The 115,343-nt window shown below is 40.6% G+C and carries 110 protein-coding genes, 5 tRNA genes, 2 pseudogenes and 2 CRISPR repeat arrays (2 of these 119 running past the window's edge); of the genes and pseudogenes, 63 read left to right on the top strand and 54 right to left on the bottom strand.

Going from position 1 to position 115,343, the window contains the following annotated elements:
• Positions 1-1,508, top strand: the 3' portion of a protein-coding gene (helD, locus tag PR809_RS01645) for a DNA helicase IV (RefSeq protein WP_166185300.1). Its footprint begins 544 nt before the window's first position; 1,508 of the gene's 2,052 nt are visible here — the last part of the coding sequence; its start codon lies off the left edge, out of view; it ends in the stop codon at positions 1,506-1,508.
• A 55-nt stretch (positions 1,509-1,563) separates the two neighbouring features.
• Here helD and PR809_RS01640 read toward each other — a convergent pair whose 3' ends face one another.
• Entirely contained in the window at positions 1,564-2,022 is a 459-nt protein-coding gene (locus PR809_RS01640; RefSeq protein ID WP_102138515.1) for a methylglyoxal synthase, read from the bottom strand.
• Positions 2,023-2,136: 114 nt separating this feature from the next.
• Between PR809_RS01640 and PR809_RS01635 the strand changes: the two genes are divergently transcribed.
• Positions 2,137-2,550: a CoA-binding protein gene (locus PR809_RS01635; RefSeq protein WP_272524428.1), complete on the top strand. Its 414-nt coding sequence runs from the start codon at positions 2,137-2,139 to the stop codon at positions 2,548-2,550.
• An 84-nt stretch (positions 2,551-2,634) separates the two neighbouring features.
• On the opposite strand, the gene hspQ is transcribed toward PR809_RS01635, so the two are convergent.
• Positions 2,635-2,955, bottom strand: a complete 321-nt coding sequence (gene hspQ / locus PR809_RS01630; protein ID WP_004256095.1) for a heat shock protein HspQ — start codon at positions 2,953-2,955, stop codon at positions 2,635-2,637.
• A 219-nt stretch (positions 2,956-3,174) separates the two neighbouring features.
• Between hspQ and PR809_RS01625 the strand changes: the two genes are divergently transcribed.
• Positions 3,175-3,453 (top strand): acylphosphatase, encoded by a 279-nt coding sequence (locus PR809_RS01625; RefSeq protein WP_195698474.1) that lies wholly within the window; start codon positions 3,175-3,177, stop codon positions 3,451-3,453.
• Between the two features lie 6 nt (positions 3,454-3,459).
• On the opposite strand, the gene PR809_RS01620 is transcribed toward PR809_RS01625, so the two are convergent.
• Positions 3,460-3,789 (bottom strand): TusE/DsrC/DsvC family sulfur relay protein, encoded by a 330-nt coding sequence (locus tag PR809_RS01620; protein WP_004256090.1) that lies wholly within the window; start codon positions 3,787-3,789, stop codon positions 3,460-3,462.
• 183 nt (positions 3,790-3,972) lie between these two features.
• On the opposite strand from PR809_RS01620, the gene PR809_RS01615 reads away from it, so the two are divergent.
• Positions 3,973-4,060: transfer RNA gene (locus PR809_RS01615), tRNA-Ser, on the top strand.
• 392 nt (positions 4,061-4,452) lie between these two features.
• Here the strand turns inward: PR809_RS01615 and PR809_RS01610 are convergent.
• A complete protein-coding gene (locus PR809_RS01610; RefSeq protein WP_272524427.1) occupies positions 4,453-4,608 on the bottom strand; it encodes a hypothetical protein in 156 nt (51 codons plus the stop codon).
• Positions 4,609-4,826: 218 nt separating this feature from the next.
• Here PR809_RS01610 and PR809_RS01605 point away from each other — a divergent pair, with 218 nt between their 5' ends.
• From PR809_RS01605 to PR809_RS01590, 4 genes are all read left to right on the top strand, one after another.
• Complete coding sequence (locus tag PR809_RS01605; RefSeq protein WP_206277069.1) at positions 4,827-5,510, top strand: hypothetical protein; 684 nt, start codon at positions 4,827-4,829, stop codon at positions 5,508-5,510.
• A 205-nt stretch (positions 5,511-5,715) separates the two neighbouring features.
• Positions 5,716-5,991, top strand: a complete 276-nt coding sequence (locus PR809_RS01600) for a GNAT family N-acetyltransferase (RefSeq protein WP_166185345.1) — start codon at positions 5,716-5,718, stop codon at positions 5,989-5,991.
• 27 nt (positions 5,992-6,018) lie between these two features.
• Positions 6,019-6,912: a pirin family protein gene (locus PR809_RS01595; protein ID WP_206277070.1), complete on the top strand. Its 894-nt coding sequence runs from the start codon at positions 6,019-6,021 to the stop codon at positions 6,910-6,912.
• Positions 6,913-7,103: 191 nt separating this feature from the next.
• Entirely contained in the window at positions 7,104-7,532 is a 429-nt protein-coding gene (locus PR809_RS01590) for a TOBE domain-containing protein (protein WP_181489864.1), read from the top strand.
• 50 nt (positions 7,533-7,582) lie between these two features.
• Here the strand turns inward: PR809_RS01590 and PR809_RS01585 are convergent, their stop codons facing one another.
• A complete protein-coding gene (locus PR809_RS01585) occupies positions 7,583-8,305 on the bottom strand; it encodes a Crp/Fnr family transcriptional regulator (RefSeq protein ID WP_206277071.1) in 723 nt (240 codons plus the stop codon).
• An 80-nt stretch (positions 8,306-8,385) separates the two neighbouring features.
• Here PR809_RS01585 and add point away from each other — a divergent pair, with 80 nt between their 5' ends.
• Entirely contained in the window at positions 8,386-9,417 is a 1,032-nt protein-coding gene (gene add, locus PR809_RS01580; RefSeq protein WP_241098811.1) for an adenosine deaminase, read from the top strand.
• Positions 9,418-9,464: 47 nt separating this feature from the next.
• Here the strand turns inward: add and PR809_RS01575 are convergent, their stop codons facing one another.
• Positions 9,465-9,995 carry a dihydrofolate reductase family protein gene (locus PR809_RS01575; RefSeq protein WP_166266831.1) on the bottom strand — a complete coding sequence of 177 codons (531 nt, stop codon included), beginning with the start codon at positions 9,993-9,995 and terminating at the stop codon, positions 9,465-9,467.
• Between the two features lie 104 nt (positions 9,996-10,099).
• Between PR809_RS01575 and PR809_RS01570 the strand changes: the two genes are divergently transcribed.
• The 5 genes from PR809_RS01570 to fdnI all read left to right on the top strand — a co-directional run bounded on the left by PR809_RS01570 (position 10,100) and on the right by fdnI (position 15,759).
• A complete protein-coding gene (locus tag PR809_RS01570; protein WP_166184867.1) occupies positions 10,100-10,366 on the top strand; it encodes a DUF2798 domain-containing protein in 267 nt (88 codons plus the stop codon).
• 64 nt (positions 10,367-10,430) lie between these two features.
• Positions 10,431-10,754 carry a YnfA family protein gene (locus PR809_RS01565; RefSeq protein ID WP_195698478.1) on the top strand — a complete coding sequence of 108 codons (324 nt, stop codon included), beginning with the start codon at positions 10,431-10,433 and terminating at the stop codon, positions 10,752-10,754.
• A gap of 410 nt (positions 10,755-11,164) precedes the next feature.
• Entirely contained in the window at positions 11,165-14,212 is a 3,048-nt protein-coding gene (fdnG, locus tag PR809_RS01560) for a formate dehydrogenase-N subunit alpha (protein WP_206277014.1), read from the top strand.
• Positions 14,213-14,222: 10 nt separating this feature from the next.
• On the top strand, positions 14,223-15,110 hold the full coding sequence (gene fdxH / locus PR809_RS01555) for a formate dehydrogenase subunit beta (protein WP_004909723.1): 888 nt from the start codon (positions 14,223-14,225) through the stop codon (positions 15,108-15,110).
• Positions 15,103-15,759 (top strand): formate dehydrogenase-N subunit gamma, encoded by a 657-nt coding sequence (fdnI, locus tag PR809_RS01550; RefSeq protein ID WP_125890756.1) that lies wholly within the window; start codon positions 15,103-15,105, stop codon positions 15,757-15,759. Before fdxH ends, fdnI begins: the two co-directional genes overlap by 8 nt.
• A gap of 104 nt (positions 15,760-15,863) precedes the next feature.
• Here the strand turns inward: fdnI and PR809_RS01545 are convergent, their stop codons facing one another.
• A complete protein-coding gene (locus tag PR809_RS01545) occupies positions 15,864-16,412 on the bottom strand; it encodes a GNAT family N-acetyltransferase (RefSeq protein WP_206277013.1) in 549 nt (182 codons plus the stop codon).
• A 2-nt stretch (positions 16,413-16,414) separates the two neighbouring features.
• Positions 16,415-16,855, bottom strand: a complete 441-nt coding sequence (locus PR809_RS01540; protein ID WP_166266835.1) for a GNAT family N-acetyltransferase — start codon at positions 16,853-16,855, stop codon at positions 16,415-16,417.
• 220 nt (positions 16,856-17,075) lie between these two features.
• Here PR809_RS01540 and agp point away from each other — a divergent pair, with 220 nt between their 5' ends.
• On the top strand, positions 17,076-18,329 hold the full coding sequence (gene agp / locus PR809_RS01535; RefSeq protein ID WP_102139539.1) for a bifunctional glucose-1-phosphatase/inositol phosphatase: 1,254 nt from the start codon (positions 17,076-17,078) through the stop codon (positions 18,327-18,329).
• A 108-nt stretch (positions 18,330-18,437) separates the two neighbouring features.
• On the top strand, positions 18,438-18,902 hold the full coding sequence (locus PR809_RS01530; RefSeq protein ID WP_206277012.1) for a GNAT family N-acetyltransferase: 465 nt from the start codon (positions 18,438-18,440) through the stop codon (positions 18,900-18,902).
• 205 nt (positions 18,903-19,107) lie between these two features.
• Here the strand turns inward: PR809_RS01530 and PR809_RS01525 are convergent, their stop codons facing one another.
• The 11 genes from PR809_RS01525 to ttrS all read right to left on the bottom strand — a co-directional run bounded on the left by PR809_RS01525 (position 19,108) and on the right by ttrS (position 31,698).
• Positions 19,108-19,545: a universal stress protein gene (locus tag PR809_RS01525; RefSeq protein ID WP_102139541.1), complete on the bottom strand. Its 438-nt coding sequence runs from the start codon at positions 19,543-19,545 to the stop codon at positions 19,108-19,110.
• A 199-nt stretch (positions 19,546-19,744) separates the two neighbouring features.
• Positions 19,745-20,314 carry a tetratricopeptide repeat protein gene (locus PR809_RS01520; RefSeq protein ID WP_125890762.1) on the bottom strand — a complete coding sequence of 190 codons (570 nt, stop codon included), beginning with the start codon at positions 20,312-20,314 and terminating at the stop codon, positions 19,745-19,747.
• Between the two features lie 548 nt (positions 20,315-20,862).
• Positions 20,863-21,270, bottom strand: coding sequence for an acyl-CoA thioesterase (locus PR809_RS01515; RefSeq protein WP_102139543.1), 408 nt, complete (start codon positions 21,268-21,270; stop codon positions 20,863-20,865).
• A 225-nt stretch (positions 21,271-21,495) separates the two neighbouring features.
• Positions 21,496-21,852, bottom strand: a complete 357-nt coding sequence (locus PR809_RS01510; protein ID WP_206276191.1) for a hypothetical protein — start codon at positions 21,850-21,852, stop codon at positions 21,496-21,498.
• 109 nt (positions 21,853-21,961) lie between these two features.
• A complete protein-coding gene (locus tag PR809_RS01505; protein ID WP_206276190.1) occupies positions 21,962-23,380 on the bottom strand; it encodes an NAD(P)/FAD-dependent oxidoreductase in 1,419 nt (472 codons plus the stop codon).
• Positions 23,381-23,665: 285 nt separating this feature from the next.
• Entirely contained in the window at positions 23,666-24,454 is a 789-nt protein-coding gene (locus PR809_RS01500; protein ID WP_102139546.1) for a PhzF family phenazine biosynthesis protein, read from the bottom strand.
• A gap of 155 nt (positions 24,455-24,609) precedes the next feature.
• Positions 24,610-26,139: a peptide MFS transporter gene (locus tag PR809_RS01495; protein WP_102139547.1), complete on the bottom strand. Its 1,530-nt coding sequence runs from the start codon at positions 26,137-26,139 to the stop codon at positions 24,610-24,612.
• A gap of 383 nt (positions 26,140-26,522) precedes the next feature.
• Complete coding sequence (gene mdtG / locus PR809_RS01490) at positions 26,523-27,749, bottom strand: multidrug efflux MFS transporter MdtG (RefSeq protein WP_102139548.1); 1,227 nt, start codon at positions 27,747-27,749, stop codon at positions 26,523-26,525.
• A 465-nt stretch (positions 27,750-28,214) separates the two neighbouring features.
• Positions 28,215-29,159, bottom strand: a complete 945-nt coding sequence (locus tag PR809_RS01485) for a Kdo(2)-lipid IV(A) acyltransferase (RefSeq protein WP_102139549.1) — start codon at positions 29,157-29,159, stop codon at positions 28,215-28,217.
• A gap of 58 nt (positions 29,160-29,217) precedes the next feature.
• Entirely contained in the window at positions 29,218-29,814 is a 597-nt protein-coding gene (gene ttrR, locus PR809_RS01480) for a tetrathionate respiration response regulator TtrR (RefSeq protein ID WP_102139550.1), read from the bottom strand.
• A gap of 126 nt (positions 29,815-29,940) precedes the next feature.
• Complete coding sequence (ttrS, locus tag PR809_RS01475) at positions 29,941-31,698, bottom strand: tetrathionate respiration histidine kinase TtrS (protein ID WP_102139551.1); 1,758 nt, start codon at positions 31,696-31,698, stop codon at positions 29,941-29,943.
• A gap of 254 nt (positions 31,699-31,952) precedes the next feature.
• On the opposite strand from ttrS, the gene ttrB reads away from it, so the two are divergent.
• From ttrB to ttrA, 3 genes are read left to right on the top strand one after another with little or no spacing between them, the layout of a single operon-like run.
• Positions 31,953-32,690 carry a tetrathionate reductase subunit TtrB gene (ttrB, locus tag PR809_RS01470; protein ID WP_036957869.1) on the top strand — a complete coding sequence of 246 codons (738 nt, stop codon included), beginning with the start codon at positions 31,953-31,955 and terminating at the stop codon, positions 32,688-32,690.
• Positions 32,672-33,718: a tetrathionate reductase subunit TtrC gene (ttrC, locus tag PR809_RS01465; RefSeq protein WP_422121498.1), complete on the top strand. Its 1,047-nt coding sequence runs from the start codon at positions 32,672-32,674 to the stop codon at positions 33,716-33,718. Before ttrB ends, ttrC begins: the two co-directional genes overlap by 19 nt.
• Positions 33,711-36,785, top strand: a complete 3,075-nt coding sequence (ttrA, locus tag PR809_RS01460) for a tetrathionate reductase subunit TtrA (protein ID WP_102139554.1) — start codon at positions 33,711-33,713, stop codon at positions 36,783-36,785. Before ttrC ends, ttrA begins: the two co-directional genes overlap by 8 nt.
• Positions 36,786-36,987: 202 nt before the next feature.
• On the opposite strand, the gene PR809_RS01455 is transcribed toward ttrA, so the two are convergent.
• Together PR809_RS01455 and PR809_RS01450 are read right to left on the bottom strand one after the other, a co-directional pair.
• Positions 36,988-37,995 carry a nickel/cobalt transporter gene (locus PR809_RS01455; RefSeq protein ID WP_241098651.1) on the bottom strand — a complete coding sequence of 336 codons (1,008 nt, stop codon included), beginning with the start codon at positions 37,993-37,995 and terminating at the stop codon, positions 36,988-36,990.
• The gene (locus PR809_RS01450; RefSeq protein ID WP_166266845.1) at positions 37,986-38,621 is read right to left on the bottom strand and encodes a DUF1007 family protein; all 636 of its coding nucleotides are present in this window, start codon (positions 38,619-38,621) and stop codon (positions 37,986-37,988) included. The genes PR809_RS01455 and PR809_RS01450 overlap by 10 nt, the downstream gene beginning before the upstream one ends.
• Positions 38,622-38,881: 260 nt before the next feature.
• On the opposite strand from PR809_RS01450, the gene trhO reads away from it, so the two are divergent.
• Together trhO and PR809_RS01440 are read left to right on the top strand one after the other, a co-directional pair.
• On the top strand, positions 38,882-39,928 hold the full coding sequence (gene trhO, locus PR809_RS01445; protein ID WP_102139556.1) for an oxygen-dependent tRNA uridine(34) hydroxylase TrhO: 1,047 nt from the start codon (positions 38,882-38,884) through the stop codon (positions 39,926-39,928).
• Between the two features lie 328 nt (positions 39,929-40,256).
• Positions 40,257-40,715: an Hsp20 family protein gene (locus tag PR809_RS01440; RefSeq protein ID WP_166266847.1), complete on the top strand. Its 459-nt coding sequence runs from the start codon at positions 40,257-40,259 to the stop codon at positions 40,713-40,715.
• A 144-nt stretch (positions 40,716-40,859) separates the two neighbouring features.
• On the opposite strand, the gene PR809_RS01435 is transcribed toward PR809_RS01440, so the two are convergent.
• The 7 genes from PR809_RS01435 to PR809_RS01405 form a co-directional block, all read right to left on the bottom strand.
• Complete coding sequence (locus PR809_RS01435; RefSeq protein ID WP_206276189.1) at positions 40,860-41,453, bottom strand: LuxR C-terminal-related transcriptional regulator; 594 nt, start codon at positions 41,451-41,453, stop codon at positions 40,860-40,862.
• Between the two features lie 212 nt (positions 41,454-41,665).
• Positions 41,666-41,920: a biofilm formation regulator BssS gene (gene bssS, locus PR809_RS01430; RefSeq protein WP_004909784.1), complete on the bottom strand. Its 255-nt coding sequence runs from the start codon at positions 41,918-41,920 to the stop codon at positions 41,666-41,668.
• A 322-nt stretch (positions 41,921-42,242) separates the two neighbouring features.
• Positions 42,243-43,292 carry a dihydroorotase gene (gene pyrC, locus PR809_RS01425; RefSeq protein ID WP_102139558.1) on the bottom strand — a complete coding sequence of 350 codons (1,050 nt, stop codon included), beginning with the start codon at positions 43,290-43,292 and terminating at the stop codon, positions 42,243-42,245.
• A gap of 212 nt (positions 43,293-43,504) precedes the next feature.
• Positions 43,505-43,580 (bottom strand) — tRNA-Asn (locus PR809_RS01420).
• A gap of 260 nt (positions 43,581-43,840) precedes the next feature.
• Positions 43,841-44,284 (bottom strand): universal stress protein, encoded by a 444-nt coding sequence (locus PR809_RS01415; RefSeq protein ID WP_102139559.1) that lies wholly within the window; start codon positions 44,282-44,284, stop codon positions 43,841-43,843.
• A gap of 176 nt (positions 44,285-44,460) precedes the next feature.
• Positions 44,461-45,519, bottom strand: a complete 1,059-nt coding sequence (locus PR809_RS01410; protein ID WP_102139560.1) for an HlyD family secretion protein — start codon at positions 45,517-45,519, stop codon at positions 44,461-44,463.
• Positions 45,520-45,542: 23 nt separating this feature from the next.
• On the bottom strand, positions 45,543-47,084 hold the full coding sequence (locus tag PR809_RS01405) for an MFS transporter (RefSeq protein ID WP_102139561.1): 1,542 nt from the start codon (positions 47,082-47,084) through the stop codon (positions 45,543-45,545).
• Positions 47,085-47,237: 153 nt separating this feature from the next.
• On the opposite strand from PR809_RS01405, the gene PR809_RS01400 reads away from it, so the two are divergent.
• Positions 47,238-48,140, top strand: coding sequence for a LysR family transcriptional regulator (locus PR809_RS01400; protein WP_206276188.1), 903 nt, complete (start codon positions 47,238-47,240; stop codon positions 48,138-48,140).
• A gap of 137 nt (positions 48,141-48,277) precedes the next feature.
• Here PR809_RS01400 and PR809_RS01395 read toward each other — a convergent pair.
• From PR809_RS01395 to PR809_RS01385, 3 genes are all read right to left on the bottom strand, one after another.
• Positions 48,278-48,353: transfer RNA gene (locus PR809_RS01395), tRNA-Asn, on the bottom strand.
• Between the two features lie 294 nt (positions 48,354-48,647).
• A tRNA-Asn gene (locus PR809_RS01390) sits at positions 48,648-48,723 on the bottom strand.
• A 135-nt stretch (positions 48,724-48,858) separates the two neighbouring features.
• Positions 48,859-49,362 carry a YlaC family protein gene (locus tag PR809_RS01385; RefSeq protein WP_206276187.1) on the bottom strand — a complete coding sequence of 168 codons (504 nt, stop codon included), beginning with the start codon at positions 49,360-49,362 and terminating at the stop codon, positions 48,859-48,861.
• A 479-nt stretch (positions 49,363-49,841) separates the two neighbouring features.
• Between PR809_RS01385 and cspE the strand changes: the two genes are divergently transcribed.
• The 4 genes from cspE to mgtA all read left to right on the top strand — a co-directional run bounded on the left by cspE (position 49,842) and on the right by mgtA (position 54,295).
• Positions 49,842-50,054, top strand: coding sequence for a transcription antiterminator/RNA stability regulator CspE (gene cspE / locus PR809_RS01380; protein WP_004909801.1), 213 nt, complete (start codon positions 49,842-49,844; stop codon positions 50,052-50,054).
• A gap of 103 nt (positions 50,055-50,157) precedes the next feature.
• Positions 50,158-50,349, top strand: coding sequence for a protein DsrB (gene dsrB, locus PR809_RS01375; protein WP_181489861.1), 192 nt, complete (start codon positions 50,158-50,160; stop codon positions 50,347-50,349).
• 395 nt (positions 50,350-50,744) lie between these two features.
• A complete protein-coding gene (locus PR809_RS01370; RefSeq protein ID WP_042847948.1) occupies positions 50,745-51,443 on the top strand; it encodes an MgtC family protein in 699 nt (232 codons plus the stop codon).
• A 149-nt stretch (positions 51,444-51,592) separates the two neighbouring features.
• Positions 51,593-54,295, top strand: coding sequence for a magnesium-translocating P-type ATPase (gene mgtA / locus PR809_RS01365; protein ID WP_206276186.1), 2,703 nt, complete (start codon positions 51,593-51,595; stop codon positions 54,293-54,295).
• Positions 54,296-54,460: 165 nt separating this feature from the next.
• Here mgtA and PR809_RS01360 read toward each other — a convergent pair whose 3' ends face one another.
• Positions 54,461-54,769: a DUF5339 domain-containing protein gene (locus PR809_RS01360; protein WP_102139566.1), complete on the bottom strand. Its 309-nt coding sequence runs from the start codon at positions 54,767-54,769 to the stop codon at positions 54,461-54,463.
• 1,058 nt (positions 54,770-55,827) lie between these two features.
• Between PR809_RS01360 and fliZ the strand changes: the two genes are divergently transcribed.
• Positions 55,828-56,346, top strand: coding sequence for a flagella biosynthesis regulatory protein FliZ (fliZ, locus tag PR809_RS01355; RefSeq protein ID WP_102139567.1), 519 nt, complete (start codon positions 55,828-55,830; stop codon positions 56,344-56,346).
• A gap of 220 nt (positions 56,347-56,566) precedes the next feature.
• Here the strand turns inward: fliZ and putA are convergent, their stop codons facing one another.
• Positions 56,567-60,550 carry a trifunctional transcriptional regulator/proline dehydrogenase/L-glutamate gamma-semialdehyde dehydrogenase gene (putA, locus tag PR809_RS01350; protein ID WP_272524426.1) on the bottom strand — a complete coding sequence of 1,328 codons (3,984 nt, stop codon included), beginning with the start codon at positions 60,548-60,550 and terminating at the stop codon, positions 56,567-56,569.
• Positions 60,551-61,049: 499 nt separating this feature from the next.
• Between putA and putP the strand changes: the two genes are divergently transcribed.
• Positions 61,050-62,534: a sodium/proline symporter PutP gene (putP, locus tag PR809_RS01345; protein WP_102139569.1), complete on the top strand. Its 1,485-nt coding sequence runs from the start codon at positions 61,050-61,052 to the stop codon at positions 62,532-62,534.
• Between the two features lie 68 nt (positions 62,535-62,602).
• On the opposite strand, the gene cycA is transcribed toward putP, so the two are convergent.
• Positions 62,603-64,003: a D-serine/D-alanine/glycine transporter gene (gene cycA, locus PR809_RS01340; RefSeq protein ID WP_102139570.1), complete on the bottom strand. Its 1,401-nt coding sequence runs from the start codon at positions 64,001-64,003 to the stop codon at positions 62,603-62,605.
• A 255-nt stretch (positions 64,004-64,258) separates the two neighbouring features.
• Here cycA and PR809_RS01335 point away from each other — a divergent pair.
• A tRNA-Lys gene (locus PR809_RS01335) sits at positions 64,259-64,334 on the top strand.
• 34 nt (positions 64,335-64,368) lie between these two features.
• On the opposite strand, the pseudogene PR809_RS01330 reads toward PR809_RS01335, so the two are convergent.
• Positions 64,369-65,084: pseudogene (locus PR809_RS01330) on the bottom strand (site-specific integrase); the annotation flags it as partial.
• A complete protein-coding gene (locus tag PR809_RS01325) occupies positions 65,057-65,494 on the bottom strand; it encodes a PD-(D/E)XK nuclease-like domain-containing protein (protein WP_206276185.1) in 438 nt (145 codons plus the stop codon). The pseudogene PR809_RS01330 and the gene PR809_RS01325, both read right to left, overlap by 28 nt.
• A 216-nt stretch (positions 65,495-65,710) precedes the next feature.
• Here PR809_RS01325 and PR809_RS01320 point away from each other — a divergent pair, with 216 nt between their 5' ends.
• Positions 65,711-65,842, top strand: coding sequence for a hypothetical protein (locus PR809_RS01320; RefSeq protein ID WP_272524425.1), 132 nt, complete (start codon positions 65,711-65,713; stop codon positions 65,840-65,842).
• Positions 65,843-65,868: 26 nt separating this feature from the next.
• Here the strand turns inward: PR809_RS01320 and PR809_RS01315 are convergent, their stop codons facing one another.
• Positions 65,869-66,012, bottom strand: a complete 144-nt coding sequence (locus tag PR809_RS01315; protein WP_206276184.1) for a hypothetical protein — start codon at positions 66,010-66,012, stop codon at positions 65,869-65,871.
• A 172-nt stretch (positions 66,013-66,184) separates the two neighbouring features.
• Here PR809_RS01315 and PR809_RS01310 point away from each other — a divergent pair, with 172 nt between their 5' ends.
• Positions 66,185-66,574: a hypothetical protein gene (locus tag PR809_RS01310; RefSeq protein WP_102139573.1), complete on the top strand. Its 390-nt coding sequence runs from the start codon at positions 66,185-66,187 to the stop codon at positions 66,572-66,574.
• A 154-nt stretch (positions 66,575-66,728) separates the two neighbouring features.
• Here the strand turns inward: PR809_RS01310 and PR809_RS01305 are convergent.
• From PR809_RS01305 to PR809_RS01285, 5 genes and pseudogenes are all read right to left on the bottom strand, one after another.
• Positions 66,729-66,983, bottom strand: a pseudogene (locus tag PR809_RS01305) (ORF6N domain-containing protein); the annotation flags it as partial.
• Positions 66,980-67,243 (bottom strand): phage antirepressor KilAC domain-containing protein, encoded by a 264-nt coding sequence (locus PR809_RS01300; RefSeq protein ID WP_256372932.1) that lies wholly within the window; start codon positions 67,241-67,243, stop codon positions 66,980-66,982. The pseudogene PR809_RS01305 and the gene PR809_RS01300, both read right to left, overlap by 4 nt.
• Positions 67,244-67,482: 239 nt before the next feature.
• Positions 67,483-67,752, bottom strand: coding sequence for a hypothetical protein (locus PR809_RS01295; protein WP_102139576.1), 270 nt, complete (start codon positions 67,750-67,752; stop codon positions 67,483-67,485).
• A gap of 147 nt (positions 67,753-67,899) precedes the next feature.
• The gene (locus PR809_RS01290) at positions 67,900-68,895 is read right to left on the bottom strand and encodes an acetyltransferase (protein ID WP_272524424.1); all 996 of its coding nucleotides are present in this window, start codon (positions 68,893-68,895) and stop codon (positions 67,900-67,902) included.
• A gap of 528 nt (positions 68,896-69,423) precedes the next feature.
• Positions 69,424-69,870, bottom strand: coding sequence for a hypothetical protein (locus PR809_RS01285; protein ID WP_102139578.1), 447 nt, complete (start codon positions 69,868-69,870; stop codon positions 69,424-69,426).
• 1,647 nt (positions 69,871-71,517) lie between these two features.
• Here PR809_RS01285 and flhD point away from each other — a divergent pair.
• The 13 genes from flhD to PR809_RS01220 all read left to right on the top strand — a co-directional run bounded on the left by flhD (position 71,518) and on the right by PR809_RS01220 (position 84,076).
• Positions 71,518-71,868, top strand: a complete 351-nt coding sequence (gene flhD / locus PR809_RS01280) for a flagellar transcriptional regulator FlhD (RefSeq protein ID WP_004909823.1) — start codon at positions 71,518-71,520, stop codon at positions 71,866-71,868.
• Positions 71,865-72,455: a flagellar transcriptional regulator FlhC gene (gene flhC / locus PR809_RS01275; protein ID WP_102139579.1), complete on the top strand. Its 591-nt coding sequence runs from the start codon at positions 71,865-71,867 to the stop codon at positions 72,453-72,455. The genes flhD and flhC overlap by 4 nt, the downstream gene beginning before the upstream one ends.
• A gap of 96 nt (positions 72,456-72,551) precedes the next feature.
• Positions 72,552-73,439, top strand: coding sequence for a flagellar motor stator protein MotA (gene motA / locus PR809_RS01270; protein ID WP_004909829.1), 888 nt, complete (start codon positions 72,552-72,554; stop codon positions 73,437-73,439).
• A 7-nt stretch (positions 73,440-73,446) separates the two neighbouring features.
• A complete protein-coding gene (gene motB, locus PR809_RS01265; protein WP_102139580.1) occupies positions 73,447-74,364 on the top strand; it encodes a flagellar motor protein MotB in 918 nt (305 codons plus the stop codon).
• Between the two features lie 103 nt (positions 74,365-74,467).
• On the top strand, positions 74,468-76,552 hold the full coding sequence (gene cheA / locus PR809_RS01260; RefSeq protein ID WP_102139581.1) for a chemotaxis protein CheA: 2,085 nt from the start codon (positions 74,468-74,470) through the stop codon (positions 76,550-76,552).
• Between the two features lie 16 nt (positions 76,553-76,568).
• On the top strand, positions 76,569-77,066 hold the full coding sequence (gene cheW, locus PR809_RS01255) for a chemotaxis protein CheW (protein ID WP_004909833.1): 498 nt from the start codon (positions 76,569-76,571) through the stop codon (positions 77,064-77,066).
• 104 nt (positions 77,067-77,170) lie between these two features.
• Complete coding sequence (locus tag PR809_RS01250; protein ID WP_102139582.1) at positions 77,171-78,856, top strand: methyl-accepting chemotaxis protein; 1,686 nt, start codon at positions 77,171-77,173, stop codon at positions 78,854-78,856.
• 116 nt (positions 78,857-78,972) lie between these two features.
• A complete protein-coding gene (locus PR809_RS01245; protein ID WP_102139583.1) occupies positions 78,973-80,541 on the top strand; it encodes a methyl-accepting chemotaxis protein in 1,569 nt (522 codons plus the stop codon).
• Positions 80,542-80,674: 133 nt separating this feature from the next.
• Positions 80,675-81,511 carry a CheR family methyltransferase gene (locus PR809_RS01240; RefSeq protein WP_102139584.1) on the top strand — a complete coding sequence of 279 codons (837 nt, stop codon included), beginning with the start codon at positions 80,675-80,677 and terminating at the stop codon, positions 81,509-81,511.
• Positions 81,511-82,578 (top strand): protein-glutamate methylesterase/protein-glutamine glutaminase, encoded by a 1,068-nt coding sequence (locus PR809_RS01235; protein ID WP_102139585.1) that lies wholly within the window; start codon positions 81,511-81,513, stop codon positions 82,576-82,578. The genes PR809_RS01240 and PR809_RS01235 overlap by 1 nt, the downstream gene beginning before the upstream one ends.
• A 41-nt stretch (positions 82,579-82,619) precedes the next feature.
• A complete protein-coding gene (gene cheY, locus PR809_RS01230) occupies positions 82,620-83,012 on the top strand; it encodes a chemotaxis response regulator CheY (RefSeq protein WP_004255705.1) in 393 nt (130 codons plus the stop codon).
• A gap of 24 nt (positions 83,013-83,036) precedes the next feature.
• The gene (locus PR809_RS01225; protein WP_210843768.1) at positions 83,037-83,675 is read left to right on the top strand and encodes a protein phosphatase CheZ; all 639 of its coding nucleotides are present in this window, start codon (positions 83,037-83,039) and stop codon (positions 83,673-83,675) included.
• Positions 83,676-83,761: 86 nt separating this feature from the next.
• Positions 83,762-84,076 carry a helix-turn-helix transcriptional regulator gene (locus PR809_RS01220; protein WP_206276968.1) on the top strand — a complete coding sequence of 105 codons (315 nt, stop codon included), beginning with the start codon at positions 83,762-83,764 and terminating at the stop codon, positions 84,074-84,076.
• 42 nt (positions 84,077-84,118) lie between these two features.
• Here the strand turns inward: PR809_RS01220 and PR809_RS01215 are convergent, their stop codons facing one another.
• From PR809_RS01215 to PR809_RS01205, 3 genes are read right to left on the bottom strand one after another with little or no spacing between them, the layout of a single operon-like run.
• Entirely contained in the window at positions 84,119-84,676 is a 558-nt protein-coding gene (locus PR809_RS01215; RefSeq protein ID WP_206276967.1) for a hypothetical protein, read from the bottom strand.
• A gap of 15 nt (positions 84,677-84,691) precedes the next feature.
• Complete coding sequence (locus tag PR809_RS01210) at positions 84,692-85,000, bottom strand: CcdB family protein (protein WP_206276966.1); 309 nt, start codon at positions 84,998-85,000, stop codon at positions 84,692-84,694.
• Positions 85,000-85,239: a type II toxin-antitoxin system CcdA family antitoxin gene (locus PR809_RS01205; RefSeq protein WP_102139589.1), complete on the bottom strand. Its 240-nt coding sequence runs from the start codon at positions 85,237-85,239 to the stop codon at positions 85,000-85,002. Before PR809_RS01205 ends, PR809_RS01210 begins: the two co-directional genes overlap by 1 nt.
• Before the next feature lie 263 nt (positions 85,240-85,502).
• On the opposite strand from PR809_RS01205, the gene flhB reads away from it, so the two are divergent.
• Together flhB and flhA are read left to right on the top strand one after the other, a co-directional pair.
• Positions 85,503-86,654: a flagellar biosynthesis protein FlhB gene (flhB, locus tag PR809_RS01200; protein ID WP_206276965.1), complete on the top strand. Its 1,152-nt coding sequence runs from the start codon at positions 85,503-85,505 to the stop codon at positions 86,652-86,654.
• Positions 86,647-88,746 (top strand): flagellar biosynthesis protein FlhA, encoded by a 2,100-nt coding sequence (flhA, locus tag PR809_RS01195; RefSeq protein ID WP_206276964.1) that lies wholly within the window; start codon positions 86,647-86,649, stop codon positions 88,744-88,746. The genes flhB and flhA overlap by 8 nt, the downstream gene beginning before the upstream one ends.
• Positions 88,747-88,898: 152 nt before the next feature.
• Here the strand turns inward: flhA and PR809_RS01190 are convergent, their stop codons facing one another.
• From PR809_RS01190 to flgA, 4 genes are all read right to left on the bottom strand, one after another.
• On the bottom strand, positions 88,899-89,870 hold the full coding sequence (locus tag PR809_RS01190) for an Abi family protein (protein ID WP_102139592.1): 972 nt from the start codon (positions 89,868-89,870) through the stop codon (positions 88,899-88,901).
• 205 nt (positions 89,871-90,075) lie between these two features.
• Positions 90,076-90,516: a flagella synthesis protein FlgN gene (locus tag PR809_RS01185; protein WP_102139593.1), complete on the bottom strand. Its 441-nt coding sequence runs from the start codon at positions 90,514-90,516 to the stop codon at positions 90,076-90,078.
• Positions 90,517-90,525: 9 nt separating this feature from the next.
• Positions 90,526-90,828 carry a flagellar biosynthesis anti-sigma factor FlgM gene (gene flgM / locus PR809_RS01180; protein ID WP_144141268.1) on the bottom strand — a complete coding sequence of 101 codons (303 nt, stop codon included), beginning with the start codon at positions 90,826-90,828 and terminating at the stop codon, positions 90,526-90,528.
• 606 nt (positions 90,829-91,434) lie between these two features.
• Complete coding sequence (gene flgA, locus PR809_RS01175; RefSeq protein WP_181490167.1) at positions 91,435-92,073, bottom strand: flagellar basal body P-ring formation chaperone FlgA; 639 nt, start codon at positions 92,071-92,073, stop codon at positions 91,435-91,437.
• A 238-nt stretch (positions 92,074-92,311) separates the two neighbouring features.
• Here flgA and flgB point away from each other — a divergent pair, with 238 nt between their 5' ends.
• From flgB to cas6f, 17 genes are all read left to right on the top strand, one after another.
• The gene (gene flgB, locus PR809_RS01170; protein ID WP_004255669.1) at positions 92,312-92,725 is read left to right on the top strand and encodes a flagellar basal body rod protein FlgB; all 414 of its coding nucleotides are present in this window, start codon (positions 92,312-92,314) and stop codon (positions 92,723-92,725) included.
• Between the two features lie 5 nt (positions 92,726-92,730).
• A complete protein-coding gene (gene flgC / locus PR809_RS01165) occupies positions 92,731-93,135 on the top strand; it encodes a flagellar basal body rod protein FlgC (RefSeq protein WP_004909868.1) in 405 nt (134 codons plus the stop codon).
• A gap of 12 nt (positions 93,136-93,147) precedes the next feature.
• The gene (locus PR809_RS01160; RefSeq protein ID WP_166266889.1) at positions 93,148-94,005 is read left to right on the top strand and encodes a flagellar hook assembly protein FlgD; all 858 of its coding nucleotides are present in this window, start codon (positions 93,148-93,150) and stop codon (positions 94,003-94,005) included.
• 27 nt (positions 94,006-94,032) lie between these two features.
• Positions 94,033-95,253 carry a flagellar hook protein FlgE gene (gene flgE, locus PR809_RS01155; RefSeq protein WP_094961173.1) on the top strand — a complete coding sequence of 407 codons (1,221 nt, stop codon included), beginning with the start codon at positions 94,033-94,035 and terminating at the stop codon, positions 95,251-95,253.
• Positions 95,254-95,268: 15 nt separating this feature from the next.
• Positions 95,269-96,024 (top strand): flagellar basal body rod protein FlgF, encoded by a 756-nt coding sequence (locus PR809_RS01150; protein ID WP_166266891.1) that lies wholly within the window; start codon positions 95,269-95,271, stop codon positions 96,022-96,024.
• Positions 96,025-96,042: 18 nt separating this feature from the next.
• Entirely contained in the window at positions 96,043-96,825 is a 783-nt protein-coding gene (flgG, locus tag PR809_RS01145) for a flagellar basal-body rod protein FlgG (RefSeq protein ID WP_166266893.1), read from the top strand.
• 69 nt (positions 96,826-96,894) lie between these two features.
• A complete protein-coding gene (locus tag PR809_RS01140) occupies positions 96,895-97,677 on the top strand; it encodes a flagellar basal body L-ring protein FlgH (RefSeq protein ID WP_375373117.1) in 783 nt (260 codons plus the stop codon).
• A gap of 35 nt (positions 97,678-97,712) precedes the next feature.
• Entirely contained in the window at positions 97,713-98,816 is a 1,104-nt protein-coding gene (locus tag PR809_RS01135; RefSeq protein WP_206276217.1) for a flagellar basal body P-ring protein FlgI, read from the top strand.
• Positions 98,816-99,796, top strand: a complete 981-nt coding sequence (gene flgJ / locus PR809_RS01130; RefSeq protein WP_206276216.1) for a flagellar assembly peptidoglycan hydrolase FlgJ — start codon at positions 98,816-98,818, stop codon at positions 99,794-99,796. The genes PR809_RS01135 and flgJ overlap by 1 nt, the downstream gene beginning before the upstream one ends.
• 141 nt (positions 99,797-99,937) lie before the next feature.
• Positions 99,938-101,581 (top strand): flagellar hook-associated protein FlgK, encoded by a 1,644-nt coding sequence (gene flgK, locus PR809_RS01125; RefSeq protein ID WP_206276215.1) that lies wholly within the window; start codon positions 99,938-99,940, stop codon positions 101,579-101,581.
• Positions 101,582-101,609: 28 nt separating this feature from the next.
• Positions 101,610-102,545 (top strand): flagellar hook-associated protein FlgL, encoded by a 936-nt coding sequence (flgL, locus tag PR809_RS01120; RefSeq protein WP_102139603.1) that lies wholly within the window; start codon positions 101,610-101,612, stop codon positions 102,543-102,545.
• Between the two features lie 279 nt (positions 102,546-102,824).
• Positions 102,825-103,332: a CRISPR direct-repeat array (repeat unit 28 nt; unit sequence GTTCACTGCCACACAGGCAGCTTAGAAA).
• A 214-nt stretch (positions 103,333-103,546) separates the two neighbouring features.
• On the top strand, positions 103,547-104,521 hold the full coding sequence (cas1f, locus tag PR809_RS01115) for a type I-F CRISPR-associated endonuclease Cas1f (protein ID WP_206276214.1): 975 nt from the start codon (positions 103,547-103,549) through the stop codon (positions 104,519-104,521).
• A complete protein-coding gene (cas3f, locus tag PR809_RS01110) occupies positions 104,518-107,973 on the top strand; it encodes a type I-F CRISPR-associated helicase Cas3f (RefSeq protein ID WP_206276213.1) in 3,456 nt (1,151 codons plus the stop codon). Before cas1f ends, cas3f begins: the two co-directional genes overlap by 4 nt.
• A 27-nt stretch (positions 107,974-108,000) precedes the next feature.
• On the top strand, positions 108,001-109,269 hold the full coding sequence (gene csy1 / locus PR809_RS01105) for a type I-F CRISPR-associated protein Csy1 (protein ID WP_206276212.1): 1,269 nt from the start codon (positions 108,001-108,003) through the stop codon (positions 109,267-109,269).
• Positions 109,266-110,210: a type I-F CRISPR-associated protein Csy2 gene (gene csy2, locus PR809_RS01100; protein WP_206276211.1), complete on the top strand. Its 945-nt coding sequence runs from the start codon at positions 109,266-109,268 to the stop codon at positions 110,208-110,210. Before csy1 ends, csy2 begins: the two co-directional genes overlap by 4 nt.
• Positions 110,211-110,212: 2 nt before the next feature.
• Positions 110,213-111,235, top strand: a complete 1,023-nt coding sequence (csy3, locus tag PR809_RS01095) for a type I-F CRISPR-associated protein Csy3 (protein WP_206276210.1) — start codon at positions 110,213-110,215, stop codon at positions 111,233-111,235.
• Positions 111,236-111,243: 8 nt separating this feature from the next.
• The gene (gene cas6f / locus PR809_RS01090; RefSeq protein WP_166266912.1) at positions 111,244-111,879 is read left to right on the top strand and encodes a type I-F CRISPR-associated endoribonuclease Cas6/Csy4; all 636 of its coding nucleotides are present in this window, start codon (positions 111,244-111,246) and stop codon (positions 111,877-111,879) included.
• A 130-nt stretch (positions 111,880-112,009) separates the two neighbouring features.
• Positions 112,010-112,361: direct repeats of the CRISPR family, unit length 28 nt; unit sequence GTTCACCGCCACACAGGCGGCTTAGAAA.
• 379 nt (positions 112,362-112,740) lie between these two features.
• On the opposite strand, the gene fliR is transcribed toward cas6f, so the two are convergent.
• The 5 genes in view from fliR to fliN are tightly spaced (at most 22 nt apart) and all read right to left on the bottom strand, a layout consistent with a single transcriptional unit that may run on beyond the window.
• Positions 112,741-113,520: a flagellar biosynthetic protein FliR gene (fliR, locus tag PR809_RS01085; protein ID WP_102139614.1), complete on the bottom strand. Its 780-nt coding sequence runs from the start codon at positions 113,518-113,520 to the stop codon at positions 112,741-112,743.
• A 2-nt stretch (positions 113,521-113,522) separates the two neighbouring features.
• Positions 113,523-113,792 carry a flagellar biosynthesis protein FliQ gene (fliQ, locus tag PR809_RS01080; protein WP_102139615.1) on the bottom strand — a complete coding sequence of 90 codons (270 nt, stop codon included), beginning with the start codon at positions 113,790-113,792 and terminating at the stop codon, positions 113,523-113,525.
• A 22-nt stretch (positions 113,793-113,814) separates the two neighbouring features.
• The gene (gene fliP, locus PR809_RS01075; protein WP_102139616.1) at positions 113,815-114,558 is read right to left on the bottom strand and encodes a flagellar type III secretion system pore protein FliP; all 744 of its coding nucleotides are present in this window, start codon (positions 114,556-114,558) and stop codon (positions 113,815-113,817) included.
• 12 nt (positions 114,559-114,570) lie between these two features.
• Positions 114,571-115,029 carry a flagellar biosynthetic protein FliO gene (fliO, locus tag PR809_RS01070; protein ID WP_206276209.1) on the bottom strand — a complete coding sequence of 153 codons (459 nt, stop codon included), beginning with the start codon at positions 115,027-115,029 and terminating at the stop codon, positions 114,571-114,573.
• Positions 115,030-115,051: 22 nt separating this feature from the next.
• Positions 115,052-115,343 carry the 3' portion of a flagellar motor switch protein FliN gene (fliN, locus tag PR809_RS01065; RefSeq protein ID WP_004255621.1) on the bottom strand. Its footprint extends 125 nt past the window's final position, so the window shows 292 of its 417 coding nt (coding positions 126-417); its start codon lies beyond the right edge, outside the window; its stop codon occupies positions 115,052-115,054.

Genomic DNA, 115,343 nt, shown 5'->3' with positions numbered 1-115,343 from the left:
TAGTTCACTATCACGATTTTTTCCAGCAAGTAGAAACATCACCACTCAATTATTCACAGTCTTTATCTGTAATTAATGGTGAGGATAACGTATTAGTACTGGCAGGGGCTGGGAGTGGTAAAACATCAGTCCTCGTGGCTAGGGCTGGCTGGTTGATCTTGCGGGGTTTGGCAAAACCAGAACAAATTCTATTGTTAGCTTTTGGTCGCAAAGCGGCAGATGAAATGAATGAACGTATTCATTCACGACTACAACAAGATATTGAAGCAAAAACTTTCCATGCTCTTGCTTTACACATTATTCGTGAAGGTAGCAAAAAATCGCCAGTAATTAGTGAGTTAGAAACTGACACTCAAAAACGGCAAACACTATTATTAAATGAATGGCGAGAACAATGTTCAGCAAAGAAAGCACAAGCAAAAGGCTGGCGAGAATGGCTTTCTGAAGAATTGCAGTGGGAAATTCCAGACGGTGAGTTTTGGAAAGACGAAAAATTAAGCAATAAAGTGGCTGCTAGGTTAGACCGTTGGCTAAGCTTAATGCGTATGCATGGCGGTAGCCAGAAGGACATGATTGATAATACGGAAGAAGAAATAAGGGACCTTTTCCAAAAGCGCATTCGTTTAATGGCGCCGTTATTGAAAGTGTGGAAAAGCGCTTTGAAAGATGAAGGTGCAATTGATTTTTCTGGATTAATTCATCAGGCCATTAACATTTTAGAGAAAGGGCGTTTTATTAGCCCATGGAAACATATTTTAGTCGATGAGTTCCAAGATATTTCGCCTCTTAGAGCTAAATTATTGCAGGTACTACGACAGCAGAATAAGCAAACGACGTTATTTGCTGTTGGAGACGATTGGCAGGCTATCTATCGGTTTAGTGGTGCAGAATTAGACTTAACAACATCGTTTGAGCATAACTTTGGCATTGGAGAACTTTGCGCTTTAGACACCACTTATCGTTTTAATGAGCGTATTGGTGAAGTGGCTAACCAGTTTATTTTACAAAACCCAATGCAGCTAGATAAACCATTGAATAGCTTAACGAAAGGGAATAAAAAATCGGTTATTCTTCTTTGTGAGGATGCCTTTGAACGTTTGTTGGACAAAATGAGTGGCTATGTGCTTGATGATGAAACGGTATTAGTGCTAGCCCGCTACCATTATTTAAAACCTACTATTTTAGATAAAGCCAAAACTCGTTGGCCAAAATTAAATATTCAGTTTATGACGATTCATGCCTCAAAAGGGCAGCAAGCAGACCATGTCATCATTTGTGGTCTGAATAGCGGAAAGGATGGTTTCCCTGCTCCTGCGCGCGAATCAATCATTGAGCGAGCTTTATTGCCTAAACCAGAAGATTTTGATCACGCAGAAGAAAGACGTTTGCTGTATGTCGCATTAACACGGGCTAAGCAGCAAGTTTGGTTACTCTATGACCCAGAAAAACCGTCAGAATTTGTTGATGAACTCAAGCAATTGGGCGTTCCAAAGCAAAAGAAACCTTAAGGTAATCTTATTTTGTATTAAGCGCCAGAATGCTGTGGCGCTTAATATTGGTAGATTAGTTAGTTCGTTTATTTAAATAGCTTTCGTAATCAGGAATAACGACGTCTATTACATTATCAAAATAGGGTGATGTGATTAAAAAATCAGCAGTTGCAGGGTTGGTCGCGACAGGAATATTCCAAACTGTAGCCAAACGTAGCAATGCTTTAACATCAGGGTCATGAGGTACAGCGTTAAGAGGGTCCCAGAAGAAAATCAAGAGGTCGATTTTTTGTTCTGCGATCATTGAGCCTATTTGCTGGTCTCCCCCCATAGGGCCACTTAGCATACTGGTGACCGGCAACCCAGTGTGCTGGTGGATTAAATTACCTGTTGTGCCGGTTGCGTATAATTTGTGAGTTTGGAGCCGTTCATTGTTTTTCTTAGTCCAAGATAATAATGAAGGTTTACAGTGGTCATGGGCAACCAAAGCAATATTTTTTGAGGCTGTAATTTTACGGGTTGTTGATTCCATGATATTCCCTTAAGTAAGATGCGAGATAAACATCTTTAAAAATTGAATGAGCAAAGATATACAACATATATCATAATGCTAGTGAATAGTTTATAGGTTTTGGGAGATATTTTGATGAGAGATCAAGAAATTGCTGAAATTTTAAAGTGTGTTCGAACTATTGCTTTAGTGGGAGCGAGTGATAAGGCAAATAGGCCGAGTTATGAAGTTATGGAATATCTTTTGCATCAAGGCTATACCGTTATTCCAGTGAGCCCCAAATTGGCAGGGCAAACTTTATTAGGGCAGCTTGTATACGAAAAACTGAGTGATATACTAGAGCCTATTGACATGGTCGATGTGTTTCGTAATGCAGAAGCTGCAGTAGGAGTGGCCAGAGAAGCAGTGGAAATTAAAGCTAAAGTTTTGTGGTTACAAAAAGGGGTGATTAGTGAAGAAGCACAGCAAATCGCTTTGCAGGCTGGTTTGCAGTTTGTTATGGATAAATGCCCAAAACAAGAAATACCTGCTTTAGGTCTTGAAAAATAAAGTATTTCTAGCGTTAAAAAAGTAAAGCAGCTAGTGAGCTGCTTTACGGTTGCGTTCATAAATAACAATATAAATATTTGAAGGTTAGTTGCGAAGGCGAGGTGCTTGCAACTGAGACCTTATTGATTCCGCTAGTTCATCCATTGATGGTTGCTCTGGATGGTCTTCTACGGTTTCATAAGTAATTTGAGCTTCAGCCAAATAAGTATGAACAGCATCCCCATTGTCATCTTCCATAACAACATGATACCAAGGTAGATCGCGTAGTGTGCTGTTAGCGGCAATATCATCATCATGTGGTTGTTCGAGCGAATACTCAGCGTCTACATCGACAACAACGCCTAAGTAGCCGAGAAGTTTGTGTCTAACTTGTTGCCCGATTCCATATTTACTGGTGATCATCATAGCGACCTCCTAAAAGCCTTGCTTATACTTCAAACTATATGTGGGCAGTGCTACGCGTTTTCAAGCTAAGATATAGACAATTATCAATAACGCAATACACTGTCTTTATACGTAACGATCAAAAGCAGTGCCTCATTTAGCAGATTATCTGTTCAATGAATAAAAAACAACTGTTAAAAGAAGGTATCAATACATTATGCTCTGACAATGGAGGCTCACATGATTACATCAGGTCGATATTTTTATATTTATGGTCGTGTTCAAGGGGTTGGGTTTCGTTACCAGACCTATCATTGGGCTAATCAGAATGGCATAAAAGGCTTTGTGTGTAACCGGGATGACGGTAGTGTTAAGCTAGCTATTTATGGCTCAGAGCAAGATATTGAGTTTGTTGATGAGTGGCTGAAAGCTGGGGGCCCTCCAGGGGCAAAGGTAGACCATTTTTTTACCGAAAACTGGAAAACCGAGCCAATAGCGGACTTTAGTGTCCGCTATTAGCGGAAATTAAATGCATTTCACCGGTTTTGGCAGGCCTGCAAGTTTAGTCGCTTGTTTAGCAGGACCTTTAGGAAATAACCGGTATAAATAGCGGCTATTGCCTTTTTCTTCCCCAAACTGCTGGGAAACTGCTTTAACTAACATACGAATAGCAGGAGAGGTATTAAATTCCAAATAGAAATTCCTGACGAAACGGATAATTTCGAGGTGTTCATTGGTAATTTCAATATCTTCTTGCTGTGCGAGTAAAGGAATTAATTCTTCACTCCATTGTTGGCTGTCAAGCAGGTAACCTTGCGCATCTGTTTCTATTTCTTGATTATTAAAAACCAACATACTCTTTTTCAACTCAAATAAAATTAGAACGTAAATTTAGCAAAAATAGAGATGTAACCCAAGTAAAGTCGTTAGAATGTTGATATTTTCGCCTAACAGTATGAAAGACGTATATTTTTAAAGCGAATGATCACATTAGGGGTTTACATCCAATGAGAGGATGTTTATAGTGCACGTCATTGCGGAGGGGTGGCCGAGCGGCTGAAGGCAGCGGTCTTGAAAACCGCCGATGGGAAACCATCCGAGAGTTCGAATCTCTCCTCCTCCGCCATCTTCACTTCTAGCAACATCTTCTAAAGTCTTCCAATCCCAAGTAAATCAAGCATTCTAGCGAAATTACACACTACCGAACCTACTAACGTCTTTCTAAATCCTCTACAATTTGTTGTATAGTTTTTTGTATAGAAATTCCCTCTACAATTTTCCTGTAGATAAATCCTACACGCTGGCATTATCGCTGTTATCATCTTTTATATCGTTTTGATTGGTGCAATACTGGGGTATTAGGTTACTTTTACTTAAATATCGGATGATTCTCATATGTCTAATAATTAAAATGGTAATATCCACTTCGGCGGATTTTTTAAAATTATTACCGAACTGTTATTTTAATAAGCCATGAATATATTTTGATTGTTTTAAGGCTAATTATTACTTATCCAGCTACGGTGGCTTCATGGGTAATTGTTCTAATTCGCGTAGTTCTTTTTCTAGTGGCTTTCTTTGATTAAAATGTTGATGTGCATTAAAAGCAATTGCTTGTGTTATTAATATCTCATAAGGTGGATTATCCATCTGTAAAATGGTTATTTTGTACATTTATAACTATTAATGCTTCGTTTATAACATTTTATTAATTTAAATATGAATAAGACGGAATAGTTACAGTATTTTTTAGTATTCAATATAAGTAGAGAAAAATTCAAACGGAATGATAAACCAAAGGTTTGATGTGTATCAGAGGATACAAATAGTAACTTGTTGTAACTGTTTTATAAATATATTATTTAGTATCTTAACTCCATGGATTTATCAAGATGAATAAATTATTAATTCCTGCTTTTTGTATTGCTTCTTTATCTGGGTGTGCGGTAACTGAGTATAACTATGTCCCTGACTCACAAAAAATCAGTGAACCTAAAATAGGCCAGGTCAACCATATTACAGTAGGGCAACCCTTAGTAAGAGAAGGCAATATTAGTGAAATAGACGGAATTAAAGTATTAAACCCAATACAGATAGATTTGGCTTACAAAATTATCCCCGGTGTATTCAAAAAAGTGGGTTCAAGTGATAAAGGCGATTTTTATATGCCAGACCAAATCGTTGATTCTGGCTCGGTCACTGTTGAGGTTTTAGGGCAACCGTGGAATTCACTTTTAATTAAAAAAGGGTCTGGTCCTAATGAGATCTGTATCGTGACAGATGTTAATGTCGCTGTTTGTAGTGATAAAGCACAAATCGAACAGGTAAAACTAAATAATTCTGATGGTGATTCATTTGAACAAGCCTTAATTTTCAATGGGATAAATGACAAGGTTGTCGATGTTAGTTATCAGAGAATAGGTTCAAATATTGAGAATCAAGGATTTGGAGATAATATTCAGTATAACCTTAAGAATAGCGATATTATTTCTTATCGAAATGTAAAATTAAAAATTATCGATAGTTCAGAAAATTCATTAACCTATACGGTGATAAGTAATTTTTCTGACAATTAATGTGCATCACATTAATGAACTAGTTGAAAACAGCGTTAAACTAAATTTAGTCTCTAGTTAAGCGCTGTCGCAGCATCTTTTCTCACTTTATTCTTATTTTAACTTCAAAATATTTGGATCACATCGACAATTGAAGAATATTGTCTTTTCAGCATACCTCACATACTCTAAGTTAAATTGATTTAACGTAGAGGCGTTATTTATGATGAATATCCAATCCAATCACAATAGCTTTTTTATTTTATCTGATGACAAGCAAACGCGCCTTGCCGAAATAACTTTTGTTTATACTGGTGACGACTTAGTGATTATTGACCATACAGTGGTTGATGAAAGCTTAAAAGGACAGGGCATTGCAAAGCGATTAGTTGCTAAGGTTGTTGAGCGAATGAGAGAAGAAGGGCGAAAAATTATTCCATTATGCCCTTTTGCAAAAGCAATATTCGATAGAACGCCTGAATACAGTGATATCCGCCAATAATATTTGTTAATTACTGATGAGGTAAGCATGAGTATTCAACATAATGATAAAATACCTGATTTACAGTTGATTACAGCACGTTCGAAAGATGTTGGTGGGCTTCCTGTTGCACGAGTTTTACCGACAAGAGAGCGGAGACTAATAGGTGCTTGGTGTTTTCTTGACCATGCAGGGCCTACGGTTTTTAAAGGCGATTCAGAGGGGATGAAGGTATCACCTCACCCTCATACAGCTTTACAAACATTCACTTGGATGATTGAAGGTGATGTATTACACCGAGACAGTCTTGGCTATGAACAGGTTATTCGGCCAGGGCAGGTCAATTTAATGACAGCGGGTCATGGGATCAGCCATTCTGAAGATACCCATGGAGAGAGTCGCCAGTTACATGCAGTGCAATTGTGGATTGCTTTACCTGAAGCAGTTAAAGATATTGCCCCTCGTTTTGACCATTATCCTATATTGCCACGTTGGTCTGAAGGTGAAACATACTTCAATTTACTCGTTGGGGAATATGGAACTTATAAAGCACCAACATTAACATTTTCTTCGTTGATCGGGCTCGATATTGTTGCGAAGAAATCCGCTCGACAAATTTTAACGTTACGCTCTGAATTTGAATACGGTATTTTTGTGGTAAGTGGCAGTGCTGTTATTGAAGGGCAGCAAGTTAATAGTAATGAATTAGTTTATTTAGGCAAAAATATAACTGAAGTTTCTGTAGAACTCGCCACAGATAGCCATATTTTATTACTGGGTGGTGAGCCTTTAAATGAACCTGTGTTGATGTGGTGGAATTTTATTGGCCGAACTAAAGCTGATATTCATAACGCAGTTGAGGAATGGAACCAAGGAAGTTCTCGTTTTGGGAACGTTTTTAATGATAGGCGCGAGCCAACACTGGCTCCAGTTATGCCGTAATCAGTTTAAGTTACTCCTTTGTTTATTATATGAAATGAAGGAGTAAGTCATTCTAAATACGACTATAACGCTAAGCATATTGCCTATAAATGCGATTTTGTTTTGAATCTTAATTCAAATGGCAATAGTATTAAATTATTAAAAAATAATCTTACTGAAGTCGTATTTTATTAAAGTATAGGAGATGTTTAATGGCTATTTCTGCAAGAAACCAACTTTCAGGTGTTGTTGAGTCCATTGTTATGGGAGCGGTAAATGATGAAATTATACTCGATTTAGGCAATGGTGAAAGTATTGCGGCAGTGATTACTAAAAATAGTACCAAACAACTTGGTTTAGAAAAAGGTAAAGTGGCAACGGCAGTAATAAAAGCACCTTGGGTTGTGCTTGTGTCCAACGCTGAAGAATATAATTTCTCTGCTCGTAATCAATTTAATGGCGTGATTGAATCCATTGAAAAAGGGAGCGTTAATTCTGTGGTAAATTTAAAAACCAGTGCGGGAACTTTATTATCTGCAGTGGTAACAAATAATAGTACCGTAGAGTTGGGATTAAATGTTAAAAGTAAAGTAACTGCCATTATCAAAGCTTCCAGTGTTATTTTGGCAACTAAGAAGTAGTAAAAATTGTAGAAAGGCTGTTATAACAGCCTTTTGTAATTCACTTTCAGTCAGTTAACCTTTTCTAGGTTAATGATTTTAATTTTTTTACCTTTAAGCTCAATAAGCTTACCTTCAACTAGTTTTATTAATGTGCGGTTTAGTTGCCTGACAGACACACCAAGCATGGCGGCTATTGAATCGCGATTTTCCAATTTAAATTCAGATCCATACTGGTTTTCGGCAAAAACTAAATAACGTCTTAATTTATATTCAACAGAAAATGCAGAAGAAGAGTGTAGCTGCGATGCGTTAAAAAGCTTTTTGCTAAGATGTTGACATATAAATTGTAAAAAAATAGGGGAGCTAAGTTCTTTCTTTTGAATAATTTGTAGTGGAAATGCGAGTAATTCACAATCTGTGACTGCCTGTATCGTACTGTAAATACGGGTGTTTTTGGCATCATTGTTCTGAAATAATTCTAAGTCACCAATAACTGAAAACGCATTTTCAAATGAAAAAACAACATGCTCGCCATTTATTTCATAGCGTTCAACTTGTAGTTTTCCCTCTAAAAGAAAGTAGATAAATTTAATTGTGTCATTTTGCGACATTAAGTATTCAGATGAGCTGATTTTAATAAATTTTGCTGACTTTATTGTTTCTTCAGTCAGAATTTTATCAAGCTGATAGAGAGTAAAATATTCTTTGATTTTTTCAGAAGAGATAATTTTTTCATTATTTATTCTATCAATGTGTGTATTTACAGTGAGCAGTATGGCATAGATTCGCAAGTGTAAAAAAGGACGTATGTCCTTTTTTTATCTATTGATGAACTGTTAGTTTAGGTGATATTCAATAGAAGGAGATATACATGAAAGAACAATTATCGAATAGAGTTGGCTGTACTGATGATATGCATGAAAAGATAAATTTAATGCCTAAAGTCGAATTACATGTGCATTTAGACACTTGCTTAAGTTTTCACTATGTAAAGCAAGCTAACCCATCCATTTCATTTAACGAATTTGCTAGCACATTTATTGCGCCTGAAAAATGTGAAGATCTAGGTGATTTTTTAAAGTGTATAGAGCCACAACTTGATATTTTACAAACTAAAATGGCAATTTCTCTTGCTGTAAATGATTTATTTGAACAACTACAGAACGATAATGTTATTTATGTTGAGCTACGTTTTGCTCCGTTGTTACATCTTAGAAAAGGACTGAAAAGTGCAGAGGTAGTCGAAGTTGTTTTGGACGCCATGGAACAAGCCAAAGAAAAATACGCTATCGAAGCTAGGCTAATACTATGTACCTTACGCCATTTTACAGAACAACAAAGCTTGGAGACGGCCCAATTAGTTATTGATTATCAAGGCCGTAATGTTATTGCATTAGATTTAGCTGCAGATGAAGCTCGGTTTACACTGAGTAACCATCAAGCTGCGTTTGATTATGTTCGCTCATGTGGTGGCCATGTGATTGCTCATGCAGGGGAAGCTTTAGGGTATGAAAGTGTGCTTGAAACACTCGATAAACTAAAAGTATCCCGTATTGGACACGGCGTAAGAAGTATTGAAAGTGACGAAATAATTGAACGGTTAAAGCTTAATAAGATATTACTTGAAGTTTGTCCTAGCTGTAATATTACCTGTAATGTTTTTGACAGTATTCAAGTACACCCAGTTAACGAATTAAAGAAACGTGGTGTAAGGCTGAATATTAACACTGATGCGCGAACAGTTGCGAATACGACATTAAATCAAGAATACCAGTTATTACACAAGGTTTTTAACTGGACTATTGACGATTTTATTCAGTGTAATGTGCACGCGTTAGAGGCAAGTTTTCTTAATGATATTGTGCGAGAACAATTAACTAATAAAATCAAAAATTGGCTTTAAGCATCATTGAGGGGAGCGGTGGAATACCACTTTTCCCTTTTAACTCATTAAATCTCATAGTGTGATTGTACAAAGCCGGATGGGAAGGTAATGGTTTGGATATGTTTTAGGCGAATATCTTGTTGTATTGGGCCAAATAGTGAGCGCCCGTTGCCAAGTAATATAGGTAATCGTGTAATAATCAGTTTATTGATTAACCCGCTGTTTATAAATGATTGAACTACTTGCCCGCCATCAATATAAATATGTTGATGTCCTTCTTTTTCTAATAGAGCCATGGCTTCTTCGGGGAGGTGATTGAGGAAGCGAACTTTGCCAATTAAATGTTCAGGGATTGGCAGACTGGCTAATGATGAAGAAAGCACTATAACTGGCAACTCATATGGCCAAGGGGTCATATGAGAGAGTGTTTCATAAGTACCACGTCCCATAACGATAGCATCAATATGACTCATAAAATCATGATATCCGTGATCTTCATTTGTTGAGTCGAAGGATTGTAGCCAATCAATATCACCATTTTTTCGGGCGATATAACCGTCTAAGCTGGTTGCTATAAATACATGTCCTGAAATCATAATATGGTACCTATTCGAATTGTTTTACAGCTTATAATAATGAATGAAAGTGTAATAATACGGGTGATATAGTGCTTTATGTGCCCGCCAACCTTGGAGTTTTTATGTCACATCAAGACCGTAATTATGTTTTAGGTATTCCCAAGTTACCCGCTCGTGCAATGATTTTTCTTGTTCCTTTCTTTTTATCCCTTGTCATGAGTGGAATTGTTTCGCTGATTAGTACGATAAGAGCCTTGGGCTTCACCAGCGAAGTGTTTTTTCCTTGGTTGAGTTCGTGGATGCTCTCTTGGATGATTGCTTTCCCGACCGTATTTTTTGTCTTACCGATTGCAAGGCGAATTTCACTGATGTTAGTTAAAAATGCATAACAGTGAGTGTTAAAATTGCTAATATAAAGGTGAAATTTATGGGCACTATTTTGAATGGGATTTTATGTCGATAAAAATTATTGGTTTGTTCTTTATTACAGCATTGGCTGAAATTGCAGGTTGTTACTTTCCTTATCTTTGGATGAAAAAACAAGGTGGGGCTTGGTTATTAATTCCTGCAGCCTTAAGTTTAATGCTGTTTGTTTGGTTGCTGACATTACACCCAGAAGCGAGCGGACGAATTTATGCAACTTATGGCGGGATATATATTGTCACAGCATTAGTCTGGCTGAAAGTGGTTGATGGTGTCTCTCTTACTGTGACTGATTGGGTGGGTGCTCTGGTTGTACTTGTAGGGGCAGGGATCATTATTAGTGGTTGGAAGTAGATGATAATGTTATCTCATTATCTTAAAAATTTAATTATTTATTTTAAGGTAATGAGGGGACTAAGATGGCTACAGCATTATCTCTTTATGTTTATTTCATCAAATAAATGCTAAATCCACATTTAAATTTTAAATTAAATGTAAGGGTTATTGTTTTACGAAATTAAACTATTCTCTTTTATGAAATGTTAATTAAAACAGCATTTAACTAAAATATTTTAAAATGTAACATTTGATCTAAATCAATTTAACAATAAATACTCTATTGGTAGTAATTTTAATTGATGTTTAACTACTCAGTTAATATTAATTAAACTTTTATTTTCACTTTCATTGATTTTAGGCAATATCTAATCATATTAGGCTGCTATTCTCTCATCGATTTATACAAAAAATATAAAGAGGTAGCAATGAACGTTAGTCGCAGAAAGTTTTTTAAAATCTGCGCTGGCGGGATGGCAGGTACAACTGTAGCTGCGTTAGGTTTTATGCCTGGAATGGCAATAGCTAATGTACGTGAATATAAATTACTTCGCTCTAAAGAGACGCGTAATACTTGTACTTACTGTTCTGTCGGTTGTGGATTACTAATATATAGCATGGGCGATGGCGCCATGAATGCTAAATCCGCGATATTCCATGTCGAGGGTGATTCAGACCACCCGGTAAACCGTGGTGCTTTATGTCCTAAAGGGGCTGGCCTACTCGACTATATCCAAAGCGAAAATCGTTTACGTTATCCAGAATATAGAGCGCCAGGCTCTGATAAATGGGAACGCATTAGTTGGAATGATGCCTTCACACGCATTGCACGCTTAATGAAAGATGATCGCGATGCGAATTTCATTGAAAAAAATGCGGAAGGAACAACTGTAAACCGTTGGTTATCAACAGGGATGCTTTGTGCATCAGCTGCTAGTAATGAAACGGGAATGTTGACGCAAAAATTCGCCAGATCGCTAGGAATGCTAGCGGTTGATAACCAAGCGCGTGTCTGACACGGACCAACGGTAGCAAGTCTTGCTCCAACATTTGGTCGCGGTGCGATGACCAACCACTGGGTTGATATCAAAAATGCCGATGTTGTCGTCGTTATGGGCGGTAATGCTGCGGAAGCACACCCTGTTGGGTTCCGCTGGGCAATTGAAGCGAAAAATAACAATGATGCCACACTGATTGTCATAGACCCGCGTTTTACGCGTACTGCATCAGTTGCTGACCATTATGTCCCTATCCGTTCAGGAACCGATATTACCTTTTTATCGGGCGTTTTGCTGTACCTGATTGAAAACCAAAAAATCAATGCTGAGTATGTTCAGAACTATACCAATGCATCGTTGATTGTTAGAGACGATTTTGACTTTAACGATGGTTTATTTAGTGGTTATGACGCTGATAAGCGTAGTTACGATAAAACCAGCTGGAACTATAAGTTTGATGAAAATGGTCACGCATTGCGCGATGACACATTACAAGATCCACGTTGCGTGTGGAATTTACTTCACAAACACGTATCACGCTATACGCCTGATATCGTTGAGCAAATTTGTGGAACGCCAAAAGCCGATTTCTTGAAAGTCTGTGAAATTTTAGCCACAACAAGTGCGGCAGATAAAGCTGGGACTTTTCTGTATGCATTAGGCTGGACACAACATACTGTTGGCGCACAAAACATTCGCACCATGGCTATGATCCAGTTACTGCTAGGTAACATGGGGGTTGCGGGTGGCGGTGTGAACGCATTGCGCGGGCACTCGAACATTCAAGGCTTGACAGATTTAGGGTTACTATCAACCAGTTTACCGGGTTACTTGACGCTGCCTTCTGAAAAGCATCAAGACATTGATAGCTACCTGACTGCGAATACACCAAAAGCGACATTACCAAATCAGGTGAATTTCTGGAGTAACTATCCTAAATTCTTCGTGAGTTTGATGAAGTCTTTCTATGGTGATTCAGCTCAAGCAGAAAACCAATGGGGTTATGACTGGTTACCTAAATGGGACCAAGCTTATGATGTCATGAAGTATTTTGACATGATGAGCAAAAACCAAGTGACTGGCTATATCTGTCAAGGGTTTAACCCAGTGGCTTCATTCCCTGATAAGAACAAAGTGGTTAGTTGCCTCGGTAAATTGAAATACCTGATTGTTGTAGACCCATTAGTCACTGAAACGGCTAATTTCTGGCAAAATCACGGTGAGATGAATGACGTTGATACGGCTTCGATTCAAACCGAAGTGTTCCGTTTACCATCGACCTGTTTTGCGGAAGAAGATGGCTCGATAGCAAACTCAGGCCGTTGGTTACAATGGCACTGGCAAGCCGCAGATGCCCCAGGCGAAGCGCGTAATGATGGCCAAATCTTGACCGGAATTCTGTATAAGATCCGTGAATTGTATGAGAAAGAAGGTGGCCAAGGCCAAGATCCTCTGATGCAAATGAAATGGAATTATAAACAACAATTCCATCCTGAATCAGAAGAAGTGGCAAAAGAAAACAACGGTGTTGCACTGGTTGATCTTTATGATGCTGACGGCAATTTACAAGCGAAAAAAGGTGAATTACTCAGCTCATTTGCTTTATTGCGAGCCGATGGTTCAACAGCCTCTTCTTGCTGGATTTACACCGGTAGCTGGACTGAGAAAGGCAACCAGATGGCAAATCGTGATAACAGCGACCCATCCGGTATCGGTAACACATTGGGCTGGGCATGGGCATGGCCTTTGAACCGCCGTGTGATTTATAACCGTGCGTCTTGTGATACCCAAGGTAAACCGTGGAATAAAGACCGCGTGCTTATCGAGTGGAATGGTAAAAAATGGGTCGGTAATGATATTCCTGACTTTAATGCTTCTGCACCTGAAGTAGGAACAGGGCCATTCATCATGCAACCAGAAGGTTTAGGTCGTTTATTTGCTATCGATAAGATGGCAGAAGGGCCATTCCCTGAGCATTATGAGCCATTTGAAACACCACTTGGCACTAACCCGTTGCACCCGAATGTGGTTTCTAACCCAGCGGCGCGAATTTTTGATGAAGACAAGAAACGTCTTGGCGACCACAAAGATTTCCCTTATGTAGGAACCACATACCGCTTAACAGAGCATTTCCACACATGGACCAAGCATGCTCGCTTGAACGCGATTGCTCAGCCAGAGCAATTTGTTGAAATCAGCGAAACACTAGCGAAAGCCAAAGGAATTGCGTTAGGCGATAAGGTCAAAGTCAGTAGTAAGCGTGGGTTTATCAAAGCAGTTGCGGTTGTCACTCCTCGATTACAAACGCTGATGGTGGATGGGAAACCAATTGAAACTGTTGGATTACCGATTCACTGGGGCTTTGAAGGCGCGACTCAAAAAGGGTTTATCACCAATACGTTAACGCCGTCTGTCGGCGATGCTAACTCTCAGACACCTGAGTATAAGGCATTCTTAGTTAACATTGAGAAGGCGTAAGGGAGGGAACATGTCCATGCAATCTCAAGACATTATTAAACGTTCCGCGACCAATAGCATTACGCCTCCGCCACAAGCGCGTGATGATAAGCTTGAAGTCTGTAAGCTCATCGATGTGTCATCCTGTATCGGCTGTAAAGCTTGTCAGGTGGCATGTTCTGAGTGGAATGATATCCGTGACGAAGTTGGCCACTGCGTTGGGGTTTATGATAACCCTACGGATTTAAGTGCAAAATCGTGGACGGTGATGCGTTTTAGCGAAACCACTGAAATGGGCAAGCTAGAATGGCTGATCCGTAAAGATGGCTGTATGCACTGTACCGATCCTGGATGTTTGAAATCTTGCCCATCAGCAGGAGCAATCATTCAGTACGCAAATGGTATTGTGGATTTCCAATCAGAGCACTGTATTGGTTGTGGCTATTGTATCGCAGGTTGCCCATTCAACATTCCTCGATTAAACCCGAAAGATAATCGAGTGTACAAGTGTACCTTGTGTGTTGATAGGGTGAGTGTTGGCCAAGAGCCTGCATGTGTGAAAACTTGTCCAACAGGCGCTATTCGTTTCGGTACGAAAAAAGAGATGTTGGAATACGGTGCAGAGCGCGTAACGAAATTGCAAAATCGGGGTTATGCGCAAGCGGGAATTTATGATCCTGAAGGCGTTGGTGGTACACATGTTGTTTATGTACTTCACCATGCTGACAAACCTGAACTGTATCATGGCCTGCCTAAAGACCCACAAATTGATACGCCAATCAATCTGTGGCAGGGCATCTTGAAACCACTTTCTGTCGTTGGATTTATCGCGACCTTTGCAGGGTTGATTTTCCACTATGTGGGAATTGGTCCGAACAAAGAAGTGAGTGATGAAGAGGAGAAAGATGACCATGAGTAAGAAAAGCAAAATGATTGTGCGGACTAAGTTTATTGACCGCGCGTGTCACTGGACGGTTGTCATCAGTTTCTTCTTGGTTGCTTTGTCGGGGATCGCGTTATTTTTCCCAACACTGAAATGGTTGACGGAAACCTTTGGTACACCACAAATGGGACGGATTTTACACCCATTCTTCGGTGTACTCATTTTCGTCGTGCTGATGTTTATGTTTGTTCGCTTTGTAAAACACAATATTCCAGATAAGAAAGACTTACCTTGGATTAAAAATATTGTTGAAGTACTCAAAGGTAACGAACATGAAGTGGCTGATGTCGGTAAATATAACGCCGGTCAAAAAATGATGTTCTGGAGTATCATGAGCCTGATTTTTGTGCTCTTGGTCACCGGTATTATTATTTGGCGCCCTTATTTCGCACATTTATTCCCAATGTGGATGGTGCGTTGGGGGCTGTTGATCCACGCTGTTGCTGCGATTGTCTTGATCCATGCCATTTTAATTCATATGTACATGGCATTTTGGGTTAAAGGTTCAATCAACGGAATGATCGAAGGGAAAGTTAGCCGCCGTTGGGCGAGAAAACATCACCCTCGTTGGTACCGCGATGTTGAAGCGAAAGAAGCCAAAGCCGAAGCTGAAAGTAAAAAATAATTTATTTTTAGGTTAGCGAAACCGCTGTTGTGTGACTAAGCATGGCAGCGGTTTTTTATTGGATGTAAATAAGCATGAATTGTGAGCAATTTCATTATGGCAAACTAACGGTTGTCAGCCGCTAATCGATATAGCACATGTTCTTGCAACCAATGGCCATCAAGGAGTGCAGGGTGATAAAAGTTATTTGGATGTTTTATCATTCCAAGTCTTTTCATAACAGATTCTGATGGAGAATTGACCACCGCGGTGAACGCAACAAGCTCTTCTAGTTTTAGTTGTTCAAATGCAAATTTGATCGCGGCGTGAGCCCCTTCAGTCGCATAGCCTTGGTGCCAATAGTTGGGATGCAAGCGCCAACTTAATTCAACACAAGGGGAAAAAGGTAAATTAGCGGCGGGAATATTTAAACCGATAAACCCAATGAATTGTTTATTGGATTTTAATTCTACAGCCCATAATCCCCATCCCCCTTGTTGAGCGAATTTATCTATGATGGTTTCCATAAATTGTGCATTTTGCTGTTCATTTAGCACAGAAGGAAAGTAGTGCATGACATCGGGATGGCTATTCATTTGGTAAAGTGGGTGCTTATCTTCTTCTTGCCACCCACGTAGCCGTAAACGTTCAGTTTCTAATTCAATGATTTTCATGATTATTCTTTATTAAGGTGCATATGGAGAATAGGGAATGGATTACCTTCGCCATCTAGTTCAGAACGTGCATATTGTGTAAAACCCATGTGCTGATAGAAGCCGATGGCTTGAGGATTTTGCTCATTAACGTCCAGTTCAGTAATGCCTAACGTGTCAATGGCATATTGAAGGAGTTTTTTCCCAGTACCTTGGCCTCTACTTTCTTGAGAAATAAACAACATTTCAAGGCGGTGTTTATCGCAGCCTAGAAAACCGGTCATATTGCCTGTGTCATCAAATGCCACAAAAACAGCTAAATGCGGTAAATAAAGCTGTTTGATAGCAACTTTTAGCTCCGCAATTTTTTCTTCAGTTAAAAAATGGTGGGTAGCTCTAACTGAAGACTCCCAAACACGAATAATATCATCATCGTGTGCACGTGTAGCACTTTGGACTATCATTATATTATCTCCATGTATTAACTGGAAATCTTAGCTTTTGGTTTTTTTATGTCAATCGCTTATTTTAAATTTACGTTAAGGTTGTTTTTGAGATATTTATCGCAGAAAAAAAAGCTAACTACTTCATTATTAGACTAGCTACGGCGTAATTTTTTCGCCAATTATTTAATATAGCGATAAAAGTACTTTTCTTTGTTAATTTAATCGTAGGGGTATCTTAATGAAATATAAATTATTAACTCTCTGTTTATCTACGGCACTATTAACACCAATTGCACCTGTATTAGCCAATACAGGCACCGAATCAGATATGATTTTGGACCAAGTTTTAGTCCTTAGCCGCCATAATTTACGTACACCTATCGTAAATACCGGTATTCTTACTGAAGTGACTGATAAAAAATGGCCTGCTTGGGATGCGCAAAGTGGTTATCTCACAACGAAAGGCGGCGCACTTGAAGTCTATATGGGGCATTATTTTAGGGAATGGATCGACCAAAATAAATTACTTGCAGATGAACTGTGCCCAACGAGTAATGAGGATGTGTATCTTTATACGAATAGTCTACAAAGAACGATAGCAACCGCCCAATTTTTTGCGGCAGGTGCATTTCCTGGGTGCAAGGTGAGTATTCATCATCAGCCTGAAATTGGCAAAATGGATCCTGTTTTTAACCCTATTATTACGAATGGCTCCCCTGAATTTAAGCAAAAGGCACTTGCGGAGATGGAGCAATATTTTAACGGGTTATCGCTTACAGCGGGTTATGAAGAATTGGATACAGTTCTGAATATTAAAGACTCCCAAAAATGTAAAACAGATAAACTGTGTAATTTAAACAGCCAAAAAAATAGTTTTATTATTGAAGCAGAAAAAGAACCGGGCGTCAGTGGCCCATTAAAAATTGCGAATTCAGCTGTAGACGCTATTGATCTGCAATATTATGAAGGTTTTCCGGCTAATGATGTGGCTTGGGGGCTTGTGGATACCCCTGAAAAATGGAAAAAACTGAATACGTTAAAAAATGCTTACCAAGAAACGTTGTTTACGCCAAAAATTATTGCTAAGAATGTGGCTCATCCAATACTGAATTATATTGATAAAGGCTTTGTTTCTGTCGATAAAGGAGAAACTGCAAAATTTATATTCTTAGTCGGGCATGATTCGAATATTGCTTCGTTGATGTCAGCTATGGATTTTAAACCATATCAATTACCAGAGCAGTATGAGCACACCCCAATTGGGGGGAAATTAGTGTTTCAACGTTGGACGGACAAACAAGCTAATAAAGATTTTATGAAAGTAGAATATGTTTATCAAACCTCAGATCAGCTTAGGGATAATACATATTTGTCATTACAAACACCTCCTAAGCATGTCACATTAGAGTTAAAAGGGTGCCCAATAGATAAAAGCGGTTATTGTTCTTGGGAAGATTTCCAAAAAGTCATGGCGACAGCCTTAGAGCAGTAATAACGGAGTGTTGATGCCCGACTAACTTGAGTGGGGCATCATTTTTTGGGAAGATAGTTAAATTATATATTCGGTTTATTAATATGTTATGTGGATAAAACGCTCACTATGTCTATTCAGTTTTTTCAACTAAACCAAATTGGTACTGCAGATCTTATCGCATTAAATACTCACCCTGCAGTGCTTGAACATATGCCGTTAGGCAGTCATCTTTTTGATGAGCAAGCCTGCCGTGAGTGGGTTGCAGGAAAAGAGCAGCATTGGGATCAACATGGCTATGGCGTATGGGCCATTATGATTGATGGTCAGTTTGCAGGCTGGGGAGGGTTACAAAATGAAGCGGGTGACGCGGATTTAGCTTTAGTTTTGCATCCCAAGTTTTGGGGAAAGGGAAAATACATTGTTAATAATATAATTCATAAAGCTTTTACATCACTGAAGGTTGAGTCCGTTACAATTCACTTACCGCTAACGCGTAAGAAAATATCAGCGATTTTGCGTTATGGTTTTACTGAAGAGGCTATTGTTGATTTTGACGGTATTCCTTTTAAGCGTTTTAGATTAAGCCACTGAACAGTTTTATCGCATAAAAAAACCCTGCTAAAAAGCAGGGCGTGAAAATCACGAAAATGTTTATGAGCCTTTAATTTACTCTAAATTAGCGAGAAAATAGCCTTGTAAAGTGTATGTCTTTGCTGTTTTTTGTAACAATCATTAAGACTAAACCTTTTATTTGTAAAATACGTTGGTTTAGCTGTAAATGTAACTTTAGCCTTTATTATCTAACAACTAATACGCTAGTTTTCGCATAGCGAACTACTGAGGCTGCATTCGAACCGAGCAAATAGGTTGACATACTTGGGCGGCGTGAACCGAGTAAAATAATATCAGCGTTAATATCTTCTGCTGTCGCGAGAATTTCGTCTTTAACAGAGCCGACGGTTGCTTTTGCCTGTATCTTATCTGCTGGGATATCAAATAATTTAATTTTTTCTTTTAGCTCGGTCAGAATAATTTCAGCTTGCTTTTCGTCATCAGGAAAGTCTCCTGGCAAGATTGTGCCACCGTAGCGTAAATAATTTGAAATTGGTGCGGTTACGGCAAGAAAGTGTACTGTTGCATCGTTCAATTTTTGTAGCGAATTAACATGAGGCACTAATAAATTAGTGAGGGCATCTTCGGTTACATCGATAGGAACTAAAATTGTCTTGTACATAATATCTCCCTTTTTCTTTTATATTATAAGTTTAGAACAATATCATACATTGTGAATTCGATTATTAATAGTAATGGATTTATTGGGCAAAGGGTGTGAGCAAGTAGCGGTAATAAGATTTTTCATCAAAAAAAGAGAGAAGCCTGATGTCATTACAATGAATGATATCAGGCAAAATGCAGGGAATATTAGGATAGGTTTATTTTTTTACGCAAGCTTCTTTTAAGCCAGCTTTGCAGGCTTGAGCTAAATATTCGGCCGCGGATTTTTCATTTATTTCAACGCCTTCACCACTTTCTAGCATCTTACCGACTTGGTATTGTGCTGGTGGGAACTTTTTATCGGCAGATTTTTTGAACCATTCAAAAGCAATAATATAATTTTGTTTTACACCAATACCTTGATAGTAAAACTGCCCCATGTAGTTTTGGGCTTCAACGTTGCCTTTATTCGCTGACTTTTCGAATAGATCCATAGCCGTTTCAAGGTTGGCTTCAACACCATTACCATTTAAATACATATCACCTAAAAACAACTGAGCATCGGAGTTGCCTTTATTCGATGCCATTGTTAGCCATTTCTTTGCTTTACCATAGTCCTGTTTAAGCTCATTCCCAAGGTAATAGCCAATTCCTAACATGACTTGTGCTTTTATATCCCCTTTTTGTGCCTCTTGCTCGATGCGTTTAATGGCTTCTTTGGGAACTGCGGCGACACTCAGGTTAATTGAAAAGGCACATAAAATAATAAATGAGAGAATTCTAAGCATGATTTGATATCTTATATTAGCGTTGTTTTTTTCTGTTTTTAATACAATGTCTCAATGAGATTTATTGTCAACAAAGTAAAGCATATTATATAAAAAAAACTACATCAAAATACGTAATATAAAACAAGCGATACGTTGTGTGTTTTTACGCATTTTTAGGGTAATTAGTAACTTCCCATACTCTACGATTTTAATTGAAAAATATCAATATATAATAAAAAAGACAATATATTTGAGTATGAAGTTTAATGTCTTTTAGTAATGTTATGTATCTGTTGTTACAAGATATTAATAAAAAAATGATTTGAAATCATATGCGGAGGTTAAAGATAAGAGAATAAAATATTAATTGATAAGTTTTATTTTAGAAGATTATTTTTAAAAGACATTTAATACGAATAAATTATCGATATAAAACACATTAAAGGTGAGGAAAGTAAATAAAATAAGGAGTAGTGCATATGTATTAGAAAGGTGTGAATTGAAATTTACAGAGTCCACACCTTAACAATATGATAAGAACCTGCCCGTTGATGGCTTAAAAAAGCTTATAACTCAAATAATGGAGTAGGTTTACCGTTGTCATCAATGGCGACAAAATTAAATTGGCCATGTATCACTTCTTCACGACCATCAGAATACATATCCTCTAAAAAAATCGATACATTAACCGTTAAACTGGTTCTTCCGACTCGAATGACTTTACCGACCAATTCAACAATAGTGCCTGAAGGGATTGGGTGGGTGAAATTAATTTTCTCAGTTGATACGGTAACGAGGCGCTTACGGCTAAAACGCGTTGCGGTAATAAAAGAAACTTCATCCATCCAAGCGAGAGCAGTACCGCCAAATAGGGTGCTATGGTGGTTCGTTGTTGTTGGAAATACGACTTTAGAGACGCGAGAAATGGATTGTTCTATTTTTTGTGCGATAACATCGTCAGCGATGGAACTCATGGTCTACCTTACAATTGTTACTTAGTATGCTCGTAATTGTTAAAAGCAATAATGTTAAAGGCTAAGTGTAATACTCATTTCAAATTAATTCAGCAATAAATGTGAAGTGAATCGTTCCGGCAGGGGAAGTTTTTGAGAATATCAGCTGTAGCTAAAATCAGAAGGGTAATATTAAAGGCTCTGAGTTCAAATTATGAGCCTTTAAATTATAAGTGAGGCATGAAATTAATTATCTAAATACTCTGCGCTCATACGAACAGCTTTTGCATTGTTGCCACTTTTAACGCAAGAAACTAAAAATGCTTTAGACTCAGCCCAAATCGTGGCAGAAAAATCTTCGCCATCAACATCTTTTTCAACAGTAATAGGGTATTTTTCAACACCATCAAGCCACTCGATTAAGCCTGACTTACAGGTTGGAAAATCGTTTTTTGCAATTGATCCATCTAAAACAGGCACTGCAATTTGTGGTTTATTGTTTTTAGCAATCATATCCTCTAATTGCTCTACGGTATAACTTTTCTCAGCGAAAGCAGTGGTACTTAATAGTGAAATCGCTATTGTTAATAGTAATTTATTCATAATCACTCCATTTGATTTAAGTTTCGAATACTATGTAATAAAGACACAATAGGCAATAAAAAAACCCTTCAAATGGAAGGGTTTTTGTGAGCAAGTTTTACAAGCCAGTTTAGCTGAATCTGTATAGGCTAAATGGTTTAACATTCAATGATGGCTCTTTACCCAGTAACAAGTCAGCCGTGAGCTCAGAAGAAACTGGGCTTTCTGTCATTCCCCAACCTGTAGCAGTATTAATGACAAGGCCCGGATACTCATTAACCTGAGAAATAATTGGATGCTCATCAGGTGCGATGGCCATAGCACCACTCCATTGGTCAATAAGTTTAGAATCCTTAAATGCAGGGAATTCAGTTTTTAATTTCTCAAATGATGCATTCAACTCAGGTAAATCAGGCAATGCCGTCATATTTCTGTGTTTTTCGAAAGGTGAAATTTCGTCCAACTTCCAGTTGGTTGGTTCGGTAAATGAATTAATTAACTGCTCATTTAATGAAATATGCACAGGGAAATCAGGCATAGACAGCAATGGAATGTATTTATAACCATAAACGAAGGAGTCTTTAACAACAGGGGCAACAATCACACGTGGAGATGTTGCGTAGGTGCCGTCAGCTTGTTCACGGAAGAAAATATTGCCAGGTAAAGCAACGTTACCCCCCGGTGCAGTTGGTGACCCGGTGATCAGTTGCTGAGATTGATAAGCGGGTAGTGTTGGGACATCAACACCTAAGTTTTGCATAAACAGTCTTGACCATACGCCACCTGCGACAACAACACGCGAAGTCTTGATAGCCCCTTTCTCGGTGACGACATCAGAAATGACGCCTGCTTGGGTTTCTAAGCCTCTAGCTGCACAGTTAGTATAAATTTTTATACCTAATTTTTTGGCGTAATCTGCCATGACGAAGGTCGCAATTTCAGCATCTAAGCTACCAGAGTCTTCTTCAAAACCAGCGATAGTCCATTTAGATTGTGCACCATTCAAACGCTGGTTGAGCTCAGCACCTTCGATAATACGTGTTTTGAACGGAATATCTGAACCGACGTTTTTACTGCGAGTATCAATCCACTCTCTAACGTTGACAAGATCTTCTTCATCAAATGGTACTTCAACGCGACCTTGAGTACGATAGCTAGTATCTGCACCGACTTTCGCGTTCATCTCTCTCCAACGCTGTTTCCCTAAGTGGTGTAGTAAGAACGTTTCATCTGGCATTTTATACGTGATAACTTGGCCGTAGAAGCGGGATGATTGCTCGCCTGCGATGTTACCTTTTTCAACAATAACAACATCTAAACCACGCCCGACCAGCTCAATTGCAGTCATGATCCCCAGAATTCCAGCACCAATAACAACGACGTCAGCTTGCTGTGGTAGAGAGCCTTCAGTTCCTGCAACAAAGCCATGTCGTGGCTTACCAGGCACAAATCGACCTTCACGAGTTAACATTGGAGTTAAAATTCCGGCCCCTGCAGCAACGGCAACAACGCCACCACCAATCAAAAATTTTCTTCTAGTAATAGCCATCTTATTAAGTTCCTTATATCGAATGAGTTTTTCACAATTGACCAAAGCTTCAATTAGAAATATTTATAATTGTAATTATATCTTTAATAATAATTATAATTGTAAACCAAATTGGGTTGAAATTAAAATTTTTAATTAAATGTTAAAAATGTTTTTCGGATATGAAATGGGCGCCACTATTTCAAGAGTAATAATGTTCAAGAAAAATACTGGCGCTGGCACTATTTGGATAGAAGAATAGACAGGATAGAAATGATTCTGTTTCTACTTGTTTGATTTTTAATCTTAAATGTGGATTTCACCTGTTAGGAATAAGACGGCTTTACCTGTTAATTTTACTCGTTCAGAGGTCAGCTCACATTGAACTACTCCTCCGCGTGATGAAATTTGTTGGCCAACTAACTGCAATTTATTCAGCCGGTCTGCCCATATTGGCGCGATAGCACAATGTGAGGTACCGGTTACAGGGTCTTCATCTACCCCTTTTGCTGGGGCAAAATAGCGAGAAACAAAGTCACAGTCGCCATTAGCACTTTCTGCTGTAATTGCTAATCCAGGAAGAGAAAGCTGCGAAAGTTTTAACATATCCGGCTGACAGTCTTGAACGTGCTGTGCACTTTCAAGAAAACACAGGTAACGGTCTTTCGCTATCCAAAGCTCTTTGATTTTAACTCCAAGGATGTCGGCGAGGTGTGGGTACTGGTTTGGGTCGCTTTGTACGGATCCTAGTATTGGGAAATCCAGAGTAAATCCTGGGCCATTTTGCGTCACAACTAGCTCACCGGATAGAGAATTAAATATTAAAGGATGAATATCTTGTTGGAGCACATGATTTAACACAAAGGCAGCGGCAAGTGTTGCATGACCACACAGTTTTACTTCAACTTTAGGGGTGAACCATCGGATATGACGACCGACTAAAAATGCGGTTTCTGATAAGTTCACTTCTGCGGCAATAGCAATGAGCTGTTCATCTGGTAGCCAGTTATCGAGTAACACAACCGCAGCAGGATTACCGTGAAAAAGGGTATCAGTGAAGGCATCAACATAGTAAATAGGGGCGGATAGGCTCATTGAATGATTTCCTAAAGTCATTATGGGACGGTGAGAGAGCAGTATAGCGCCTATTCTATGAAATATAATAAGCAAATTATTAGGGAGTTAATGACGCAGAGGAGGTCCGGTAGCGAGTGAGCTGCTACCGGATAGAGGACAATTAATGAGCGTTATTAAGCATTTGCTTCATTTTTGTCTGCATTTTTAAGCATTTTTCTAACAGGGATAATCAACGCTGCCAATACAATGGCACAGATAACCAGCGCAATAGAGACGTGAGAGAAGAGCTCAGGCATGGAATCTAATTGGTCTTTACGGATGTTACCGCCCATGATGCCCGCAGCAAGGTTACCCAATGCACTCGCACAGAACCATAACCCCATCACTTGGCCGCGCATTTTTTGTGGCGCAAGTAAGGTCATTGTTGCTAACCCGATAGGGCTTAAGCACAGTTCCCCTAATGTCAGTAATAAGATACTGCCAACTAACCAGAAAGGTGAAACGCCACTTTGTGTTGCAAGCACTTGGTTTGCCGCTACCATCATGATAGCAAAGCCGCCAGCAGCAAATAAGATACCAATCACGAACTTGGTCATACTGCTTGGGTTCATATTACGTTTAGCCAGCGAAGGCCAGAACCAGCTAAATACTGGCGCTAACAATATAATGAACAGCGCATTGATTGATTGGAACCAAATGGTTGGGATTTCAAAACTGCCCATTTGACGGTCAGTATAGTCACGAGCAAAGATATTAAATGAAGTCGGTTTTTGCTCAAAGGCTGACCAGAAAAATGCGGCTGCAACTAGTAAAATTAAGCAAGCTAGTAAGCGAGAACGTTCACTGCTGGTTAAGCCGCCAAGGAAGAACATAAATAAGAAATAGATGCCCACACAGGTCGAGATAACATAAGCAGAGCTTTTCGCGATTATTGAGGCATTAAATGGGATAGTACCATTATCAATCAAGACAACCAGTATGGCTAATAACACCATGGCAAAGGTCACCCATTTCCCCACATTTTTGCGCTCAACCGTTGGGCGGTTCCATGTGGAATCAAGGCCAACTTCTTTATCATAACGGCGCATTTGAGGAATAGCGTAAAAACGGAAGATTAGCAGCGCAATTAACATGCCTAAGCCACCAAGGCCAAAACCTAAATGCCAACCATACTTTTCATGAAGTGGACCAATAATCAACGGGGCAATAAATGAACCCATGTTAATTCCCATATAAAACAGGGAGAAACCGCCATCACGGCGTGTATCTTCTTTCTTATACAGGGTTCCTACCATTACTGTAATACAGGTTTTAAATAGCCCTGTACCCAATACGATGAGTAATAACCCAACGAAAAAGAAGGTGTTTGATAAAAATGCAGACATTGCGATAGACAAATGCCCAAACGCAATGATTAATGAGCCATACCAAACAGCACGACGTTGGCCTAACCAGTTATCGGCTAACCAACCGCCGGGTAATGAGGTGATATAAACCCCACCTGCAAAAATACCAACGATAGCGGAGGCTTGTTCAATGGGTAATTCCATCCCGCCTTGCAATAATGCCGCACTCATAAATAAGATAAGTAACGGTCTAACTCCGTAAAAAGAGAAGCGTTCCCACATTTCTGTGAGGAAAAGCGAACTCAATGGGTATGGATGCCCAAAAAAAGTTTTTGTTTTAGTCGCAGAATTGTTCATCTGTGAACTCCCATAAATACTCTCTTGAGAGGTTGTGCATGATATAAAACACCAAGCCGTGCGCTCGAGTGTCAATTGTTATTGATATGTTAACATGAATATGTGAAACATATTTTTAACATACATTATTATAGAATCACCTATATACAGAATGAATTTATTGTAAAAGGTGTGCTTTTAAGGTGAAAAGTCGATATAACTCTCATTTCTCACGATAAGCTAGGGGAAGATACAGGATTTTAGTTGACAATAAAAGAAAGAATTTTGAATCGATTAAGTTATTTAAAATCAATTGGTTATGTTCATTAAAATTTGATTTTAAGGAAAGTAAGACAATAAAGCCTATAAATCATCTGGTTTCTGTACAAAAAATAGCAAGACGTTTATTGGTCAGTAGGGGAGGCTCGTAGGCCATCAGATTGTCGTCGGATGACTAACCACGAATAAATTAGGTTGAAGAGAACCAATGCCGCGGTGAAAAAGAATACGGCTCTGAAACCATAAGTTGCTGCGACAAAGGACCCCATTAATGGCCCTGTCACGTTGCCAACATCACGCAATGCTTGGTTATAGCTGAAAATACGTCCGGTTACTTGGTGGGAAATATTATAGATAATTAACGTTTGTACCGCAGGTAGTAGTGCCGCATTCAGAGCCCCAAGCATAAATCGGAGAAAACCTAACTCCCAATAACTACTCACTAGCCCCATAGGGAATAAGACAAAAATAGATGCGCCCAGCACGGCGAGTAAAACTTTTTCAGGGCCTATTCGGTCACTGAGTTTACCTAACATGGGCGCACTGATTAAAGCCGCAACTCCAGGAATGGAAGCTATCACACCACTGACAAAGGCCAAGTTTTCAAGGGAATCAGATAAATCACGTACATAAAGCGTGATGACAGGGTTGATTGAGCCCATTGCAGCTTGAATAATCATGGTGGTAAAAAAGAGGCTGATTACTAAATTTTTATTACGTAAAGAGGCAAAAACTTGTTTGCTCGTTAATGCATCTTTGCGCGAAACCGGTGTAAAGCGTTCTCTGACATAAAAAAGCGTGACAAAAAAGCAGATAAACAGCACCGTTGCGGTAATGAAAAAGACGGGGCGTAAGCCATACTGGTCAGCAAGAAAACCGCCAATGAGTGGGCCAATAAGTGCGCCACTTACGGCACCCGTAGCGAGGACGCCCATAGCCCAACCACTTTTTTTCACGGGAATTTGAGTTGCAATCAGCGCGTTAGCATTAGGGACAAAGCCACCCAATAAACCTAATATGGCTCTTAAGGCTAATAATTGCCAAATATTCTGCGCAAAGCCAATTAACACCATAACAATCGCCATGCCCAGCGCAGATCGCAATAGCATTAACTTTCGTCCCTTGCGATCGGATAACCGACCCCAAAAAGGGGCGGCAATAGCAGAAAATAAGAAAGTGATACTAAAAACAGCGCCAGTCCATAAATTCAGTGAAGCATGGTCTTTGACGCCAAGTTCTTCAATATATAACGGGAGAAAAGGCATGATCAGGCTAAAGGCGGCGCCTGTTAAAAAACAGCCAAACCACACGACGTATAGGTTACGTTTCCAATACTCTGTTTTTCCCGTCATATTTATTTTTCCGTCATATTCAGCCCTACAGCGGTATTGGCTTCATTCAGCTCCCCGAGTCACTTTTCCCGTCATATTCAGCTCTACAGCGTTGTTAGCTTCATTCAGCTCCCCGAGTCACTTTTCCCGTCATATTCAGTTCTACAGCGTTGTTGGCTTCACTCAGCTACCCGAGTCACATATTTATGTATGCTCCTCGGGATATCTTCATTTTGCCGCCTAGCTGTAGACCCGACTATTTAGGGAAAACAGTATGAAAAACAGCAAGAAAAGCATCATAAAAAACAGTTGAAAAATCACGCCATATTTAGAGAAAACAGTATAAAAAACAGCAAGAAAAACATCATAAAAAGCAGTTGAAAAATCACGCCATATTTAGAGAAAACAGTATGAAAAACAGCAAGAAAATCATCATAAAAAAACAGTTGAAAAACCACGCCATAATTTATCTGATTACGCTAATGATTAATGATGTATTTTATCTAAATCCCCATATAACGAAGGCTCCCCTTCAGGGCGTGTTTTAAAACGGCGATGTAGCCACATATATTGTTCTGGCGCTCTGAGGATCTCTTTTTCGATAATTTGGTTCATCATGGTTGCGGTAGCCAGATTATCTTCAATTGGGAAATCATCAATGGCAGGTTGAATGATGAGCTCATAGCCTTTACCTGCAGGTAAGCGCCTTGGGGTAAAGGGCACCACTAAAGGAGAGGCAAGACGCAAAATAATTTGTGAACCATTGGTCGTGGCCGCATTTTCTACAGCAAATAACGGTGCAAATGTACTATTGCGAGGGCCGTAGTCATGATCTGGGGCATACCACAAAATCTCCCCATTTTTTAAGTCGCGCACCATGCCTTTCATATCTTTGCGATCTAACATATATTTGTTGGAACGTAACCGCCCACGGGTTTGTAGCCAATCAAGCAGGTCATTATCATTGGCGCGATATACACCGATCCCCGGATTTAACATGCCAAAGGCACGCGCTCCAATTTCCAAGGTCAAAAAGTGAACGCCGAGGGCGATAATGCCTCTACCTGTTTGGCGAGCAGCAACCGCATTTTCTTCCCCAATGACGTTGACCCAGCGACGAACTCGCCAATCAGGCCAAAACCAAGCCATGCCCGTTTCAAATAAGCCCATGCCGACAGATTCAAAGTTTTTGTCGACACAGCGTTGCCGCTCTTGCTCGCTCATGTCTGGAAAACATAATTGCAAATTGCGCTCTGCGACTTTCACCCGCTTTTTCAAAAAGCGTTTAGAAAATAACCCTAAACGCGTTCCCATCCAATAAATGAGAGGATAAGGCAACAATACAAGAAGATATAATACGCCAATGCCTAGCCAAGTTAGCCAGTAACGAGGGTGGAGGAACCGTTTTTGAAATTTTGGAGCTAGTATCATTGTTATCCGAATATATTAGTCATAAATTAATAAAAAGGTATGATTAAACTATATCAAATTATTCGTTTAAAGCGTTAATTGCCTGCATGGTGCTCATTAACTCAGCTAAGTTACGAACCGCCATTTTTTCCATGACTCGGGACCGATGAACCTCAACGGTACGTACAGAAACACAGGCTGCCTCAGCAATTTCACGGTTAATTAAGCCTTGCAACACATAACCACAGATATCTTTTTCGCGAGGAGTGAGTGTGTCGTAGCGCTGCTGAATTAAATACCCTTCAGTGGCTTTGGTGGTTTGTGATTGAGCTTGTTTTAATGTTTTGGCAAGCAGCTGGCTATCAATGGGTTTTTGTAGAAAATCGACAGCACCGAGTTTCACTTGTTCCACAGCCATCGGGATATCGCCATGGCCAGACAAAAATATCACGGCCAATGTGCTTTGCTGCTCTCTAAGGTGTTGGTGAACTTGCCGGCCATCTAGCTTTGGCATGCGCATATCCAATAACACCACACCCTCTTGGTGTAGTGCTGCATTTTGGATAAATTTTTCACTGTCATTCCAAACAGTAACGCTATAGCCCAATGTTTCGAGTAAGAATTGGCAGGCATCCGTTACATCGGGGTCATCATCCACGAGATGGATCACTGGCATACATATACCTCGTCGTGTAGAGGGTGACAAAATAAGGTGCTTTATATGACGAGCATTGATTATCGTAATGAAGCCATTGTCACATATAGTTAATGCGAATGTTATCAATTACGTGGCAAAATATGCTTAATCCACGATTTTACTGTGATAATTGAAAATAAGTGTAACCATTAAGCCATGCAACCCATCATCACTCAGGTTATTTTCGATACGAATATCCCCACCTTGGCTTTGGATCAAACGCTGGCAGATCACCAAACCTAACCCTAAGCCTTCTTTTTTAGTCGTGGCAAATGGCGTGATACCTTGCTCTAGTTGCTCGGAAGGCATTCCCCCCGCATTATCCTGCAGAACAAGTAAAAAATGCTGCTGTGAAAAATGAAACTCAAAACGCAGTAGCGTTGCGCCTGCTTGTAAACTGTTACTGATTAAATTGGAGAGCAATTGCTCAAGTAATGTGTCTGGCAACATCAGGGAGATGTCAGGGGTTTCAGGTAAGATTAACCTCGAATTGGGGTAGTGTTGGTCCGCGCGCAATAATTGCCAAATATGGTTAATAGCCTGTTTAACTGATTGTGGGTTTAATGCGACTGCGGGGTCATGGCCCGGTTTACCCGCCCAGAGACGTAAATTACGAATGATGTCGGCTCCACGTTGAGCTTGGTCGTCGATTTTAGTTAATGCGCTAATTAATGGATGGCTTTCAGACTCTTTAGTCAGGCGTAGAATGCACCCTTGGGCATAATGGCGGATTGCAGACAGCGGTTGGTTTAATTCATGGGCAAATCCAGAAGCCATTTCCCCCAAAATATTTAACCGCTGCGCCTTTTGTAAATTAGCTTCTTGCTCTCGTAAGCGGTCATGTGCTTCTTCTAATTGGCGGCTGCGGCGCCTGACCAAAAAGGCAATCCAAACATGGTTAATACCCAGTAAAACGAAAAATAATGCGACAAGGCTGATAGTGATTTGGTTTTGAATCGTCCAACTGACGATATCCTGCCAGATCTGGCGCTGTTGTGGGTGTTGGTTGACGTCTCTGAGCAAGGTTTCGACTTGAGTCACCGACGCTGGGGCTCCCCAACGCATAGCAGCTTTATCTGTTGATAATAATGTTTTGGTCACTTTGTCGACCAAATTGTCTGGAACTTCACTTAAGGCGGCAAAAGACCAATTTGGATACAGTTCTGTGCTAGTTAAACAAGAGAGAGAGCTTGGGTGTTGAATTAATGGGCGAAATTGTGTTTTATCAATCAACCCTTCGCTATGCATGTTTTCTAATAAACAGACAGGAACTATAGCTGCGGATAATGAATCATCACGCAGTGCGTATAATAATGCATCTGCAGGGAAGCCTAAAAATTGCATTTTAAAGTCTTTGGCAGCGTCGTATCCCATATCCCTTAGCACTTTGTAACCTAACAAATAGCCACCAAAAGCATCAGGTGAAATTGCTCCGACTTTCTTGCCTATTAGGTTTTTAACGTCTGAAATATCACTCTCTTTACGAACTAATATTAAGCTGCCAATAACATTACGCGTTGTGCTGTTGGGCTCCACGTCTGAGCGAAGGGAGAGCAACCAACGTAAATGATAGCGGTTATCTAACTGAATAAATTGGGCAGGGTTCGTCAGCAAAAAATCAATCTTACGATTGGAAATCGCCTCTTTCATCTCATCTAAATTGAGAGGTTGTAATGTAAAACGCTCCCCAGGAATTGATTCATTGAGTGTATCAATCAAAGGCTGCCAATGAGATTGGGTAGAGCTTGGGCCGCGTAAGGCTAATACCCCAATAGTCCACTGGGCCGAAATTGCCGGCAAAGACCACGTCAGTAGCATGATTAACAGTATGTGATACAACGGCCTAGACGATTTTTTTAACATATTTGAGTTATTCGTTGCGTTAGATCAATTTAGCTACGGGTATGTGGTAAACCACAATAGGGCAGTGGCTCCACTCTTCTTACAATGGCACTACAAGTTCTATCAAGGTAACCCAACTGGTTTAAAGAGAAATAACAATTTCAATGGTTATCTTAACGAGACTGTACCCATTGTCAATAACGCATGTAATACAAATAACATATTGATTAATAACTTTTATTTTCGCATTAGCAATGTCAATACTGGAGCCAATTATGGATCTGAGTAAACGAAAATTTCTACAACAAATTGGAGCCGTAACTGCGGGGGCATCATTAATTCCCATTGCAGAAGCAGGGCTCAATTTTTCCCCAACACGCCGAGAAGGCAACCCAGAAAAACGTTATGGAATGTTGATTGATTTGCGCCGCTGTATTGGCTGCCAATCCTGCACAGTAAGCTGCTCGGTTGAAAACCAAACGCCACAAGGCCAATTTAGAACGACAGTGAATCAATATCAAGTCGCAGTGAAAGGCGAAGAAGGGTTCACTAATGTGTTGTTACCTCGTTTATGTAACCACTGTGATAACCCTCCTTGTGTTCCTGTGTGTCCGGTTCAAGCGACTTTCCAACGGGAAGACGGCATCGTTGTCGTTGATAACGAACGCTGTGTTGGCTGTGCTTACTGTGTGCAAGCCTGTCCATACGATGCGCGTTTTATCAACCACTCTACCCAAACTGCGGATAAATGCACATTCTGCGCTCATCGCTTAGAAGTGGGCTTATTGCCAGCTTGTGTTGAATCCTGTGTGGGTGGCGCACGTATTATTGGGGATTTAAAAGACCCTAACAGTACAATTCGTAAAATGCTGACGGAGCACGAGGCTGAAATTAAAGTACTCAAACCGGAAAGTGGCACCTTACCACAAGTTTTCTATATTGGTTTAGATGATGCATTCGTACAGCCGCTGCAAGGCAAAGGGCAGCCCGCATTATGGCAGGAGGTGTTCTGATGAATGGCCAAGTGACTTATATTTCAGAAATTATGGCTCAGCCACAAGAATTCTTCTGGCTTCCTTGGGCGGTACAATATTTCTTCTTCATTGGAATTGCGTCTTGTGCGGTACTGTACGCTTGTTACCTTCATTGGAGAAACAAACCTGAGAACAGCCGCTTAGAGATGATCTCTGTATTTATTGCTATCACAATGGGGATCACTGCCCCGTTAGCATTAACCGCAGATTTACACCAAACCGCAAGGGTATGGCATTTCTACGCACATCCAACAATGTGGTCTTGGATGTGGTGGGGCTCTGTGTTACTACCATTATTCACCACATTTATTGGTTTATATTTTGTCGCGTTAGTGGTGAAACTGATTTGGAAAAAAGAGTTTAAAGCAACGCGTTGGGTAGCCTTGCTGGCTGCGCTTTCAGCGATCGGCTTATTGTTATATACCGGCCGTGAAGCCTCAGTGTTAAATGCACGTCCAATTTGGTATAGCTGGTGGGTACCAGTATTGATGTTCCTGAGTGCTCTACAAGTCTTACCTGCTTTGATTGGTTTAGGGGCACGCCGTGAACCTCAATATCAAAATCGCTTAGCCCGCTTCCAAGTGGTGACATTATTGCTGTTCGCCGTGTGTTTTGCGCTATGGCTCTCAGGTGATACGACTTCAGGTATTGCCGTGCGCCAACAGTTAGATACAGCAAGCCCTGGGTGGTGGATGTTGATGGGAGTTTGTGCATTGTGGGTAATCACTTTTGCGATGTCTGTCAGTAATTTAAAAGCGACTCGCTCCATCCCATTTATCACTATTTTAGCCTTAGTTTCAATGGCTTTTGCTTGGACGTTACGTTGGATTTTCCTGATGGAAGTTCAAGCGGTTCCAAAATATAACATTATCGCCAATCCATACCATTTCCCATTGGGAACAGATGGATTACTGGCTATCGTCGGTACATTCGGTTTATGGATTGCGTTAACAATTATTGTTCGTGAAGGTGTTCGCTGGTTTGCGAGGAGAGTGCAACATGGCTAAATTCTCAAGACGTCAATGGCTTAAAGGTGGTTTGGTTGTCGGTGGTATCGCATTATTTGGTGCAAGCTACCGTGATGTTGCCAAACGTGCAGTCGATGGTCTGGTTAATGGTACGTCAGGTAAAGTCACTCTTGATCGCATCAATGGTAACTCTTTACGCCCTGAAGGACAGGCGCTGAAAGGCTGGCAAGAAAATCCAGAACAAGTGGTTGCGATGACACAGTGTTTTGGTTGTTGGACTCAGTGTGGTATTCGTGCTCGCGTCGATACAGCAAAAAATGAAGTATTGCGTATCGCGGGGAACCCTTATCACCCACTTTCCCATGAAGAGCACTTTCCTTATGGTATGCCGCTGAAAACCGCATTTAACAAAATGAGCGGTGAGTCAGGCCTCGAGCACCGTTCTACTGCCTGTGCTCGCGGTGCGACGTTAATGGAAGGCTTAACAAGCCCATTGCGTATTCTAGAGCCGATGAAACGTGTTGGTAAACGTGGAGAAGGCAAATGGGAGCGCATCAGCTTTGAACAATTAATTAAAGAAGTGGTTGAAGGGGGCGATCTATTTGGTGAGGGGCACGTGGATGGCTTACGGGCAATTCGTGATTTAGAAACGCCTTTAGACCCATCTCAACCTAAATTAGGCCCAAAAGCTAACCAATTATTAGTGACCAACGCAGGTGATGACGGCCGTGATGGCTTTATCCGCCGCTTTGCTCAAAATGCCTTTGGTAGTAAAAACTTCGGTGCACACGGTTCTTATTGTGGACTGGCTTACCGTGCTGGCTCCGGTGCACTGATGGATGATTTGGACAAAAATGCCCACGTTAAACCTGATTGGGATAATGTCCGCTTCGCTTTGTTCCTCGGCACATCGCCTGCGCAATCAGGTAACCCATTTAAGCGCCAAGGCCGCCAGTTAGCGACAGCGCGTTTGCGCGATTCATTTAACTATGTGGTGGTTTCACCTGCATTACCATTAACGACGACTTTAGCGAATGACCACGGTCACTGGGTGCCGGTGCAACCGGGCACTGATGCTGCATTAGTGATGGGGATGATCCGTTGGATCATCGAAAATGAGCGTTATAATGCAAAATACCTCAGCGTGCCAAGTGAAAAATCCATGGAAGCAGCGGGGGAGAAAAGCTGGACTAACTCAACCCATTTAGTGATTACGGATGATAACCACCCATTAGCAGGCAAATTGTTAATTTCTTCTTATATCACAGGAGAAGGTGACAATGAGAAAGCCTATTTAGTGCAAGATGCTGCGGGTGAGTTAAAACTGGCGGATGAAGCCCCTACGGCTGAGCTGTTTGTGACACGCCAAGTGACCTTGCACGATGGCAGTGAAGTGACCGTTAAATCCAGCTTCCAGTGTTTAAAAGAAGCGGCAAACCGTATGACGTTGGAAGAGTACAGCCAGCGTTGCCATGTTCCAGTAAAAACCATTGAATCACTCGGTAAAGCATTAACTTCTTATGATAGAAAAGCCGCGGTTATCTCCCATGGCGGTATGATGGGCGGTAATGGTTTCTACACTGCATGGTCAGTTATCATGCTTAACGCATTGATTGGTAACTTAAACTTAAAAGGCGGTGTCTCTGTTGGTGGCGGTAAATTCAACGGGGAAAACGATGGACCACGTTATAAAATTGCCAGCTATAAAGGTAAAGTGAAACCTAAAGGTGTGGTGTTATCGCGCAGTAATGAAGTGTATGAAAAGTCAGATGAATTCAAAGCGCGCCAAGCGGCAGGTGAAAGCCCATATCCTGCAAAAGCGCCTTGGTACCCGTTTGCGAAAGGCCAACTGACTGAGCAACTAGCATCTGCCTTGATGGGGTACCCCTACGCACTGAAAGCGTGGATCACCAATATGACTAACCCTGTATACGGTATCGCAGGTATTCGTCAGGTGATGGAAGAAAAACTGAAAGACCCAAAACATTTACCGCTGATTATTGGTATTGATGCCTTTATGAATGAAACCACGGCATTAGCAGATTATATTGTGCCGGATACCCATAATTTCGAAAGTTGGGGGTTCAGCGCACCCTGGTCTGGTGTGCAGGTCAAAGCCAGTACGGCACGTTGGCCAATTGTTGAGTCACGTACAGCTAAAACCGCGGATGGCCAGCCGGTTTCGATGGAAAGTTTCTGTATCGCTGTAGCGAAAGAACTTAATTTACCAGGCTTTGGCGATAACGTGATTGAGGACATGGATGGCAACATGCATTCACTCAATACAGCGGAAGACTATTACTTAAGAGTGGCTGCCAATATGGCGTGGTTAGGGGAAAAACCAGTCCCTGAAGCCGCAACAGAAGATATCCAAATCAGTGGCGTGGAGCGCATTTTACCAGCTATTACGCGGACTTTAAAACCGGAAGAAGTGCGTCGTGTTGCCTATATTTTCACACGCGGTGGTCGTTTTGCACCTTATGAAAAAGCATGGGATGGCGATGCAACAGGCCCTCAGTGGAAAAAAGGCTTACAAATTTGGAACCCAACGGTGGCAATTAACCGCCATGCTATAACCGGTGAGCGCTATAGTGGTTGCCCGACCTATTATCCACCACGTATGGCAAATGGCGATGATGTGAATACGGTATTCCCAGAAAAAGAGTGGCCGTTGAAACTGATGTCATTTAAATCCCATGTCATGAGCAGTTCAACGACTGTTATTGAACGTTTACGCCATGTGAAACCGACGAACCTTGTCGCTATCCACCCGGATGACGCTGCGAGAATGGGGGTAACACATGGAGATTGGATCCGCATCACCACTCCGGGTGGCCATGCTGAAGCCCAAGTGAGTGTTCTTGATGGCGTAATGCCTGGTGTGCTTGCAATTGAACATGGCTATGGACACACAGAAATGGGGGCGAAGCAGCATTATCTTGATGGCCAACCAATGCCAATGAATGCGGCAAATGGCTCAGGAATTAACTTAAATGACCTTGGGTTCGCTGACCCAACGCGTGAAGTCGCCAACACGTGGTTAGATTGGGTCTCGGGGGCATCGGTTCGCCAAGGCTTACCTGCTCGCATTGAGTTAATTGGTTAAATGAAGTAGTAAGGATGGTTAGTGATGAGGACCTGCATAGCTTTATCATTAGCCATCTGGTAGTTGGCAATAAAATTGGAAGTTGTAATAGTTGGAAGTTGTAATAAGTAGTAAGCAGTTGACATTGCGCATAAAACGGTGTGTTACTGCACCGTGACTTCGGCAAATGCCTGGGAGGGGGAGCCCTCCCTTTTTTAATGGTTTATCGCAACAGCGGGGAAACCGATTGTTCTAAGCCAATACTCTGTAACATCAAAACGCCCATCAAAATAAATAAAAGACCTGCCAAAATTTTCAGTGTGATTGCCCAATATGGGGAAAGTGACTTTCCTTTTAAGCGTGATACCCGAACGGCATTATCACGCATTAAATGAACAAAAATAGCGATTAAACAAATAGTTAATGCAGTCCCCATAGCCATTGCTAAGGCTGCGATAACCCCCCACGCATATACCTCAATGACATAAGAAAACAGCAATACAAGAATTGCCCCGGAACAAGGGCGAATACCCATCGATAAGATAATCAATAGCTTACTTTTAAAACTGGATTGCAATTGATGGGATTGGATAACGTGTTGGTGTCCACAGCCACAGTTGTCTGAGTGGCTATGGACTTTTGTTTTACTTATTGTCTTCGTTGAAGAATTCAATGGTTGAATGCTTTTTATCGTGAGTGGCGCCAAGTGTTTTGATTTGCGGATTGACCAGCTACGACGCAGTGCGCTGATGCATAAATAACTACCTAGCAAAATGACAAATAGATAACTGGTTTGCTCGGCATATAAACTGGCTTGGTTGAGATGTTTAGTAGAGAGTTGGAATAGGATCAAGACTAAGGAAACTAAAGTGATCGCAACAAGCCCTTGTAAGAGTGAGGCTAGTAAACTAATGATAACACTCTGCTTTAAATGAGCCGCTTGAGTTGCAATATAAGTGGTGATAATTAATTTTCCATGTCCCGGGCCAAGGGCATGCAAAAAGCCATAAGCAAAACTAGCAACCACCAGTAACCCGCCTGCATACCATGGGCGAGAAGTGGTTTCTTGTAATAGGTAAGATAGCCCTTGGTTTAACTGTTTTTGCCAAGCAAAGCTAAGTTGTAGCCATGATCCCCAGTGGGTAAATAGCTGCCAAGCGGCATAGGTAGCAAGCCCCATAAACAGCGCAGTGATTATTAATTTTGGTGTGCGTAAAGGCATTATGGACATTGAATATCAACCCGTTGTGCAAACTGTTTGCCAAGTGCCAAATCTTCTTCTGGGTTATCACTTTTATCTAAGGAAAAAGCGTAGGCGCGCATTGAGTCGGTGACATTTGCTTCTTGTAGTTCCATCTGGCAATTTGCGGCAATATCCAAAGGCAGGTGAATTTGCTGTTTATTTGGGTAAGTCATGCTGACGTAGAAAGTTGGGTCGTAAGTTTGAATTTCTATGTGGGAACCAGTAATAGGCAAGGGCTGCATAAAGGAAGCGGTAAAGAAAAAAACTAAAGAAAAGCCATCTTTTTCTAAATGATAGCTATCAGGAATACGTTTAAAGCTGACTTTCTTTCCTTGATAATAAAAGTCAGTGAAATAATCCTGCATCAACACATTCGCCATAATAATAGCTTCTTGCTGTTTCCAACGCGGGTCATCCGGTTTGATACCTTTTAATTCATATGCGATATCCGCTGATGTCATTGGGTCCATTTTCCAAACATAGCTAATCCCTGAATATTTATCTTGTTTACTTTCAAGGGAAATTTGCATCTCAATAAAACTATGAGGGTGTGCCGCTGCGTGTGGAGCAACCATAAACAGAAATAAAAAATAGAAAGGAAAAAATCGCATCATTCAGTCAGCTAAATTGTTTTATCAAAAAAATGTTATAACATAACGAAGCGCAAACTAAAAAGAAAAATATCCGCTGATGATTGAAAATGGTATCTAAACGATTGGTTAATACTTTCATCACAATAACCCTGCAAATAAAGGGTTTTTTATTAACAAAATAACAGCGATAATATTTAATAATGGTCAAGTGTGGACACTTCGTGGACACCATCCGATTTTTGCTTTAGAAATTAACTCGTTACAAAGGAAAAGAGAACACCATGCCAGTGTTACATAATCAAGTTTCAAATAAAATTTTAAAAGAGCGTATGTTGGCTGAAACTGAGCCTCGTACCACAATCTCTTTTTATAAGTATTTCACTATTCAAGACCCAAACGAATTTCGCAATCAATGGTATCAACAATTTAAATCATTAAGCGTTTTTGGGCGTGTTTATATTGCCAAAGAAGGTATTAACGCCCAAATTAGTGTGCCTGAATCCAATGTGAACGCATTGCGCGAGCTTATCTATGCAACAGACCCCGCATTAGAAAACCTACGTTTAAATATTGCGATTGATGATGACGGTAAATCGTTCTGGGTGCTGCGCATGAAGGTCCGTGAGCGTGTGGTAGCTGACGGTATTGATGACGAAACATTTAACCCAGCAAATACGGGGCAATATCTAAAAGCTCATGAAGTGAATGAGATGATTGATGACCCAAATACTGTTTTCGTCGATATGCGAAATCATTATGAGTATGAAGTAGGGCGTTTTGATAATGCAATTGAAATACCGTCAGATACGTTTAGGGAGCAACTGCCAATGGCGGTTGAAATGCTGCAAGAGCAAAAAGACAAAAACGTTGTAATGTATTGTACTGGTGGGATCCGTTGTGAAAAAGCCAGTGCCTATATGCTGCATAACGGCTTCAAAAATGTCTACCATGTTGAAGGTGGGATTATTGAATATGCACGTAAGGCGAAAGAACAAGGCCTACCTTTACGGTTCAAAGGGAAAAACTTTGTTTTTGACAACCGCATGGGTGAGCGTATTACAGAGGACACATTAGCACAATGCCACCAATGTGGGGCTCCTTGTGATGCGCATACCAATTGCCGTAACGATGGTTGCCATTTGTTGTTCATTCAATGCCCTAGCTGCGCAGAAAAGTATGAAGGTTGTTGCAGTTCATCTTGTACAGAAGAAATGAAACTTCCAGAGCAAGAACAACGGGCACGCCGTGCAGGTCGTGAAGTCAGTAATAAAATCTTTAATAAGTCACGTCACCGTTTATCCGATGGGTTATTAAATAAAGATAACTAGTTATTGATATTCTCGATAATAAGACAGCCCTATAATTAGGGCTGATTAGAGCAAGATAAAATTAATTGAAATAAAAAATTTATTTCATTCGATGTCATCACGTTGCTTATACCCCATGCATTTTGTATGAAATTCATGGGGTTTTTGTTAATGGTTTACAGCTGGTAACGCCATTTTGTAAAGAAGTGTAATTTAAGGCTTGAAATACGCGTAACTGGCACTATATAAGAATTGCACCAAGAAAGAGCATTATTCCATACTAGGTACACAGGTAATGGTGCATAGTCGTACGTGTTTAGATTGATATAAAAATATTGAAGGAGAAATTATGTCTAACATTAGATCTTTTTCATTATTCCCAACATTATCCGATAGCCTACTTTCTAACAGATTTGACCAAATGGATCGTTTGTTTAGCCAGCTAACAGGTAATAGGCCTTTAACTTCAGAGCATCCGTATAATTTAAAACAAGTAAATGAAACAAGCTATCAATTAACGGTTAGTGTTCCTGGCTATAAGGAAGAGGACTTAAGCGTATCCCTAAAAGGTGGGAAATTGTATATTCAAGGTGAGCAATCAGCAGAATTAGTTAATGATTCTGAGAAATGGATCCATCAAGGAATAACGCAAAGTAAGTTTTCCCTTGAGTTTAACCTCGGTAAAAATGTGAAGATAGAAAGTGCTGAGTTATCTAGTGGTTTACTAACTCTGGATATTGAATATGAAATCCCGGATGAAGAAAAACCTCGAGTTATCGCTATTGAAAATAAAGATATAAAATCATAGAACTAAAATTTATGGCCCGTCAGCAGTTAGAGTGACTTTATAACGATGGACACTTTTGTTGACTGGTTTGCAAGGCCTGATTTCGCTATTTAAACGGAGTCAGGCCTTTTAGTTTTGTTTCAGTCAATTTAAATTAAAACATTTTTAATATAAATATTTAAATACATTATATATAAAAAATAACTCAATTCTATTTTTGACGAAAACTTTCGAGGCTATATGCCTTTTTTGTGAATAAACAGTACTGTTACTGATCCCTAACTTTCGAGAAATAATATGATTAGGCGTCTCATTCATCCAATTATTAATAATGTTTTGTTCTTTAATTGTAAAAATGGATGAATCTATATTATTAGCAAGTTTGGTAATTTTTTCGATTTGCTTATGGTCTTGAATAACTCTATCAAGTGTTTGAATAATAATGCTTTTTGATAGGATGAAATAATTATCTTTTAATAGTAATGGGTTGTTTGTTTGTGGGTAAGGGGCATTTATATAAATATAAAAACGTGTATTATTAGCATTGTTTAATAACTGCTGTAGGATAGGGCAGTAATTAGAGTAATTACAATAGTATGTAAGATTCACTAATATAATACTTGGTAGTTCTGTGTTTATAAAACCAATGGCTTCTTTTATACATCCTGTACTAATAAATTCGAGTTTTTTATTTTTGGATAAATATTCTGTAATGCCAAGACGTGTATAATAACATTCATCAATAACTAATATTCGCATTGGAACATCCTTGTTCAAGAAGATATCTTACAATAAATTGGAATTGATAGAGAAGTCAACCAAGGATTAATAAAAACAATAAATAGTGTTCTTATTTACAATTGCAAATTATTAATTAACTGATAAGGTAATTATATAAGGATATATAATTACCCATATGGATGAATATATAAATAAATGGATATTAGTGACACTAATATCCATTTATTTCCCTAGTGTGTTTTAAAACCAAGCTCGACATATTCACCTGACTCTATCTTGTCTACGCCAGCTTGGAGAATATGAATGAGTTGTTTAGCCACATCAGTCGTTAGCCACATGGTTTTATCCACAATAGCGTCACCTGTGTGTTTATCTTGTTCAGGGAGGTAGTGCAAACGCAACATCATAGCGTCGTAATCATCGACTGTGCTGATGTCCCAGCCAACTACTGGGTGGGTTTGAATGACATCATTTTTTTTATTCATATAAACCTCCTAATCAAACATCGTGATAAATAATAAATATCTATAACTGACTAAGAGCAATGATCTCGTGATGAGTCCACTTTCAGTATAAGGAGATTTCACCAATAATAAAGCAAATAAAACATTTTTTTTGTTTATATGACAGAAAATGCATAAAGTGAATCATTATGTTCGTCGGCAAGTGTCATCAATTGTGAAAATACACAAGGAAAATCAATTTATTGATCTTTAATTGGCCATGCTAAGTCGGTAAATTATGTTTTTATCCTACTTAGCTAATAATGATATGGGAAGTCATTTTAACTTCCCATTGACGTGTTCACTACTGGCCCAGAGAAATTGTCCAGCGAGCGTCTTCTCCTGCTAAGAAAGGAACTAATTTATCATTGCAGCAGTCAATCGATTCACAAATGATATTTTGCTCTTTAGTTAGCGTGATGGTTCCTTCATTCACGGGTAAGTTATAGAATTTAGGGCCATTTAATGAACAAAAAGCTTCGAAATGTGCTAAAGCCCCGAGTTCTTCAAAAACACTTGCGTAAGCCGCTAATGCAGTAGGAGCGTTAAAGACCCCAGCGCAACCGCAGGAAGACTCTTTACGTGACTGTATGTGTGGTGCGGTATCGGTACCAAGGAAGAAACGCTCACACCCTGAAGCAACGGCTGCACGTAGTGCTTCTTGGTGCACATTTCGTTTCAAAATAGGCAAGCAAAATAAATGCGGTCTTACACCACCAACTAACATGTGGTTACGATTAAACATTAAATGTTGAGGTGTCAAAGTTGCAGCTGTAAATTCATTTGCTTCTTGGACATACTGAGCCGCTTCTTTGGTGGTTATGTGCTCAAAAACAATTTTCAGTTTTGGGAACTGTGCCCGTAGTGGCAACATAACTTGTTCAATAAACAGCGCTTCTCGGTCAAAAATATCGATATGGCTTGCAGTGACTTCACCATGGATAAGCAGTGGCATTCCTGCTTCTTCCATTGCTGCTAATACGGGGTAAATCTTTTTAATATCAGATACGCCATGGCTAGAGTTAGTTGTTGCATTAGCCGGGTAGAGTTTACAGGCCGTAAATACCCCTTCGTTAAACCCACGAATGACTTCAGTAGGATCTGTGCTATCAGTAAGGTAGCAAGTCATTAAAGGGGTAAATTGATGCCCTTCGGGAACTGCGTTTAGAATGCGCTCACGGTAAGCCTTTGCGGCTTCAATCGTTGTGATTGGCGGAACTAAATTCGGCATGACAATTGCACGGCCAAAAAATTCACTGGTATAGGGAACGACCGTTTTTAACATATCATCATCGCGAAAATGAACATGCCAATCATCAGGGCGGCGGATCGTTAGGGTAGTTACAGTTGTCATTAAACCGGCTCCATAAGGGAAGAGTGAATGATGAGCGAGTGCTCAAGCCGGAATAGAATGATAAAGGTAAAGTGAAAAAATAGCTATGAGAAATCGCGATTATAGCGTATTTCAGAGGCAGATCGTGCAAAAGACGTAAATAGGTTAATTATTCAAATCGTTTAATAGCAAAAAACCTGCTTAAGTTTCCTTAAGCAGGTTTCTCTAAAATTTGGCTCCTCCAGCTGGACTCGAACCAGCGACATACGGATTAACAGTCCGCCGTTCTACCGACTGAACTATGGAGGAACTCCTTGGTACGCAGAGGATATTAGCTTTCTCTTACTGTATTGTCAAAGGAGAATAGCGAAAAAAATGTTTGTTTGCCTGTTATCTGTGCGAACTGTCGGAAGTTTGATCGAAAATAGGCTAGAGGTGATAAATCAAAGCGATACACTAACGAAAGGCGTGTCACAAATCTGTGTTGATGGGCTGTATATTATTTTGATTTTAGTGGCTAACTGCGGTTAACCACTGGGTAATAGCTGGATATTATTTACCAGAAATATCTACAGTGGAATAACGAGAACGGGTCGGGTGATATCGTCGAGTAAACTACGAGTCACCGAGGTATTAAGCCAGCGCCCAAGTGAAGAAAGATGACGATGAGAAATGATTAATAACTCACAATTATACTTTTCCATTTTCTTGGGGATGGTATTGATAGGTGTACCCGCCGCGAGTAGCCCTTCGGCTTTAAACCCCATGTTGTTTAAGGCGGTTGTGACTTCTTTTAACTGTTTTTGTGCCAAAGCTTCTTCTTTTTGCGCGGCAGGGTATTCATCCCACTCATCACTCTCTTTAGTTAATCCAGTACGGCTTAGTGCAAAGGTATTATCAACAACAGTTAATACAATGACATTGCTGACGCAGCCAGCCATGCGTTGCATAAAGCTAAGGGCATTACTGCTATTTTCAAAGCTGTCGACCGCTAACAATACATTATTAATCATGATTATTTCCTAATAAGCGACCTAAATAGCGCTCTTAAAGTTAGATTCCCCTTTCTTCCAATCCCCTTTGGCAAGCAGCGAGGTTTTGGGGCCATCCGTTCATTGATAAATTTAAAACAACCCACCATTCGGTGGGCAAAGTTGCTGAGTTCTGTGTGGTAGCCCAGTTTTGTTCATCAGCGGCTCCCATCCAGTGTATTAATGGTGACATCTGCGGACATGCCCACACGTAATGCATCCATCATCGCAGCGTGGTCGGCGTTGCTATCAAAAATAATTTTTACAGGTATACGCTGTACAATTTTAGTAAAATTACCTGTCGCATTTTCTGGGGCAACGGGGGAGAAACTCACACCAGACGCTGGCGCAATACTGTCGACATAGCCTTTCAATATTTTCCCTGGGAAGGTGTCTATACTGATATCAACAACTTGGCCGTGAGTAATATTTTCCAATTGAGTTTCTTGATAATTCGCGATGATGTAGAGCTTGTTTTGGGGAACTATGGCCATTAAGGCATCACCTGGCTTGACAAACTCACCGACACGCAAACTTTTTTTACCAATTATGCCTCCAATGGGCGCAGTAATACGGGTGTAGGAGAGGTTAAGCTCGGCCATCTCTTTTTTAGCTTGTGCTAATGTCAATTCAGCATTGCTATCGGCCTGTTTTGCTTCTAATACTTGCAACATATTTTTGGCTGCTTTTAATGATGCTTCGGCTTGTGCAACACTTGCTGTCATTGTTTGTACACGTGTGGTTGCTTGTTGTGCAGCTTGTTGTGAGCCAGCACCGGTATTTGCCATTTTGTGGTAGCGAATTTTTTCTTGGTGCGCAAATTGCAGTTCAGCTTTTGCCGATTGTAGTTGGGCTTCTGCTGCAGCGATCAAGGCTTGCTGACGTGTTAAATTGGCTTTTGCATCATCTTGACGTGCGCGAGCGGATTGCTCTTGTGCAGCCGCTTGAGAAAGTGCAACCGTGAATTCTCTAGGGTCAATGACGGCTAATAATTCACCTTCTTTAACCCATTGGTTATCTTGTACGAGAACTTCGGTCACTACGCCTGAAATTTGTGGTGAAATACGCGAGATATCTGCACGGATATAGGCATCATTGGTATTTTGGGCGGTTTTTTTAATCGCGAACTTATTAATTAATAACCCTCCCATCAAAACAGCAATAGCGGTGATAGCCAGAGCGACATTTTTATTAATTTTTAATTTGATCTTACTCATTCTAATTTCCTGATAATCAATAACTAAGCAGCGGCAACAGACCGCGGTGGGTAAATACGAGTCGGCATCACTAAAATTAGCCCGGTTAATAACAGTGCCAAACCAGAAACTAGCAAATATAGGTCTGAGCTAGCTAAAACATGCCCTTGGTTTGAGGCGAGTTTAGTGAGTTCACCGATAGAGTTTGTGGCAGTATCGCGATAAGTACTGCCGTAGCTGTCAGCAATTACGCCCGAATGGAAATCGCCTCGCTGGCGGCTTAACAGGGCGATTGCTCCCCCAGCAGCCGTTGCCGCAAAACCTTTAACGGCATTAAACCAAGCCGCAGCAAAGGGGCCATCAGTGGGCAATAACCCACCTGTTGCCATCATCAACAGCGGAATGACGGCCATGGGTTGTGCTACGGCTTGCAAGAGGGAAATCATTCTAAAGTTGTCGCCATTCCAATCAGGAGTCAGCTGCGATGCGAGAACACAAGCGGCTGCCATCAAAAGTAAACTCATGGCGAGTACCCAACGGCAATCAACTTTTGGGGTATTACAAATAATGGCAATGATAGGGAGCGTAATGAGTTGTGGAAGCGATACCCATAGCATCATGTCTGAGGTTTGTTCTAGGCGATACCCTTGAATAGCCGATAAATAGCCAGAGGTAATATTCACCAAAGAAACCATAATCAACAACACACCACCCAGGGTGATTAATGAGAACGACAGGTTTCGTTTGCCAAGTAACTGTAAATTGAAAAAGGGTAATGGGTGATACCACTCGTTTATCAAAAACAGGGCTAATAGGCCAAGGCCACCAATTAATAAAACATAAATTAATGATGAATTTAGCCAATCAAGGCGTTCCCCTTGAGAAATCCCCACAGTGAGCATGGCAAGAGCACTTCCACCCAGAAGTAAACCTCGCCAGTTAAACTGTTTGAGTCGTTCTAAGCGTAGAGGGTCTTGCGGCAAACCAAAGCCAATGCAGATGGTGGCTATCGCCATAAGAGGCAAATTCCAATAAAAATATCCACTCCATCCCCAGTGGAAGGCAAAAGCGGCTGCAGTGGCACCAAAAGTAGCACTCCAGGCAGAAACCCAGCCATAAGCCCCTAAACCTAAAACTTTAATAAGCGGAGGCATAAAACGCAGCACTACCGTCATTAACATCGGTGGGAGAGCGCCACCAGCAAAGCCTTGTAAACTACGTATTGTCAATAGAAGGGCATAATGGTCTCCAAGCCATGGTGTAATTAACCCGCCAATCAGATAAATAGAGCACATAACAAGAGCCACACGACGTAGTGAGAATGTCGGCCAAAAGCAAGGCGTAAATCCTGAACCAATTACAAAACCGGTTACATAACAAGTGATTAACCAACTGCCAGTATCAATATTTAATGCCATTGCGCCCTGAATATCGCCTAGAGCGAATTTACTGGCGTTTTCTCCCACGCCACTCGCCATTACCGCTAAAAAAACACCAAATAGCCCCATCCATGTGCGACCACTGATCTCACTCGCGCTGGCTATCCATTTGTTTTTTTTGGGCTGCGTGATAGACGCATCAACCATTTCAAACTCCTGCTATTTAAAAATTTGTTCTGTCATTTTTCAGCAGTAGTATCTAAACTTTATTAAATTGTTTAAAATGAAATGATGTAATTAAATTATTGCATAAAACGCAATCCAATAATAAGGAGGGCTGCAAAGGGGCGAGGAGGATGAATGCCACAAAAAATTGATTTCAATTTGATTTATGCGTTGAATTTATTATTGGAAGAGGGGAGTGTAGGAGGGGCAGCCGAAAAAATGAATTTAAGTGCTCCCGCTATGAGCCGAATTTTAGGGCGAATTCGTGAGCAATTTAATGACCCGATCCTCGTCAGGGCGGGGCGTAAATTAGTACCAACACCGAGAGCATTAGAACTAAAAGAACAACTTAGCCATATTATTGCTCAAGCAGAAGCGCTAATTGATCCTGACGAATTATTCAATCCAAAAACATTAGAAAGAACATTTGTTATTCGTGCGAATGATATTTTTATTGGTGCTTTAGGAGGCGGGTTATTAGAAAAGCTGAGGGAACTCGCTCCACAAAGCCGTTTAGTTTTTATCGCAGAAAGCGATACAGAAGATGATTCTTTGCGTAGTGGTAAGGTAGATCTAGTTATCGGTTCTTCTCGAGATTGGCACCCTGAAATTAAGGCTCAGAGCTTATTCACCAGCACTTTTCAGGCACTAGTTCGCCCAGGGCACCCGATTATCGAGCAGGTGACGCCTGAAAGTTTAACACATTTCCCGCATATCAGCGTATCACGCAGAGGGCGTACGCTTGGGCCAATTGATGACGCATTACGCGACCTTCAATTACAACGCAATGTTGTGTTGACCTTACCTAGCTTTCATTCAGCCATGATGCTAACAATGAACTCTGATTATATTTTGCCGCTCCCTCGTCATGTGCTGCAAGGGGTAAAGAGTGTTAATTTGCCGTTGGTTGAGATTGAACTTCCCTTGGAGTTAGAATCGATATTCATCGTGCAAGCATGGCATCCAAGGTTGGACAGAGACCCTGCACATCAATGGCTGCGCCAGACGATTAAACAATTTTTTCTAGAGAAAGAATAACGTTTTATTTTTATGGTAGGTGCTTAGTATCTGCTTTGGAAACACAATAAGAGTAGTAAGCAGAGCAATATTAATAAGTAAAATTTTCAGATAGATACAGATAGCAAAAAGCCCGCATTAAGCGGGCTTTTAAAATTTGGCTCCTCCAGCTGGACTTGAACCAGCGACATACGGATTAACAGTCCGCCGTTCTACCGACTGAACTATGGAGGAATTGCTTTGTTCCTGAGAACGAGGCGCATATTACCCATCCTGTTCACTGTTGTAAAGCATAAAAACGAAAAAAACAGCCAAGTGAGTGTTAAGTAATCGATTTGGTGATTATCTATCCCAATAAGTGATGGTTTTGCCCATATTATGCGGCTTATAGAAGATGCTAGGGGACTATTGATAATAAAGGTGAATGCTTCAATGCAATGCAGTAGTAAGGGATATATCAAACAGAGAGCAAAAACAGAAAGTAAAGACAGATAGCAAAAAGCCCGCATTAAGCGGGCTTTTTAAATTTGGCTCCTCCAGCTGGACTTGAACCAGCGACATACGGATTAACAGTCCGCCGTTCTACCGACTGAACTATGGAGGAATTGCTTGTTCCTGAGAACGAGGCGAATATTAACGATATCATCTCAGGCTGTCAATCATAAAAACAGAAAAAATATCTAACTGTTCATTCACTGCACATTATGATGAAGTTTTACTCTAGTTAATTGATATTGAATTAATTTTGAGCCGCAAGCGTGCCAGATAATTGCGGAGAAACTTCAGGGTAAGCGACGTGATAGATATCATAAAATGAAATCATTCCCTTTAAAGCAATTAAACGTGATATTTCTTGTTTGATAGCAGGGCTAACATCTTGTGAATCAATAATTTTGCTTATTGCATTATCAGAAACTGGTTCAGTGACAAACCATTCCCCGTTATAACAAACACGTAAATCTAGCACACCAATATCTTCAAAATGATAAACAGGCTTAATGTCAAAAAGTAGCACACTGGCTAACACAATAAAGAGGATGGTGATACCCAGAGCCCAATAAGGGCCAAAATAAGGGGCATACCAAAGAATAATGGCAAGAGGGACATAAGCTGCAACCATGCCGACACATAAATAAGGGTGATTGGCAAGAAATTGGCTATTAAAATAAGGTTTCCCATCACGGTTTTCACGTTTATTGATGGTATCCAAATCTTCGACGAGTATTTGTTTGATAATATCCATGTGTATAACTCTCTGTCAGATATCTATACTAGGAGGGTATCACGAGCAATTGAGATTGTTATATATCAGTTAAAAAAAATATTTACACAGATTGTCATCGTATCAGATAATTCTTACTGACATAGAGTGAGTTGCTGGCTTTTTAAATTAAAGTTTTCTTTAAATTATCAACTAAATGCAACGATTTTGTTAACGTTATAGTCGATAAAAGTGATGTAATCGAAAAAACGGCATATTTTTCAGGTTTGCTCGTATAAAATAGTTGCTATTATCTTTAAGTCATGAGTTAATGAGTATCGGCCTGTTTAGCAGTCCTATTTGATGTATGATTACTGAGTTAGTGTGTTCTAAAGAAAAAAGTTATCACAGATAGCCTTTGACCGTGACGCTTCATCTTGGTGTTTCCCTGATTAAATAGTTGACTCTGGCCCGTATATGCCAAAAGGCAAGTTTTTTTGATGTTATATAGGAAAAGTCAAATGTCCGACAAAATGAAAGGTCAAGTTAAGTGGTTCAACGAGTCTAAAGGCTTCGGTTTCATCACTCCAGCTGATGGTAGCAAAGACGTTTTCGTCCACTTCTCTGCCATTCAGGGCAATGGTTTCAAAACTCTGGCTGAAGGTCAGCAAGTTGAATTCACCATTGAAAACGGTGCAAAAGGCCCAGCAGCTGCTAACGTAACTGCTATCTAAGCTAATTGCTTAACTGATTTTCTAAAGCCCGTCATTTTTAATGACGGGCTTTTTCGTATGCGCTACATTTATGGTTAACTTATTTTGTTGGGAAAAGAGTGTTATGAATATTAATGACCGTGTTTATGTAAAAACAGACGGAGAAGAGCGCCGAGAAGGTACTATTTTACTTATCGAACCTTTTAATGAAGGGATAATGTATTTAATTGCATTACCTGATTACCCTGAAGGTATTTGGTTCTTTAATGAAAAAGAAGGTGATGAAGGGATTTTTGTTACGCCAGTTGAAAGATAAGTTTCAATTTAATGGACACTTTGTTCTTTACTTAATAATTTTCCCCACTTATACTCCTCCCATCTTTTACTTAGGAGATTATTACTTGGACAGTCAGAGTTGGAATAAAAACTTAATTTAATGGCAAGCCAGTAATCTTCTTTTCTTTTTGCTGCTTGCCACGACGGCGGGCGGTATCTGATGTTTCCTCATCACACTACTCCCTTATAATTGTATTTAATTAAATAGCGTATTATAGCTGTATTGAGTGTGTATCATGTTGGTATATGTTTATTCTCTATTTCCTCCAGGCAATAGCTAATGGTTTTTGAGTAATTTATTTTACTCAAAATATAGCTATATGCTTTTTATTAAGCATATAAATCATTATCCAAGTTATTTTTGGAGGGATTATCATGCTTTTTTCCCCTGATATTTTAAATTTACTGTCTGCTATGTGTTTTGGTGCATTAATTGGTGCTGAGCGCCAATGGCGTCAACGAATGGCGGGTTTGAGAACGAATGCACTGGTTGCAACTGGCGCAGCCGTGTTTATTTTAAGTTCTGTAACGACATCACCAGATAGTCCCGGGCGTATTGCCGCTCAAGTGGTGTCTGGAATTGGTTTCCTTGGAGCGGGAGTAATCATGCGTGAAGGCATGAACATCCGAGGGCTAAACACTGCGGCAACACTTTGGTGTTCTGCGGGGATCGGTGTTTTATGTGGATTAGGGCAATACTCTCTGGCATTGATGGCGACGTTATTAATTTTATGCGCCAATATTTTGTTAAGAGAAGCCGCTTCACGAATTAATAAGCAACCACAACAGCAAGCACTCGATGTAGAACAACGTTATAAAATTCGTGTCATGTGCCATCAAACGGATGAAATCTTAGTAAGAACACTTATTTTACAAGCAATTAACGGATTACATATTCGGTTGCGATCGTTAAGCAGTGCAGACACATTGAAACCTGAACAGCTGGAAGTGTGTGCTGAATTTCTCGCGACACCTGCCGAGCAAAAAGAAATTGAAGCATTGGTATGCAGAATAAGTCTTGAGCAAAGTGTTAGTGCTATCAATTGGAAAGTGGCATCAGAGCTACCTGCCTGATGACTTTAAATTAACTCACTATAGGAGCTGAAATGGACGACCACCCTCCGTCATGGAGATATAAATTGGAGCTATCCTACTGATAATAATTTAATTTTATTTCAGTTGGATAGCGTAAAAATCACGAGTGTTGTATTCGAGACAACGTTATGACTGAAATAAGAGAACCGCGCAAAAGCGTCAAAGCGGCTGCACGCCAAAAATTTATTGTTGGCGAACAAGCGAGTAAAAACATTGAGCAAGTGCTCAATGAATATCAAACAAATTTATTAGGCTTACCAGAGAATGAGGCAATGGATCGCCTTGTTACTGAAGGCGAAAATGAAGTTGCTCATGAAAAAGCCCCTCCAGCATGGAAACAATTGATCTCTTCTTTTAAAAATCCATTCATATTCGTACTGATTATATTAGCCATTGTGAGCTTTTTTACGGATTATGTTATTCCCAAACGTCAAGGCGAAGAAACAGATTTAACCGGGGTGATTATTATCGTCACGATGGTTTTATTGAGTGGATTTTTACGTTTTTGGCAAGAGTATCGAACCAATAAAGCCGCAGAAGCCTTGAAATCCTTAGTTCGTACGACAGCGACTGTATTTCGTCGTGATAATAAAACGGGGCGTTCTGTTCGAAAAGAGGTACCAATTAAATGCCTAGTCCCTGGGGATATTGTGTTGTTATCCGCAGGAGATATGGTTCCTGCTGATCTAAAACTTGTTGAATCAAGAGACTTGTTTATCAGCCAAGCCATTCTAACAGGGGAATCAATACCTGTAGAAAAATATGACACATTGGGTGATGTTTCAGCTAAAAGTTTAGAACCTGTATCGCCAACAGAAAATGAATTGTTAGAAATTTCAAATATCTGCTTAATGGGAACCAATGTTACCAGTGGTACAGCGCGTGGAATTGTAGTAGCAACGGGCGGAAAAACCTATTTAGGCTCACTGGCCAAATCGATTGTGGGAAGCCGTGCGCAAACATCGTTTGATCGTGGTGTGAATAGTGTCAGTTGGTTATTGATCCGTTTTATGTTAGTCATGGTACCAATTGTATTGCTTATCAATGGGTTTACAAAAGGAGATTGGTTCGAAGCGACATTATTCTCACTGGCTGTTGCCGTGGGGCTAACGCCCGAAATGTTACCGATGATTGTAAGCTCAAACTTAGCCAAAGGGGCAATCGCCATGTCGAAACACAAGGTGATTGTCAAAAGGTTAAATGCGATACAAAACTTTGGTGCGATGGATGTGCTGTGTACGGACAAAACGGGAACATTAACGCAAGATCGTATTATTTTAGAACATTATTTAGATAGTAATGGGCAGAAAAATAGTAAAATTTTGCAATTAGCCTGGCTAAACAGCTTTCACCAAAGTGGTGCTAAGAACATGATGGATCAGGCTATTATCCGTCGAGGTAGAGGTAACAGCGAAGTTGAGCAGCTAAAAGCATTCCAGAAAATTGATGAATTGCCCTTTGATTTTATTCGACGCAAATTGTCAGTAACTGTGAGAACACCGGAAGGTGAAGCCCTACTTATTTGTAAGGGAGCGGCTGAGGAAATGTTAGCTGTTTGCCAAAGTTACCAACAAGATGGTGAGCTTCATTTACTGGATGACCAAGCAAGAACAAAAATTACTGAGCTAGTGAGTGACTATAACAGACAGGGATTTCGTGTATTGTTACTCGCTACTCGTCATTTGAATAAAGCGGAAGCCAGCTTACCGCTTTCGGCTCAAGCTGAGTATCAGTTAGAATTACAAGGCATTTTAACTTTTCTTGACCCTGCAAAAGAAAGTGCAATTTCAGCTATTGCTGCACTACGTGAAAATGGTGTGACGGTTAAGGTGTTGACGGGTGATAATGCGATTATTACTGAAAAAATTTGTCATGATGTTGGTTTAAATATCAGTGAAATCATGACCGGCTTAGAGGTTGAAGAGCTGACAGACGAAGAGTTGAGCCAAAAAGTTGAACAGGTTTCAGTTTTCTGTAAATTAACACCGCTGCAAAAATCCCGTATTTTAAAACGGTTACAAGCTAATGGACATACGGTTGGTTTTCTTGGTGATGGGATCAATGATGCGCCTGCGTTACGTGATGCTGATGTGGGAATTTCAGTTGATACAGGGACGGATATTGCTAAGGAGTCTGCGGATATTATCCTACTTGAAAAAGATTTGATGGTATTAGAGCAAGGGGTGATTAAAGGACGAGAGACTTTTGGTAATATTATTAAATACTTAAACATGACCGCGAGCTCTAACTTCGGTAACGTATTTTCTGTATTAATTGCGAGCGCATTTATTCCCTTCCTACCGATGCTAGCCATTCATTTGCTCGTTCAAAACTTGCTGTATGATATTTCCCAGCTTGCATTGCCATGGGATAAAATGGATAAAGAGTTTTTAAAGCGCCCCCGCAAATGGGATGCAAAAAATATCGGTCGCTTTATGATTTGGATTGGGCCAACATCATCTATCTTTGATATTACGACTTTCGCACTAATGTGGTACGTGTTCCAAGCGAATAGTGTTGCTCATGAAGCGTTGTTCCAATCGGGTTGGTTTGTTGAAGGGTTACTTTCACAGACGCTAGTTGTTCATATGTTAAGAACACAAAAAATACCGTTTATACAAAGTACTGCGGCACTACCTGTTATGCTAACAACGGGGTTAATTATGGCTCTTGGGTTATATATTCCATTTTCTTCATTTGGTGAAATGATAGGATTACAACCGTTACCAATAGAATATTTCCCATGGCTAGCACTTACATTAGTGAGCTATTGTGTTGTCGCTCAGCTGATGAAGCAATTTTATATCAAACGTTTTGGAACTTGGTTATAAAATAGCGTTAAAAGGGGTGAGGTCCAATAACCTCTTATCTGTTTTGTTAGGTATCTAGTGTGGGTTATTTAATATTTACTGTAACTCATTAATATTCAAAAAATAAAAAGAGCCATAATGACAATGGCTCTTTTTGATCTTACAGAATAAAAAGAATAGGGCTTATTACAGACCTAAAGCAGTTTTCATCTGTTTCATTGCATCAATACCTTGTTGGCAAGCTTTATCTTGTTGATCTTTAGGTAGTGCAGCAACTTGTTTTTTACCTTCTTCCAGCTGACCTTTCATTGCATCTAGCTGAGCTTTTGCTTGCGGGTTTTCTGAAGCTTTAGCAATTAAGCTATCAACTTCAGCGAAGTAAGCATTACAAGTTTCAGTTGCACCAGCAACTTCGCCTTTTTTCTCTTCTTCCGAACAAGCAGTGATTGTCAGTGCCAATAACCCCATACCACAAGCTAAAATTAACTTTTTCATAATCAACCTTATTAAAATTATTTATTTATATAGCGAATTGAGTATATAAGAGATGTTTTTAATATCAAACGTGACAAATCCTAAAATAATATTTTAGCTAGCTAATTAAATTTTAATTTGATTAGGCTATCGTATTTTATTTGTAGGCATTCTCACTATATAACTTCATGGGTTTAGGTAAATCTTTTTTTATCATGCGGTTATGGTATCTCTTTGACTGCTCTACGTATATTTAGAGTGATTGGTGGATAACGTAATTGAAGTTAGAGAGAAAAAAGTTAAAGGCGAGTTTGCAAAAGAAGGATAGGTAGCGTTACGGTCTCTTAATTTAATAAACATATTTTTTGGCAATAATTATGCTTCAGCCATCACCATAGAATTATGTTTAATACGTGGGTTTACCTATATTGAGTGCCCGTATCAGCGTTTTAATATCGAAATAACATTTTTTATATGAAATTAAATGTATTAAAAAATCGTTTATTTGTAACAAAATATTTACGGTCGAATGATACGTTTTCACTATGAAATATTTACAGAATTAATGGCTGTTCATTTAAGATGCAATTATAGATGTGAAAAGTGAGCTACTTCACAAATTTAAGAATAAAACCTTTGTATCAGTATAAGTTTGATTTTTAAATTAAATTTTCTTTGTACGCAGATGAAATTATCAGGTAGAGTCTTTGTTTTTAAGCGAACTAATATGTCAGTATCGCTTAACTAATGGTTAATGATAGGTGTACAGAGTTAACGACAACTAAGTTAATTTTGTTGACGCTAACTCAAATTCATACCAAAATTGACTCACCGTAGAAATTCGCCAAAGAGCGAGAGACGGGTTAGAATGTGTTTAACAAAGGGTAATAACTTTTCTTACTGTACATTTTTAGTGTGATCAATTCACTAAAGGTAAAGTAAGAATATATGATATGGGTTCACCATATCGCCATGCAACATAGCAGATATTATATTAATGCTATGGGCATACAATGTATGTAGCCTGATGTATTTGGTTACAATTTTATATTTAGACTTACACACAGGGCTTTACCATTATGTCTGCTTCTATTGTAAAGAAACGGCCTCTGAGTCGTTACATCAAAGATTTTAAACACAGCCAAACTCATTGTGCACATTGTCACAAGACTCTTGATCGCATCTCTTTAGTTTTCAACGATGACATCTTAAATAAAGAAGCTATCGCTGATATGACTGAATTGGTCGATGAAGGTGCCTGGGGGGAGCTGCAAGATAAATTTACTGCACTTTGTCGTTTTTGTAGTGAAATTTATTGCAATAGCAATACTGATTATTTTGATATTATGTCATTTAAACAGTATTTATTCTTACAGACTGAGATGAGCCATAGTACTGTTCGTGAATATGTTGTTCGCTTACGCCGTTTAGACGAACTGTTATCGTCCTCTAATTTTTCTATGAAAGAATTTACTGCAAGTAAAGTTCAAGATGAGTTAAGTGAGAAAATGACAGATTCTGCATTTAGTAATTACAATATTGCATTACGTAAATATGAACAGTATTTATTCTGGGAATCAGAAAAACGCAATAATTAGAATGACATATTGAAAATAAGTATCGCTATTTTCATTGTTGTTTTTAAGCAATGGTGTCCTCATGGGCACCTTTTATGTTTTTAGCGTGCAGGTATCTGGGATAGCATTTATCTGATAGGAACGATGACTGTTGTTGTTATGAGATAAATGTATTTTTAAACAAAGATACTGTGATATATGGCCTGACCATCGTAGATAACGAGGTCAGGCTTTTTGTTTATTATCCTATTGTCATTAAGCTAGCATTACCGCCTGCTGCAGCGGTATTGACACTCAGTGAACGTTCATGAAGTAAGCGTTCAGTCAGAAGATTAATTTCACCGCGTTCGAAGCCTTGTACTGAAATAATTGGCCCTTTACGTTGTGCAACTACCGCGCAAACCTCTTTTAGCTGATCGCTATCACCATGATAAATAACGCCTTCGATTGGCTCTTTAGTTTCTATCCAGTTTTTAGTTAGCGATATGGTTTTTCTCACTTTTTCAGGCAGTGATTTGAACAGCTTCTGATGGAGCTCACTATCTGGCCATAACACCTGACAACCCGCAGAAAGTACAGCGGTTAGCTGGGTTAAACAATCTTGTTCATTATCACTAAGGCATAAAATCAAACCACGAGGGCGCAAGGTATAGGTATTTCTTTCTCCCGTTGGGCCCGGTAATACACGGGTGGTTCCTGTTTGGCTATGGCGTGTAAATAGCTCAATTACGGAAGGCGAAATAGCCGAGTTTTGTTTTTCAGACCATTGTGTAAGTGCTTCAAATGGCTCAAGTAAAATAGTTCTGGCACTTGCATCCATAGGTAAATGGCTATCTTGTCGCTCTAAAGTATTTGAAACAGCATTATCTGGGCGTTCGCTTAATAAACGGTAAAGATATAATGGACCACCTGCTTTAGGACCAGTCCCGGATAAACCTTCACCACCAAAAGGTTGCACGCCAACAACGGCACCAACCATATTTCGGTTTACGTACAGATTGCCAACTTTAGCTTTTGAAACGACTTGGTTGATAGTTTCATCGATACGAGTGTGGACACCCAATGTCAGCCCATAACCTGCAGCGTTAATTTGTTCAACGAGTGCTTCTAGCTCATCTCGTTTAAAACGCACAACGTGAAGAACAGGGCCAAAGATCTCTTTTTTCAGTTCACTTACATCATCAAGTTCTATTAATGTCGGCTTAACATAGGTTCCTTCCATTTGTTCTTGCTGATCATCATGGTTTTCAAATGCAGCTTGGAAAACAGATTTCCCTTTACTGCGCATTTTCTGAATATGTTGATCGATATTCTCTTTTGCTTCACGGTCAATCACAGGGCCAATATCGGTTGATAAATGCTCTGGATTCCCCATGCGGCACTCTTCCATTGCGCCTTTTAACATACGAATGGTTCTATCTGCGACATCTTCTTGGATACATAGAATGCGCAGTGCCGAACAACGCTGACCCGCACTATCAAATGCAGATGCGACAACATCAGTGACAACTTGTTCTGTGAGTGCAGAAGAATCAACTATCATTGCATTTAACCCGCCAGTTTCTGCAATCAGAGGGGTAGGGCGGCCTTGTGCATCTAGGCGTCCTGCAATATTACGTTGAAGTAACCCTGCGACTTCTGTTGACCCAGTAAACATGACCCCTCGAACACGAGTGTCGCCAACGAGTTGAGCGCCAATGGTTTCACCTTTACCCGGTAAAAATTGCAGTACATCGCGAGGAATACCCGCTTGATGCAAAATAGATACTGCGATAGCACCGATTAATGGTGTTTGTTCAGCCGGTTTCGCGAGTACGGTGTTACCTGCTGCGAGAGCGGCAGCAATTTGTCCTGAAAATATTGCTAATGGGAAGTTCCATGGGCTAATACAGACCACAGGCCCTAAAGGACGGTGCGTATTGTTATCAAAATCATTTTTGACTTGGGTTGCATAGTAATTAAGAAAATCTACCGCTTCCCTAACCTCTGCAATCGCATTGTTGTAGGTTTTACCTGCCTCACGCACTAAAATATCTAACAGCGGCTGTAGCTGTTGTTCCATGAGATCAGCCGCACGTAATAAGATAGCAGCTCGTTCAGAAGGCGGGGTTGCAAACCAGATAGTACCTGCATCGTTAGCCGTATTTAATGCATGTTCAGCTTCTTGTTCTGTTGTTTCGCGAACGTGGCCGACAATATCTTTATGACAAGCCGGGTTAGTAATCGGTGTTGCTTCAGGTAACGCTTGCGAAGCTTGGAAATCACCCCCTAACAGTGGTTCTGCGATTTTTTGCTGCATAGCCGTACTCAGTAGGGCACTTGATAACGAAGCCAGTCGATGTTCGTTTGATAGGTCAAGCCCCATTGAATTCACACGTTCTAGGCCGTACAGATCACGTGGTAATGGAATTTTTGGATGCGGTAAGCCAATTTGCCCTTCAGTTTTTGACAGTTCTAAAACATCTTTGACTGGGTCGGCAACTAATTCATCGAGAGGAATAGTGGCATCAGCGATACGGTTTACAAATGAAGTATTTGCGCCATTTTCTAATAATCGACGCACTAAATAGGCTAATAAAGTTTCGTGTGTACCAACAGGTGCATAAATACGGCAAGGGCGGTTTAGTTTGCCATCAGCGACTTTACCAACAACTTGCTCATAAAGTGGCTCGCCCATTCCATGTAGACATTGGAATTCGTACTGGCCAGGGTAATAATTTTTACCTGCAATTTGGTAGATAGCTGAGAGGGTGTGTGCGTTGTGCGTTGCAAATTGTGGGTAAATTAAATTGGGAACCGATAGGAGTTTTCGCGCACAGGCAATATAAGAAACGTCAGTATACACTTTACGCGTATAAACTGGGTAACCTTCTAGTCCATCCATTTGAGCGCGCTTGATTTCACTGTCCCAATAAGCACCTTTTACTAAGCGGATCATTAAACGACGTTGGCTGCGTTCAGCCAAATTTATAATTGAATCAATCACAAATGGGCAGCGTTTTTGGTAAGCCTGGATAACAAAGCCTATCCCATTCCAACCCGCAAGTTGTGGTTCAAAGCAGAGTTTTTCTAGCAAATCTAAAGAGATTTCTAAGCGGTCAGCTTCTTCGGCGTCGATATTAATCCCCACATCGTATTGATGTGCTTGTAATACGAGGGATAACAGGCGTGGATAAAGCTCTTCCATCACGCGAGAGTATTGTGCACGGCTATAACGTGGATGCAGTGCCGATAGCTTAATTGAAATACCCGGGCCTTCGTAGATACCGCGGCCATTTGATGCTTTACCAATAGCATGGATAGCCTGCTGGTAAGACACCATGTAATCTTGCGCATCTTTTTCCGTTAATGCGGCTTCCCCTAGCATATCGTAAGAATATCGGAAGCCTTTATCTTCGAGTTTGCGTGCGTTAGCGAGTGCTTGGGAGATAGTTTCGCCAGTGACGAATTGCTCTCCCATAAGGCGCATTGCCATATCAACGCCTTTGCGCACTAGAGGCTCACCACTTTTACTGATGATGCGATTAAGTGAGGTTGATAGTTTTGCTTCATTATGTGTAGAAACTAGCTTACCCGTAAACAGCAATCCCCAAGTTGCGGCATTGACAAACATTGAGCTACTTTGGCCAAGGTGTGATTGCCAATTCCCATTGCTAATTTTGTCACGGATAAGCGCATCTCGCGTTGCTTTATCAGGAATGCGCAATAAGGCCTCTGCGAGACACATTAATGCGACACCTTCTTGAGATGAAAGTGAAAATTCTTGAAGTAGACCTTGAACTAAGCCTGAACGGCCGATGCCATTTTTTTGATTACGCAGTTTTTCAGCGATTGAATACGCTAATTTATGAGCGGCTTCAGCTTGTTCTGTAGGGAGTTGTGCTTGTTGCAATAACATTGGCACAGCTTGTGTTTCAGGAATTCGGTAAGCAGAAGTAATTGCAGAGCGTTTTACAGATTGTGGTAAAATGTGCTCTGCGAAATCTAAGAATGGTTGATAGTTAGATTCAACAGTGGTGTCTTCATCAGAAGTTTGATTTTCTTTTACATCGATACCGGGTGATAGCTCTGGAAAGGCTTGGCCATTATCGAGTTGTTCTAGGTAATTATAAATAGCTTGTTTGATAAGCCAATGTGATGTGCGGTCAAGACGCTGAGCGGCATTTTTAATGCGTTCACGAGTTGCTTCATCAAGTCTCACACCCATAGTTGTAGTGCTACTCATCTTAATTCCTCTAGGTCACGAGTCATTTTAATCAAAAAAGTTACACCACATTATCTTAATGTTGCAACTTTGTGCAACATTGTTAAGTGTGATTTCTAAAGGAAATGTGAAACATATCGAGTTTTTTAAGTTTTAATAATTTCAATTAAATTAGTGTTTATTTAATTATTATATTTTACATGTGGTTACGTTTTATTTTTCTTGGCGGGACAGTTAAACATCTGATTGTGAATTTTAGTTTAAATTTTAACATTTGTGATATGGATTCTATTTATGCAATAAAAAATAGTTAATTTCTTGTTAATTTAATATGAGTCTGTCTAGGATGGGGCAGTTAAGATATTAAGTTAGTGCAACACAAACAATCACAACCTATTTGGTGTTAGTGCAGATAAATTAAATATGTGCAATAAAGTGCAACACCATGAAGTTACAAGTTATCAACGGCAACTTATAAAGATAACTAATAATTTTAAAGCTACTCAATGGAGAAAACAGGATGACTGTAAGCACTCCGATGATCATTATGTTCGTCGTATATATTACTGGCATGTTACTAATTGGCTATATAGCCTATCGCTCAACTAAAAACTTTGACGATTATATTCTGGGTGGACGAAGTTTAGGCAGTGTTGTAACTGCATTGTCCGCTGGAGCCTCAGATATGAGCGGTTGGTTGCTTATGGGGTTACCGGGTGCGATTTTCTTAGCCGGGATTTCTGAAAGTTGGATTGCTATCGGTTTGAGTCTCGGTGCATATCTTAACTGGTTATTTGTTGCAGGGCGTTTACGTGTCCAAACAGAAAAAAATAATAATGCACTAACATTACCTGATTATTTTACGAGCCGTTTTGAAGATAATAGTAAGATTTTACGTATTATTTCTGCTGTTGTTATTTTAGTTTTCTTTACGATTTATTGTGCATCAGGTGTGGTCGCAGGTGGTTTATTATTTGAAAGCACATTTAATATGAGTTATGAGAAAGCGATGTGGTTAGGGGCACTCGCGACCATTGCTTACACTTTCTTAGGTGGTTTTTTAGCGGTGAGTTGGACTGATACAGTTCAAGCTTCATTAATGATCTTCGCATTGATTCTAACACCTATTGTTGTGATCCTTTCTTTAGGGGGAATAGATACCTCTATTGAAGTCATTAAAGCTAAAAACCCTGAATATCTTGATATGTTTAAAGACATGAATATTATCGCAATTCTGTCATTACTAGGTTGGGGATTAGGCTATTTTGGGCAACCTCACATTTTAGCGCGTTTTATGGCAGCAGACTCTGCGCGTACTATTCGTTCTGCTCGACGTATTAGTATGACATGGATGGTGTTATGCCTAGGTGGAACAATTGCGGTTGGTTTCTTTGGTATCGCTTATTTTGAAAATAACCCGGCTTTAGCGGGGTCGGTCATGCAAAATAATGAGCGCATATTTATGGAGTTAACGGGGATTTTGTTTAACCCATGGGTCGCTGGTATTTTATTATCAGCCATATTAGCAGCGGTAATGAGTACGTTAAGTTGCCAGTTATTAGTTTGTGCAAGCGCGTTAACGGAAGATTTATATAAGCCTTTTATCCGTAAGAGTGCGAGTCAAAAAGAGTTAGTGTGGGTAGGGCGTTTTATGGTGTTGTTGGTCGCTGCAATTGCCATTTATATTGCTCGTGACCCAAATAATAAAGTTTTGGCTTTAGTGAGTAATGCGTGGGCGGGTTTCGGTGCGGCATTTGGTCCTGTTGTTTTAATTTCTGTAATGTGGAAACGAATGACCCGTACGGGGGCACTTGCAGGAATGCTAGTTGGCGCTGTGACAGTGCTAGTTTGGATGAAATACAAATGGTTTGATTTGTACGAAATCATTCCTGGTTTCTTATTAGCAACAATCGCTATTGTTGTTGTGAGTTTAATGACTAAAGCGCCGAGTGCAGCAGCTCAAGCTCGTTTTGACGAGGCTGAGGCAGAATATAAAGCAAGCTAATCGAGCGAGCTTATAAAATCAAAAGGCCGACTAACAGTATTGTTACTCGGCCTTTTTACGCTTTATCATTAATGGTTTTTTCTACGCTTGGCGAATTGGTAACCAATAAATAATAGAATAAACCAAACTGGTGTGGCAATTAAGGCTTGTCTTGTGTCGTGCTGAAATGCTAATAGCACGACCATAAAGGCGAAAAAGGCGAGGCTTAACCATGACATCACAATTCCAGCAGGCATTTTGTAATGAGATGCTTTGTGCATTTCAGGGCGTTTTTTACGGAAATTTAAGTAGCTATATAAAATCATGCTCCAAATAAACATAAAGAGAATAGCAGACACGGTTGTGACTAGCGTGAATGCATGCATGATATCAGGAATAAAATAGATCAGAACAATACCAAAACTGAGGCAGATACAAGTAAAAATTAGCCCGGTAGCAGGCACTGCTTTTTTAGACAATTGGCTAAATTGTTTTGGTGCATCACCTTCTTTTGAAAGCCCAAACAGCATTCTGCTGGTGGAAAACACACCACTATTTGCTGAAGATGCCGCAGAAGTTAGAACCACAAAGTTAACAATACTTGCCGCTGCCGGTAGGCTTATCAGGACAAACATTTCTACAAATGGGCTTTTATCGGCCAATATGGTTCGCCAAGGAGTGACAGCCATAATGACAATTAAAGATAAGACATAAAATGCAATGATCCTGATAGGGATTGCGTTGATAGCTTTTGGCAAAGATTTCTCAGGATCACGTGTCTCCGCAGCCGCCGTACCTACTAATTCAATTCCAACAAATGCAAAAATAGCAATCTGGAAGCCAGCAAAGAAGCCGCTGATCCCCATCGGGAACATTCCACCATCGCTCCAAATGTTACTTAAAGATGCAGTATGGCCAGTAGGGGATTGGAAATTCATGGCGATTAATGTGCCGCCTACAGCAATGAGAGCCACAATGGCCACAATTTTTATCATGGCGAACCAGAATTCAAGCTCACCGAATAGCCTGACAGAAACTAGGTTGAGCGTTAATAAGGTGACCACACAGATAAACGAGGTTACCCATTCAGGAAAATCAGGAGCCCAAAAGCTCACATAGGCTGTAATCGCAATGATATCGGCAATACCGGTGATAACCCAGCAGAACCAGTATGTCCAACCGACAAAAAAGCCTGCCCATGGGCCGATAAGGTCAGCAGAAAAATCACTAAATGATTTGTAGTTCAGATTAGAAAGTAGCAGTTCACCCATTGCGCGCATCACGAAAAATAGTACAAAGCCAATTATCATATATACAAAGATAATCGATGGGCCTGCGAGTGAAATGGTTTTGCCAGAACCCATAAATAAGCCAGTACCAATTGCACCACCAATTGCAATAAGTTGTATATGGCGGTTACTAAGGCTACGTTTTAGTTGATTACGATCAGTATTGGGTTGTGTTGATAGTGAATTCGCATTTTCTTCCATACTAAAGATGTCCGTAGTGGTTTGTGATAATTAGCCACAGTCTTTTTTTTAATTTTGTGGTTATGTTTGCGTGAAATATTGTGACACAAATCTCAATTAGAGTAAGGAAAAGTTATCTTGTTAGGAACGAAGTGATGTTTATTCAAGCATTAGTTTTCTTAAATTTTACATTCGCAACTTAAAATTAACTTAGGTAATAAAAATAGCAGAATCATATTGACTGTAGCAATTGTTAGGCGTTAAATAATTTGTATCGGGTTGTTAGCTCAGTTGGCAGAGTAGGTGACTCTTAATCATTAGGTCGGGGGTTCGAGCCCCCCACAACCCACCAAGATTTTCAATGAGTTAGGTGTGATTGTGATTTTTTAAATTATCTTGCGTGCCATATTCGTGCCATTCAGATTTAAAATATCATCGATGTTTTTGGCGTGTTCTTGCAAGTGAATGGGTGATAGGTGGGCATATCGTTTTACCATTTCTATGCTTTCCCATCCGCCCATTTCTTGCAATGCTGATAATGGCACACCAGCTTGAATTAACCAACTCGCCCAAGTATGACGCAAATCATGAAAATGAAACCCTTCAATACCAGCTTTTTTCATGGCAGAATTAAATGCCTTGTTTGCGTTAACCGTCATTGGCACTAAATCAATAACACCATTTTGCTTACGCTCTCTGACAAAAATATATTTAGTATGTTTGCCTATCTGATCCCGAATAATCTGACAAGCAGTGTCATTGAGCGAAACACCTATCGCGCGATAGTTTTTGGATTGTTCGGGGTTAATCCAAGCTACTTTTCTCACTAAATCAACCTGACTCCACTCAAGGCTAAGTATATTCCCCCTTCGTAGACCAGTAGCTAATGCAAAGGTAATAACTGGCTTTAGGTAATCGGCGGCATTATAAATTAACGCCGTAGCTTGTTCTCGAGTCAGCCACTTAACTCATTAGCAGCTATTCTTAGTAGTGAGCGAATAAATGCCAAGTGTGAATACTTTGATGACTGTGAGGGAAAGCCTTTTTGTGACCCCCTGTTTTTCATCTTAGCTATCACGTTTTGGCATTCATTATTAGTGATAATCCAGTAATCGGACAGGTGGCAAACATGGATACTTCTGATTTTTCCTTTGCCGCCATGTAATCCATAAAGTCGGTATTCATCCTTGCAGACTCAATCATCGGTGTGATTGTTTCTACTTCGCCATTTATTAGAATACTGTCAGCGTTGTAGGTTTTCGCTAGCTCCTTATACTCCTTGGATGCGCGAGTTTTTATTTCTGGCTCAAGTATGAAATCAGTTTCAAATACCTCTGGCTCGAGTAATGCTGCATGAATTGCCGTTCCAATCTGCGCCGATTTACTTCCTTTAAATGGGTTAAAATACAGATTGGCAGGGCTAACGCTAATAGCTTTGACTGACGTTGAGCTTATAGCCTCATCATTGTGATAGTCTTCATTACTTAGCCCGTAAATAACTCCCTCTCTCACAATAACCTTCTTTCGCTTTTTTCAGTCTCAAAAAAAGCGCTCCATGCTTCATCTGATTCTTGAATCGTCATTTTCTATTCCTTAAATATGCGTATTCCTCACTATTAATAGCAATATGAAATGTGTTGTGGTGGGGTATTTAGCTTTTGTCTGATTGAGAAAAAATTCTTGTAAATTATTATTGATTGATAATTTTACTTTTCTTCAGGTATAAAAATGTCACCTTACGCTACTTTTATTATTAATTTCACTACGTTCAATGGAATGGGGTATATGCAAACATTGAGTGACCCGTTTGTAGTGTTTGATTTGGTGGTTAAGATTGGCTATATGAATGGCATGATTTGAGCCTCCTATCCAATCACCCCTAGCCTTTAACATTGAATCGCCATCAAGTAAGCTGCGTCAGCTATCAACCCTATTTGTTCTGCCGCTGAGTCGCCAGTCTCATCAAGTTCTTTGGCTTGCCATGAGTTAGATAAGTAGCCATTCATCGCTACTGTTCGGGTTACTTTCACTATCAAACCAGCATTCAGAACGAGTTATATGAAATTCTACGCCCATACAGTCACCCTTATTAAATTAGAGAAAATAAAATATCACTTAAACGCATAATCTGAAAGTGTGCTTTGCTTCAATTCGCACTCCCGCTAAGTTAGCATTACTGAAACTAATTGATAGGATGGTGAGATGAAAAGAATAAATAGGTATCAAGCTGAAGATTTTATTACAACGTTGGGTGATGTAATTCTCAATTACGATGAGGTTACTGTATCCCAAAAGCACGACATTGTTATTGGGCTAGAGCCAGAGCAAGTAGACAACTTTGAAAGCTTAAAAGGTTTTATAGTAGAAATTAGCAAAGCTATTCCAGATTTTGATAATCAAGTTCAAAGGTATTTTTATCACAGAAACAAAGAATCTGACTTTCCTCACAATTTAAATGTTATTTATATTGAAGGAAACACCGTCATATTGGATTACTGGTCTGAGATGGTAAATAATCAATTCACAATGACATTTCAATACAATAGCGGGGTCTGGAAGTTGATTGATGCAAACGGTAGAAGTCCAAAATGATAACCAAATCTAGCCCGTCCTTGGGCTGGGTGGTTAGGCTAATAGCTTGCCTGATTTAGTTCCTTGCGGACTCATGAGGTTGGCGTAAATAACACCATTCATTTCTGCCAGTCTGCGCGTAACTTCATACTCTTAGGTAGGGTTAAGCTTCGCATTCTGTCCAGAGGATAAGGCTTCTAACCTTGGCTGATATTTGTAACTGACTCACTGTCAGTCGCAAATTATTGAGTGCGTCACTGACAACCTTGAAGTAATGCTTGCCCTCGATAAAGCGTTTTTTATTACGTTTAAAATTTTGCTGAATATTATTAATTTCAGTTTCATAAACGTTAGCTAAGAGTTCGGTGGTGATTACACGAAACCCGTTATGTTGAACAGGCGGTAAATTTTGAACGGTTAATGCGCTCATGCCATTACCTCCACGCTTAACAGTTTTGCTAATTTAGATAAACCTTTGGCAGTAACACGAACTTGTGACACTTGCTTATCTTCACCAGTGCGATTTTTTACTACAGAAACTTTATGCTCAAGTAAGTCTTGCTGGATTTTATCTTGATAGCCAATCCAAACCGAACCGATACGGCGGTAAATCCATTTGCTATGGCTCATTAGGTCGAACAATTTTTTAGGATTTACTTGCAATTGCTTAAGTGATCTGGTGCTAAGTATGCATATCGCAGAATCATCTCAATACTTTTCTAATCGCCCCTTTCTTGCATAGCTGATAGAGGCAAGGGAAAATTCTAGAACAAATAAGGGCACATAGAAGTGAAAATGGCAAATCCACAGATAAGTGGCTATGTGTTGCAACAAGGAATGAGTATAAAGAAGAATACGAAGTTGGAATAAAAAAATACTCCGGCGGGTTTTTTATTGCCTGAGCTGTCGTTGCCCAGGCAATAAGTTACTTATTCTATTTCCTTATTCTGTTCATATAATTTAGCGCCCTTTGCTCGCAGTTCCCCATCGACAATTTCGATAGAATCAGCTTCTACGATAATCTTTTCCTGTGACCCTTTGTCTGATTGTGTTCCGTTTAACTTAATGGTGACTTCAGGGGCACTAATAACACCATCTTTTACCTGTACAGATTCTGATGAGGTTTGTATAGAGCTGGCCATAGCGAACGTAGATAGTGTGATTGAGATTACCGCTAAAGGTGCAATATATTTGCGCATAAAACACTCCATTGTGATGAATTCAATGGGATACTATCAAATGAATATTAAATGGGTTACAAGTTTTGTAAAGGTTCTGTTCACATTATCTATGCCAATAATATATTTGACATTTAAGAGGGTGCTATTACATCCTTCATGAATTTATTATTTCAATTTATTAGAGCGAAATACTGGCTCAATAAACCAATGAATAATTGAGTTTGACGCTAATAAAAGTGCTAAACTAATTGTGACTAGAGTCGCTGTTATTATTAGGGGCAAGCTAAGTTCTATGCCTAAATAATTTAAAGTTTGTAATATAACAAAGCAAATAATAGGATGAATCAAATAAACACCTAAGGCATTGTTTGATACTTTTGCATATTTATGGGTTGATAAAGAAAAGTAAATAATGCTCAAACCTAATATTAGGCTTATTGCAAAATTTAAAACATAGACAGAAAATGAGACGAGAAATAAATATGGACTAATTGTGTTGAATACTGATTCAAAGAAAGTCTCTCGATAATTAAGGAATAAAATAGTTAAGGTTGTTATGCAGAAAATAGAAATAATAGGAGTTTTTCTTAGCGAAGATATATTTTCATTGTTAATGAAGTAAGCTATTACAAAAAAAGGAAAGTATAAAATAACCGAGAAAAACCCTGAGATCGGTATAAGGTAAGTTTTTGTTATTAATGAAATTAATAGTGATTTAGCTAAGATTGTAGATAGCTTGAATTTGTTTGATTTAACGCTTTTTGGTAGTAATAAAAAGATAGCTTGCCATATAGGTGTTGCTAAAAAAAACCAAACTCCGTACTGAGGAGAAAATAGATATGTTTTTAACGTTAACTCACCGGTAAAATAGAGTGGGAGCATATCGATTGTTTGAAACGTAAAGTAAATTATAAAAGCAGGAAGAAGGTGAGATTGTAACTCTTTCCATGTTGTATTTTTTGTTATAAATGCGACTATAAATACAAACATAGGTATTAATGTTAAGTCAAAAGCATTAATAAGCAATGAATATTTGTTTTTATCAACTAAATTTAAATAAAAATTAAAAACAATTAATGAGCTTAACATTAATTTTAGTGTAGGCCAGTATGGTTGCTCGCTATTTTTTATATTTGAGATTAAACTATTTTCTTTCTTCATACATATACCCTATCTAAAAACTAATTAATTGTACCTCATTGAGGTTTTAATTTGAAATGAATTATTTTAAGGATTATAGAATGGGTAAATACCTGTCAAATATTGATTAGTCTTTTTGCGTTACTACCTCACTATTATTGTGAAAAATTAGCTAGTTTAGGAACGGAATATAAAGTACCGCTTAATTTTTTAGCACTCAATGGCAGGATAAAATCACAGGCTATTAGAGCGCCGAACTAAAAAACTGAGAGGCTATTTGAAGGGAGAGTTGATTTTGGTTGGGAACGTAAAATTTGATTGAGTTTTGAGCAGTTAAAAAGAGGCGGTTTGAAATAGGGTACTATTATTCTGTAATGCACTGAATAAACAGGGATTACTGTAACTGCAGAGTTTGAGATATTAGGGGCTAAATTTAACTCAAGTCTCTGCTATTACATTAGCACTTATTAGTATACGTAAGAAATAAGTAAAGGGATCCTAGTTTTTTCCATGAGATTTTCATTATATTGGCTTTGAATTATGGCTAGCTTAGCTGTTATCAAGCAATTTTTGCGTCACAGTGATTGAAGCTTCGACGCCTAATAGATATAAGGCTTGTTCTAAAAGGTCAATTTTGGATGCGTAATGAATATCTAGTAAGCGTTCTATTTGTTGTGCGTTGATGTTCAACCTGCGAGCGAGATCGACACGTTGTATTGCAGAGTTGAGAATAGCGTTATGCAAAGCAATTTTTAAGCAGCAGATTATAGGTAAATAAACAGTAAAGGTTGCATCACTTTTTGTTTGCGTTGCGAGTGGAATTGGTTTCCTGAGCTCAATATGTTCCGCAAAAGTGGCTAGCAGAATTTCTTGGGCTTCTAACTCAACGTCTTCTTTACAATAGCTAACACCCTGTAGGTCAGGAAAATCGCTAAAATTGATTTCATAAATATTTTCTTCCTCAATAAATTCAACTGCTGCTTGATAAGTGAACATGTTTTTCCTTCAAATTATATTCCAGTGTGTTAAGTGTTGCATTGGCGTATGAGGAAAACAAGTTTATCACTTCACTTAACTAGTCATTTCTTCCTTTATTTCTATGTCTATTGGCCCTGTATTTTATTCACTGATCGTCATTGGAAATGATTAATGTGATCTTCTTAACATAAATATACCAATGTGAGAATCGTTTTATTCGGAAATTATTGAGAAATAAAGAAAACAAGTGTGAGGGCTATCGCAAATTGAAAAAATTTTTTGACCATAAAAATTGTAATAAATTAGCTTCTTTTATAAGCAGGTTCCTCACTGAATTATTTTAACTAAAAGTAATTTAATTTTTAATTTTTCATTATTCGATTAAGCGATTTTACTTAAGTTTGATTGCTGTTTAGGGTATTTTGTTAAAATAAAAGTATATAGTAATCAATGGTTACTATAACTAACATTAATTAAATTTGAGGTGTTACGTGAAAATAGCTAAAAACGATAGGCATGAAGGCAAGTAATAATATCTTTAGTTCTTTCTATTTTAAGTGCCGATCAAATATTTTAAAAGAGATATAAAAAACATATGGAAAGCGGAATGTTCTCAATTGAAACCTTCATTTTTTGCTCTCGACTCAAAAGTGGCAGATTGGCGTAGGTTGATCTTTTTATTAAAAAAAATGAGACTTCAGTTATTTTAGATAAAAAAGTAAATATTAATTAATCAAAAAAATTACTTTAATGAACTAATAACAAGATAATTACTTAAATTACCAAATAAGTAAAATGATCTAACAGATGCATTTAAGCTAAATAGATTTTTATTACTGGTCAATGATGTGAATTTTATAAATTTTATTAATATTGTCATATGGTGGTATTAAAATCATTGTTTAATGAATCTAATGAAAATAGAAGCGAACACTTAATATGTATGACAATATAATGAGTGTTTTTATGATAACTACGATTGAATAATTTTGAACGATGGTTGGAGTATAGATTAAACTTATTGAAAATTAATGATTAAGTTTTATTCCAATAATGCCGATAACGGCTTAATGCACTTATGTGCAACTCAGTTTCTTAATGCTAAAAATTGATTTGGATCAATATTTTGTTTTTGATGTTGTGCTTGGTTTTTTTTGCTTAGTTATCGCATCTAAAGAGTTGTTGCTTTGATTAAAATCCTGTCATTTTGTTTAGGGTGACTGAAAATGTTGTTGATATTTAGGATAAGGTGATAGAAGATAAAGAAATAATGAAGATTATTTAATGAATTGATGGGTAATCATCTCATTGGTACAAAAAGAAACATAAGTACCTTGAATAGTTAATTTAGTGGTGCATAATAATTGGCGACTAATAATGACATCAGTAATTTCTGATTCTTATGGAAATCGCTAATTTTTTGGTCACTCCTTATTGTTGTAGGTATTCAGGAAATATATTTAATTTAGGTTTGGAAATTAGTGTATCTATACTCCAAATTGGGTATTTTTGAATGGATGACATGGGAAAATAATGGAATTACATTTACCCAATTTAATTACTTTTTAAATTTAATAATTTGATTACACAATACTTTCAAATTCATATTTGTTCTTTTTGCACACAGATCGCACAGATGTTGATAATATTCGGAAAGGAAAAAAAATGAGCTCGACGACAGATTTTCTGAAGCATATATACGATATTAACCTCTCATATTTGCTATTAGCCCAAAAACTCATCTCTCAAGAGAAAGCCTCTGCGATGTTTCGTCTAGGTATCTCTGATGCAATGGCAACTACTTTAGCAGACCTTACACTTCCTCAATTAGTCAAATTAGCAGAGACAAACCAGCTAATCTGCCAGTTTAGATTTGATAATAGTGACACAATTGAAAAGCTAACCCGTGATTCAAGAGTTGATGAATTACAACAAATTCATACAGGTATTTTACTTTCGACCCGATTATTGCAAACGCATAATGAGGGCGACACCGAAATAGCGAGAAAAAGATGAGTACCTCAGCTGAAAAAAGTATTGTCCAAGAAGCGAATGATATTCGACTAGCCATGGAATTGATCTCTTTAGGCGCTCGCCTTCAAATGTTAGAAAGTGAAACTCAAATCAGTCGTGGCCGTTTAGTTCGTTTATATAAAGAGCTGAGAGGTTGCCCTCCACCAAAAGGGATGTTGCCTTTCTCCACAGATTGGTTTATGACGTGGGAACAGAATATTCATTCATCCATGTTCTATAATGCTTATCAATTTTTACTTAAAAGTGGCCAATGTCGCGGTGTTGATGCCATATTACGAGCATATAGATTATATCTTGAACAGTGTATACCAGAACCCGGTGAAGAGCCTTTGTTGGCTTTAACACGTGCTTGGACCCTAGTCCGTTTTGTGGAAAGTGGTATGTTACAAAGTTCACAATGTAGTTGTTGCCATGGTTCTTTTATTACCTACGCACATATTCCTGAAAATAGCTTCACTTGCAGTTTATGCCAACCGCCATCACGGGCAATAAAAAAACGTAAACTTTCCGAGCATCTAGCCGATATTACGGTATATCGACAGGATGGCATTACTAAAGCGGTAATGTAATTGGATTGATTTGGTTAACAGGCAAAGGTTTTGCCTGTCACTCCTAATATTCCCTTTGACTGCCATCTGTTAACCAACGGAGTGAAAGGGAATATTGTGTTAATACTCATCGGGTATATCATTGTTACAGTTGCGGTTATTGGCGGATATTTAATGGTCGGTGGCCATTTAGGTGCGCTTTATCAACCCGCTGAATTTGTCATTATTTTAGGTGCAGGTTTAGGTGCCTTTGTTGTTGGTAACAGTGGCAAATCCATCGTCGCCTTGTGCAAAGTATTACCAAAACTCTTCCGTCGTTCCTCCTACAATAAAACAATGTCAATGGACTTAATGGCGTTGTTATTTCAATTACTGAATAAATCACGCCAACAAGGGCTGCTAGCACTTGAAAAAGACATTGATAATCCAAGTGAAAGTGAAATTTTTTCCCAATATCCCCGTATTTTAAAAGATGAGTCCACCATGATGTTTATCGTGGATTACTTACGTCTGATGGTGAGTAGTAACTTACAAAGCCATGAAATTGAAGCTTTAATGGATGAAGAGTTAGAAACCTTTCGTCAAGAAAATGAAGTGCCAGCTTCAGGTTTAAATATGGTCGGTGACTCTATGCCAGCTTTTGGGATCGTTGCGGCTGTTCTGGGGGTTGTTAATGCCTTGGGCTCAGCGGATCGCCCTGCGGGTGAGTTGGGGGCTTTAATTGCCCATGCAATGGTCGGGACATTTCTAGGTATTTTAGTGGCTTATGGCTTTATTTTACCTTTAGCTGCACTGATTAGGTTGCGTAGTAGTGAACAACTGAAAATGATGGAATGCATTAAAGTGACTTTCCTCTCAGCATTGCAAGGCTACGCTCCTCAAATAGCGGTTGAATTTGGCCGCAAGGTGTTATTCAGCGCAGATAGGCCTTCATTTGTTGAACTCGAGGATAAAGTTCGAGAAGTGAAAGTAGGTGCTCGCTCACAAGAAACAACAGAGGAGTAACTAACGGATGGCAGCCAATACACCTCATGTTATTCGAGTTAAAAAGCGCAGTTCGCATCAGCAAAACGGGCATGGTGGTTCATGGAAAATCGCTTATGCCGATTTTATGACAGCGATGATGGCGTTTTTTTTAGTGATGTGGCTGATCTCAATTTCAAGTCCTCAAGAGTTAACACAAATTGCTGAATATTTTCGCACCCCCTTAAGTACAGCTATCAACCCAGGAAGTAAAAGTGGCGATGCCACAAATCCGATCCCTGGTGGGGGGAAAGACCCTATTTTTCGTGATGGGGATGTGATGCCTGAACCTAATAATATTATTGATGGTAATGCAAATTATCGTTTTGAAAAATTAAAAGAGTCTCTTGAGCAGGCTATTTTAAAAGATCCGCGTTTGAACGAATTAAAGCCCCATTTACTGATTGACATGATTAATGATGGGCTACGTATTCAAATTGTTGATAGTGAAAATCGACCGATGTTTAAAGTGGGTTCGGCAGCGGTTGAACCCTATATGCGCGACATTTTGCGTGCAATAGCGCCACTTCTTAATGATGTACCAAACCGAATTAGTGTCTCTGGGCATACCGATGATCTGGCTTATGCCAACGGGGCTAATTATAGCAACTGGGAATTATCATCAGATCGTGCAAATGCTTCGCGCCGCGAGTTGATCCGCGGTGGAATGGATGAAAACAAAGTCTTACGCGTTGTGGGGATGGCTTCAGCCATTCATTTAGATAAAGAAGATGGCTTTGCCCCGATCAACCGTCGGATAAGCATCATTGTGTTGAATGATGAAGAAACTAAACAAATTCTCCGTGAATACGATGGCGCGAAGCCGATTAATGATGTGCTCAATAAACCGCAAAAGCCCATGCCAGAAACGGCCGTGGGTGTTGTCGCTGCGGTGAAAATACCGTGATGAATTGCTGTTATTTGAATTTATTACATAACTTGTTTAGTTGTCTGCCGGGTTGCTCGGCAGTCAGCGTTAAGTGAAACTTAAGCGAAATTGGATAAAAACCATGGATATTACCGAGTTTTATCAAACATTTTTCGATGAAGCTGATGAGTTGCTCAGGGATATGGAACAACATTTACTTGATCTTGATCCTTTTGACCCGGATAGCGAGCAACTAAATGCCATCTTCCGCAGTGCCCATTCAATCAAAGGAGGGGCTGCAACCTTTGGTTTCACTCAGTTGCAGAATACGACTCATACATTGGAAAATCTTTTAGACAAGGCGCGTCATGATGAGTTAACGCTCACACCTGACATAATTGATGTCTTTCTCGATGCTAAGGATGTCATGGCATCACAGTTAGATGCCTATAAAAATGATTCTTTGCCAGATGAAGACACTTTCAAACGCATTTGTGAGGTGCTTAGCCGGGTTGAAAATAGAGCAGAAGAGGTTGCTGAGATAGATGCTGCGCTACCTGAGCCTAAAGTTGAGAATACGGTTGTTAAAGAAACTTCCACGGAGCAAGGTGAATATTCACACTACTTTATGATCTCGTTAAATCAGCTCAAAGAAAATGAAGTTGATTTACTGGCGGATGAACTCAGTTTATTTGGGCATTTATATCACACTGAAAAAACAGCAAATAGTTTGCAAGCATGGGTGGGCACTAATACGGATATTGATGATATTAGTGGAGTACTATGTTTTGTGGTGGATGAATCGCAAATTAACCATGAAGCCATTTCCTTTGCAGATTGCCGCGCTTTTTCGAAAGAAGAAACGTTATTAAATGACGATAAAGTTGAAGCAAGTGAAATTGAAACAGAGGTAAGTGACGTCACAGAATCGCAAGATACGCCACAAACCTCGGTAAAACCTACCGTACCCGTGTCAGCTACCCCAGCTAAAAAAACGGCAGTCGCTAAACCGAAAGGGGATTCGAGCAGCATTCGTGTGGCCGTAGAGAAAGTTGACCAGTTGATCAACTTAGTGGGGGAATTGGTGATTATCCAATCCATGTTGACCCAACATAGTCAACATGTCGATCAGAACGAATACAGTGATTTGTTAAGCTCAATCGTACAGTTAGAGCGTAATTCCCGCGCTTTGCAAGAATCCGTTATGTCAATTCGCATGATGCCAATGGACTACGTGTTTAGCCGTTTCCCACGCATGGTACGCGATATAGCTTCCAAATTAGGTAAAAAAATCGAGCTGAAAGTCGAAGGAAGCTCAACTGAGCTGGATAAGAGTTTGATTGAGCGCATCGTCGACCCCCTGAATCACCTTGTTCGTAATAGCCTAGACCATGGGATTGAAAAGCCTGAAGTTCGTGTGGCAAATGGTAAGCCAGAAGCCGGAACATTGACCTTAGCGGCAGCACACCAAAGTGGCAATATTTGCATTGAAGTTCGTGATGACGGTGCTGGGCTAAACCGTGAACGTATTTTGGCGAAAGCGAAATCACAAGGCATGAGTGTGCATGATGGTATGAGCAATGATGAAGTTGCGATGCTGATTATGGCTCCAGGTTTTTCAACGGCAGAAGTCGTAACGGATGTTTCGGGACGTGGCGTTGGAATGGATGTGGTTAAACGAAATATCCAAGACATGGGCGGCCGTATTCAAATCGGTTTTACCGAAGGCAAAGGGACTATTATCCGCATCTTATTACCGCTCACTCTAGCCATTTTGGATGGTATGTCTGTGAAAGTTGCGGAGGATGTTTTTATCGTCCCATTGAGTGCCATTATCAGCACCTTGCAACCTCGCCAAGAGGATATTTATCGCTTAGCTGGCGAGGAAAAAATGTTGCTTGTGCGCGGTGAATATTTACCACTTGTTGAATTACACCAAGTATTTTCCATCGAAGAAGCCGAGCGAAATCTAGATAACAGTATTGTGCTGATTATTCAAAATGCAGGCCACCGTTTTGCGTTGTTAGTTGATAAATTAGTTGGGCAACAACAAGTCGTCGTAAAAAATATTGAAAGTAATTATCGCAAGATCCCTGGTATTTCTGCAGCAACGATTATGGGCGATGGTTCTGTTGCATTGATTTTAGATGTGGCTGAGCTACAAAAAATGAATAACAGCATTTTGATTAAAAAGAAACAGCAGGTTTCTCAACCTGTCGTGCACTAAATAGAGGCCATACACCATGTCTATGTTAGATGATGATTTAAATAAACACGAAGAAGAAAAAAACGGCGAAGGCTACCTTATTTTCACCTTGGGTGAAGAAGAATATGGCATTGAGATCTTAAAAGTGCAGGAAATTCGTGGCTACGAACAAGTAACTCGTATCGCGAATACCCCTGATTTTATCAAAGGAGTGACTAACTTACGTGGAGTCATCATTCCGATTATTGATTTACGGGTGAAGTTCTCCCATGAAAACGTGGTGTATAACGATAACACGGTCGTTATTGTCGTGAATTTAAAAGATCGTGTCGTCGGTATTGTGGTCGATGGCGTCTCAGATGTGCTGGTTTTGAATGAAGAACAAATTGCGCCACCGCCTGATTTTGCCGTGACATTATCGACTCAATATTTGACAGGGCTCGGAACATTAAATGACCGTATGTTGATTTTAGTCGATATCGAAAAATTATTAACTAGCGATGAAATGGCGCTGATTGACAGCATGGCTGAGTAACTCTCAGCCCCAATAATTGTTCAAATAATAATAAGTCATTAACTAAAGTTTTTGGTTGGATTACCGATATCCAAAATACAACAAAATTATGTTAGTAAAACGTCATGTACAGTCGAATTAAAATCGTATCGGGACTTTTGTCCGTCATTTTTATCTTTATTTTGCTGCAACTGGTGTCCAGTGGGTTGATGTTTACCAAACTGGGCGATAACAGCGATAGCATCAGTTATTTGAATTCATTACAACGCCAAAGACAAGTATTAACAGAAAGCTGGGTCAATTTGTTACAAGCTCGGGCAAACTTAAACCGCTCTATCAATGCCTATTTACTTGAAGGTCGTAAAATTCAAGACGATGCAACGACAGAAGACTTGATTAAAGCCGCTAAACGTAACTTTAAAGCTGCTGATGATGCTTATGTCCGCTATAACAAGCTGATGCAAAGTTCAGATTATGATAAAGCCAAATTTGAAAAACTGTTTAGCACCTATGAAACCTATCGAGACGCATTAATCAAGTTAGGTGAATTTGCGGAAAAAGGCGATCTTGAAGGTTTTTATGCACACAGAACCTCAGGGCACCAAGTGAAATTTGAAGAGCAATTTAATGCGTATTTTGCGGACATTTCTGCTGATTTCCAGGCCGAAGTCGTCAATGCAGATAATAACTATCGCCAATCGTTATATATGTTGGTGACGTTATCTATCTTACTCGCCTTAATTGGTTTCTTCAGTTATCGCTATGTTCGTAAAGGTATTATTGAGCCACTCAATATCTTAATTGAACGTATTAAAGTCTTTGCGTCAGGCGATTTAACACCGAATGTGACCACGATTGCCAATAATGAAATTGGTGAGTTGGCCAATGGTGTTCAACATATGCAGCAGGAACTGATTAATACCGTTCGTGGTGTGCTAGATGGTAGCGAAACTATTTACCAAGGTACAACTGAAATTGCTGCAGGTAACAATGACTTGTCGGCACGAACTGAGCAACAAGTCGCTTGCTTAGAAGAAACCTCCGCCAGTATGAGTGAGTTGACTGCAACCGTAAAACAAAATACCGAATATGCCCACCAAGCCAGTGAATTTGCAAACCAAGCTTCAGTGATAGCGAAAGAAGGCGGCAAAGTGGTATCGAATGTCGTCAGTACCATGCTAAATATTGCGGATAGCTCACAGAAAATCTCTGATATCACCGCAGTTATCGATAGCATCGCTTTCCAAACTAATATCTTAGCGCTCAATGCGGCTGTCGAAGCGGCACGGGCCGGTGAGCACGGACGTGGTTTTGCCGTCGTCGCTGATGAGGTGCGTAACTTAGCACAGCGTAGTGCTGATGCCGCTAAAGAGATTAAAACGTTAATTGAAGATTCAGTGTCAAGAACAGGGACAGGTGCTCGCCAAGCAGAAGATGCAGGTGAAACGATGACCAAGATTGTCGAGTCTGTCACACGGGTGACTGACATTATGACGCACATTGCGACCGCATCCGATGAGCAAAGCAAAGGGATTGCACAAGTCAGTATCGCTGTTGCAGAAATGGACAAAGTTACACAGCAAAATGCGTCGTTGGTTGAACAATCTGCGGTGGCAGCTAATGTCTTGGAAGAACAAGTGGCGAAACTGTCGCAACTGATCTCTATCTTCCGTTTACCACCATTAAAACAAAGTGAAATACGCAATATTCAGCCGGCAGCAAGAACGGTTTCAAATATCGTTAAAACACCGGATCTGACAAAACTGTCATCGAAAGAACATAAAGATGATGACAATTGGGAAACTTTCTAAGGGTTAAGCTCAGTTTTTCGCTGCAAAGCCTCGGTTTTGCAGCGTTTCTGTGCATTAGAAAACAAGGCAATGTTTCAGAGGCTCAGTTCTCTTAGCTGGCACAAGTGGGGATTTCTATGTTTGGTAAAAATATCCGAATTTCGGTGAGTTTGTATCTACTTCTCATTTTATTTTGTGGGATGCAGATTGTGTCTAGCGGGGTTTCTGTTGGGATTGTTGTAAGTGAATTAAAATCTTTAGAGCGTATTGATTTGGGGTCTGATAAGCGGGCGATGCTTGAAGAAACCAGTAAACACCTGATGCAAGCACGCAATAGCCTGACGCAAATTGCTTTGCTGCATAAAGTGGGTGGTAACGAACCATTGATTGAAGAAACGAGAGTGACTTTTGATAAATTACTCGAAGAAGCTGAGAAAGACTACATCAGGTTTAAAAACCAACCTCTTTTGAGTGAAAAAGAAAATCTCGCAGCACTTGAGAGCCGGTATAAAGCATTTGTATTGACACTCAAAGCATTAAAAACACATTTAGATAACAACGACATTGCCGCCTATATTGAACTTCCTGCCCAAGAAAACCAGGACCAGTTAGAGCAAGTTGTCGAGGAGTACCTTGAATTACTGAATGCGGAAAACGATGAATCTCTTGCAGCAGCAAGAATGTATAACACGTTTGCGTGGAGTTCATTCGCCTCAGTGATCGTCATCATCATCGCTGTTATCGCATTTGCTCACTATTGGATGAAACGTAAAGTCATTAACCCGCTAAAAAGTATGGGAGATCACTTTGCACTAGTGGCGGATGGCAAACTAAATCAAAAAATTGAAGTCACAACCGGTGATGAAATTGGTGAAGTATTTGGTAAGTTAAAAGACATGCAGGAGTCTTTAGTGACTTCAGTGACAGCATTGCGCTCGAATACTGATCAAATGTATACAGGGATCCGTGAGATTGCTTTAGGAAATAATAACTTATCATCACGTACTGAACAGCAAGCGGCATCACTAGAAGAAACTGCGGCTAGTATGGAAGAGTTGACAGCAACTGTTAAGCAGAATGCGGATAACGCACGCCAAGCGAGTGAACTGGCGGTGAGTGCATCAAAAACCGCAACGAAAGGTGGAGAGATCACTGAAGATGTGATTGACACCATGACCTCGATTTCCAATAGCTCACAAAAAATTAGCGCCATTATTAGTGTGATTGATGGCATCGCTTTCCAAACCAATATCTTAGCATTGAATGCCGCCGTTGAAGCCGCTCGAGCGGGTGAACAAGGGCGTGGTTTTTCTGTGGTTGCCGGTGAGGTCAGGGCATTGGCTCAGCGCAGCGCGGAAGCAGCAAAAGAAATTAAAACATTGATTGATGAGTCTGTTGGCAGAGTGAGCCAAGGCTCTCAACTGGTTAATGAGGCGGGTGCAACCATGAGTGAATTGGTTGCAGCTGTTAACCAAGTTACTGAATTAATGGGTAATATTGCGTCTGCTTCCAATGAGCAAAGCCGTGGTATTGAGCAAGTCGCCACAGCAGTAAGCCAAATGGATTTAGTGACACAACAGAATGCGGCATTAGTTGAACAATCGACCAGTGCGACAGCGGCACTAGAAGACCAAGCAAACAACTTAGTCGATACCGTTGCATTCTTTGAATTACCCGAAAGCCATTTAAATCGTAATCGGCGTTAAGTATTGTGAAAATTCGTTTCTGAATTTTCGGTGGATAACCGTAACAGGTTATTTTTCCTTAGGTTATCCATCCTAAAAGGCAGCCAAATAACTGGCTGCCTCTGGGTTTTTATTGAATAGGACGACAAGTACGATGCTTTTTGTACCACAGGTAGAACCACTGACTGATGATGAGTTTGGTCGGGTTTGTCGATTTATTCATAAAAAATCAGGCATTGTCCTCACCATGAATAAAAAAAATATGGTCTATAACCGGCTATTAAAGCGGTTACGTGATTGTAATATCGACAATTTTTCAGATTATTTACGAATGTTAGAGCGTGAACCTCACCATGCAGAATGGCAAGCTTTTGTGAATGCTTTGACGACAAATTTAACAGCATTTTTTCGTGAGCCACATCATTTTGTGACGTTAGCAGACTTTGTTCGCACTCGTAAAAATAGCGCCATTAATATTTGGTGTGCCGCATCTTCAACAGGAGAAGAGCCGTATTCGATAGCAATGACACTGAGCGATGTTCTTGGGCCCAACGCTATCAATGCCAAAGTGATTGCCAGTGACATTGACACGGAAGTGCTAGAAAAAGCGAAACAAGGTGTGTATCGCATAGAAGAGCTGAAGTCTTTAACGGCATTACAGAGACAACGTTATTTTATGAAAGGCGTTGGCGAGTTTGATGGCTATGCGAGAGTCAAGCCTGCGTTACGCCAAATGATTGAATTTCGTTATTTAAATTTGAGTGATCATGATTGGCAAATGCAGCACCGATTTGATGCGATTTTTTGTCGTAATGTCATGATTTATTTTGATAAAGAAATGCAAATCAAAATGTTAGAGCGCTTTGCCACATTGCTTAAGCCAGACGGCTTGCTATTTATTGGGCACTCTGAAAATTTATCACAGCTATCGCAAAGTTTCGTTATTAAAGGGCAAACCGTCTACAGCTTACAAGCTGCGAGGAGGGGGTAATGAAAAAAATTAAAGTGCTATGTGTGGATGACTCAGCACTGATGCGCCAATTAATGCGTGAAATAATTAATAGTCATGAAGACATGGTTGTGGTCGATACTGCACCAGACCCTTATGTCGCACGTGACTTAATTAAACAGCATGAACCGGACGTGATCACGTTAGATGTGGAAATGCCACGAATGGATGGTATTGATTTCTTAGAAAAATTAATGCGTTTGCATCCAATGCCTGTGGTAATGGTTTCAACATTAACGTCGAAAGGTTCAGAGGTGACGTTAAAAGCGTTGGAATTAGGTGCTGTGGATTTTGTCACAAAACCCCAAATTGGTATTCGTGAAACGATGATGAGTTATCGCGATATTATTGGTGAAAAAATCCGTGCGGCAGCAATGTCTAAAATTACGCAACGGAGCCGCTTTGCTCGTCCAGAAAAAAAGATCAGTGAACCAGCGTCTCAAGCCAAAGCGCTCTCTCCTTATGTTTGCAATAGCCGTGTGATTGCGGTTGGCGCATCGACTGGAGGCACGGAGGCGATACGTCAATTTCTGGAAATGTTACCTCATGAATGTCCTCCGGTAGTGATTACTCAGCATATGCCTGCGGGTTTTACACGTTCTTTTGCTGATCGCTTGAATAAGCTCTGTGTTTTGACCGTAAAAGAAGCCGAACACAACGAGTTATTACAAAAAGGCCATGCCTATATTGCACCGGGCGATTCGCATATGTTGATTGCTGATAAAGGCAAGGGATTTCAAGTCATTTTACAACAAAGCGAACCTGTTAACCGCCATCGTCCTTCTGTTGATGTGCTGTTCGATTCGGTTGCTCAATGTGTTGGGCGAAAATGTATTGGGATCTTATTGACAGGAATGGGGATGGATGGTGCAAAAGGGCTATTAAATTTACGTAAGCAGGGAGCAATTACTTACGCACAAAACGAAAGTAGTTGTGTTGTGTTTGGTATGCCTCGTGCGGCGATTGAAATGGGGGCTGCGGATGAAGTGCAAGATATCCTCAAGATTGCCCCAAGTGTTTTAGCAAGACTTTCTTCTGTCACGGTTTAAACCGAGGCAGGAACTCACAATTGTATTTTGAAGGAGTGGTTATGGCCGCTAAAGATCTTAGTTTTTTGGTTGTCGATGATTTTTCTACAATGCGACGTATCGTCCGTAACTTATTAAAAGAGCTCGGATTTAACAAAATAGAAGAAGCGGAAGACGGTGTTGATGCATTAGAGAAAATCCGTACAGGTAGCATTGATTTTGTCGTGGCTGACTGGAATATGCCAAACATGGATGGCCTTGAGTTGCTTAAAACCATTCGTGGTGATGATGCTTTGAAGCATATCCCCGTATTAATGGTGACAGCCGAAGCGAAAAAAGAAAATATTATTGCTGCAGCGCAAGCGGGTGCGAGTGGTTATGTCGTTAAGCCGTTCACTGCCGCTATCTTAGAAGAAAAACTGAATAAAGTATTTGAAAAAATGGGTCTGCAATAACAGTGCGCGCCAAAGGAGATTTTCATGACTGAACAAGTGGGTATGGAAGGTATTCGCAATGGTAATGATGATTTAAAACAAGTCATTACGCGCATTGGTACGCTAATGAGAACCCTGCGTGAGAGTATGCGCGAATTGGGTCTAGAAAAAAGCGTTCAACAGGCGGTGGCCAGTATTCCAGACGGTAAAGACAGGCTGCGTTATATCGCACAAATGACAGCGCAAGCGGCAGAGAAAACCTTAAATGGCATTGATGTCATCAAACCACTGCAAGTGGACATGAATAAGAATGCGCAGGAGCTGCAGCAACAATGGCAAGAAACCGCTGGAGATACGGTTCCTGCGCAATTGCGTGAGTCAACAGAAGCCTTTTTAGGACAAGTGATCCAAGACAGCGAAACGACTAAAGCAGAGCTGTTGGAGATCATGATGGCGCAAGATTTCCAAGATTTAACAGGGCAAGTCATCAAAAAAATGATGGAAGTAGTTGAAGAAGCAGAGAAACAACTGCTAGCACTGTTAATGGAAAACACGCCACCTGAAATGCGTGCGAAAACGCAAAACGAAAGTTTGCTCAATGGCCCGCAAATCAATAAAGAAGGCGTGAATGTGATGGCCTCACAGTCTCAAGTTGATGATTTGCTTGATGAGCTGGGCTTCTAATCGCCGACAAGTTTTTAATTCAACTACTCTAATTACATAGGGTTAGGGTAGTTTTATTGTATTTGCGTTACAAGGAGAGGATTGCAATGATAAATAACGATTTAATTTCTACTTTCGTGATTAAAGAAAAAAAAGCACAAAAAGAAATAGTTCAAGAAAATGATGGAGATGTTAATGAGTGTTCTACTGAGTTACAGATGAGACAGGCGTTAATCAACCAACTCAAAAAAGCGCGTTTAGCCAATAATTTAACACAAATTCAAATTGCGGAAAAAATGCAAACTCAGAAGCAGAACGTGTCCCGTTTGGAAAAAGCGCAGTTCGACCCAAAATTAGGCACATTATTAAAATATGCAGAAGCGGTGGGAATGCGGATTACATTAGATTTCTCATCTAAATAATAATAGGTATGCCAATTAGTATTGATGTGGGTAATTTAATTGCTAATCATGTTGATAAACCGTGATAATTTGGCTGCCAAGAACTTGCTCAAATTGGTCAACAAAATCATCGCGTATATCCCAATTATGAAAACTGAAACCTAGATTGCCGAATGCCCATTGTGGATCAAACCGCCACTTTGATAGAGGGGCATGAAAATCGCAATGAAAGCAAGCGAGATTTTCTAGTTTTCCTTCATACCAGTCGGATACCGCATCACCCCATGCGTGACTCTGTTCGCTTTGTTCATTTGCACACTGTGGGCAGTAAATACCGAGACCATTTCCCCCTGCATGGAACACAGTGCGTTCGGTAACGATAGATAAATAGTTTTTCAAAGTACCTTCAGGTAACTGAGTCGGCACGATTTCATCATTAATTACGTACAAAATGGGTTCTTTGTGAGCGGGGGTAGGACGATAAATCACTTCACCATACTCGATACCTTGAAAATCAGGGTCGATAATACCTTGCTGTTTCAGCCAATTAAGCATACGTGAGGCTTCTTTTGGGGCATCTTCTAAAGTGATATCTGGGGCAACAAGGTGGCAAGTATCCATAATAACCTTTTGTCGTTAAAAGCCATTAATAAGCAGGCCAACTGCGTGTTTAATCGTGTCTCGTTGGTGAGTCAAATCAACGATTTCTTTTCCTAGTAATGAAAGAGGAACACAAGCCATTTGGTGAGTCATTAAAATGAAAACCTGCCCGTTGATTGATAATTGTGGATTTAAGCGTACAGGTAATGGTTTTTTAACAAGCCTACTATCGAATAACGGGATGACTAAGCGAGTATTCAATATATCAATAATATTACTTTGAATATCCAGTAAGTACGGGTATTTAACCGTATCTTCTCGATTTTGATAGAGGCAATATTGCATTAAAAATCCTTGTATTTATCTGAGAGTAATCCATGTTCTTCATTGATCCTATTTAACTCATTAAAACCTTCTCTATTTTCATTTTTCCATTTCTGCGCTTCTAGGCGTTTTAATTCAGCCTGCAAGGCACACGTTAGTATTGCAGATAGGTTAAGTTTTGCCTGCCTAGCTTGTTCGTAGAGTTCAGGCGCCACCGTGACACTGACGGTTTTTTTCATTCTTTGAGCCGTGGTATTCATGGGATTTCCTTAATTACACGTGTTCATACACATGTAATTTAGCATGCTTATTGCTCATATAGGGATTTTATTCTTTATTAATACGAAATATAGGATTATCTTCAGTGGGTGCTCATGTTTGCGAAGCCCTTTGCAAAATTGCCGCTTTATTGCTCAATAGGCAAATAACCCCCTTGAACTGCGTCTATTTTCCACCATTGATTTTTTTACACTCTGTCATGCTATAGCGATAACTCGTATTTTCATTAAATTTTGGAACCGCGGTGTCCGACGAGAGTGATGTAGAAAAAACAGAAGAACCCACACCCCATAAAAAGCAAAAAGCCAAAGATGATGGGCAAATCGTTCGTTCAAAAGAACTTAGCTCGCTAATGATGATGTTAGCAGGCGTGAGCTTGCTATGGCTAAGTGGTGGGCATCTGGCGACACAGCTACGGCAAATTGCTCGGCAGGGTTTTATATTTGATAGCCATTACTTGCAAAATACAGGTTTGATGCTCAGTTACTTAGGGCGCGTTGTGAGTGAGGCGTTATTTGCTTTATTACCCGTCATCGGCGGGTTAGCGTTAGTGGGTATTTCTGCGTCATCGTTAGTGGGGGGACTCATTTTCAATAGCAAGTTGATTAAATTTGATTTGAAAAAGTTAAATCCAATCAAAGGGCTAAAACGTATTTTTTCTATGAATGCGTTATCGGAGTTATTTAAAGCGATTTTGAAATCGTTATTTGTGGGGTTAGGGGCATTTATTTTTCTTTGGCAAAGTTGGCCCTCATTACTGCATTTAGTCATGGAATCACCTATTACGGCGCTAAGTAATGCATTGCAGAAAGTCATTTTTGCAGGGTATTTAATTGTGTTTTTGCTTATTCCAATGGTGGCTTTTGATGTTTTTTATCAGTTTCGCTCTCATTTGAAAAAATTGCGCATGAGCCGCCAAGAAATCAAAGATGAATTCAAGCAGCAAGAGGGTGACCCTCAAATTAAAGCTAAAATCCGCCAACAGCAGCGTGCGATTGCGCGTAACCGAATGATGGCGGATGTCCCAAGTGCGGATGTTATTGTCACTAACCCGACACACTATGCGGTTGCCCTAAAATATGATGACAAAAAAATGGGGGCACCAAAAGTATTAGCGAAAGGGGCTGGCGTATTGGCTCAGCGCATCAAAGAAATTGGTGAAGAGCACCGAATATTACAGTTAGAAGCACCGCCGCTTGCTCGTGCGCTATATCGCCACGCGGAGATAGGGCAAAGCATTCCTGTTGCATTATATGCGGCGGTTGCAGAAGTTTTAGCATGGGTTTACCAACTGCGTCGTTGGCGCCGTGAAGGTGGGCTCAGACCAAAAAAACCGAAAAATTTACCAGTGCCACCGACGCTGGACTTTGCTGGAGATAACAATCGCGATGGCTAATTTGGCTTCATTATTAAAATTGCCGAAAAATTTACAGGGAACGCAGTGGCAAATACTGGCCGGGCCGGTTCTTATCTTATTGATTTTGTCGATGATGGTATTGCCATTACCGGCATTTTTATTGGATTTACTGTTTACCTTTAATATTGCGCTTTCCATTATGGTGTTATTAGTGGCGATGTTTACCAAGCGTACGTTGGATTTTGCCGCTTTTCCAACCATATTACTGTTTGCAACTTTACTGCGACTCTCTTTGAATATCGCCTCTACCCGGATCATCCTAATGGAAGGCCATACAGGCCCAGATGCTGCCGGGCGAGTCGTCGAAGCATTCGGCCATTTTTTGGTGGGGGGGAATTTTGCAATTGGTATAGTGGTGTTTATTATCCTCGTATTGATTAACTTTATGGTTATCACAAAAGGAGCCGGACGTATTGCTGAAGTGGGTGCACGTTTTGTTCTTGATGGAATGCCAGGCAAGCAAATGGCGATTGATGCGGACCTCAACGCGGGTATCATCAGTGATGATGAAGCCAAAAAGCGTCGTACAGAGGTTACGCAAGAAGCTGATTTTTATGGCTCAATGGACGGTGCGAGTAAGTTTGTCCGTGGGGATGCTATTGCGGGGATCATGATTATGGTGATCAACGTAGTGGGTGGGCTGATTGTTGGTGTTGCTCAACACAATATGTCTTTGGGGAATGCGACGAGTACATATACCTTGCTGACTATCGGTGATGGGCTTGTGGCGCAAATACCTGCTTTGATTATATCAACAGCTGCAGGGGTTATTGTCACTCGTGTCGCAACCGATGAAGATGTGGGTGAACAGATGGTCACCCAGCTATTCAATAACCCTCGCGTGATGTGGTTGAGTGCGGGTGTTCTCGGTTTAATCGGTTTGATCCCGGGCATGCCTAACTTTGTCTTTTTACTGTTTACCGCAGCATTGGCTGCCCTTGGTTGGTATTTAGTGCGTAAATCGCAGCAACCGGAAAATGCCATGGGAGATAATAGCCAATCGCAGCATTTCCAAGAAGCCAATAAAGTGGTTGAAGCCACGTGGGATGACGTGCAATTAGAAGATTTATTGGCGATGGAAGTGGGTTATCGGTTGATCCCATTAGTCGATAATGAACAGCAAGGCGAGTTATTAGGGCGATTGCGTGGTTTACGTAAGAAATTTGCTCAAGAAGTGGGGTACTTACCACCTGTGGTGCATATCTGCGATAACTTAGCGCTTTCCCCATGTGAATACCGAATTCTGATTAAGGGTGCGGAAGTTGGACGTGGTGAAGCACAGCCAGGGCGCAGTCTGGCTATTGACCCAGGCAATGCCGCGGGGACGCTACAGGGGGATATCACTAAAGAGCCTGCGTTTGGTTTACCCGCAATCTGGATTGATGATGATTTACGTGAACAAGCACAAATTCAAGGGTATACGGTGGTATCAGCGAGTACTGCGGTAGCAACTCACTTTAATCAAATTTTACTGCAAAACTCCAGCACCTTATTTGGCCGCCAAGAAGCACAGATGCTGTATGACCGTGTGAAAAAAGAGATGCCAAAACTGGCTGATGACTTGATCCCAGATACGATTTCGTTAACGATTTTGCACCGTGTACTGCAAAATTTATTAATGGAAGATGTGGTGATCCGCGATATGCGCACCATCATTGAAACCTTGGCTGAAATGGCCGGGGAAAACGGGGAAAATAAAGATACCGATTATTTAACATCTCAAGTGCGCATTGCATTAGGCCGAGCAATCACACAGCAGTGGTTTGGTCATGCAGAAGAAATTCAAGTAATTGGTTTAGAGGCTAGCCTTGAGCAGATCTTACTGCAAGCCGCGAAGAACGGCGGTGGGTTAGAGCCGAATTTGGCACAGTTTATTCAAACTCAAGCGGAGCAAGCCGTGGCACACCAAGAGGCGATGGGGGCACCAACGGTATTATTAGTCAACCATGGTTTGCGTTTGATTTTATCGCGTTTCTTGCGTCGCAGCCTGCCGCAGCTGGTGGTTATGTCGAATTTAGAAATGACGGACCACCGTAAGATAAGAATGACGTCGATGATTAGTGGTAGTTAATCATCTTGCTTCTATCTGAGGAGTTATGTAGTATAAGTCTGTAGTCGTTTTGAAGCTAAATTGTTCTTATACCGAAGGCGTGTATTTGAATGCTCGTCAAAACGCAAAGAAAGTACAAAGAGGCCGCTCTAGTAAGAGCGGCCTCTTTGTACTTAACTGGCTAAAAAACGCCCTACAATTTTGCCTTTATCTGTTAGCAACACAGATTGCCCATCACGCAGGACTTTTTTCAAATTGTGCTTTCGTCCGATTTTACTCAAAGCTATCTTTTTTGTACCTGATGCGAGTTTAAATGCGGTTAATCCATCTATGTGGATAAGCTGAACTAAATCTTTATGAGTAAAGCTATGTAGGTAGTAGGATTGCATATCGCTAGATAGCCACCCAAGTAGGTCGATTAAATGACGATACTCTAACTTTAGTCGGCTTAACGTTGAAGTGATATCATCAGGGGCACTTTTGATTATCGAGTTATCAAACTCATTAACTAAGTTACCAAATTTCCATATAGGTTCAAAATGAGCACATCTATTGCGCAGTTTATTTGTTTGCAGCAGCCGTTGAATGATTCTATGTCGATTTTTTATATCTTTAGGATGTGACTTTTGATGGATAGAGTACGGGTAATACTGAAAAATTTTAGGAAATATTTGTTCCCATGGAATAATTTCACCATTGCTGGTTTTATTAATTTTTAAAATATGCGCCCATTTTCCATTCTCTAGAGTTGAAATTATTTTATGTGGAGCAGGGGGTGGTTGAATATATTTGCCATTTTTCTTTTTCGCAGAATCAATAGCGTTGAAAAGTTTATTACTGCGTGTCAGACCTAGATAATCATACCAATTACAAGACTGAGCATTACCAGATAATTTTTTATTACATACAGTTAATTGATTTGTAAAATAAAAATGGCTAAGAGTATTATGGATTTTGTTTCTTAACGTGATTTCAATTATACCAATCAAGTACATAAACTTAGTGGAAATTTCTTCATTCCAACAGTAAATGCCATGCAATTCGTTCATATCTGTTGTTTTGAATATGGTTCGATAGTTAAAAAAACGTTCGATACTAATATCTATAATGTGTGAGTTTACATTTATGGGTGGTGCCCTAAACATATCTATCCCCGTGGTATTTAAGAGATATAGTCTAATTGATAAACGTTATCTCAGATGAAATAGTTAAATTTACTTAACTTATCATTGAGGGGGGATGATAAAAAGAGGTTGTTACAGAGATTTTGTCTGTATTTACCCTTTATGAGCGGGATATGAAATGAATACTAGATAAGACGGGTGTGTTTTGGACAGGATAAAACACACCTTAGATCGAAATTTTCTTACCTAATGCAGGGCTTTTTGACTCTAAACCATCCGCACCATAAGTGGATTGGTTATTATGTTTTTTCACAAAATTGAGGCGTTGAGCGTTGAGCTCAATATGCAATTGTAGCATTTGGTGATTACGGTAATTCAGCTCTTTTAGCTCAGTTGTTAAGCTTTTAATGGCTTCCCATACACCTGCTAGTGCATCATTGCCTTCATAAGGTGCACTGATCTCAGATTGTGCTTCTAACGCTAGGCGGTTTGTTTCACCATGGCCGATCGCAGCAACTAAAAACCGTTTTTGTTCAGTGGTTTCCTGAAAAGGCGAAGGCGGCACACGGTGATAACCTAGTAATAGCTCTTCATTTTTCATCACTATTTGTAATGATTGCAAATGGGCGAGTTGTTGCTCAAGTAATATCAGTAATTCGTCAGTCATAGTGGTTATTTATTTCATTGATAACATGCATTCATGAGCATCGCGCAAAATGCCATCAGCAATTTTTTCAGCATCCATAGTTAGGGTGCCATCTTTGATTGCTTGTTTAATTTGTTCAACTTTAGCACTATTAATATCACTTGCTTGTGGTTGCAATAATTTTTTTTGTAGCTCACTAGGAGCAAAAGAACTTTCTTTAACGACTTCATTAGTGGACACTTTTTTGTCCCGCATCGGGGCTGCCGCATCTTGTGGATCGCGGTTTGTCACCTGAGTCAACGCAGAAATTGCAGATGTTTGCTCAATAGCCATAATGTGTTTTCCTATTCCCGATTTTTTTCATATGTGAGTTATCGGCTTATATTGATGAATCTTTAGTGTGTATAGTGTTACAAAATATTGCATTACTCGTCATACTTCAAGTTGCAGCGTTGTTAACTGCGCTCAGATAGCCGAATCACATACTTGTGTATGCTCATCGGTCTCTCTTCACTTGTCGCCTAGCTGCAACTCGAATTATTTAGAGTATATACTCGTGATACTTCAAGCTGCAGTGCTGTTGACTGCGCTCAGATAGCCGAATCACATACTTGTGTATGCTCATCGGTCTATCTTCACTTGTCGCCTAGCTGCCACTTGAATTATTTAGAGTAAATACTCGTGATACTCCAAATTTCAGCGTTGTTAACTGCGCTCAGATAGCCGAATCACATACTTGTGTATGCTCATCGGTCTCTCTTCACTTGTCGCCTAGCTGCAACTCGAATTATTTAGAGTATATACTCGTGATACTTCAAGCTGCAGTGTTGTTGACTGCGCTCAGATAGCCGAATCACATACTTGTGTATGCTCATCGGTCTCTCTTCACTTGTCGCCTAGCTGCAGCTCGAATTATTTAGAGTACAAGTGGGGTTGTTTTTATTTTAATGCCACTTGAACACTGCCATTTTCGAGCGCTTCCCCATTCACAACTTGCCCATTTAACAAGCGCACTCGGGTATTTTGGCCGGCAGTGGCGTTATTAATCGCTCTGCCTTCGTATTTCACTGAGAAATTATCACCATTGGCGAACACAAATACCGTTTGCCCCGCTTTTATTGCCCATGGTTGTCTTGTCATTGATTTTGTGAATGTTTGTCCGGCTGGAATATTGCGCAGGGCGATCGCTCCGCGAAGTGCGATTTTATCGGTGCTTGCGCCTGCTGGTAGCTTATGTAATAAGCCCTTTTTAGTTCCGATATCAACAAACTGTATAGATTCCCCTCTGGTTATATTACGTGTGGCTACGTAATACTGGCCTGTAACATTCACCGTTAGCTGAATAAACTGTTTTTTCTTGCCACATTGTACTGGGAGGGAAACATTACCCATATTGCGTCCACCAATAGGTGGGTTGATTTGAGGGTGCTCACAAGTTGGCCAACGCTCAATTGGGGTTTTAATTTCTATTGAAATGTGCGTTTTCTTGCCATGAATTTGGCGAAAATAATGGTTGATATCTTGGGGTAACGACGCTTCAGAAAGCGCTGGAGTAAGCCCTAACAAACTGATTACCATATATAATGGCATTTTTTTAGCGTAATACATCCCGTTGTATTCCCCCCAACAAACAAACTTTTTCACGATTGCAGTTTACGCAGCTCCGTAATAATGAATGAGCCAAATAGGTCAATTATTTTGCCTTTATCTCGCCATTAGATTTTTTAGTAGGCCGCTAAGATATGCGGGTCGAATTTTAATTTTTACTCACGAACGCTCAAATTCAAGGATCGCGTTATTTCCATTGAGGCCCACTATGATTGATAAATTAAACGCCACGTTTGCTTTCCAGCAACAGGCTTTGTCAATACGCGAAGCAAGGCAGACCGTATTAGCTTCAAACATTGCTAATGCCGACACCCCCGGCTACCAAGCACGTGATATTGACTTTAATCGTCAACTTCAACAAGCCATGGATAAAGGTGTGGTAGGGGGAAAAGGCGTGACGCTCGCTGTTACGTCGAAAGGACATATCGAAGGGCGAGGGGGCAAAGCGCCAAATATTGACCTGAAATATCGTGTTCCTTACCAAACCTCAATGGATGGTAATACGGTAGATATGGATATTGAACGCAGCCAATTCGCAGATAACACCCTGAAATATCAGGCCGACCTTACATTCATCAATAGCCGCGTCAAAAGTATGCTGGCTGTCTTACAGCAAGGGTAATCTTCATGGCTTTACTGAGTATTTTTGATATCTCTGCATCTGCATTGACCGCGCAATCTCAACGCTTGAATGTCAGTGCGAGCAATATGGCAAACGCAGAAAGTATTGCAGGGCCTGATGGTCAACCATATCGTGCAAAACAAGTCGTTTTTCAAATGGCACCACAAGGGCGCCACGAAGTGGGAGGCGTGCGTGTGAGTGAGCTGATAGAAGACCCTACGCCACCCCGTATGGAATATAAGCCCGGTCACCCGTCAGCGAATGAAAAAGGCTATGTGCAAATGCCGAATGTCGACATGGTTGGTGAAATGATCAATACCATTTCAGCCTCCCGTAGCTATCAAGCCAACTTAGAAGTGATGAATACAGCAAAAACCTTGCTGCAAAAGACACTCACAATAGGCCAGTAAGGGAGCGTTTTCATGGGAATTGCAGCCACAATGTACGACTCTTTGGACAATTCGATAGCTGGCCCTGAGCCGGCTGCGAGCAATGTGCCAAAGAAAAGTCAAAGTGACGATATGCGCGACACTTTTTTAAAAATGATTGTCACGCAGATGCAAAACCAAGACCCAACAAAACCAATGGAAAATACGGATTTAACCAGTCAATTGGCACAAATTGCCACGCTTGAAAGCATGAATAAACTCAGCGATAGCGTGAGTGGCATTTCCCAACAAATTGGTTCAGGTCAGTCATTACAAGCCACTCAGCTTGTCGGAAAAGGTGTGCTTATTCCGCGCAATGAAATCATTTTAGCACCACTCAAGAAAGAGAGCACAGGCGAAGACAGCAATGTGACTAAGCCATCAAACCCGCTTCCTGACGAGGGCATCAGCCCAAATAGCCCTTCAATGTTTGGGCTTAGTAACAAAGGTGCTATTGCAGGTGAAGAGGGCGGTGAAGAGCCGCAATCTGAATATATTTCCTCGCCGTTTGGGTTCTTTTTACCGAAATTGGCGGACAACGTTGAAATTACTATTCGCGATAAAAACCGAATGGTTGTGCGAACCATTACCTATGATACGGAAGTTAAACCCGATATCTATGATATGGCGTGGGATGGTCGTGATAACAACGGCAACTTGGTCACGGATACAACAGGAAAATATTACTTTGATGTGAAAGCCGTCAGTTCAGGGGCTGAAATCGAAGTGACCAAACTGGGGTATACCCGTGTTAACGGTGTGACCCCAGGCTCTGACGCACCATTACTTGATGTTGGCATTGGGCAAAGTGTCCCGCTGAGCAGCATTTTCAAAGTTTATCCATCTTCTTAATTTACCCCCAATACTCATGGAGAAAATATGTCTTTTTCACAAGCAGTCAGTGGCTTAAATGCAGCCTCAGCGGGGCTTGATTCAATTGGTAATAATATTGCCAACTCCGCAACAAATGGTTTTAAAGGCGCGACGACCTCATTTGCCGATATGTTTGCAGGCTCAGGTGTTGGCTTAGGTGTCAATGTGGCCGCAGTGACCCAAAATTTTAAAGATGGCCCAATCACGCGCACGGATAGAGCGACAGACGTTGCCATCTCAGGTAATGGTTTTTTCCGCGTACAAGACCAAAACGGTGATACTTACTACAGCCGTGATGGTCAATTCTTACGCGATAAAAGCGGTAATTTAGTCAATAACCAAGGGATGGTAGTCACAGGTTACCCCGCGAGTGTTGATGAAAAAGGCAATGTTACCATCCAAAGTGGTGGTGTACCTGAAGGCTTGAATATCCCAACGGATATGATGGATGCGAAAAAATCTGAGTTAGCGAAACTGACGATAAACCTTAATTCTGAAGATAAAGTTAAAGATAAGAAATTTGACATCACAAAGCCTGATGATTCAGCAACGTATAACTTTAGCACCACAATGACCGCTTTCGATAGTCAGGGTAATACCCATGAAATTTCAGTGTACTTTGTTAAAGAGTCAGATAACAAATGGACCGCTTATGCGAAAGACGCTAACGAAACTGAAGCTAAAAAACTGGGTGAACTAGAGTTTGATGGTAATGGTAAGTTAAAAGACGCAGATAAAGCCACATTTGCTTTCGCGTATAACGGGTTAAATGGCGCTGATAATGGAATATTAAACGTTGATTTAAGTAAGACTCGCCAACAAAAAGTCAGCGAGTCTTCCGTTAGTGCGATTGATGTTGACGGTTATCCAGCCGGTGAATACACCACCTTTAAAATCGAAGATAACGGTTTGATTACCGCTAACTATTCTAACCAACAAAAACGTGTGGTTGGTCAAGTGGCATTATCCGCTTTCGCAAACCCAAATGGTCTGGTCTCCCAAGGTGGCAACGTTTGGGCCTCTTCTAATGCGTCAGGTAACCCGATGGACGGCGTTCCGGGTGTCGGCCAGTTCGGTAAATTAACCAGCGGTGCGTTGGAGTCTTCTAACGTGGATATGAGCCAAGAGTTAATTAGCATGATTGTGATGCAGCGTAATTACCAATCAAACGCGCAAACCATCAAGACACAAGATCAGATGTTACAGACGCTAGTTAATTTACGATAAAACAAGAGGGTGGCCATGGATCACGTCATTTATACCGCGATGGGAGGAGCGCGTCATGCGCTGGAAAACCAAGCGATTGTTTCAAATAACATTGCCAATGTGTCAACCGCAGGCTTTAAAGCGCAATTGTCCGCAATGCGTGCCGTACCGATAAATGGTGACAGCGAGCAAACCAGAACACTGGTGGTGGCTTCTACTCCCGGTGCTGATATGAGCCAAGGGCCGCTCAATTATACGGGTAAACAAACTGATGTTGCGTTGAATGATAAGCACTTTTTGGCTGTTGAGTTAGCAGATGGCACAGAAGCTTATACCCGTAACGGTAATATTCAAGTGTCTAGTGAAGGTGAACTTGTCATTGGCGAACGTCGCTTACAAGGTGATGGTGGGCCAATTAACGTTCCGCCAAATGCAGAATTAACCATTGGTGCAGACGGGACAGTTACCGCGCTTTTAGCCACTGACCCACCAACGATGTTAGGGCAAATTGGGCGTTTGAAAGTGGTTGAAGCACAGCCTCAAGACTTGCTCCGTGGCGAAGATGGCTTGTTTCATTTATCACCACAAGGGCAAGCGGCAAATGGCAATGTTTTGCCACAAAGTGAACGCGGAATTGTCACTGCGGGGGTGATTGAAGGCAGTAATGTCAATGCGGCAGAAGCTATGGTTTCGATGATTGCTAATGCAAGGCACTTTGAAATGCAAATGAAAGTTGTCCGCAGTGCTGATGAAAATGCACAACGGGCGAACCAACTGCTCGCTGTTAGCTAAATACAGTAAGGAATTATTATGATCCGCTCATTATGGATTGCTAAAACAGGGCTTGATGCTCAACAAACTAACCTTGATGTTATTTCGAATAACTTAGCCAACGTTAGTACCAATGGCTTCAAGCGCCAACGCGCTGTTTTTGAAGATTTAATGTACCAAAATATTCGCCAGCCGGGTGCTATGAGCTCTGAACAAACGTCGTTACCATCGGGTTTGCAAATGGGAACGGGGTCACGCCCTGTTGCCACTATGCGTATTCACGCCCAAGGTGCATTAAATAAAACTGGAACAACGACAGATATCGCGATTAAAGGCCAAGGTTTTATCCATGTGCAAATGCCAGATGGTACAGATGCCTATACGCGAGATGGGGCATTACAACGTAATCAAGATGGCCAATTAGTGACATCCAGTGGCTACCAAATTGTCCCAGCGATTATGATCCCCGATAACGCTAACAGTTTGACGATTGCGCGAGATGGCACTGTATCTGTCACTGTGTATGGGGATACTCAACCGCAGCAAGTTGGCCAAATTACATTAACCACCTTCATTAATGATGCTGGTTTGGAAAGTATGGGGGAAAACCTGTATATGGAAACCGCCAGTTCGGGCGCACCAAATGAGAGCGCACCGGGTACCAATGGCGCAGGTTTACTTTATCAACACATGTTAGAAACCTCTAACGTCAATGTGGCAGAAGAGTTGGTCAACATGATCCAAACTCAACGTGCTTATGAAATCAACAGTAAGGCGGTATCCGCTTCTGACCAAATGTTACAGCGATTAACGCAATTGTAATGGGTAAAAATACGTAGAAATAACTCATTGCGATAGTGATGAGTTATTAATGAGAGGGACCTCTTCGTGATGATAAAACGTACACAGCAGCAAAAGAGTAACATGATGATTGAAAGCGGCACGATTTCTCAACAGCAAAAAGCAGCGTTGCTAACACGTTTCATAACACCTAAACAGGCAGGGTTACTTGCCATTTTGGTCTTAGTTACCAGCGGTTGTGCACAAATCAAATCGCGTCCATTAGTGGACACCCAAACCACGGCAATCCCAACAGCACCGACAGCACCCGCACCGAATGGCTCGATATTTCAAAGCGCTCAACCCGCTTACTATGGTTATCAACCATTGTTTGAAGACAGGCGTCCTCGTAATGTTGGCGATATTTTGACCATTAACTTGCAAGAAAACGTGAGTGCGAGCAAAAACTCCTCAGCGAATGCCAATCGTAGTGGGAAAACAGGTTTCTTAGCTGCGATCTTACCGGGTTTTATGCAAGGGTGGATTGGCGGTAAAAACACAGAATTAGATATTAAAGGTAACAGTGACTTTAGCGGCAAAGGCGGTGCCAATGCCAACAACACCTTTAAAGGCACCATCACTGTCACTGTAGACCAATTATTGGCGAACGGTAACTTACATGTGGTTGGTGAGAAACGTATTGCGATAAACCAGGGAACGGAGTCGATTCGTTTCTCAGGAGTGGTTAACCCGCGCACTATCGGCTCAGACAATCATGTGAGCTCGACACAAGTCGCTGATGCACGCATTGAATATGTGGGTGACGGCTATATTAACGAATCGCAAAACATGGGATGGCTACAACGCTTTTTCTTAAATGTTTCGCCTTATTAATTAAACATTAGCGAGAAAACAGCCGAGATAATTTAATGAAAAACAACGTATTAATTTTGCTATCACTATTTTTTTGCTTCGCTTTTTCAGCACACAGTGAGCGTATTAAAGATTTAACTACCGTTCAAGGCGTGCGAGATAACGCGTTGATTGGCTATGGTTTAGTTGTGGGTCTTGATGGGACCGGTGACCAAACCATGCAAACGCCGTTTACGACCCAAAGCTTGAATAACATGCTGTCGCAAATGGGCATCACGGTGCCACCAGGTACCAATATGCAACTGAAAAATGTAGCTGCGGTCATGGTCACCGCCAAATTGCCTCCTTTTGCACGTACAGGGCAATCCGTGGATATTGTCGTTTCTTCAATGGGTAACGCGAAGAGCTTACGTGGTGGTACGTTGTTGATGACTCCCTTAAAAGGGGTTGATGGGCAAATTTATGCGATGGCTCAGGGTAACATCTTAGTGGGTGGTGCGGGTGCCAGTGGCGGCGGCAGTAGTATTAAGGTCAATCAACTCAATGGCGGTCGTATTGCCGGTGGAGCAACTATCGAACGTGAGTTACCGAGCAGTTTTGGGCAAAGTGGTGCGATTAACCTGCAATTAAACGAAGATAGCTTCACATTGGCACAAGATATTGCGGATGCAATTAACCGTATGGGCGGTATGGGAACCGCGTCTGCGTTAGACTCGCGGACAGTGCAATTACTGGTTCCTGCCAATAATCGCGACCAAGTGCGCTTTTTAGCACGAGTGCAAGAACTGAATGTGCGTGCGCCAGTGGCTGAAGCGAAAGTGATCCTCAATTCACGCACCGGTTCTGTGGTGATTAACCGCAGTGTCACACTAGACAGCTGTGCTGTTGCACACGGTAGTTTAGCGGTCACGGTAGAAAGGCAAACTCAAGTGAGCCAGCCGGACACCCCATTTGCGGGTGGGCAAACCGTGGTGACACGAAACACCAGTGTCGGAGTACAAGATAGGGGCGGAGCATTGCAAAAAGTCAACGCCAGTGTGCAATTAAACCAAGTCATTCAAGCGCTGAATACACTCGGTGCAACGCCAAACGACTTGATGTCGATACTGCAAGCGATGGAAAGTGCAGGCTGTTTACGTGCGAAACTGGAGATCATCTAATGAGTGACATGCAGCTATTGCAAGGTGCCGCATTTGATTTACAGTCACTGGGGCAGTTAAAAGGTGAACTGAATAAAAATTCGGAGCAAGGGCTGCGCCACGTCACGCAGCAACTTGAGGCAACATTCGTTCAATTGATGCTAAAAAGTATGCGTGACGCACTTCCGCAAGATGGTTTATTTTCCAGCGACCAAACGCGCATGCTTACCAGTATGTATGACCAGCAAATCGCCCAAGATCTGTCGCAAAAAGGCTTAGGTTTTGGGGAAATGATGTACCAGCAGCTTACGCGAGACCAGCACTCCTCGAGTGAGCCTGCATCCAGCGGCCTTCTGCCTTTAGATGAGAAAACAGCGCAATCATTACCGCCATTTAATATGGAGCAAATGATGCGCCACTTTGCACCAATGGGCGATGCTCTATCGGCGCCATTCCAAAAAATCAAAGCCTTATCACTTAATAGCAGTAATTTTATTAGCCGCTTAATTGAACCCGCAAAAGCCGCAAGCCAAAACAGTGGTATTTCACATTTTCTGGTATTGGCACAAGCGGCATTAGAAAGTGGATGGGGGCAGCGTGAAATTCTGAAATCAGATGGAAAAACCAGCCATAACCTATTTGGGATAAAAGCGGGAAAAAACTGGCAAGGGCCTGTCACGAATATTATGACAACAGAAGTGATTAACGGCAAAACCATCAAAATGCGTGATGATTTCCGCGTTTATGGCTCTTATGAAGAGGCGATTGCCGATTATATCAACCTATTGACCGAAAACCCGCGTTATAAAGATGTCAAAAAAGCACCGACACCAGAGATTGCCGCACGCCGTTTACATCAAGCTGGATATGCCACAGACCCCGGTTACTCGGACAAGCTTATCACTTTGATTAATCAAATACGCGGCCATCAACCGACAAGTAGCCTCTCGACTTCAAGGGCGGTTCAGGCATATACCATAGACTTAAACGATATTTTCTAAAAATACGGAATTATTGCGAGTTTGGGCTAAATAAATACGCTGAATTTCCGATAACCAAATATGCTCTAAATACTTTGTGTTGCTATCGCTTTTATTGTGTCAGCCAATGGCGGCGATAAGCATCCAGAACAGGAAAAGCTTATGCTGAACAATGTAATGAATAATGCGCTCAGTGGTGTGAACGCTGCACAAGGCGGGTTAAGTGTGATTTCTAACAACTTAGCCAACGCAGGTGTAGGTTACTATCATCGCCAAAGTGCTGTTTTCGGGGAGAATCCCGGTACGATGACACCTAATGGCTATTTTGGTAACGGCACTTATTTCAGCCATGTTCGCCGTGAGTTTGATGAATTTGTCAATGCGCAGTACAGCCAATCCCGCGCGCGTAGCGGCGACTATGAGGCGTACGTTAAGAACTGTAATAAAGTTGATGATTTGCTTACTAATGATATTGAAGATATCTCAAGTAACATTGGCAGCTTTTTCACCGCGTTAGATGCGGCCAGCAGTGATGCCAGTGATAAGACGTTGGTTGATGTTTTTTTAGGCAACTCAAATGCATTATTGAGCCAGTTTAAAGAAGCAGATCGTCGTCTGCAGGAAATGGAACGCGATACGAATCATCAGATAGAAAATAAAGTCAAAGATATCAATATCTACGCTGAAAAAATTGCCGGTTTAAACCAGCAAATTTCGCGGATCCGTTCAGTAAGTGGCTCAGAGCCAAACGATTTATTAGATGTGCGTGACCGTTTAGTCAATGAAGTTAACTCATTGGTTGGTGTGAAAGTTATTGAGCAAAACGGAAACTATAACGTGACGTTTGCTAATGGTTTACCGTTAGTCACCGGTGAGAAAGCGAATCGCCTGGAAGCGGTTCCGTCTTCTAAAGATGATAGCCGTTTTAGTATAGGTTTTGTGGGGGCGAATGGCCAAGCGCGTGAAATCCCTGATGAATCATTCCGTGGTGGGGAGCTCAGTGGTATCCTGCGTTCTCGTCAAGAAGTCATGGACCCGGCTTATCAAAAACTCAATAAGTTAGCATTGGTTTTCGCGACTAAATTCAATGAAGTTCATAGCAAAGGTTATGATGCCAACGGTAACACTGGTAAAGACTTCTTTGAAATGGGTAAAGGCAGCGTTGTTAGTAACACCCATAATAGTGGCAAAGCAGATTTTGATCTCAGTTATAGCGATGTGTCTAAAGTTACAGGCAATAACTACGAAATGCGTTTTGACGGCAATGAATGGAATGTCACACGTTTACCCGAAGGCATTAAAGTTCCTGTAGATTCCAATACTGCGGGTACACTGAAATTTGATGGTTTAGAAATCAAAATCAGCAATAGCACGGGTATGTCAAAAGGCGACTCATTTCTGGTGAAGCCAGTGAGTGGTGTGATCAACGGTATGCAGGTCTTGGTAAGCAATGCATCTGATTTCGCAGCTGCTGGAAGTAAAGACAGCGGCCCAGGTGATAATGAAAACATTAAGCAACTGGTTAAACTGCAAGACGAAAAACTCATTGATGGTAGCTCCACGTTTTCTGATTTCTATGCAACGTTAGTTAATGATGTGGGCAGCAAAACCAAGCAAGCGCAAATTGATTCTGAAACACAGAACAAAATGACAGAAAGCTTCTATGAACAAGAGCAAGCTATTTCTGGCGTGAATATGAATGAAGAAAGTATTCAGATGCAGAAAATCCAACAGTTTTTCAATGCCAATGCGCAAGTGCTAAAAACGGTGGATGATTTATTTAACGCATTGATGCGTGCATTCTAAATATTAGCGATAGAATAAGGATTTAGCGATGCGTTTAAGTACCAATATGATTTATCACCAACGCTTGCAAGACATGAACAGCGCTCAAGCGCGTTGGATGGATGCAGGAAGCCAATTAGCGTCTGGTAAACGTGTAAGCAAGCCTTCTGATGACCCGCAAGCGTCTTCGCAAGCGGTGCGGATTAACCAGTCAGAAAACCGTAATCAACAGTATGTTGCCAGTCGTGGATTTGCTAAAACAGGAATGACGTTGCAGATGAGCATTTTGACTCAGATGACAGATGTGACGACACAAATCGATACCACGATTATTCAGGCATCAAACCAAGGTAGTTTAAGCGATAAAGACCGTAATACTTTGGCAGAGCAACTCACGGGGCTGAAAGAGCAGTTAGTGGCGTTGGGCAATTCGACTGATGGCAATGGCCGATATATTTTCGCGGGTTTTAAATCAGATAAACCACCATTTGAAATTGATGCTAACGGTGATGTGTTGTATCACGGTGGCGACAAAGCGATTATGCAGAATGTGGCGAGTGACCGTGAGATGACGACTTATTTCACTGGCGCGCAAGTGTTTGATACGGACAGTAACGGGGTTGTCAATATTTTCAAAGCGCTAAATACGGGTATTGAGTCACTGAAAAAACCACTGCAAGGCGCACCTCAAGCAGATTTAGACCAAGCGCAATCTGAGTTAGGTGAAGCGAACCGTGCCATTAAATCTGCATTAGATCAAATTTCCAATATTGAAGCTAAGCAAGGTTTACAATTACAAGAAATTGATAAATTGAATTTTTTAGCTGACACGCGCTCAATTCAAAACGCAGCCCGTAAAAGTGAGTTGTTAGAAACTAACTGGACTGGCACCACCACAGATTATTATAAAGAAAAAGCGATGTTTGAAGCTTCACAAAGTATTTTTAAAGACTTAAATAGCATGTCACTTTTCGGTAGCCGTTAATTATTTAATATTATTTTTACTCACCGCGCTTTGGAGTGATCCAAGCGCGGTTTTTTTGTTTGGTTTTTTTAGTCACTACTTCAAAGTTTGAGTTCACTATTTGTGTTTTTCATATTGCATAAATTTGCGTTTGTTTTACCCTAATTTGACCTTTGATTTTTGCTCTTTAAAAATTCATTAACTAAACAATAAGTTACAACCAGTACTGAAAATAAAGCTATTTTTCATTTTTTAAAGTTAGCACGTTGTTTTTATTTGTTTTAATCTACAAAAGTTATAGTTCACTGCCACACAGGCAGCTTAGAAATCTAATATAGAGTATGTCACCATTTTCTATTATGTTCACTGCCACACAGGCAGCTTAGAAAAAAAAACACTGTTATATTAATGTTGATGAAGGTTCACTGCCACACAGGCAGCTTAGAAATTTACCTGTTTGTGTAGCTCCGAGTATTTTTAGTTCACTGCCACACAGGCAGCTTAGAAAACTCTTCGCTTCCTTGCTCTACTTTGGTTAAAGTTCACTGCCACACAGGCAGCTTAGAAATCAGCGACGAGTTTAATGATGTTGAAGAGATAGTTCACTGCCACACAGGCAGCTTAGAAATGAAGAAATAATGAAGAATGGGAAACCGCACGGTTCACTGCCACACAGGCAGCTTAGAAACCTGAAAAAAGTGAGTTATTAACCGACTGGTTGTTCACTGCCACACAGGCAGCTTAGAAAGTTTTTCTCATACAGCTTGTTATTGAATGTGGGTTCACTGCCATACAGGCAGCTTAGAAACTAAACCCGCCTTGTTTTGACTCCGCCACAGTTTACTACCACATAAACCGCATAAAAAAGTTATCAAAGAGGTATTTTTTACTCACCATTTTGTGAAACTCTTCGCAAATTGGACTTTAGTCATGGGTTAAGGCTTGTTTCGTAAGTTAAAGCTTATTCTAATAGGATTAATTGATTCAAAAATCTTATTATTTAAGGACGAAATTTAGCGTTTATGGATGATTTCTCGCCGAGTGACTTAAAAACTATTTTGCATTCAAAACGTGCCAATATGTATTACTTGGAACATTGCCGAGTGATGCAAAAAGACGGCCGAGTGCTCTATTTTACCGAAGCCAAAAACGAAAACCTCTATTTCAATATCCCGATTGCGAATACTACAGTTTTATTACTGGGAACAGGAACCTCCGTCACTCAGGCGGCGATGCGAATGCTATCCCAAGCAGGGGTACTCGTTGGCTTCTGTGGTGGTGGGGGAGCGCCACTGTATATGTCCACCGAAGTTGAATGGCTAACGCCACAAGGGGAGTATCGGCCAACGGAATATCTACAAGGCTGGCTATCCTTTTGGTTTGATGATGAAAAACGTTTAGCGGTGGCTAAGATATTACAGCGGTCACGCATCAAGTACTTACAACAAGTATGGCAAAGCTCACGTGAGCTACAAAATGAAGGTTTTACCTATAACGACAGCACTATCCAATCCGCATTAAACATCTTTCACCAACGCACTGACGCAGCCCAAGATACACAAGAATTATTACTCACCGAAGCCCAACTGACTAAAACCTTATATAAGTATGCAGCGAATAATACGGGGCAAAAGAATTTTACGCGTCAGCACCAAGCCACCGACAAGGCTAATGACTTTTTAAATCATGGTAATTATTTGGCTTATGGATTGGCGGCGAGTTGCCTTTGGGTATTAGGTATTCCTCATGGCTTTGCGGTAATGCACGGTAAAACTCGTCGTGGGGCTTTAGTCTTTGATATTGCTGATTTAATTAAAGATGCCATTGTTTTGCCGTGGGCATTTATTTGCGGTAAAGAAGGGTCGAGTGAGCAAGAGTTTCGCCAGCAAATTTTGCAATCCTTTGTTGACCATCAATCCCTTGATTTTATGTTCGATACCGTCAAGTCACTGGCTTTACTAGCAACAAAAAATCCACAACAGGTGACGTCCCTATGATGGTTACCTTTGTTTCTCAATGTGAAAAGCATGCATTAAAACGAACTCGGCGAGTGTTAGATGCATTTGCTAACCGAATTGGTGATAACACATGGCAAACCTTGATCACACAAGAGGGTTTGCAAATGGTTCAAAAATTGTTGCGTCGTAGTGCCAGCCGTAATACGGCGGTAAGCTGCCATTGGATACGTTCTCGTTCGCGCAGCCAGTTACTTTGGGTGGTTGGCAACAAAAATAAATTTAACTCGCAGGGGTATGTTCCGGTTAACCGAACAGAAAAGTCCTTATTGGCTAGTGAACGTGAAAATAATTGGAAATATCTGCCGTTAATCAATGCATTAACGCGTTTAGCTGCCTTGCTTCATGACTGGGGAAAAGCCTCTCAGTTATTTCAAGACAAATTAAACCCGCACAGTAAAAACCATTTTAAAGGGGATCCGCTACGTCATGAATGGGTTTCTTCATTATTATTCAGTGCATTGGTAAAAAGCCAAGGTGATCCGCAACAAGACGAAAGCTGGCTTGATGCACTAGTTAATTCCTCATGGCATGAGCTGCAATTACAAACGTGGGTAAAGGAAAATAATCATTGTGAAACACCATTCAGCCAATTACCTGATGCGGCCTCGTTATTGGTGTGGTTGATTGTTTCTCATCATAGATTACCGTTTTTAGCGAATGATAAAGAACGTTTATTCTATGCAGATAAAGCCTATGATTCGTTAGCAGAACTGTTAGAGACAGTGGATAAACAGTGGGGCTACCAAAATTACTATAATGAAGCTGATTATTCACAGCGAATTCATCAATGTTTTGAATTCCCATATGGCTTATTGAGCGAGTCAAAAGTATGGCAACAAGCACTCAGTCAGGCGGCAGAACACCTTAAACATCAACTTCCTCTATTAAACGAAGCGTTAGAGAATGGCTGCTGGCGGTTGGTTGCGGAACAGGCGCGCTTATGTTTGATGCTAGGGGATCATAATTATTCATCAAAAGAGGCTGACCCGACATGGCAGTCAGATATTCCATTATATGCCAATACCCAACGTTTGCATGGGCACACTGAATATAAGCAACGGCTCGATGAACACTTAGTGAATGTGGCTAATATTGCGGCTAACGTCACGGAATACTTACCATTCTTCGCAACTGAGCCGCCTGTCGCAAGTGACATCAACGAACTTAAACACAATAAACATGCCACAGGGAAATTTAGCTGGCAGGAAGATGCAGTTAACGCCATTAATCAATATCGAGAAGAACAACAAGATAAAACGCAAGGGTATTTTATTGTTAATATGGCGAGTACCGGCTGTGGTAAGACAATCGCTAATGCCAAAATTATGCAGGCGCTAGCGGAAGATAAACAAAGTTTGCGGTTTATTTTAGCGTTAGGGCTGCGAACACTGACCCTACAAACAGGGGATGAATATCGAGACCGATTAGGCGTCGAAGATGATAACCTTGCTGTGCTGATTGGTTCAAAAGCGGTATTAGAACTCCATCAAGAACAACAAAATAACATTGAAGAACAGCCTCTGTCAGTGGAGTCAGGCTCTGAGTCCCAAGAAAGCCTTTTTGATGATGAAAGGTTAGAACTAAACTGGCAAGGCAGTTTACCGGAAGAAGAGCTCTCTACGGTATTAACAAGGTCAAAAGACAGAGCGTTGCTGTACGCGCCGATCTTAGCCTGCACCATAGACCATATAATGGGTGCCACAGAAACCACGCGAGGTGGGCGTTATATCCTCCCTTACCTGCGGTTAATGTCATCTGACTTAGTGATTGATGAGATTGATGATTTTACGGGGGATGACTCGAAAGCGATTGGGCGTTTAGTCTATCTAGCTGGGGCCTTGGGTCGTAAGGTGATGATTTCATCTGCTACTATTCCCCCAACATTAGCACTTTTCTATTTTAAGGCTTACCAATTAGGTTGGCGAATACATGCACTTAGCCAACAAAAATCACTGCAAGTGGGGTGCGTATGGGTGGATGAGGGGCAATATGACGGGAAGAAAGATAAATGTTTGCGTTCATGCCAAATTGCAACCATCACGGCTGTAGATGATGACATTACTCTTAATCATTACCGTCAATACCACCATACTTTTATTGAAAAACGCATTAAAGTGCTGCAATCACAGGCAGCGCGTCGCAAAGCGTTTATTGTGCCGATGCAAAAAGAACAAGGCCCTGATCGACAAACGCAATATTTTTCTCATATTCAGCAGGGGATCTTAGGCCTGCACCAAATGCATTTCTGCACTGAAAAGCAAACCCAACTGCAAGTCTCCTTTGGTGTTGTACGTGTTGCCAATATCCCCGTTTGCGTTGCATTAACCCATTATTTATTAGCGAGCGAATGGCCGGAAGGAGTAGAAATTCGCACGATGGCTTACCATAGTCAGCAAGTGCTGCTGCTACGTCATGAACAAGAAAAACACCTTGATGCGGTATTGAAGCGCAAAGAAAAAATAGGGGAGCCCCCGGAGGCTTTCCAAAACCCCGTCATTCGTCAACATATCGACCATGTTCATCAGCAAGGTAACGCGAAACAGCTTATTTTTATTTTAGTAGCAACGCCTGTTGAGGAAGTCGGCCGCGACCACGACTTTGATTGGGCTGTAATTGAACCATCTTCTTATCGCTCTATTATCCAAATGGCTGGGCGAGTGCGTCGGCACCGAGAGGGGGAAATTAGCAGTCCCAATATTGCCTTGTTGCAATATAACTGGAAAGGATTTATTGAAGAAAAACCGCAAGATGTTTTTTATAAACCGGGCTATGAAAATGGCAATCTAAACCTACGGCTATCCACCCATGACCTGTGTGAGCTGGTGGATGAGCCGCAATTGCAAAATTCTGTCGATGCGATCCCTAGAATTCAACAAATCCCGAATTGGAAAAGCCAGCAAAAAAACAGTTTGGCTTGTTTAGAGCATGCATCAATCGAGCGATTGATGGGCGATATTACCGATCTTAAACCCAAAACAACAACGCATTCACGCCTGCTTTTTCAAGCAATAGAGACTCCGTTAAATACACCTAACACGCTTTGGGGATATACCTGTGGGGCTTGGGGGCTAACAGCTCTTTCTCAGCAGTTTTTTTCATTTAGAAAAAGTGAACCAACAATGTGTTTATCGTTGATTTTATCAGCAAAAAATAACCCGTATTTTTGTGAATATGATAAAGACAGTGGTTGGGTAAAAGTTGATGGTAAATATGGGATAGGTTTTCAGCCACTGGCCGAGCCACTAAAACAGAGATTATGGCTAGTGCGTGATTATCAGCAATCCTTAGAAAGCCGTGAAAATGAATACCAGTCAGCGGAACAACTTTCTCGACGTTATGGCGAAATCAGTTTCTCACCACGCGAAAAAAGTGGAGTTCATTTTTATTATAACGACCAAATGGGACTCAGCACACTTAATGTTTCCGAGTAAAAAATTCAGTCATAAGGACCATTTACTATGTTAGATCCAGCAATAGAGGCCTTTTTTGCGGAGCGCAAAGAGGGATGGCTTAAAAAAAATGTAAAGGCGTCGATGAGTGATAATGAACTTCTGCAATTGCAGCAGGAATGTGATGCGGCTTTTTCATTGTCACAGTGGTTGCCGAATGCGGCAAAGCGGGCAGGGCAAATATCGTTATCCACTCACCCTTGCACCTTTAGCCACCCAAGTTCTCGAAAGAACAAAAATGGTTATGTCACTGCAATACTGGCCAGTTCTGCTCAGGCAAATGACGGTTTTTTGCGAACAGGGAATGTTGTTGTTGAGACGGACGCGTTAGGTAATGCAGCAGCGCTTGACGTGTATAAATTCCTTACCCTTGAGTTGCAAGATAACAAAACATTATTGGCGCATATTGAGGATGAAACGTCATTAGCAAAAGACCTGCTTAAACAAGGCGATGAAAAATATCAAGTCCTGCGGGACGGTTTTCTGGCTATGGTTGTGTCAGATGATACGGTAGCGACGAGTTCAAAAATCAAACAAGTTTATTTTCCTGTTTGGCTAGAGGATAGCGAATATCACTTATTATCACCATTAACCCCATCAGGCTTAGTTTTCGAACTGCGTAAACGCATTGATGCTATTCGATTTTCTGAACAGACTAAAGCACTGCGAGACTTAAAACGTAAAGGGGAATTTAGCGACATTGGCTATCAAGAAATTTATGGTCTTACAACCATTGGTTACGGGGGAACTAAGCCACAAAATATTTCCGTGCTCAATAATCAAAATGCAGGTAAAGCGCATTTGTTACCCTCACTTCCGCCTAAAATAGCGCAACGAAAGCTACGTCTACCCACTCATGATTTCTTTTCAAACACGTTAAGTCCTTGGCAAGTAAAAGAAAGCTTAGAGGCATTTCATGGCTTGATTTCACTACCCAAAGAGCTGCGTGGCAGCCGTTTTATTGAATATCGAGATAGACGAATTCAAGAATATCTCGATTACGTTATGTTAACCATGTGGGAAGTACGGCGCGAATTTGAACAATATGGCATTCAATTACCAGCCGAACTCGCTAAAGTACAACAAACTTGGTTGTTTCCAGACCAACAGCGGCGCAATAACTCAGACGAATGGTTAGAGGAGGTGATCCTCCTTATTGCCCAGCAATTTATGCGGCATTACAAAAAAGTACTGGGGAAAAAAGCGATAAGTTTAGGGGATGATGAACTTGCGGCTATCGCGGACGTTATTGCCATTAATAAGGAGCTATTACGATGAGTTCCACTTATATACTTAAACTGCCGCATTTAAAAATTCACAATGCAAATGCGTTATCTAGCCCTTATACCATTGGTTTTCCAGCCATGACGGCTTGGTTAGGTTTTATGCATGCCCTAGAGCGCAAACTGGGTGACGATGGCTCGCTAAATATTATTCTCGATTCCATCGCCATCATTAGCCATGACTGTGACTTACAAACTTATCGTGGGGCTAATGATTATGTTAGTTCCATTGTGGGAACAGGCAACCCATTAAATAGTGATGGCTCGCGCTCTGCATTTATCGAAGAAGCCCGTTGCCACTTAGACGTTTCTTTGTTGATTAAATATGGCATTAAAAACAATAAGGTGATTGAAGGGCTTCCTGAATATTCACCGCTACTAGATGTTATCCATGATTTAGTGATGACCATGAAACTCGCTGGGGGCGATATTCTGTCATTAGGGAAGCCATCGGTGCATATTTTGCCATCGGAAGATGCGGATGGGAAATATAGACAAAAGTTACTCAATAGCGTCATGCCTGGCTATGCATTGATTGAGCGGCGCGACTTAATGATTGGCGCAATGAATAATGGGCAAGATGCCATAGATGCTCTGCTGGATCATGTGGTCGTGGAAAACCATTGTGTTGATACTGGAAAAGAAAATGGGAACAAGACGTCATTTGAATGGCGAACTCAGCGTAAAACGGCAGGCTGGATTGTTCCAATAGCAACTGGATATCAAGGTATCTCCCCGTTAGGGCAAGCAAAAAACCAGCGAGACTCAGAAGTGCCACATCGGTTTGCTGAAAGCGTCGTTACGTTAGGGGAGTTTGTATTAGCGAGTCGCGTGAATAACATTCATGAAATTTTGTGGGGATTTAAGTTTGTTGAATCCCAAAACCTGTATTTATGCCAACAAGTGGCAGCTAACTTTATTTCGAGTGGAGAGTAATAATGGCGAAGAATAATGATGTTGCATCGGTTTTAGCATTTGAAAAAAAATTGGTTCCATCAGATGGCTATTTTTACGGTACATGTTGGGATAATAAATCGCAATTTTCACCATTGTCGTTACAGGAAAAATCTGTACGAGGGACGATTTCAAACCGCTTAAAAGGCGCGGTGAAAAGTGACCCTTTAAAATTAAATTCAGAAGTGGAGAAAGCCAATTTACAAACAGTGGATGCCTGTGCATTAGGGACTGAGGAAGACACTTTGGTTCATCAGTTCACCTTAAAAGTGCTTGGAGGCGTTGAAACGCCATCGGCTTGTAATAACGCATTGTTCAAACAAAGTTATGCGCAAGCGGCTAAAGATTACATTGAAAAACAAGGCTTCCAAGAACTAGGCCGCCGTTATGCCCAAAATATCGCCAATGGGCGCTTTTTATGGCGCAACCGTGTGGGGGCTGAACAAATCGAGGTAGTAGTTAAAGTCCTTAATAAAGGCCAATCAATGGAATGGGTGTTTGATGCGACACAATACAGTATTCATCAATTTGATGCGAAAGATGAAAAAATCACTCAGTTAGCTGAAAAGATTGCGGCGGCCTTAGCACATCCCCAAGGCGCTTTACTATTAGAAATTACTACCTATTCTCAATTAGGTAAAGCACAAGAAGTGTACCCGAGCGAAGAATTGGTGATGGATAAAGGCAAAGGGGATAAAAGTAAAATTTTGTACCATGTAAATGGACATGCAGCGATGCATTCACAAAAAATTGGTAATGCTTTGCGTTCTATTGATACATGGTATCCCGCGTATGGTAGTGAAAGCGGCGCAGGGGCTATCGCGATCGAACCTTACGGTGCTGTGACTAACCTTGGAACGGCTTATCGGACACCAAAAGATAAGCAGGATTTTTATACCCATTTTGATAAATGGGCGCGGGGTGAAAAACTACCACGCATTGAAGATGAACACTATGTAATGGCGGTTTTAGTACGCGGTGGCGTGTTTGGTGAAAGCGACAAATAAGGTGGGCTATGAATTATTATCAGGAAGTCACTTTATTGCCTGACTCAACAGTTCCACTGGATTTCCTCTGGCAAAAAGTTTATCAGCAAATTCATATTGCGCTGGCGGATAATAAGACGTCTCAGGGGCATAGCACGATTGCAGTTGCCTTCCCTGAATATGGCAGCGTAGGCTTTCGCTTAGGCAAAAAAATCCGTTTACATGCGAAAACACCAGCTGAACTTGAGCTGTTAAATGTGCAAAAGTGGTTAGCACGGTTAATGGATTACGTGCATATTAAATCGATTCAAACCGTACCTGAACAGCATGTCCAAGTAAGCTATATTCGAAAGCATGTAAAAGGTCAGAGTCGAATTGAAGCCGATATGCAGCAAAAAGCGCGATTATGGTCTGAAAAATCAGGACAACCATTAGAACAGTGCTTAAAGACGTTGTCTGCGAGTAAGCCAAAGGCGGCTAATCGCTTGCCATTTATTTGGGTTGAAAGCTTACATGCCAGAGATAAGCAAGCTGAAAGCCGGTCTTTTCCTTTGTTTATTAAAAGGATAGACGCTACACAAAAGCAAGTTGGGGTGTTTAGTTGCTATGGTCTTAGTCAAGCAACTAATGACTCAGTTTGTTTAGCAACGGTTCCACATTTTTGACCTTTGTCTTTTGCTCTTTTAAAATTGGTTAATAAATCAGTAAGTTATAATTATCAGTAAATAAAAGGGTATTTTTCGATAAATACCCTTAACTGATTGTTATTACTTGTTTTTTGTTTTAAAGTGCATTGTTCACCGCCACACAGGCGGCTTAGAAAAGCATCAATTAAATCTTGCATGGCTTTATTGTGTTCACCGCCACACAGGCGGCTTAGAAAGTGGATGAAGGTGACGACTGAAAGTGGATGAAGGTGACGACTGGACAGATCCTAAGTTCACCGCCACACAGGCGGCTTAGAAACCACATTTCAACTTTGACATTAGGCACACCATGTTCACCGCCACACAGGCGGCTTAGAAATGCTCATAATCAATTTCAGGAATATTTTTACTGGTTCACCGCCACACAGGCGGCTTAGAAAATAATCCAAGCTGCAGCATCTTCTTGCGGAATGTTCACCGCCACATAGGCAGCTTAGAATTTATAAGAAAATACCCATTATTTATTATTGTCTACGCTATTTTAAGATAAACTTTATTTACTTTTAATTAGTCATCCCATATTAACTTTTAATCTTTACGTTAAAAACAATTCATCTTAGATTTCTCTCCGTACCGTATTAATTAAGTAGATAGATAACTGTCAATTGACAGCTTAGAAACGAAACAAGTAATGGGTATGATTACCGCCACGCAGGCGGCTTTTTATGATAATGCCTGAAACAAGTATTGGGTTTTATATGTCGATTTAATAAAAGGAAAAGTCAATGAGTTTTGAATTCGAAATAAGTTTTTATATATTTACTTTAAGAATCAGAATGACCAAATGGTTTTACTAATTAATTGATTAAGTATCGATACTCAAACAAACAAATTAAACATCAACGATAACTGCTCGAAAGCTTGGTGGATAAGCCGCTCGGTGTAGCGGGGGAGGATAGAGATAATCACTCCTAACATACTGATACCGATAGTTAAGGTGAGGGGGAACCCCACGACAAACACCGACAACTGCGGGGTCATGCGGTTTAGGATACCCAGAGCAAGGTTTAGAATTAAAAATAAGGTGATAAACGGCAAAGCTAACATTAACCCATTAATAAATATAGTGTTAGCAAATTGAGCAAATACCCAAAAACCATCGCGATTTAATGGTGCGGTTTGAATTGGGAGCAGTTCAAATGAATTGACCACGATATAAATAAGCCACAAGTGCCCATCGAAAGCGAGAAACAATAAAAGGGTGATGACGTTAAATATACGACCTAAAATCGGCATATTGGGTCCACCTGTTGGGTCAAAAAAGGTGGCGAACGATAACCCCATTTGTAAACCAATCACTTCCCCTGCATGACGTACGGCAGCAAATGCCATTTGCATTGTGAGCCCCATCGCAACACCAATCACCATTTGTTGCACGATAACCCATAGCCCCATAGCAGAAAACAATGGGATATTGACGACCGGAAGTTGGGGGGAAACAATCAAGACGACAAAAAAAGCTAATGCGACGCGAACTTTGGTAATTGCCTGTTTTTCATTAAAAAAGGGCGCTGTACCAAGCAGCGCCAAAAGGCGTATGAAAGGGTAGAAACCTTGGCTTAGCCACAGTGTGAGTGTTTCACTGGTAATGGTTAGCATTGTTAACCAATAATAAAGGGTAAGCTGCTAAGCAAAGACCGCATATAGTCAATGAGCAAATTCAGCATCCAGGGACCTGCAATAATGATCACGGAAATGACCGACAAAATTTTAGGAATAAAAGACAATGTCATTTCATTCACTTGTGTGGCGGCTTGCAGTAAGCTGATAATTAAACCCGCGGCTAAAGCGGCTAATAACAAGGGAGCCGCTAGCATCAGTGCGATTTTCATCGCCTCTGTTCCCATCGCCATCACTGATTCAGGTGTCATGACTACTCCGAGTAAAATAATCCTAATTAAAAAAGCTTTGCGATAATGAGCCAAGCAATAATTGCCAGCCATCGACTAATACAAACAGCATTAATTTGAATGGCAATGAAACTGTTGCGGGGGGAACCATCATCATCCCTAATGCCATCAAGACACTAGCCACCACTAAGTCGATGATTAAAAATGGAATAAAAATGGTAAAGCCAATTTGGAATGCGGTTTTGAGTTCGCTGGTAATAAAAGCGGGTACTAAAATACGTAACGGAACATCTTTCGCTTCTTGAATTTCACCCACTTTCGCTATCCTTGCAAACAGGGCTAAGTCAGATTCGCGCGTTTGTCCTAACATGAAGGTTCTTAATGGGGCGGTTCCTTTCTCTAAAGCCGTTTCGAGGCTAATTTTGTCTTCGCTAAACGGCTGGTAGGCTTCGCGGTAAACTTGGTCGGCAACGGGTGACATCACAAAAAAGGTCAAAAATAGTGCCAAGCCTAGTAAGACTTGATTCGGAGGAGCGGAGGGCGTTCCGAGTGCGTTACGCAATAAACCTAAAACAATAATGATGCGGGTAAAACTGGTCATCATTAACAATAAGGCGGGAATAAAGCCTAGTAAGGTTAAAAATAATAGCGTTTGAACGGGTAAAGACCAAGTTTGACCGCCATCTGCCATTGAGTGGCTAATAATGGCAGGCAGTGCCGCAGAGGCGGAATTTGGCAATAAAAACAAGAGGGCAGTAATCGTAAATAGAGATTTAAAAGATAACATGAGCGTTTCCGATTACTTATGTATAGATGTAACTGAAGCCGCAAATTTTGCAGCCTCTTGTTTTTTCTTTAATAAAGACTGAAATGTGAGTGGTTCAACTGGCAATGCCGTTGTGTTTTCAGGCTCTGACGGATATAGGTGTAAGAGGCTGATATTTTGTGAGGTGACACCTAATACCAAACACTCATTGTTCACCTCGACAACCACAACGCGTTCTTTATTACCCAGTGAGCAGCGACTTTTGACTTTTACGATTTGCTCTTTGCCCATTTTTTTTGGGGCAAATCCTAATTTTTTCACCAACCAAGCCCCGGCTAATATCAATAAAATGATCCCCCCTAAAGCGCCCGATATTTGCGTCAAGCTATCATTGTGGTCAATAGCCGGTGCATTAGGTTCACTGGAGGAAACGGTTGTTGATAAAAAAGGCACAGATGTCGGTGCCTGCTCAGCTTGATTGGATATTGCCATTATTATCGACTCATGTTGTTATTTAACGACTTAAACGGCGCATACGTTCGGAAGGCGTAATGATGTCAGTAATACGAATACCGTAATTGTCTGAAACCACGACCACTTCACCCTGTGCGATCAAATAGCCATTGATTAAAATATCCAATGGTTCACCCGCTAAGCCATCCAGAGACACCACAGAACCTTGGGATAAGCTCAGTAATTTTTTTATGGTCATTTTAGTGCGGCCCAGCTCCACTGAAAGGCGCACAGGGATGTCCATGATCATATCGATGTCGGACAATTGGTTTAATGGGTTTTGTCCATCAAAG

It is taken from the genome of Providencia sp. PROV201, from assembly GCF_028479545.1.
In the GTDB taxonomy this organism is placed as follows: Bacteria; Pseudomonadota; Gammaproteobacteria; order Enterobacterales; family Enterobacteriaceae; genus Providencia; species Providencia huaxiensis.
The sequence above is the reverse complement of the archived record's forward strand: the minus strand, read 5'-3'. Positions and strand labels throughout refer to the sequence as shown.

Coding starts and splice junctions, on each gene's coding strand:
- csy2 (WP_206276211.1), top strand. CDS start 109,266: ATGAGTTCCACTTATATACTTAAACTGCCGCATTTAAAAATTCACAAT.
- ttrB (WP_036957869.1), top strand. CDS start 31,953: ATGGATCTGAGTAAACGAAAATTTCTACAACAAATTGGAGCCGTAACT.
- PR809_RS01385 (WP_206276187.1), bottom strand. CDS start 49,362: ATGGATATTATCAAACAAATACTCGTCGAAGATTTGGATACCATCAAT.
- PR809_RS01540 (WP_166266835.1), bottom strand. CDS start 16,855: ATGATAGTCCAAAGTGCTACACGTGCACACGATGATGATATTATTCGT.
- PR809_RS01640 (WP_102138515.1), bottom strand. CDS start 2,022: ATGGAATCAACAACCCGTAAAATTACAGCCTCAAAAAATATTGCTTTG.
- PR809_RS01605 (WP_206277069.1), top strand. CDS start 4,827: ATGAATAAATTATTAATTCCTGCTTTTTGTATTGCTTCTTTATCTGGG.
- ttrS (WP_102139551.1), bottom strand. CDS start 31,698: ATGTTAAAAAAATCGTCTAGGCCGTTGTATCACATACTGTTAATCATG.
- trhO (WP_102139556.1), top strand. CDS start 38,882: ATGCCAGTGTTACATAATCAAGTTTCAAATAAAATTTTAAAAGAGCGT.
- flhC (WP_102139579.1), top strand. CDS start 71,865: ATGAGTACCTCAGCTGAAAAAAGTATTGTCCAAGAAGCGAATGATATT.
- cas3f (WP_206276213.1), top strand. CDS start 104,518: ATGATGGTTACCTTTGTTTCTCAATGTGAAAAGCATGCATTAAAACGA.
- PR809_RS01520 (WP_125890762.1), bottom strand. CDS start 20,314: ATGCTTAGAATTCTCTCATTTATTATTTTATGTGCCTTTTCAATTAAC.
- flgL (WP_102139603.1), top strand. CDS start 101,610: ATGCGTTTAAGTACCAATATGATTTATCACCAACGCTTGCAAGACATG.
- hspQ (WP_004256095.1), bottom strand. CDS start 2,955: ATGATGATCACCAGTAAATATGGAATCGGGCAACAAGTTAGACACAAA.
- PR809_RS01625 (WP_195698474.1), top strand. CDS start 3,175: ATGATTACATCAGGTCGATATTTTTATATTTATGGTCGTGTTCAAGGG.
- PR809_RS01320 (WP_272524425.1), top strand. CDS start 65,711: ATGTCACCTTACGCTACTTTTATTATTAATTTCACTACGTTCAATGGA.
- fliQ (WP_102139615.1), bottom strand. CDS start 113,792: ATGACACCTGAATCAGTGATGGCGATGGGAACAGAGGCGATGAAAATC.
- cheA (WP_102139581.1), top strand. CDS start 74,468: ATGGATATTACCGAGTTTTATCAAACATTTTTCGATGAAGCTGATGAG.
- flgJ (WP_206276216.1), top strand. CDS start 98,816: ATGAGTGACATGCAGCTATTGCAAGGTGCCGCATTTGATTTACAGTCA.
- fdnI (WP_125890756.1), top strand. CDS start 15,103: ATGAGTAAGAAAAGCAAAATGATTGTGCGGACTAAGTTTATTGACCGC.
- PR809_RS01290 (WP_272524424.1), bottom strand. CDS start 68,895: ATGAAGAAAGAAAATAGTTTAATCTCAAATATAAAAAATAGCGAGCAA.
- PR809_RS01620 (WP_004256090.1), bottom strand. CDS start 3,789: ATGTTGGTTTTTAATAATCAAGAAATAGAAACAGATGCGCAAGGTTAC.
- PR809_RS01440 (WP_166266847.1), top strand. CDS start 40,257: ATGTCTAACATTAGATCTTTTTCATTATTCCCAACATTATCCGATAGC.
- bssS (WP_004909784.1), bottom strand. CDS start 41,920: ATGAATAAAAAAAATGATGTCATTCAAACCCACCCAGTAGTTGGCTGG.
- PR809_RS01495 (WP_102139547.1), bottom strand. CDS start 26,139: ATGAACAATTCTGCGACTAAAACAAAAACTTTTTTTGGGCATCCATAC.
- fliZ (WP_102139567.1), top strand. CDS start 55,828: ATGTCTGCTTCTATTGTAAAGAAACGGCCTCTGAGTCGTTACATCAAA.
- PR809_RS01310 (WP_102139573.1), top strand. CDS start 66,185: ATGAAAAGAATAAATAGGTATCAAGCTGAAGATTTTATTACAACGTTG.
- fliP (WP_102139616.1), bottom strand. CDS start 114,558: ATGTTATCTTTTAAATCTCTATTTACGATTACTGCCCTCTTGTTTTTA.
- cspE (WP_004909801.1), top strand. CDS start 49,842: ATGTCCGACAAAATGAAAGGTCAAGTTAAGTGGTTCAACGAGTCTAAA.
- fdxH (WP_004909723.1), top strand. CDS start 14,223: ATGTCCATGCAATCTCAAGACATTATTAAACGTTCCGCGACCAATAGC.
- PR809_RS01240 (WP_102139584.1), top strand. CDS start 80,675: ATGCTTTTTGTACCACAGGTAGAACCACTGACTGATGATGAGTTTGGT.
- flhA (WP_206276964.1), top strand. CDS start 86,647: ATGGCTAATTTGGCTTCATTATTAAAATTGCCGAAAAATTTACAGGGA.
- PR809_RS01545 (WP_206277013.1), bottom strand. CDS start 16,412: ATGAAAATCATTGAATTAGAAACTGAACGTTTACGGCTACGTGGGTGG.
- ttrA (WP_102139554.1), top strand. CDS start 33,711: ATGGCTAAATTCTCAAGACGTCAATGGCTTAAAGGTGGTTTGGTTGTC.
- cycA (WP_102139570.1), bottom strand. CDS start 64,003: ATGGAAGAAAATGCGAATTCACTATCAACACAACCCAATACTGATCGT.
- PR809_RS01245 (WP_102139583.1), top strand. CDS start 78,973: ATGTTTGGTAAAAATATCCGAATTTCGGTGAGTTTGTATCTACTTCTC.
- fliO (WP_206276209.1), bottom strand. CDS start 115,029: ATGGCAATATCCAATCAAGCTGAGCAGGCACCGACATCTGTGCCTTTT.
- PR809_RS01250 (WP_102139582.1), top strand. CDS start 77,171: ATGTACAGTCGAATTAAAATCGTATCGGGACTTTTGTCCGTCATTTTT.
- putP (WP_102139569.1), top strand. CDS start 61,050: ATGACTGTAAGCACTCCGATGATCATTATGTTCGTCGTATATATTACT.
- PR809_RS01235 (WP_102139585.1), top strand. CDS start 81,511: ATGAAAAAAATTAAAGTGCTATGTGTGGATGACTCAGCACTGATGCGC.
- PR809_RS01510 (WP_206276191.1), bottom strand. CDS start 21,852: ATGAATAAATTACTATTAACAATAGCGATTTCACTATTAAGTACCACT.
- cas6f (WP_166266912.1), top strand. CDS start 111,244: ATGAATTATTATCAGGAAGTCACTTTATTGCCTGACTCAACAGTTCCA.
- PR809_RS01595 (WP_206277070.1), top strand. CDS start 6,019: ATGAGTATTCAACATAATGATAAAATACCTGATTTACAGTTGATTACA.
- PR809_RS01485 (WP_102139549.1), bottom strand. CDS start 29,159: ATGATACTAGCTCCAAAATTTCAAAAACGGTTCCTCCACCCTCGTTAC.
- PR809_RS01435 (WP_206276189.1), bottom strand. CDS start 41,453: ATGCGAATATTAGTTATTGATGAATGTTATTATACACGTCTTGGCATT.
- flgM (WP_144141268.1), bottom strand. CDS start 90,828: ATGGCTATTGAGCAAACATCTGCAATTTCTGCGTTGACTCAGGTGACA.
- mgtA (WP_206276186.1), top strand. CDS start 51,593: ATGACTGAAATAAGAGAACCGCGCAAAAGCGTCAAAGCGGCTGCACGC.
- flgG (WP_166266893.1), top strand. CDS start 96,043: ATGATCCGCTCATTATGGATTGCTAAAACAGGGCTTGATGCTCAACAA.
- mdtG (WP_102139548.1), bottom strand. CDS start 27,749: ATGACGGGAAAAACAGAGTATTGGAAACGTAACCTATACGTCGTGTGG.
- PR809_RS01410 (WP_102139560.1), bottom strand. CDS start 45,519: ATGAGTAAGATCAAATTAAAAATTAATAAAAATGTCGCTCTGGCTATC.
- ttrR (WP_102139550.1), bottom strand. CDS start 29,814: ATGCCAGTGATCCATCTCGTGGATGATGACCCCGATGTAACGGATGCC.
- PR809_RS01590 (WP_181489864.1), top strand. CDS start 7,104: ATGGCTATTTCTGCAAGAAACCAACTTTCAGGTGTTGTTGAGTCCATT.
- PR809_RS01525 (WP_102139541.1), bottom strand. CDS start 19,545: ATGTACAAGACAATTTTAGTTCCTATCGATGTAACCGAAGATGCCCTC.
- PR809_RS01570 (WP_166184867.1), top strand. CDS start 10,100: ATGTCACATCAAGACCGTAATTATGTTTTAGGTATTCCCAAGTTACCC.
- fliR (WP_102139614.1), bottom strand. CDS start 113,520: ATGCTAACCATTACCAGTGAAACACTCACACTGTGGCTAAGCCAAGGT.
- PR809_RS01295 (WP_102139576.1), bottom strand. CDS start 67,752: ATGCGCAAATATATTGCACCTTTAGCGGTAATCTCAATCACACTATCT.
- cas1f (WP_206276214.1), top strand. CDS start 103,547: ATGGATGATTTCTCGCCGAGTGACTTAAAAACTATTTTGCATTCAAAA.
- PR809_RS01185 (WP_102139593.1), bottom strand. CDS start 90,516: ATGACTGACGAATTACTGATATTACTTGAGCAACAACTCGCCCATTTG.
- PR809_RS01140 (WP_375373117.1), top strand. CDS start 96,895: ATGATAAAACGTACACAGCAGCAAAAGAGTAACATGATGATTGAAAGC.
- flgE (WP_094961173.1), top strand. CDS start 94,033: ATGTCTTTTTCACAAGCAGTCAGTGGCTTAAATGCAGCCTCAGCGGGG.
- add (WP_241098811.1), top strand. CDS start 8,386: ATGAAAGAACAATTATCGAATAGAGTTGGCTGTACTGATGATATGCAT.
- PR809_RS01565 (WP_195698478.1), top strand. CDS start 10,431: ATGTCGATAAAAATTATTGGTTTGTTCTTTATTACAGCATTGGCTGAA.
- csy3 (WP_206276210.1), top strand. CDS start 110,213: ATGGCGAAGAATAATGATGTTGCATCGGTTTTAGCATTTGAAAAAAAA.
- PR809_RS01575 (WP_166266831.1), bottom strand. CDS start 9,995: ATGATTTCAGGACATGTATTTATAGCAACCAGCTTAGACGGTTATATC.
- PR809_RS01505 (WP_206276190.1), bottom strand. CDS start 23,380: ATGGCTATTACTAGAAGAAAATTTTTGATTGGTGGTGGCGTTGTTGCC.
- dsrB (WP_181489861.1), top strand. CDS start 50,158: ATGAATATTAATGACCGTGTTTATGTAAAAACAGACGGAGAAGAGCGC.
- motB (WP_102139580.1), top strand. CDS start 73,447: ATGGCAGCCAATACACCTCATGTTATTCGAGTTAAAAAGCGCAGTTCG.
- cheW (WP_004909833.1), top strand. CDS start 76,569: ATGTCTATGTTAGATGATGATTTAAATAAACACGAAGAAGAAAAAAAC.
- flgC (WP_004909868.1), top strand. CDS start 92,731: ATGGCTTTACTGAGTATTTTTGATATCTCTGCATCTGCATTGACCGCG.
- PR809_RS01190 (WP_102139592.1), bottom strand. CDS start 89,870: ATGTTTAGGGCACCACCCATAAATGTAAACTCACACATTATAGATATT.
- PR809_RS01610 (WP_272524427.1), bottom strand. CDS start 4,608: ATGTACAAAATAACCATTTTACAGATGGATAATCCACCTTATGAGATA.
- PR809_RS01635 (WP_272524428.1), top strand. CDS start 2,137: ATGAGAGATCAAGAAATTGCTGAAATTTTAAAGTGTGTTCGAACTATT.
- cheY (WP_004255705.1), top strand. CDS start 82,620: ATGGCCGCTAAAGATCTTAGTTTTTTGGTTGTCGATGATTTTTCTACA.
- PR809_RS01285 (WP_102139578.1), bottom strand. CDS start 69,870: ATGTTCACTTATCAAGCAGCAGTTGAATTTATTGAGGAAGAAAATATT.
- flgK (WP_206276215.1), top strand. CDS start 99,938: ATGCTGAACAATGTAATGAATAATGCGCTCAGTGGTGTGAACGCTGCA.
- PR809_RS01150 (WP_166266891.1), top strand. CDS start 95,269: ATGGATCACGTCATTTATACCGCGATGGGAGGAGCGCGTCATGCGCTG.
- flgB (WP_004255669.1), top strand. CDS start 92,312: ATGATTGATAAATTAAACGCCACGTTTGCTTTCCAGCAACAGGCTTTG.
- PR809_RS01415 (WP_102139559.1), bottom strand. CDS start 44,284: ATGATTAATAATGTATTGTTAGCGGTCGACAGCTTTGAAAATAGCAGT.
- PR809_RS01215 (WP_206276967.1), bottom strand. CDS start 84,676: ATGGATACTTGCCACCTTGTTGCCCCAGATATCACTTTAGAAGATGCC.
- pyrC (WP_102139558.1), bottom strand. CDS start 43,292: ATGACAACTGTAACTACCCTAACGATCCGCCGCCCTGATGATTGGCAT.
- ttrC (WP_422121498.1), top strand. CDS start 32,672: ATGGCAGGAGGTGTTCTGATGAATGGCCAAGTGACTTATATTTCAGAA.
- PR809_RS01450 (WP_166266845.1), bottom strand. CDS start 38,621: ATGATGCGATTTTTTCCTTTCTATTTTTTATTTCTGTTTATGGTTGCT.
- PR809_RS01225 (WP_210843768.1), top strand. CDS start 83,037: ATGACTGAACAAGTGGGTATGGAAGGTATTCGCAATGGTAATGATGAT.
- csy1 (WP_206276212.1), top strand. CDS start 108,001: ATGTTAGATCCAGCAATAGAGGCCTTTTTTGCGGAGCGCAAAGAGGGA.
- PR809_RS01220 (WP_206276968.1), top strand. CDS start 83,762: ATGATAAATAACGATTTAATTTCTACTTTCGTGATTAAAGAAAAAAAA.
- PR809_RS01370 (WP_042847948.1), top strand. CDS start 50,745: ATGCTTTTTTCCCCTGATATTTTAAATTTACTGTCTGCTATGTGTTTT.
- PR809_RS01405 (WP_102139561.1), bottom strand. CDS start 47,084: ATGGTTGATGCGTCTATCACGCAGCCCAAAAAAAACAAATGGATAGCC.
- agp (WP_102139539.1), top strand. CDS start 17,076: ATGAAATATAAATTATTAACTCTCTGTTTATCTACGGCACTATTAACA.
- PR809_RS01455 (WP_241098651.1), bottom strand. CDS start 37,995: ATGTCCATAATGCCTTTACGCACACCAAAATTAATAATCACTGCGCTG.
- PR809_RS01210 (WP_206276966.1), bottom strand. CDS start 85,000: ATGCAATATTGCCTCTATCAAAATCGAGAAGATACGGTTAAATACCCG.
- PR809_RS01205 (WP_102139589.1), bottom strand. CDS start 85,239: ATGAATACCACGGCTCAAAGAATGAAAAAAACCGTCAGTGTCACGGTG.
- PR809_RS01160 (WP_166266889.1), top strand. CDS start 93,148: ATGGGAATTGCAGCCACAATGTACGACTCTTTGGACAATTCGATAGCT.
- PR809_RS01360 (WP_102139566.1), bottom strand. CDS start 54,769: ATGAAAAAGTTAATTTTAGCTTGTGGTATGGGGTTATTGGCACTGACA.
- putA (WP_272524426.1), bottom strand. CDS start 60,550: ATGAGTAGCACTACAACTATGGGTGTGAGACTTGATGAAGCAACTCGT.
- PR809_RS01530 (WP_206277012.1), top strand. CDS start 18,438: ATGTCTATTCAGTTTTTTCAACTAAACCAAATTGGTACTGCAGATCTT.
- PR809_RS01515 (WP_102139543.1), bottom strand. CDS start 21,270: ATGAGTTCCATCGCTGACGATGTTATCGCACAAAAAATAGAACAATCC.
- flgA (WP_181490167.1), bottom strand. CDS start 92,073: ATGGTAATCAGTTTGTTAGGGCTTACTCCAGCGCTTTCTGAAGCGTCG.
- PR809_RS01135 (WP_206276217.1), top strand. CDS start 97,713: ATGAAAAACAACGTATTAATTTTGCTATCACTATTTTTTTGCTTCGCT.
- PR809_RS01600 (WP_166185345.1), top strand. CDS start 5,716: ATGAATATCCAATCCAATCACAATAGCTTTTTTATTTTATCTGATGAC.
- PR809_RS01500 (WP_102139546.1), bottom strand. CDS start 24,454: ATGAGCCTATCCGCCCCTATTTACTATGTTGATGCCTTCACTGATACC.
- PR809_RS01400 (WP_206276188.1), top strand. CDS start 47,238: ATGCCACAAAAAATTGATTTCAATTTGATTTATGCGTTGAATTTATTA.
- flhD (WP_004909823.1), top strand. CDS start 71,518: ATGAGCTCGACGACAGATTTTCTGAAGCATATATACGATATTAACCTC.